Origin of the sequence: Aquitalea sp. USM4 (assembly GCF_004328945.1) — a bacterium.
Taxonomy (GTDB): Bacteria; Pseudomonadota; Gammaproteobacteria; order Burkholderiales; family Chromobacteriaceae; genus Aquitalea; species Aquitalea pelogenes.
Genome location: NZ_CP029539.1, coordinates 171500 through 286842 on the forward strand (window position 1 = coordinate 171500; position 115343 = coordinate 286842).

97 protein-coding genes, 3 tRNA genes, 3 rRNA genes and 1 pseudogene (2 of these 104 running past the window's edge) are annotated in these 115343 nt (G+C 59.9%); 50 read left to right on the forward strand and 54 right to left on the reverse strand.

Going from position 1 to position 115343, the window contains the following annotated elements:
• From DKK66_RS00780 to cheZ, 4 genes are all read left to right on the forward strand, one after another.
• A protein-coding gene (locus DKK66_RS00780) for a chemotaxis protein (protein WP_131354622.1) crosses the window boundary here: on the forward strand, nt 1-22 show its end. 929 nt of this gene lie to the left of the window's left edge; the window shows 22 of its 951 coding nt (coding positions 930-951); its start codon lies beyond the left edge, outside the window; the stop codon is at nt 20-22.
• A gap of 34 nt (nt 23-56) precedes the next feature.
• Nucleotides 57-998, forward strand: a complete 942-nt coding sequence (locus DKK66_RS00785) for a chemotaxis protein (protein WP_131354625.1) — start codon at nt 57-59, stop codon at nt 996-998.
• 74 nt (nt 999-1072) lie between these two features.
• Nucleotides 1073-1459, forward strand: a complete 387-nt coding sequence (gene cheY / locus DKK66_RS00790; protein ID WP_199103516.1) for a chemotaxis response regulator CheY — start codon at nt 1073-1075, stop codon at nt 1457-1459.
• A 53-nt stretch (nt 1460-1512) separates the two neighbouring features.
• Complete coding sequence (gene cheZ / locus DKK66_RS00795) at nt 1513-2247, forward strand: protein phosphatase CheZ (protein WP_131354628.1); 735 nt, start codon at nt 1513-1515, stop codon at nt 2245-2247.
• A gap of 163 nt (nt 2248-2410) precedes the next feature.
• On the opposite strand, the gene DKK66_RS00800 is transcribed toward cheZ, so the two are convergent.
• From DKK66_RS00800 to DKK66_RS00820, 5 genes are all read right to left on the reverse strand, one after another.
• Nucleotides 2411-3559 carry a branched-chain amino acid ABC transporter substrate-binding protein gene (locus tag DKK66_RS00800; protein ID WP_131354631.1) on the reverse strand — a complete coding sequence of 383 codons (1149 nt, stop codon included), beginning with the start codon at nt 3557-3559 and terminating at the stop codon, nt 2411-2413.
• Nucleotides 3560-3660: 101 nt separating this feature from the next.
• Entirely contained in the window at nt 3661-4923 is a 1263-nt protein-coding gene (locus tag DKK66_RS00805; protein ID WP_131354634.1) for an FAD-binding oxidoreductase, read from the reverse strand.
• Nucleotides 4924-4926: 3 nt separating this feature from the next.
• Complete coding sequence (locus tag DKK66_RS00810) at nt 4927-6498, reverse strand: aldehyde dehydrogenase (NADP(+)) (protein ID WP_131354636.1); 1572 nt, start codon at nt 6496-6498, stop codon at nt 4927-4929.
• Between the two features lie 67 nt (nt 6499-6565).
• Nucleotides 6566-7513 (reverse strand): dihydrodipicolinate synthase family protein, encoded by a 948-nt coding sequence (locus DKK66_RS00815; protein ID WP_131354639.1) that lies wholly within the window; start codon nt 7511-7513, stop codon nt 6566-6568.
• 58 nt (nt 7514-7571) lie between these two features.
• Nucleotides 7572-8498 carry a 4-hydroxyproline epimerase gene (locus DKK66_RS00820; RefSeq protein ID WP_131354642.1) on the reverse strand — a complete coding sequence of 309 codons (927 nt, stop codon included), beginning with the start codon at nt 8496-8498 and terminating at the stop codon, nt 7572-7574.
• Nucleotides 8499-8805: 307 nt separating this feature from the next.
• On the opposite strand from DKK66_RS00820, the gene DKK66_RS00825 reads away from it, so the two are divergent.
• Nucleotides 8806-9609, forward strand: a complete 804-nt coding sequence (locus tag DKK66_RS00825) for an AraC family transcriptional regulator (protein WP_131354645.1) — start codon at nt 8806-8808, stop codon at nt 9607-9609.
• A gap of 13 nt (nt 9610-9622) precedes the next feature.
• Here the strand turns inward: DKK66_RS00825 and DKK66_RS00830 are convergent, their stop codons facing one another.
• Both DKK66_RS00830 and DKK66_RS00835 read right to left on the reverse strand, forming a co-directional pair.
• On the reverse strand, nt 9623-11914 hold the full coding sequence (locus DKK66_RS00830; protein ID WP_242673543.1) for a heavy metal translocating P-type ATPase: 2292 nt from the start codon (nt 11912-11914) through the stop codon (nt 9623-9625).
• Nucleotides 11893-13515: a ferredoxin--NADP reductase gene (locus DKK66_RS00835; RefSeq protein WP_165494083.1), complete on the reverse strand. Its 1623-nt coding sequence runs from the start codon at nt 13513-13515 to the stop codon at nt 11893-11895. Before DKK66_RS00835 ends, DKK66_RS00830 begins: the two co-directional genes overlap by 22 nt.
• A gap of 178 nt (nt 13516-13693) precedes the next feature.
• Between DKK66_RS00835 and DKK66_RS00840 the strand changes: the two genes are divergently transcribed.
• From DKK66_RS00840 to DKK66_RS00860, 4 genes are all read left to right on the forward strand, one after another.
• Nucleotides 13694-14092, forward strand: a complete 399-nt coding sequence (locus DKK66_RS00840; RefSeq protein WP_131354650.1) for a DUF1924 domain-containing protein — start codon at nt 13694-13696, stop codon at nt 14090-14092.
• 10 nt (nt 14093-14102) lie between these two features.
• The gene (locus DKK66_RS00845) at nt 14103-14609 is read left to right on the forward strand and encodes a diheme cytochrome c (protein WP_131354653.1); all 507 of its coding nucleotides are present in this window, start codon (nt 14103-14105) and stop codon (nt 14607-14609) included.
• A 351-nt stretch (nt 14610-14960) separates the two neighbouring features.
• On the forward strand, nt 14961-16085 hold the full coding sequence (locus DKK66_RS00855) for an alpha/beta hydrolase (RefSeq protein WP_131354656.1): 1125 nt from the start codon (nt 14961-14963) through the stop codon (nt 16083-16085).
• 228 nt (nt 16086-16313) lie between these two features.
• Nucleotides 16314-17708 (forward strand): B12-binding domain-containing radical SAM protein, encoded by a 1395-nt coding sequence (locus DKK66_RS00860; protein WP_131354660.1) that lies wholly within the window; start codon nt 16314-16316, stop codon nt 17706-17708.
• A gap of 128 nt (nt 17709-17836) precedes the next feature.
• Here DKK66_RS00860 and DKK66_RS00865 read toward each other — a convergent pair whose 3' ends face one another.
• The 4 genes from DKK66_RS00865 to DKK66_RS00880 form a co-directional block, all read right to left on the reverse strand.
• Nucleotides 17837-18313 carry a peptidylprolyl isomerase gene (locus DKK66_RS00865; protein WP_045848513.1) on the reverse strand — a complete coding sequence of 159 codons (477 nt, stop codon included), beginning with the start codon at nt 18311-18313 and terminating at the stop codon, nt 17837-17839.
• A gap of 107 nt (nt 18314-18420) precedes the next feature.
• Nucleotides 18421-18792 carry a biopolymer transporter ExbD gene (locus DKK66_RS00870; RefSeq protein WP_242673544.1) on the reverse strand — a complete coding sequence of 124 codons (372 nt, stop codon included), beginning with the start codon at nt 18790-18792 and terminating at the stop codon, nt 18421-18423.
• 48 nt (nt 18793-18840) lie between these two features.
• Nucleotides 18841-19581: a MotA/TolQ/ExbB proton channel family protein gene (locus DKK66_RS00875; protein WP_131354666.1), complete on the reverse strand. Its 741-nt coding sequence runs from the start codon at nt 19579-19581 to the stop codon at nt 18841-18843.
• A gap of 32 nt (nt 19582-19613) precedes the next feature.
• The gene (locus DKK66_RS00880) at nt 19614-20321 is read right to left on the reverse strand and encodes an energy transducer TonB (protein WP_242673608.1); all 708 of its coding nucleotides are present in this window, start codon (nt 20319-20321) and stop codon (nt 19614-19616) included.
• 223 nt (nt 20322-20544) lie between these two features.
• On the opposite strand from DKK66_RS00880, the gene DKK66_RS00885 reads away from it, so the two are divergent.
• The 10 genes from DKK66_RS00885 (at nt 20545) to DKK66_RS00930 (ending at nt 33297) form a co-directional block, all read left to right on the forward strand.
• Nucleotides 20545-22818: a TonB-dependent receptor gene (locus DKK66_RS00885; RefSeq protein WP_131354672.1), complete on the forward strand. Its 2274-nt coding sequence runs from the start codon at nt 20545-20547 to the stop codon at nt 22816-22818.
• Nucleotides 22819-22887: 69 nt separating this feature from the next.
• Nucleotides 22888-24405 carry a PepSY-associated TM helix domain-containing protein gene (locus tag DKK66_RS00890; protein WP_131354675.1) on the forward strand — a complete coding sequence of 506 codons (1518 nt, stop codon included), beginning with the start codon at nt 22888-22890 and terminating at the stop codon, nt 24403-24405.
• Nucleotides 24406-24534: 129 nt separating this feature from the next.
• Nucleotides 24535-25266, forward strand: coding sequence for a phosphonate metabolism transcriptional regulator PhnF (gene phnF, locus DKK66_RS00895; protein ID WP_165494085.1), 732 nt, complete (start codon nt 24535-24537; stop codon nt 25264-25266).
• 134 nt (nt 25267-25400) lie between these two features.
• The gene (locus DKK66_RS00900) at nt 25401-26414 is read left to right on the forward strand and encodes a putative 2-aminoethylphosphonate ABC transporter substrate-binding protein (RefSeq protein ID WP_045848509.1); all 1014 of its coding nucleotides are present in this window, start codon (nt 25401-25403) and stop codon (nt 26412-26414) included.
• An 88-nt stretch (nt 26415-26502) separates the two neighbouring features.
• Nucleotides 26503-27066, forward strand: a complete 564-nt coding sequence (locus tag DKK66_RS00905; protein ID WP_131360785.1) for a phosphonate degradation HD-domain oxygenase — start codon at nt 26503-26505, stop codon at nt 27064-27066.
• A complete protein-coding gene (locus DKK66_RS00910; RefSeq protein ID WP_131354681.1) occupies nt 27063-28202 on the forward strand; it encodes a putative 2-aminoethylphosphonate ABC transporter ATP-binding protein in 1140 nt (379 codons plus the stop codon). Before DKK66_RS00905 ends, DKK66_RS00910 begins: the two co-directional genes overlap by 4 nt.
• Nucleotides 28190-29887, forward strand: a complete 1698-nt coding sequence (locus DKK66_RS00915; RefSeq protein WP_131354684.1) for a putative 2-aminoethylphosphonate ABC transporter permease subunit — start codon at nt 28190-28192, stop codon at nt 29885-29887. The genes DKK66_RS00910 and DKK66_RS00915 overlap by 13 nt, the downstream gene beginning before the upstream one ends.
• A 67-nt stretch (nt 29888-29954) precedes the next feature.
• A complete protein-coding gene (locus DKK66_RS00920) occupies nt 29955-31064 on the forward strand; it encodes a 2-aminoethylphosphonate--pyruvate transaminase (RefSeq protein ID WP_131354687.1) in 1110 nt (369 codons plus the stop codon).
• A 2-nt stretch (nt 31065-31066) separates the two neighbouring features.
• On the forward strand, nt 31067-31882 hold the full coding sequence (phnX, locus tag DKK66_RS00925) for a phosphonoacetaldehyde hydrolase (RefSeq protein WP_131354689.1): 816 nt from the start codon (nt 31067-31069) through the stop codon (nt 31880-31882).
• A complete protein-coding gene (locus DKK66_RS00930; protein WP_131354692.1) occupies nt 31879-33297 on the forward strand; it encodes an FAD-dependent oxidoreductase in 1419 nt (472 codons plus the stop codon). The genes phnX and DKK66_RS00930 overlap by 4 nt, the downstream gene beginning before the upstream one ends.
• Nucleotides 33298-33378: 81 nt before the next feature.
• Here the strand turns inward: DKK66_RS00930 and DKK66_RS00935 are convergent, their stop codons facing one another.
• The gene (locus DKK66_RS00935; protein WP_131354697.1) at nt 33379-34284 is read right to left on the reverse strand and encodes a LysR family transcriptional regulator; all 906 of its coding nucleotides are present in this window, start codon (nt 34282-34284) and stop codon (nt 33379-33381) included.
• Between the two features lie 100 nt (nt 34285-34384).
• Between DKK66_RS00935 and DKK66_RS00940 the strand changes: the two genes are divergently transcribed.
• Entirely contained in the window at nt 34385-35470 is a 1086-nt protein-coding gene (locus DKK66_RS00940) for a tartrate dehydrogenase (protein WP_131354700.1), read from the forward strand.
• A 129-nt stretch (nt 35471-35599) separates the two neighbouring features.
• On the opposite strand, the gene DKK66_RS00945 is transcribed toward DKK66_RS00940, so the two are convergent.
• The 13 genes and pseudogenes from DKK66_RS00945 to DKK66_RS01000 all read right to left on the reverse strand — a co-directional run bounded on the left by DKK66_RS00945 (nt 35600) and on the right by DKK66_RS01000 (nt 45422).
• The gene (locus tag DKK66_RS00945) at nt 35600-35965 is read right to left on the reverse strand and encodes a sulfite exporter TauE/SafE family protein (RefSeq protein ID WP_131354703.1); all 366 of its coding nucleotides are present in this window, start codon (nt 35963-35965) and stop codon (nt 35600-35602) included.
• 51 nt (nt 35966-36016) lie between these two features.
• Complete coding sequence (locus tag DKK66_RS20710; RefSeq protein ID WP_242673609.1) at nt 36017-36451, reverse strand: CZB domain-containing protein; 435 nt, start codon at nt 36449-36451, stop codon at nt 36017-36019.
• A gap of 12 nt (nt 36452-36463) precedes the next feature.
• Nucleotides 36464-36733: pseudogene (locus tag DKK66_RS20715) on the reverse strand (methyl-accepting chemotaxis protein); the annotation flags it as partial.
• Between the two features lie 427 nt (nt 36734-37160).
• Nucleotides 37161-37811: a bifunctional 2-polyprenyl-6-hydroxyphenol methylase/3-demethylubiquinol 3-O-methyltransferase UbiG gene (locus DKK66_RS00955; RefSeq protein ID WP_131354709.1), complete on the reverse strand. Its 651-nt coding sequence runs from the start codon at nt 37809-37811 to the stop codon at nt 37161-37163.
• Entirely contained in the window at nt 37808-38122 is a 315-nt protein-coding gene (locus DKK66_RS00960; protein WP_131354712.1) for a helix-turn-helix transcriptional regulator, read from the reverse strand. Before DKK66_RS00960 ends, DKK66_RS00955 begins: the two co-directional genes overlap by 4 nt.
• A gap of 211 nt (nt 38123-38333) precedes the next feature.
• On the reverse strand, nt 38334-38717 hold the full coding sequence (locus DKK66_RS00965) for a rhodanese-like domain-containing protein (RefSeq protein ID WP_131354715.1): 384 nt from the start codon (nt 38715-38717) through the stop codon (nt 38334-38336).
• A gap of 28 nt (nt 38718-38745) precedes the next feature.
• Nucleotides 38746-38940: a DUF3149 domain-containing protein gene (locus tag DKK66_RS00970; RefSeq protein ID WP_242673545.1), complete on the reverse strand. Its 195-nt coding sequence runs from the start codon at nt 38938-38940 to the stop codon at nt 38746-38748.
• A gap of 35 nt (nt 38941-38975) precedes the next feature.
• Nucleotides 38976-39290 (reverse strand): hypothetical protein, encoded by a 315-nt coding sequence (locus DKK66_RS00975; protein WP_131354718.1) that lies wholly within the window; start codon nt 39288-39290, stop codon nt 38976-38978.
• Nucleotides 39291-39295: 5 nt separating this feature from the next.
• Nucleotides 39296-39607 carry a rhodanese-like domain-containing protein gene (locus DKK66_RS00980; RefSeq protein ID WP_165494086.1) on the reverse strand — a complete coding sequence of 104 codons (312 nt, stop codon included), beginning with the start codon at nt 39605-39607 and terminating at the stop codon, nt 39296-39298.
• A gap of 7 nt (nt 39608-39614) precedes the next feature.
• Nucleotides 39615-40961, reverse strand: coding sequence for a TolC family protein (locus DKK66_RS00985; RefSeq protein WP_131354724.1), 1347 nt, complete (start codon nt 40959-40961; stop codon nt 39615-39617).
• Complete coding sequence (locus DKK66_RS00990; protein ID WP_131354727.1) at nt 40958-41194, reverse strand: DUF2892 domain-containing protein; 237 nt, start codon at nt 41192-41194, stop codon at nt 40958-40960. Before DKK66_RS00990 ends, DKK66_RS00985 begins: the two co-directional genes overlap by 4 nt.
• A gap of 23 nt (nt 41195-41217) precedes the next feature.
• Complete coding sequence (locus DKK66_RS00995) at nt 41218-44403, reverse strand: efflux RND transporter permease subunit (protein WP_131354730.1); 3186 nt, start codon at nt 44401-44403, stop codon at nt 41218-41220.
• Nucleotides 44400-45422, reverse strand: coding sequence for an efflux RND transporter periplasmic adaptor subunit (locus DKK66_RS01000; RefSeq protein WP_131354733.1), 1023 nt, complete (start codon nt 45420-45422; stop codon nt 44400-44402). The genes DKK66_RS00995 and DKK66_RS01000 overlap by 4 nt, the downstream gene beginning before the upstream one ends.
• Nucleotides 45423-45586: 164 nt before the next feature.
• Here DKK66_RS01000 and DKK66_RS01005 point away from each other — a divergent pair, with 164 nt between their 5' ends.
• Complete coding sequence (locus DKK66_RS01005; RefSeq protein ID WP_131354735.1) at nt 45587-46873, forward strand: NAD(P)/FAD-dependent oxidoreductase; 1287 nt, start codon at nt 45587-45589, stop codon at nt 46871-46873.
• A gap of 570 nt (nt 46874-47443) precedes the next feature.
• Here the strand turns inward: DKK66_RS01005 and DKK66_RS01010 are convergent.
• Nucleotides 47444-47534, reverse strand: a tRNA-Ser gene (locus tag DKK66_RS01010).
• Nucleotides 47535-47703: 169 nt separating this feature from the next.
• Here DKK66_RS01010 and DKK66_RS01015 point away from each other — a divergent pair.
• The 4 genes from DKK66_RS01015 to DKK66_RS01030 all read left to right on the forward strand — a co-directional run bounded on the left by DKK66_RS01015 (nt 47704) and on the right by DKK66_RS01030 (nt 54290).
• Complete coding sequence (locus DKK66_RS01015) at nt 47704-48237, forward strand: GNAT family N-acetyltransferase (protein ID WP_207389833.1); 534 nt, start codon at nt 47704-47706, stop codon at nt 48235-48237.
• A 248-nt stretch (nt 48238-48485) separates the two neighbouring features.
• Nucleotides 48486-51677, forward strand: coding sequence for an efflux RND transporter permease subunit (locus tag DKK66_RS01020; RefSeq protein WP_131354737.1), 3192 nt, complete (start codon nt 48486-48488; stop codon nt 51675-51677).
• 9 nt (nt 51678-51686) lie between these two features.
• On the forward strand, nt 51687-52856 hold the full coding sequence (locus tag DKK66_RS01025) for an efflux RND transporter periplasmic adaptor subunit (protein WP_131354740.1): 1170 nt from the start codon (nt 51687-51689) through the stop codon (nt 52854-52856).
• Nucleotides 52857-52859: 3 nt separating this feature from the next.
• On the forward strand, nt 52860-54290 hold the full coding sequence (locus tag DKK66_RS01030; RefSeq protein WP_131354743.1) for an efflux transporter outer membrane subunit: 1431 nt from the start codon (nt 52860-52862) through the stop codon (nt 54288-54290).
• A gap of 78 nt (nt 54291-54368) precedes the next feature.
• Here DKK66_RS01030 and DKK66_RS01035 read toward each other — a convergent pair whose 3' ends face one another.
• Together DKK66_RS01035 and DKK66_RS01040 are read right to left on the reverse strand one after the other, a co-directional pair.
• Nucleotides 54369-55025, reverse strand: a complete 657-nt coding sequence (locus DKK66_RS01035) for a hypothetical protein (RefSeq protein WP_131354746.1) — start codon at nt 55023-55025, stop codon at nt 54369-54371.
• Between the two features lie 169 nt (nt 55026-55194).
• The gene (locus DKK66_RS01040) at nt 55195-60006 is read right to left on the reverse strand and encodes an NAD-glutamate dehydrogenase (RefSeq protein ID WP_131354749.1); all 4812 of its coding nucleotides are present in this window, start codon (nt 60004-60006) and stop codon (nt 55195-55197) included.
• A gap of 518 nt (nt 60007-60524) precedes the next feature.
• On the opposite strand from DKK66_RS01040, the gene DKK66_RS01045 reads away from it, so the two are divergent.
• The 6 genes from DKK66_RS01045 (at nt 60525) to DKK66_RS01070 (ending at nt 65604) form a co-directional block, all read left to right on the forward strand.
• Entirely contained in the window at nt 60525-61289 is a 765-nt protein-coding gene (locus tag DKK66_RS01045; RefSeq protein WP_045848083.1) for an ABC transporter substrate-binding protein, read from the forward strand.
• Nucleotides 61290-61385: 96 nt separating this feature from the next.
• A complete protein-coding gene (locus tag DKK66_RS01050) occupies nt 61386-62150 on the forward strand; it encodes an ABC transporter substrate-binding protein (protein WP_131354752.1) in 765 nt (254 codons plus the stop codon).
• 67 nt (nt 62151-62217) lie between these two features.
• Nucleotides 62218-62907, forward strand: a complete 690-nt coding sequence (locus DKK66_RS01055; RefSeq protein WP_045848081.1) for an ABC transporter permease — start codon at nt 62218-62220, stop codon at nt 62905-62907.
• On the forward strand, nt 62904-63635 hold the full coding sequence (locus DKK66_RS01060) for an ABC transporter permease (RefSeq protein ID WP_045848080.1): 732 nt from the start codon (nt 62904-62906) through the stop codon (nt 63633-63635). The genes DKK66_RS01055 and DKK66_RS01060 overlap by 4 nt, the downstream gene beginning before the upstream one ends.
• 93 nt (nt 63636-63728) lie before the next feature.
• The gene (locus tag DKK66_RS01065) at nt 63729-64526 is read left to right on the forward strand and encodes an ABC transporter ATP-binding protein (protein WP_131354755.1); all 798 of its coding nucleotides are present in this window, start codon (nt 63729-63731) and stop codon (nt 64524-64526) included.
• A 100-nt stretch (nt 64527-64626) separates the two neighbouring features.
• Nucleotides 64627-65604: a GlxA family transcriptional regulator gene (locus DKK66_RS01070; RefSeq protein ID WP_045848091.1), complete on the forward strand. Its 978-nt coding sequence runs from the start codon at nt 64627-64629 to the stop codon at nt 65602-65604.
• A gap of 254 nt (nt 65605-65858) precedes the next feature.
• Here the strand turns inward: DKK66_RS01070 and DKK66_RS01075 are convergent, their stop codons facing one another.
• The 6 genes from DKK66_RS01075 to DKK66_RS01100 form a co-directional block, all read right to left on the reverse strand.
• A complete protein-coding gene (locus DKK66_RS01075; protein WP_242673546.1) occupies nt 65859-68066 on the reverse strand; it encodes an ATP-binding protein in 2208 nt (735 codons plus the stop codon).
• 223 nt (nt 68067-68289) lie between these two features.
• Nucleotides 68290-68404 (reverse strand): 5S ribosomal RNA (gene rrf / locus DKK66_RS01080).
• Between the two features lie 229 nt (nt 68405-68633).
• Nucleotides 68634-71520: ribosomal RNA gene (locus DKK66_RS01085) — 23S ribosomal RNA — on the reverse strand.
• 281 nt (nt 71521-71801) lie between these two features.
• Nucleotides 71802-71877 (reverse strand) — tRNA-Ala (locus DKK66_RS01090).
• A gap of 4 nt (nt 71878-71881) precedes the next feature.
• Nucleotides 71882-71958: transfer RNA gene (locus DKK66_RS01095), tRNA-Ile, on the reverse strand.
• 64 nt (nt 71959-72022) lie between these two features.
• Nucleotides 72023-73558, reverse strand: a 16S ribosomal RNA gene (locus DKK66_RS01100).
• Together the 16S, 23S and 5S rRNA genes with 2 tRNA genes alongside form the textbook arrangement of a ribosomal RNA operon.
• Before the next feature lie 513 nt (nt 73559-74071).
• Between DKK66_RS01100 and nadB the strand changes: the two genes are divergently transcribed.
• The gene (nadB, locus tag DKK66_RS01105; RefSeq protein WP_131354758.1) at nt 74072-75652 is read left to right on the forward strand and encodes an L-aspartate oxidase; all 1581 of its coding nucleotides are present in this window, start codon (nt 74072-74074) and stop codon (nt 75650-75652) included.
• A 75-nt stretch (nt 75653-75727) separates the two neighbouring features.
• Here nadB and DKK66_RS01110 read toward each other — a convergent pair whose 3' ends face one another.
• Nucleotides 75728-78022 (reverse strand): PAS domain-containing sensor histidine kinase, encoded by a 2295-nt coding sequence (locus DKK66_RS01110; RefSeq protein WP_242673547.1) that lies wholly within the window; start codon nt 78020-78022, stop codon nt 75728-75730.
• Nucleotides 78023-78174: 152 nt separating this feature from the next.
• Here DKK66_RS01110 and DKK66_RS01115 point away from each other — a divergent pair, with 152 nt between their 5' ends.
• The 6 genes from DKK66_RS01115 (at nt 78175) to DKK66_RS01140 (ending at nt 84956) form a co-directional block, all read left to right on the forward strand.
• A complete protein-coding gene (locus DKK66_RS01115; RefSeq protein ID WP_131354761.1) occupies nt 78175-79179 on the forward strand; it encodes a TRAP transporter substrate-binding protein in 1005 nt (334 codons plus the stop codon).
• 65 nt (nt 79180-79244) lie between these two features.
• Nucleotides 79245-79838 (forward strand): TRAP transporter small permease, encoded by a 594-nt coding sequence (locus DKK66_RS01120; RefSeq protein ID WP_045847198.1) that lies wholly within the window; start codon nt 79245-79247, stop codon nt 79836-79838.
• Nucleotides 79838-81166: a TRAP transporter large permease gene (locus tag DKK66_RS01125; protein ID WP_131354764.1), complete on the forward strand. Its 1329-nt coding sequence runs from the start codon at nt 79838-79840 to the stop codon at nt 81164-81166. Before DKK66_RS01120 ends, DKK66_RS01125 begins: the two co-directional genes overlap by 1 nt.
• A gap of 151 nt (nt 81167-81317) precedes the next feature.
• On the forward strand, nt 81318-83603 hold the full coding sequence (locus tag DKK66_RS01130; protein WP_045847196.1) for an NADP-dependent malic enzyme: 2286 nt from the start codon (nt 81318-81320) through the stop codon (nt 83601-83603).
• 75 nt (nt 83604-83678) lie between these two features.
• On the forward strand, nt 83679-83930 hold the full coding sequence (locus tag DKK66_RS01135) for a PhaM family polyhydroxyalkanoate granule multifunctional regulatory protein (RefSeq protein WP_045847195.1): 252 nt from the start codon (nt 83679-83681) through the stop codon (nt 83928-83930).
• Nucleotides 83931-84035: 105 nt separating this feature from the next.
• Nucleotides 84036-84956 (forward strand): VirK/YbjX family protein, encoded by a 921-nt coding sequence (locus DKK66_RS01140; RefSeq protein ID WP_165494087.1) that lies wholly within the window; start codon nt 84036-84038, stop codon nt 84954-84956.
• Nucleotides 84957-85014: 58 nt separating this feature from the next.
• Here the strand turns inward: DKK66_RS01140 and DKK66_RS01145 are convergent, their stop codons facing one another.
• Complete coding sequence (locus DKK66_RS01145) at nt 85015-85617, reverse strand: flavin reductase family protein (RefSeq protein WP_062789735.1); 603 nt, start codon at nt 85615-85617, stop codon at nt 85015-85017.
• A gap of 193 nt (nt 85618-85810) precedes the next feature.
• Here DKK66_RS01145 and dnaE point away from each other — a divergent pair, with 193 nt between their 5' ends.
• The 7 genes from dnaE (at nt 85811) to DKK66_RS01180 (ending at nt 96635) form a co-directional block, all read left to right on the forward strand.
• Entirely contained in the window at nt 85811-89245 is a 3435-nt protein-coding gene (gene dnaE, locus DKK66_RS01150) for a DNA polymerase III subunit alpha (RefSeq protein ID WP_131354770.1), read from the forward strand.
• A 200-nt stretch (nt 89246-89445) separates the two neighbouring features.
• Nucleotides 89446-91230 carry an ABC transporter ATP-binding protein/permease gene (locus tag DKK66_RS01155; protein WP_131354773.1) on the forward strand — a complete coding sequence of 595 codons (1785 nt, stop codon included), beginning with the start codon at nt 89446-89448 and terminating at the stop codon, nt 91228-91230.
• A 240-nt stretch (nt 91231-91470) separates the two neighbouring features.
• Nucleotides 91471-93090, forward strand: a complete 1620-nt coding sequence (locus DKK66_RS01160) for a methyl-accepting chemotaxis protein (protein ID WP_131354776.1) — start codon at nt 91471-91473, stop codon at nt 93088-93090.
• A 259-nt stretch (nt 93091-93349) separates the two neighbouring features.
• Nucleotides 93350-94456, forward strand: coding sequence for a PfkB family carbohydrate kinase (locus DKK66_RS01165; protein ID WP_131354779.1), 1107 nt, complete (start codon nt 93350-93352; stop codon nt 94454-94456).
• Nucleotides 94453-95379: a pseudouridine-5'-phosphate glycosidase gene (locus DKK66_RS01170; RefSeq protein ID WP_131354782.1), complete on the forward strand. Its 927-nt coding sequence runs from the start codon at nt 94453-94455 to the stop codon at nt 95377-95379. The genes DKK66_RS01165 and DKK66_RS01170 overlap by 4 nt, the downstream gene beginning before the upstream one ends.
• Before the next feature lie 88 nt (nt 95380-95467).
• Nucleotides 95468-96133, forward strand: coding sequence for an HD domain-containing protein (locus DKK66_RS01175; RefSeq protein ID WP_131354784.1), 666 nt, complete (start codon nt 95468-95470; stop codon nt 96131-96133).
• 82 nt (nt 96134-96215) lie between these two features.
• Nucleotides 96216-96635 (forward strand): hypothetical protein, encoded by a 420-nt coding sequence (locus DKK66_RS01180; protein WP_045847188.1) that lies wholly within the window; start codon nt 96216-96218, stop codon nt 96633-96635.
• 140 nt (nt 96636-96775) lie between these two features.
• On the opposite strand, the gene DKK66_RS01185 is transcribed toward DKK66_RS01180, so the two are convergent.
• The 5 genes from DKK66_RS01185 to DKK66_RS01205 form a co-directional block, all read right to left on the reverse strand.
• Nucleotides 96776-97585 carry a MetQ/NlpA family ABC transporter substrate-binding protein gene (locus DKK66_RS01185; protein ID WP_045847187.1) on the reverse strand — a complete coding sequence of 270 codons (810 nt, stop codon included), beginning with the start codon at nt 97583-97585 and terminating at the stop codon, nt 96776-96778.
• 107 nt (nt 97586-97692) lie between these two features.
• Nucleotides 97693-98379, reverse strand: coding sequence for a methionine ABC transporter permease (locus DKK66_RS01190; protein ID WP_045847186.1), 687 nt, complete (start codon nt 98377-98379; stop codon nt 97693-97695).
• Nucleotides 98379-99116, reverse strand: a complete 738-nt coding sequence (locus DKK66_RS01195; protein WP_131354787.1) for a methionine ABC transporter ATP-binding protein — start codon at nt 99114-99116, stop codon at nt 98379-98381. The genes DKK66_RS01190 and DKK66_RS01195 overlap by 1 nt, the downstream gene beginning before the upstream one ends.
• Nucleotides 99117-99455: 339 nt before the next feature.
• Entirely contained in the window at nt 99456-100205 is a 750-nt protein-coding gene (locus tag DKK66_RS01200) for an endonuclease/exonuclease/phosphatase family protein (RefSeq protein WP_370302738.1), read from the reverse strand.
• A gap of 136 nt (nt 100206-100341) precedes the next feature.
• Nucleotides 100342-100629 (reverse strand): metal/formaldehyde-sensitive transcriptional repressor, encoded by a 288-nt coding sequence (locus DKK66_RS01205; protein ID WP_131354795.1) that lies wholly within the window; start codon nt 100627-100629, stop codon nt 100342-100344.
• A gap of 74 nt (nt 100630-100703) precedes the next feature.
• On the opposite strand from DKK66_RS01205, the gene DKK66_RS20640 reads away from it, so the two are divergent.
• Nucleotides 100704-101882 (forward strand): sulfite exporter TauE/SafE family protein, encoded by a 1179-nt coding sequence (locus DKK66_RS20640; protein WP_131354798.1) that lies wholly within the window; start codon nt 100704-100706, stop codon nt 101880-101882.
• A 1-nt stretch (nt 101883) separates the two neighbouring features.
• On the opposite strand, the gene DKK66_RS01215 is transcribed toward DKK66_RS20640, so the two are convergent.
• Complete coding sequence (locus DKK66_RS01215; RefSeq protein ID WP_131354801.1) at nt 101884-102486, reverse strand: phosphatase PAP2 family protein; 603 nt, start codon at nt 102484-102486, stop codon at nt 101884-101886.
• A gap of 141 nt (nt 102487-102627) precedes the next feature.
• On the opposite strand from DKK66_RS01215, the gene chrA reads away from it, so the two are divergent.
• Nucleotides 102628-103962 (forward strand): chromate efflux transporter, encoded by a 1335-nt coding sequence (chrA, locus tag DKK66_RS01220; RefSeq protein ID WP_062789709.1) that lies wholly within the window; start codon nt 102628-102630, stop codon nt 103960-103962.
• Here the strand turns inward: chrA and nudB are convergent.
• From nudB to DKK66_RS01255, 7 genes are all read right to left on the reverse strand, one after another.
• Nucleotides 103959-104411: a dihydroneopterin triphosphate diphosphatase gene (nudB, locus tag DKK66_RS01225; RefSeq protein WP_062789707.1), complete on the reverse strand. Its 453-nt coding sequence runs from the start codon at nt 104409-104411 to the stop codon at nt 103959-103961. The two genes, chrA and nudB, sit on opposite strands and share 4 nt — an antisense overlap.
• Nucleotides 104401-105036, reverse strand: a complete 636-nt coding sequence (locus DKK66_RS01230) for a response regulator transcription factor (RefSeq protein ID WP_045847178.1) — start codon at nt 105034-105036, stop codon at nt 104401-104403. Before DKK66_RS01230 ends, nudB begins: the two co-directional genes overlap by 11 nt.
• On the reverse strand, nt 105033-106340 hold the full coding sequence (locus DKK66_RS01235; RefSeq protein WP_131354804.1) for a mechanosensitive ion channel family protein: 1308 nt from the start codon (nt 106338-106340) through the stop codon (nt 105033-105035). Before DKK66_RS01235 ends, DKK66_RS01230 begins: the two co-directional genes overlap by 4 nt.
• Before the next feature lie 28 nt (nt 106341-106368).
• Complete coding sequence (lolD, locus tag DKK66_RS01240; RefSeq protein ID WP_131354808.1) at nt 106369-107058, reverse strand: lipoprotein-releasing ABC transporter ATP-binding protein LolD; 690 nt, start codon at nt 107056-107058, stop codon at nt 106369-106371.
• The gene (locus DKK66_RS01245; RefSeq protein WP_062789698.1) at nt 107051-108298 is read right to left on the reverse strand and encodes a lipoprotein-releasing ABC transporter permease subunit; all 1248 of its coding nucleotides are present in this window, start codon (nt 108296-108298) and stop codon (nt 107051-107053) included. Before DKK66_RS01245 ends, lolD begins: the two co-directional genes overlap by 8 nt.
• Nucleotides 108299-108311: 13 nt before the next feature.
• On the reverse strand, nt 108312-108524 hold the full coding sequence (locus tag DKK66_RS01250) for a hypothetical protein (protein ID WP_045847223.1): 213 nt from the start codon (nt 108522-108524) through the stop codon (nt 108312-108314).
• A 75-nt stretch (nt 108525-108599) separates the two neighbouring features.
• A complete protein-coding gene (locus DKK66_RS01255; protein ID WP_131354811.1) occupies nt 108600-109385 on the reverse strand; it encodes a C40 family peptidase in 786 nt (261 codons plus the stop codon).
• A gap of 60 nt (nt 109386-109445) precedes the next feature.
• Here DKK66_RS01255 and DKK66_RS01260 point away from each other — a divergent pair, with 60 nt between their 5' ends.
• The 3 genes from DKK66_RS01260 to DKK66_RS01270 all read left to right on the forward strand — a co-directional run bounded on the left by DKK66_RS01260 (nt 109446) and on the right by DKK66_RS01270 (nt 112387).
• The gene (locus tag DKK66_RS01260) at nt 109446-111128 is read left to right on the forward strand and encodes an AarF/ABC1/UbiB kinase family protein (protein WP_045847174.1); all 1683 of its coding nucleotides are present in this window, start codon (nt 109446-109448) and stop codon (nt 111126-111128) included.
• Nucleotides 111129-111908, forward strand: coding sequence for a hypothetical protein (locus tag DKK66_RS01265; protein WP_131354814.1), 780 nt, complete (start codon nt 111129-111131; stop codon nt 111906-111908).
• A gap of 125 nt (nt 111909-112033) precedes the next feature.
• On the forward strand, nt 112034-112387 hold the full coding sequence (locus tag DKK66_RS01270; protein WP_131354817.1) for a DUF2325 domain-containing protein: 354 nt from the start codon (nt 112034-112036) through the stop codon (nt 112385-112387).
• Between the two features lie 86 nt (nt 112388-112473).
• On the opposite strand, the gene DKK66_RS01275 is transcribed toward DKK66_RS01270, so the two are convergent.
• The 5 genes in view from DKK66_RS01275 to DKK66_RS01295 are tightly spaced (at most 56 nt apart) and all read right to left on the reverse strand, a layout consistent with a single transcriptional unit that may run on beyond the window.
• Nucleotides 112474-112653 (reverse strand): zf-HC2 domain-containing protein, encoded by a 180-nt coding sequence (locus tag DKK66_RS01275; protein ID WP_045847171.1) that lies wholly within the window; start codon nt 112651-112653, stop codon nt 112474-112476.
• On the reverse strand, nt 112650-113210 hold the full coding sequence (locus DKK66_RS01280; protein ID WP_131354820.1) for a sigma-70 family RNA polymerase sigma factor: 561 nt from the start codon (nt 113208-113210) through the stop codon (nt 112650-112652). The genes DKK66_RS01275 and DKK66_RS01280 overlap by 4 nt, the downstream gene beginning before the upstream one ends.
• A 2-nt stretch (nt 113211-113212) precedes the next feature.
• A complete protein-coding gene (gene radA / locus DKK66_RS01285) occupies nt 113213-114577 on the reverse strand; it encodes a DNA repair protein RadA (RefSeq protein WP_131354823.1) in 1365 nt (454 codons plus the stop codon).
• Nucleotides 114578-114599: 22 nt separating this feature from the next.
• Complete coding sequence (locus tag DKK66_RS01290; RefSeq protein WP_131354826.1) at nt 114600-115199, reverse strand: hypothetical protein; 600 nt, start codon at nt 115197-115199, stop codon at nt 114600-114602.
• Between the two features lie 56 nt (nt 115200-115255).
• Nucleotides 115256-115343: the 3' end of an SDR family oxidoreductase gene (locus DKK66_RS01295; protein WP_131354829.1), read on the reverse strand. It continues 671 nt past the right edge of the window; only the last 88 of its 759 coding nucleotides appear in the window; its start codon lies off the right edge, out of view; it ends in the stop codon at nt 115256-115258.

Here is a 115343-nt window from a genome sequence, read left to right on the forward strand (position 1 = left end):
GCTCAAGCTGACCAACAACTAAACCAGAACAGACTTCATCCGGGAGAGGTATTCATATGTCAGCCACTGACGCATCCCTGCTTGCCAGCGTGGACGCCCGCACCAAGCTTGCCGGCTCCAACAAGATGGAAATCCTGCTGTTTTCGCTGGGTACCCGCGAAACCTTCGGCATCAATGTATTCAAGGTGCGCGAGGTGTCGCAGACCCCCGCCATCACCAAAACCCCCAACATGCCCTTTGGCGTGCAGGGCGTGCTGTCGCTGCGCGGCAATATCATTCCGGTGATTTCGCTGGCCCGTTTTGTCGGTTCCGAGCAAAGCGGCCGCAAGTTCGACACCATGATCGTTACCGAATTCAACAAGAGTACCCAGGCTTTCCTGGTGGATTCGGTGGACCGCATCATCCGGGTGGACTGGGACCGCGTGCGCGCCCCGGAAAACATGATGAACAGCAGCGCCACCAACTCCAACCTGATCACCGCCATCACCGAACTGGAAGACGGCAAGCTGGTTTCCATTCTGGACGTGGAGCAGATCCTGGCCACGGTGGTGGGCGAACCGCGCCTGCCGGACATTCCGCAAGCCCAGCTGGAGAGCGACCAGTACCTGTTCTTCGTGGATGATTCGGTGGTGGCCCGCAAGGAAATCACCAGCGTGCTGGAGAAGATGGGCATCAAGTTCCAGCAGGCCACCAATGGGCGCGAAGCCTGGGAGCGCCTGCAGGTGCTGGCCAGCCGCACCTGGGGTGAGGACGAGTGCCTGCACGATTACCTGAAGATCATTCTGGTGGATGCGGAAATGCCTGAAATGGACGGCTATGTGCTGACCAAGCTGATCAAATCCGATGTCCGCTTCAAAGGCATCCCGGTTATCATGCACTCCTCGCTGTCGTCCAATGCCAACAAGGCCATGGGTTCCAGCGTGGGGGTGGATGCCTATGTTGCCAAATTCGACCCGGCAATCCTGGCTGAAACCCTGCTGCCTTACCTTCAAAGATAACGCTGTCCCCGCGCAGGCCTGTGCCGGGCGGGTGGACGCCACTAACGAATCAACTCTTTGGAGCCTCATTTATGGTGGACAAGAACATGAAGTTTCTGGTCGTCGACGACTTCTCGACCATGAGACGCATTGTGCGCAACCTGCTCAAAGAGCTGGGCTTTACCAATGTCGACGAAGCGGAAGACGGCCAGGTTGCCCTGCACAAGCTGAAAAACCAGCATTTCGACTTCATCGTGTCTGACTGGAACATGCCCAACATGACGGGCATCGAGCTGCTCAAGGCGGTGCGTGCCGACCAGCAGATCAAGCATCTTCCCTTCATGATGATCACCGCCGAAGCCAAGCGGGAAAACATCATCGAGGCAGCCATGGCCGGTGCCAGCGGCTATATCGTGAAGCCGTTTACCGCGGCCACGCTGGAAGAAAAGATGAACAAGATCTTCCAGACCCTGAACAAGTAAACGCATATACATGGCAAGACGACTTGCCAGGTCAGCAAAGAGGAGAAGCTATCGTGCCGGATCACATTCTAGATAGCGGAGATTCCCCGGATCTCGAAGCACTGTTCGACAGCATTGCCAGCCAGCAGAAAGAGGCGGCCACTGAGGATGCACCTGCTGCTCAAACAACGGGTAATGCACACAACAACGAAGAGATGTACGAGCAGATTGGCCAGATCACGCGCAAGATGCACAACACCCTGCGTGACATGGGTTACGACAAGTCACTGGAACGCGTGGCGGATGCCATTCCCGATGCGCGCGACCGGCTCAGTTACATCGCCTCGCTGACCAAGAGTGCGGCCGACCGGGTGCTCAATGCCATCGACGTGGCCCAGCCTCTGCAAGACAAACTGGGCAGCAACTCGAAGAGCCTGTCCGAACGCTGGAACCTGCTGTATGCCAACCAGCTGTCGGTGGAAGAGTTCAAGCAGCTGGCCAATGACACCCGCCAGTACCTGAACCAGGTACCGGAACAGACGCACGAAACGAATACCCAGTTGCTGGAAATCGTGATGGCACAGGATTTCCAGGACCTCACCGGCCAGGTCATCAAGAAAATGATGGATATGTTCAAAACCATCGAAGCTGAAATGCTGAACCTGCTGGTGGAATTCTCGCCGGAACACAAGAAGGGCGCGCTGGACAGCAGCCTGCTCAACGGCCCGGCCATCAATCAGGAAGGCAACCCGGATGTGATGTCCAGCCAGCAGCAAGTGGACGATTTGCTGGACAGCCTGGGTTTCTGAAGCAAACCCCTGCACTTCCCTTTTCTGCCCCGGCCCTGCACATGCAGGGCCGTTTTCATGTGGATGGTGCGCCGGCATGAAAAAAGGGCTGACCCCGCAAGCAAGGCCAACCCAGGCATGAGACTGATGAGAACGCAGGGAAATACCGTCAGGACTACACCAGCTAGTTCACCACCGCCTGCACCTGCCAGGCGTTGTTCTTGACCTCGGACAGCGTCACCGGGGCCTTCAGCAGGTTGCCATTGGGCGCAAAGGCAAAGTCGGCGGTGACACCGCTGTAACGGATGGCGGCCAGCTTGGGCAGATACTTGGCCGGCTCGACAGAACCCGCCTGCTTCATGGCTTCGGCCACCAGCATCACCCCGTCGTAGAATTGCGGCCCCAGCAGTACCACATCCTGATGGAAGCGCGCCTTGTAACGGGTTTCAAACGCCTTGCCCGCCGGACGGGCAGTCAGCACGCCACCGGCCACCGCCGAGTAATGACCAGCCGCATCCGCCCCGGCCAGCTGGATGAAAGTGGGGGTGTTCATCATGTCGCCGCCCATCAGCCGGGCTTTCAGGCCCAGCCGCTTGAGCTGCTTGGCCATGGGCGCAGCCTGGGCATCCGCCCCGCCGTAGAAAATCACTTCCGGATTGATTGCTTTCACCGCCGTCAGGATGGAGGTGAAATCGGTTGCCTTGTCGGTGGTGAATTCACGCCGTGCCACCTTGCCGCCATTGGCAGTCACCGCCTTGACGAATTCGTCGGCAATACCCTGGCCGTAGGCGGTGCGGTCATCAATCGCCACAATACGCGTGGCCTTGAGGGTTTTTACCGCAAACTGGCCCAGCGAGCCGCCAATCTGGCTGTCGCTGCCCACCAGGCGGAAGGTGGTCTTGTAGCCTTGCTGGGTGTAAGCCGGGTTGGTGGATACCGACAGTTGCGGAATACCGGCTTCCGAGTAAATGCGTGAAGCAGGAATGGACACTCCGGAGTTGAAGTGGCCAATCACCGCCTTCACCCCGGCATCCACCAGCCGCTGCGCAGCCTGGGTGCCAATGCGCGGGTCGGCCTGATCGTCCTCGGATACCAGCTCGAACTTGATCTTCTGCCCGCCCACCACCAGACCCTTGGCATTGATGTCGTCAATGGCCATCCTGGTGGCGTTTTCATTGTCCTTGCCGTAATGCGCCTGTGGGCCGGACAAGGGTGAGGAAAAGCCGATTTTCACTACCGTATCGGCATGTGCGGCAGCAATGGCGAACGGGGCCATCATGCCGCCCAGTGCCACTACCCGGCCAAGTTCTGCCAACAGTTTCTTTTGTGCCATGTCATTTCTCCTTTGACGCTGCATTCATTCAAGAGAAACCAGCTGATTTCTCCTGTTACTGCTCTCCAGCCATGACCGGTCTGCGCCGGTGTCTGGCAGGATCAAAACCGTTGCAAGCGGTAGGGCTGCATGTCTGTTTCCGCTGCGCGGCCCTGCAACCAATCACTCAGCAATACCGCCGTGGTGGCGGCCAGGGTGAGGCCCAGATGGCCGTGCCCGGTGGCAAACCACAGGCCGGGCTGCCCTGGGGCCGGGCCGATGATGGGCAAGGTATCCGGCAGCGAGGGGCGGTTGCCCATCCATACCGTCATGTCTGCGGTGGAAAAATCGCCGACGATGCGCCGCGCCTTGTCCAGCAGGATGTGGGCGCGCCGCCAGTCGGGTGGCGCATCGCGGTGTGCCAGCTCTACCGTGCCAGCCAGGCGCAGGCCACCATCCGCCATGGGCAAAATGACAAAGCTTTCGCTGGCGCACTGGATAAAGTGGTGCAGCTTCACTCCGGCCCTGGGCAGGTTGACGTGATAGCCGCGCTCGCTCTCCAGCGGTACGCGGTAGCGGTGCTGACGGGTAAAGCGGTCGCTCCACACGCCACAGGCAATCACCGTGGCATCAGCCGACAGGCGGCCATGGCGGGCTGTTTCCACCCCGCTCACACGCCCCTCCCCTGCGACCGTAGCCAGCACCTCATCCTGCATAAAGCGTCCACCGGCACGGACAAAGGCATCGAACAGGCCACGGCTGAAGGTGTAGGGGTCGTCCACATGCGACCAGTCCGGCACCCGCACCGCGTATTGCCATTCCTCGGCCAACAGCGGTTCTTGTGCCAGTAACTGGCTGCGTGGCAAGGCCTGCCACTGCACGCCATGGCGGCGTTTTTCCTGCCAGGCGGGCAAGGCGGCATCGAACTCCTGCTGATTGCGGTACAGGGTGAGGTTGCCGTGGCGTCGCCACATGGCCGTGAGCCCGGCCTTGTCTATCAGCGCGGCGTAGTCCTGATTCACCCGTCCCAGCAAGGCCGACAGATCGCGGGTGAGTGTGGCCACCTTGCTCGGGCGGCTGGCAGCAAGAAAGCGCAGCAGCCACGGCATCAGGCTGGGCAGGTAGCGCCAGCGCAGGGCCAGCGGCCCCAGCGGGTCCAACATCCAGCCCGGCACCTTGCGCAGCACGCCCGGTTCGGCCAGCGGTATCACATCGCTGATGGCAAAGGCACCGGCATTGCCATAGCTGGTTTCCATGGCTGGTTCGCCACGGTCCAGCAGGGTGACGGCAAAGCCTTCCAGCCGCAGTTGCAGCGCAATGGCGATGCCGACCACCCCGGCCCCCACCACGATGACTTCATCTCCCGCAACAAGGGTGTCGGCCATGGTTCAGGCCTCCCGCACGCCATCCAGCAGGCGCGGCAAGCCCTGCGGATTCTCATGTTTCAGGGCGGTCGGCAGCAGTGCATCCGGCAGGTCCTGATAGCACACCGGGCGCAGGAAGCGCTGGATGGCCGCCGTGCCCACCGAGGTGGAGCGCACATCCGATGTGGCCGGGAACGGCCCGCCATGCACCATGGCGTCACATACTTCCACCCCGGTAGGCCAGCCGTTGACCAGAATGCGGCCAGCCTTGCGCTCCAGCACCGGCAACAGGCTGCGGGCCAGCGCGATATCGTCGTCATCCAGTTGCAGCGTGGCCGTCAGCTGGCCTTCCAGCGCCTCGGCCAGTTGCAGGCGTTCTGCCTCATCACGGCATTGCACGATCAGCGCGGCAGCGCCGAACACCTCGGCCTGCAAGGCCGGATTGGCCAGGTATTCTGCTGCACTTGCCCGCAGCAGCTGTGGCTGGCACTGGTTGGGACCGGTGGGCAACACACCCTTGGCCACGGTACTGGCGTGGCGGGACAGACTGTCCACTCCGTCCTGATACGCCGCCCGGATGCCGGGTGTGAGCATGGTTTGCGCCGCACTGTGTTGCAGCAAATCAGCCGCGCTGGCGACAAACGCCTCCAGCGCCGGCCCTTGTACCGCCACCAAGAGGCCGGGGTTGGTACAGAACTGCCCTGCGCCCAGCGTCAGCGAGCCGACAAAGCCCTGTGCCAGCGCATCCCCACGGGCCTGCAAGGCAGCAGGCAGCAGGAACACCGGGTTGGTGGAGCTCATCTCTGCATATACCGGAATCGGCTCTACACGCTGCTGTGCGGTCTGACACAGGGCCAGCCCACCGGCACGCGAGCCGGTAAAGCCCACCGCCTTGATGCGCGCATCGTTCACCAATGCCTGCCCTACTTCGCGGCCACTGCCAAACAGCAGGGCGAATACCCCGGCGGGCAAGCCGCACTCTTCCAGCGCCCGCACAATGGCCTGGCCCACCAGTTCGCTGGTGCCGGGATGGGCGCTGTGCGCCTTGACGATGACCGGGCATCCGGCCGCCAGTGCCGAGGCGGTGTCCCCCCCGGCCACCGAGAAGGCCAGCGGAAAGTTGCTGGCCCCGAATACGGCCACCGGCCCCAGCGGGATCTGGCGCTGGCGCAAGTCGGCACGCGGCAGCGGCTGGCGCGCAGGCTGGGCCTGATCGACCCGCACATCCAGCCATTCACCAGCCCGTACGGTACGGGCAAACATGCGCAGCTGGCCGCAGGTGCGGGCCCGCTCGCCCTGCAAACGGGCCTGCGGCAAACCGGTTTCCAGCATGGCGCGTTCAATCAGCGCATCGCCCAGCGCTTCGATTTCCCCGGCAATGGTTTGCAGCAACTGCGCCCGCTGTGCCGGCGTGGTTTCGCGGTAGGCATCAAACGCGGCCCATGCCAGCGCGCACGCCTGCTCCACCTGTGCCTGATCGCCCCCGGCATAGCCCGGTTGCAGTGTCTGTCCGCTGGACGGGTTGATGGCATGCAGCGCTTCACGCCTACCGCTGACGGATTGCCCGCCAATCAGCATCTTGCCTGTCAGATTCATGAGATTTCCTGCTTGAAGTAAAAGCCCGGCCACGCGACAGGCGTGGCACGGCTGCTCAGGGTCTGGCTCAGGCCACATTCAGCCCGGCCGACCAGTCGCGATACCAGTTGCGGAACAGCGTGTACTGGGTTTCGGCATAACGGCGCTGGGCTTCGGTCAGAACATCGGTTTCGTTGAAGTGCAGGCTGTATTCGGTATCCCCGTTCAGCACCATCAGGTACTTGTAATACAGCACCAGATCGCAGCCTTCATCGAAGGAGGACAGCACCGCCAGCGCGGATTCCAGCTCGCGCGCCTGACGACGGGCCACTGCGTCGCCCTTGGCAGCGGCCTTGCTCAGCGCAACCAGATGCAGCACCTCGCGCGGCAGCGCATTGCCGATGCCGGTAATGGCACCGGTAGCATTGCAATTGACAAAGCCATGCACCACCTGGGTGTCCACCCCCACCATCAGCGTGACCTGATCATCCTGCGAGGTGATGTGCTCGGCGGCGTAGCGCATGTCGGCAGCACCACCGAATTCCTTGAAGCCGATCAGGTTGGGATAGCTGCGGCGCAGTTCGAAGAACAGATCGGCACGGGTGGCAAAGCCGTAGTAAGGGCTGTTGTAGATGACTGCAGGCAAATTGGGCGCAGCGGCGAGGATGGCGGAAAAGTGGGCCTTTTGCGCGGTCGGGGACGCGCCACGCGACAGCACGCGCGGAATCACCATCAGGCCATGTGCGCCAACACGGGCGGCATGGGCGGCATGGGATACCGCCTCGCGGGTGTTCACCGCACCGGTGCCGACAATGGTAGGCACGCCGGCGGCCACCAGCCGGGCCACGCCTTCCTGACGCTCGGCTTCGGTCAGGAGCGGCCAGTCGCCCATCGAGCCGCAATACACCACCGCGCTCATGCCGGCGGCAATCAGCTCGCGGCCCTTTGCCACCAGCGCGTCAAAGTCCGGCTTGCGCTCGGCGGTACACGGGGTCATCAGGGCCGGGATGCAGCCGGTGAAAATGTTGTCGCTCATTGTTTTGCTCCTTGCAGCTTGTATGTGTGTATGGGGTGTTGTCTGTGCAGCGCGGGGCTCAGATGCCCCAGGCGAAAGGGTCTTGCGGGTCGATCAGCAGGGTGCTGCTGGCAGTGACGAAGGCGCGGCCGGTAATGAAGGGGCGGATGAAATCGCCCTCACGCTGGTAATGGCCGATGAACTGGCTGCCGGTGATGCCGGCCTGTACCCAGCTTTCGCCTTCGGCCAGCTTGCCGTCGGCAGCCAGGCAGGCCAGCTTGGCGCTGGTGCCGGTGCCGCAGGGCGAGCGGTCGTACGCCTTGCCCGGGCACATCACGAAATTGCGGCTGTCGGCGCTGGCATCGTCGGCAAACAGCTCCACGTGGTCGATCAGCGCGCCATCGGCCCCGGTGATGCCCTGTGCTTCCAGCGCTTGCAACATGGCCCAGGTGAAGGCGGTGAGTGCCTCGACATTGGCCATGTCCAGCACCATGCCGTGTTCGGACACCAGGAAGAACCAGTTGCCACCCCAGGCAATGTCACCGTGAAACACGCCGTAGCCGGGCACGTTCACCGCCACCTGCTGGCGATAACGGTAAGCCGGTACATTGCCCAGCGTCACCGCACCATCCTCATGCAGGGTGGCGCTGACCTGTCCCACCGGGGTGTCGATCTTGTGCACGCCCGGTGCAATCAGGCCCTGGTAATGCAGCGAGGCAATCAGGCCGATGGTGCCGTGGCCGCACATGCCCAGATACCCGGTGTTGTTGAAGAAGATCACCCCGCAAGTGGCGTCCGGCGACACTGGCGGGCAATACAGCGCACCCACCAGTACCTCGCTGCCACGCGGCTCCAGCAAACAGGCGCGGCGCCATTGGTCGTGCTGCTGGCGCAATGCGTCGCGCTGATCGGCCATGCTGCCACCGCCGATATCGGGAAAACCGCGCATCACCAGCCGGGTGGGTTCGCCGCCGGTGTGGGAATCGATGATGTGTATCTCTTGCATAAGCTTGTCCATTCGGTAAGACCTTGAATGACGGTCGGCAGGAATGCACCCTTGGCATGTCCTGTGAAAACCCGATGCAGCAATACCATGCAGGGTATTGATTCCATTGCATCTTCACGCCGAACTCGTCTTCGTCAGCACCTGCATAGAATGGCGTTATTGCTGCCGGGAATCTTGATGCTTATCATCAGCGACAATGACGAAATCAGCACAATTGCTGTTTTTGCAGCACAATGGGCAAGACAGGACTGTGCCGCCATGCCCGGTGACAGACCGGACAAGCGCACAAGACAAGGAGGGGAAAACCATGACAGGGGAACTGCTGGACAGCATTGCCAACTGGCAGCAACAAACGCGTCCGGACAGCCTGGACAGTCTGCTGGGCGCACTGGGACCGCTGCTGCCGGTACTGAACCTGATCCCCAATGCCGCCATCTTCATCAAGGACGCACAGGCCCGCTATCTGCTGGCCAACCAGACACTGGTGGAACGCTGCGGGCTGAAAAGCCTGCAACCCTTGCTGGGCAAGACCAGCGCCGAGGTGTTTCCCTCGCAGCTGGGGCCGGGCTATACCGCGCAGGACATCAAGGTGTTGAAGGACGGGCTGGTACTGGAAAGCCAGCTGGAACTGCATTTGTTCAACAGCCGGGAGCCGGGCTGGTGCCTGACTTACAAATGGCCGCTATACAGTGCGGCGGGCGACATCATCGGGCTGATCGGCATCTCGCTGGATTTGCAGGCCGCCAGCAAGACCCACCCCGCCTACACCCGGCTGGTGGCGGTGGACGAGTTCATCCGCAGCCACTTCAGCCGTTCCATCAGCATGGACGAGCTGACCGCCATCGCCGGCGTCTCCCCCGCCCAGCTGGAACGCTACTGCAAGAAAGTGTTTCACCTGACCCCGCGCCAGATGATTCACAAGGCCAGGCTGGAACATGCCCACCGCCTGCTGCACGGTGACATGGCCATCACCGATGTAGCACTGCACTGCGGCTACACCGACCACAGCGCTTTCAGCCGCCAGTTCAAGGCGCTGACCGGCTTTACCCCGCGCCAGTACCGCCAGCAACTGCATGGCCAGGACAGCAGTCGCTCCCCCGCCCCCCTGTGAGGGATGCGAGCGTTCAGCTCATGCTCTGGTACAGCTCGTCTTCCTGGGCAAAATGCAGCTGCAAAATGGTGTCCAGGCTGTACAGGGTGCGTTGCAACTCCTGTAATTCCAGCTGCGAAGCAGGCACCGGCAAGGCCGCTATCTGCATGGTCAGGCGGCGCGACTGGCGGAATATTTCCTGATGACTGCGACTGAGTGCGGCCAGCGGGTCCTCGCCGCCCAACAGCCGCGCCATGGCCGGGTAAAGCTGCCCTTCTTCCTTTTGCTCATGCGGTAGCAGGCGCTCGTGCAGCAGGGTTTGCAGCTGGTCCAGTTCAGCCCGCAACTGGCTGTGCTCCAGTTGCGGAACGGCGCGTGCCAGTGCTGCCAGTTGCTGCAACAGCGGGTTGAGCAGCGCATGCTCCTCGTTCAGTTGCGCCACGGTTTCCACCGTCAGTTTCTGCTGCTGGCCCAGACCGGCAGGTGGCGACAGGGCACGCAGCGCATTCACGATCACCGCCACATCGATCAGCTCTTGCAACACCGCACCGTATACCGGTGGCAGCCAGCCCAGCGCGGCGGCCAGCATGGCCAGCAGCGAAAGACCCATGCCGGCCACCGCCGACTGGCGGGCAATCGCCATGCTGCGCTGGGCCACCATCACCGTTTCGGCCAGCCGGTCCAGCCGGTCGTTGAGTAACACCACCCCAGCACTTTCCGCCGCAGCTGCAGCCCCTTGCGCGCCCATCGCCACGCCGACATCGGCCGCACGCAAGGCGGGGGCATCGTTGACGCCATCCCCCACCATCAGCGTGACACCGCGCGCTCTGGCCTGATGGATGTGAGCCAGCTTGTCTTGCGGTTGCAAACCGGCAAACACTTCGTCCACGCCAATGCCGTGGCCAATCGCCTCGGCCACATCCTGCCGGTCACCGGACAGCATGGCGATATGGCTGACACCGCAGCGCTTGAGCATGCGCAGCGCACGCGGGGTTTCCAGCCGCAAGCGGTCGGCCAGTTCCAGCGCACCCAGCAATACGCCATCGCGGGCAACATACACCACGCTGGCCCCTTCCATATCCAGCCTTGCCTGCAAGGACTGCGCCCAGGGCGACAAGGACGGCAGCTGGCTGCTGACATAAGCCAGGCTGCCCAGCACCACGCGCCGGCCTTCCAGCTCGCCGCTCAGCCCGGCACCGGCCACCTCGTTCACCGCCGTCGGCAACGGCAGCTTGCCCAGGCCGCGTTCATGCGCCGCCTGCACCACTGCGGTGGCCATTACATGGTTGGACATCTGGTCCAGCGCGGCGGCCAGCCGCAATACATCGTCGGTTGCTGCGCCATCCGGCACATGAATGGCCACCAGCCTGGCCTTGCCACCGGTCAGCGTGCCGGTCTTGTCGAAAAACAGCAGCGTGGCGCGCGCCAGCGCCTCCAGCACTTCACTGCTTTTCACCAGCACACCACGGCCAGCACACTGCGAAATGCCGGAAATCATCGCCACCGGCACCGCCAGCAGCAAGGGACAAGGTGTCGCCACCACCAGCACGGCCAGGGCACGCAATACATCGTCACTGGCCAGCCAGGCCCCACCCGCCAGCAACAGGGCAAGCGGAATGAACCAGAAGGCATAGCGGTCTGCCAGCCGCATCACCGGAGCCTTGGCGCGGCCCACCTGCTCCACCATGCGGACAATGCCGCTGAAGGTACTGGATGCAGCGGTGGCGGTAGCAGTCATGCGAAAGGCATCACCCGCATTGAGGCTGCCACTACGCAGCAAGGCAGCAGCATGCACGGTAACCGGGACCGCCTCGCCGGTGAGCGTGGATTCATCCAGTACTGCCAGCGCATCGTCCAGCCGGCCATCCACCGGGATGACTTCACCCGCCTTCACCAACAGGCAGTCCCCCGGCTGTACTGCATCCAGCGGCACGCGCTGCTGCTGCCCGCCTTCCAGACGGTTGGCATGGCGCGGTGCCTTGGCCAGCAGGCTGCTCATTTCCCGTTCGGCATGGCCAGCGGCATAGTCATCCAGCCAGCGCCCGGTAGCTGCCATCGCAGCGATGATGGCCGCAGTCAGCGCCTGGTCCAGCCACATGGCACCGCCAATGGCCAGCAAGGCCAGCAGATCCACCCCCAGCGTCTTGCGCCGCAAGGCACTGACCGCCTCGTACAACAACATCAACAAGGCCGGTATGGCAGACAGCAGCAACAGCCCGGTCACCGGCAAGGCAATGTCCCGGACTTGCTGCACACTCCACAGCAGCAAGGTAAATACCGGCGGCAGCAGCAAGACGGCATGAATCAGACTTTGTTTTTTCCCCACGCAACACTCCTGATGACAGCGGTTGGCGCACGCGCAGCAGGCACTGGCTCGTCGAACGATACATGCAGCGTACTGTCCAGGGGCTCGGCCTGACAGGCCAAGGCCCAGCCGGATGCTACCTCTTCGGCGGTCAGTACCTGATTGTTCTGCATGCTTACCCGGCCATGGCTGACCTTGCAGCGGCAAGTGCCGCATACACCGGCGCGACAGTGGCTGGGCGGCTGCACCCCCTGCCCTTCCAGCGCATTCAGCAGCGTGCTGCCCCGTGTCAGCAGTATGGCATGCTGTTTTCCGTGCAGGGTAATCTGCGCCGAAACAGCATTGCCACCGTCAGCAAGCGGCGCAGCGGCCGGGCCAAAACGCTCTTGCTGGATGGCGGATGCAGGCACACCCAGTTGCATCAGGCAACTTTGCGCCAGTTGCAGCAGGCCTTCCGGCCCGCACAGTAAAACCTCGCCATGGCAGCCGTCGGCCAGCAACGCGGTCAGCCCGGCGGCCTGCAGGCGTCCCTGGCTTGCGGAAAGGTGCAGGGTCAGCGACAGCCGGTCGGGATAGCGTGCTTGCAAGGCGGCCAGGGCCGGGCCAAAGATGACGCTGTCCGACTGCTGGCTGACGTAGACCAGCCGCACCCGGCCACTGCCCTGCTGCAAGGCATGGCGCAGGATGGCATAAAGCGGAGTGATGCCACTGCCACCGGCCAGCAGCAGTAAATCCGCATCCGGGCTGCGCGGACGGAAGCTACCCGCAGGCGGCAGCACCAACAGCGTCATGCCCACCTGCATGGCATCGTGCAGATAGCCGGAAACCTTGCCACCCGGTACCCGCTTGACGGTAATGGACAGCGTCGATTCTCCCGGCTGGCTGGTAATGGAATAACAGCGCCACAAGCACGCACCATCCACCTCCACGCCAATGCTCACAAACTGCCCCGGCTGAAAACAAAACAATGGTTGCAAGGCAGCAGGCAAAGCCAGTTCGATGCTGAGCGTATCCGCTGTTTCCGGTCGCAAGCGGCTTACCGTCAGGCGGTATGGAACGGGCTGCGGTAATGCGTGACCTGCAGCCTGGTCCGGTGCTGCCTTGCCCTGGCTGGCCAGCCCCAGCATCCAGCGCACCATGGGTAGCCGGAAACACAACAACCAGCCGATATGCAGGGCAATCAGCACCAGGCTCAGGCTGGCAATCTGCTCATGCCACTGAGCGGCATCCCATTGCGGCCAACCGGCCAGCAACTGGCTGATGGAAGTAGCCATCGCCACAGGCAGAACCAGTTGCAAACCGGCGTCCACCACGGCGGCGTTGTCTACCATCAACACCCCCGTCACCAGTAAAAGCACAAAGGCCAGCAGCATGCTCCAGATCAGCCCCTTGCCCCAGATGGCTGCGGACCAGCCCCCGGTAGCGGCACCTGCAGCAGGGCGCAAGCGTGGAAAACCTCGGCTGCCGGTCAGCACGGTGGCCAGCCGGAATAACAGCAGTAGCAGCAAGCCATAACCCAGCCAGGCATGACCCAGGCCTGCGTCGTCTCCGCTCAGATAAGCCAGGACAAATAAACCGGCCAGCAACCAGTGATAAACGTGAAAGCGCTGTAAATTCCGCATGATGTTCTCCTTGCAATCCGCCATACGGTATTTACTGTGCCGCCGGAAACTTAACCCTGAATTAATTCAGCAGGCAACAAATAATAATCAGTTTCATTATCAATGGTTTAGCCATGAATTAATCCTGCATTAAGCTTTGGCTTTTAAGGTAAAAGCTCCCGGACATCAGGAGAGCATCATGCGCAACGTCATTATCCTGGCCATGGCCCTGGCCAGTACATATAGCCATGCAGCACCGGCCATCTTGAGTGAATATGCCGCACAAGCAAAACAAGCCAATCCCGCTTTCAACGGATTTTCCGCCGAGCGCGGCAAGGCGCTTTATTATCGGGAGACCGTGCAAAATGGCAAAAATATCAGTTGCGCCAGCTGTCATTCTGCCGACCCACGCCAACCCGGTAAAACACCGGCATTTCGCAGCATTGAGCCAATGGCTACTTCTGTGACACCCAGCCGCTTTAGCGATAACAAGAAAGTGGAAAAATGGTTCCGCCGCAATTGCGATGATGTATTCAAACGTGAATGCACAGCGCTGGAAAAAGGCGATTTCCTGACCTATTTGAGCAGCGTGAAATAAGGAGCCGGTCATGAACAAGCTTTTATTAGCCGCTGTAGTGGCGTGCATTGCCCTGGGAGCCGGCCTGAGCATGGCCGATGGGGGTGAACACCACGAAGGCAAACGACCGAAACAACTGGGCCGCAACCTGGCACAAGCACCTGCCGTATGGAAAACCGAGTGCGGCAGCTGCCATATGGCCTACCCCCCTGGTTTGCTGCCGGCATCGGCCTGGAAAAAGCAGATGGATAATTTGCAGAACCACTATGGCGTCAATGCCACGCTCACTGCCGAGGACGAAAAAATCATCCGCAGCTACCTGAGCACGGCAGCCGCCAGCAATGGCCCGGACTACAGCAACAGCAAGGGTGAGCCACCACGCATCACCAGCACCGGCTGGTTTGTGCGCAAGCATGATGAAATCAGCCCCGCAATCTGGAAGCGCAAAGCCGTTGGCAGTGCCGCCAATTGCCAGGCCTGCCACAGCGGTGCCGCCAATGGCGATTTCAACGAAGACGCAGTCAGGATTCCGCGCTGATTCGCCATCACTCCGTTTATTTTTCAATCATCTGCAGCCCTGAACATTCAGGGCTTTTTCATGGGTATTTGCTGCAGCCAAGGCACAGCCGGCTTGCAGCCCATGCAGACTGCACACCGGCATCCGGCATCCGGCATCCGGCACCCGGCACCCGGCACCCGGCACCCGGCACCCGGCACCCAACACCCGGCACCCAACACCCGGCACCCAACACCCGCCACCAGAGGATTGGGCAAGAAATGCCGAGGATTCATGTACCGGCCTGCGCCACACCTCCTGAACAATACGCAGCAACACGTGGCAGGAAAACCTGCCCTCTTGCACGCCATGCCTTCACTCAGGAGTCACACCATGCAACTCACGCGCAAAGCCTTCTTGCAATCCGCCCTGCTCGCCTGCACGGCCTTGTTCATCAGCGCCCTGCCTGCACAGGCAGCAAGCAGCACATCCTCTGGAGAAAACATGCTTCATCTGACCCAGGAATGGGACAAAACCTTCCCGCAAAGCAGCAAGGTCGATCACCGCAAGGTGAGCTTCCGCAATCGCTACGGCATTACCCTGGCCGCCGACCTCTACCTGCCGAAAAACCGGGGCCAGCAGAAACTGGCCGCCCTTGCCGTCAGCGGCCCGTTTGGTGCCGTGAAAGAACAATCATCCGGCCTGTATGCACAAACCATGGCAGAACGCGGTTTTGTGACCCTGGCGTTCGACCCGTCCTACACCGGCGAGAGCGCTGGTGAACCGCGCAATGTGTCGTCCCCGGAAATCAATACCGAAGACTTCAGCGCGGCGGTGGATTATCTGGGACTGCTGCCCGAGGTGGACCGGGAAAAGATCGGCCTGATCGGCATCTGCGGCTTTGGCGGCATGAGCCTGAATGCCGCCGCCGTGGACAAGCGCATCAAGGCCGTGGTCACCACCTCCATGTATGACATGTCGCGGGTAATGGCCAGGGGGCTGGGCGACACCCTGTCGGCGGCGGACCGCAGCAAGATTCTCGACATGCTCAGCCAGCAACGCTGGCAGGATGCACAAAATGGCTACCCGACAGCAGGCAGCCACGGCATCTACATCGCCGCAGACGGCAAGGTGGTGATGCCCGCGCGTTTGCTGCCGGAAACCCTGCCGGACAACCCGCACCCGGTCGTGAAGGAGTTTTTCGACTACTACCGCACTGCCCGCGGCTTTCACAAGAATTCGGTGAACTCCAGCGGCGCCTTTACCGCCACCAGTGCGCTTTCCTTCATGAACATGCCGCTGCTCAGCTATATCAGGGAAATCTCCCCGCGCCCGATCTTGCTGATTGCCGGTGACAATGCCCACTCCCGCTATTTCAGCGAGGATATTTATCAGGCTGCTGCCGAACCAAAGGAGCTGCTGATCCTGAAAAATACCAACCATGTGGATTTGTATGACCGCATGGACAAAATCCCCTTCGACCGGATCACCCGCTTCTTCCAGCAGAACCTGCACTGATCAGGCAGCCAGACTGAAAAACCAGACCCGACGCAGTGTGGAGGGTCTGGTTTTTGACATGCCAGTGAAATACAAAATGGCTATTATCAATAAATATTGATAGCTTATGACAAATACCATTTTATTAATATGGCTTAGCCATGGCAAAACAGGTAGGATTGAAAATTGGAGTAAAAATAGTTGAACAACAAAAGAAATTAACATCCCGATCCGGATGGGGAGAATATCATGAAGGTTTTATTAATCTGTCCCTACCTTGATGACCCGACCATCAAGCGTAACGATTTTCTTCCCTCTGCCGCATTACTCAGCCTGGCTGCGGTATTGCGCAATGAAGGTCATCAGCCCATCCTGCTGGACCTGAACAGTAAAAGAACCCACCAACAGGCAGAACCCACCCGTTACTGCCATGACCGTATCATCCAGACCATCAAACAGGAAAACCCCGACCTGGTAGGCATCTCGTTTCTGTTTTCCGGTTTCATGCAAACCGCCATGGATTATGCGCGTACGGTAAAGCAGACCAACCCGGACCTGAAAATCATTACCGGGGGAATTCATGCCACCACCTACCCGCATGAAATCCTGAAAAACTGCCCGGATTTCGACTACATCGCACTGGGTGAGGGTGAGCCGCAAATGGTCGCCATTGCCAACAGAATGGCCGCGGGTGAGCTGGGTAATCTGAAAGAAATTAAGTCTTTCGCCTTCCGCGACCAGGATGGCAAGGTGCATGTCAATCAAGAACGCGAGTGGATCAACTATGAAGACCTCCCCATGCAGGCATGGGACATGGTTGATTTCACCGAATTCGAGATGGATTTGAGCGGCTATTCCAACTTCAAAGGGCACGATATCAAGAATGTCGTTCCTGTCATCTCCGAGCGTGGCTGCCCGTTCAAATGCACATTCTGCGACATGTATATCGTGCAAGGCAGAAAACTCCGTCGTCGTACTCCGCAGCGCTTTGTTGATGAGCTGGAGTATCTGGTCAATGAAAAGAACCAGCGCTTCTTCACCTTCATGGATGACAACCTGACGGTCGACAACAAGCATATTCTGGGCATCTGCAATGAAATCCTGCGCCGTGGCCTGGATATCCAGTTCACCACTGCCGGTGGCCTGGGCATGAACAGCCTGAAAACCGAGGTGATTGATGCCATGGTGGCGGCAGGCATGACCTCCGCCCTGCTGGCACCCGAGCACGGATCAGAATACATCCGCAATACCGTCATCAAAAAAGGCTTGAAGCGCGACACGATTTATAAAGTCGTTGAAGACTTGAAAAAGCATCGCGTCAGTCTGGCCGGTAACTGGATCATGGGTTTTCCTGAAGACACCAATGAAACGCTGCAGGAAACCATGGACATGATTGATGAACTGCAACTGGATCGCAACTGGGTTGGCACGCTGATTCCCTTCCCCGGCACACCGGTGTTTGACCAGTGTGTGCGTGACAAGCTGTTCATTGAAGACATCGATATGGGCAATTTGTGGCGCGTCCCGGTACGGGCCCATCAGGAAGGCTGCGTCATCAAGCCTTACAATATGTCACTCACCGACCTGTTTGACTGGCGGCGCAAATTCATTGATATCCGCTTCAAATACATGCGCGCGCTGTGAGGCCCGCTCTCTGTGCAGCGACAGGCTGGATACCGGCAAACGGACAAGAAAAAGCCCTGAACATTCAGGGCTTTTTTCATGTGACAGCTTGATATCAAGCCGTCAGGCGGGCGGGAAAACTCCGTCAATCAATGCTGATGGCCGTGTTCGCCATGTACATGCTGGTGGGCGATTTCTTCGGCAGTCGCCTCGCGCACGCTCAGCACGGTAATGGCAAAGCGCAGCGCCTTGCCGCACAGCGGATGGTTGCCATCCAGCAGCACGGTAGGGCCTTTGATCTTGGTGACAAAGTAATAGCGCGGCTGGCCGTCCGGGCCCATGCGCTGGATCTGGCCACCCACCTTGATACCGGGCGGGAATTCAGCCTTGGGCATGGTGGTGACCAGCGCTTCGTCACGCTCGCCAAAGGCGTCTTCGCATGCCAGTTCCAGTGCAGTCTGGAAACCGGCTTCCTGACCTTCCAGTGCTTCTTCCAGCTTGGCAAACAGATTGTCGTAATCGCCATGCAGATAGGAAACCGGATGCTTGCCATCGTCGTAAACCTGACCCTGGGCGTCGGTCACTTTCATGCGCAGCGTAACGGCGGAATTTTTGGTGATTTTCATGGCAGCAAAATAAGCGTGGAAACAAAGGCGGCAGGTTGGCAGGTAGGCAAGCGGGTGTCAACTGTCGCGCCCCCTGCGCTGGGTGCGCGGGCATTGGCCCAGGTGCTTCAATGCGCCTGCGGCTGGGTGACAAAGGCAATGCGGTTGACCCCGGCCTGCTGGGCCAGTGCCATCACCGCCGCGACCGCTTGATACGGCGTGGCCTGATCCGCCTGCAGTTGCAGTTCCGGATTCCCCACACTGGCAGCTTGCAGCTGCGTGCTGAGGGCCGTCTGGCTGATGGCCTGCCCGTCCAGCGTCACGCTGCCGTCGCGCGCCAAGCTCAGGTGCAGCACTTTCTCTTGTGGCTTGTCCTGCGTGGCCACCGTTCTGGGCAGGTCAATGCCCACTGCCTGATGAAACAAGGGCGCGGTAATCATGAACACCACCAGCAACACCAGCATCACATCCACCAGCGGAGTGGTGTTGATTTCGGCCATGGGCTGGCCATGCTGGCCTGAAGACGAAAAGCCGTGGAATGCCATTGCTCAAGCCCCCTTGCCGGCGGACTGCGGCTGCAATGCGCCGCCGGGCATGGTTTGGGACTGGGGCTGGCGTACCCCGGCCACCAGATAGGCATGCAGGCCATGGGCAAAGCCTTCCAGTGCAGCCAGCATCAGGCGGTTGCTGCGGGTGCAGGCGTTGTAGGCCAGTACCGCCGGAATGGCGACAAACAGGCCGATGGCGGTCATGATCAGCGCCTCGCCCACCGGGCCGGCCACCTGATCGATATTCATCTGGCCATGGCCGGACAGATTGATCAGGGCGTGATAAATCCCCCATACCGTACCAAACAGGCCGATGAAAGGCGCGGTGGCACCGATGGAAGCCAGCACGGTGAGGCCCTGCTCCAGCCGGGCCTGCGCTTGCAGCAAGGCCTGTTGCAGGGTGCGGCCCAGATACTCACCCGCATCCAGCTCGCCACCCAGGCCCAGGCCGGACTTGCCCGCGTAGGCCTGTGCAGCCTCGTCGGCCTGCTGTGCAATACCGCTGAGCAACTGGCTGCCGTCCCGTGCTGCCAGTGCCTGCCGGGCAGCCTGCTTGCTGCTTGCCTGCCAGAAGGCTGGCAGCGCATGACGCAGGGCCTGGCGCAAGCGCCACTGCTCCAGCAGCTTGATCAACAGCAGGCTCCAGCTGGCAATCGACATCAATACCAGCAAGATGGCCAGCACGTGGGATACCGCATCCCCCTGCTGCCAGAAATGCGCCAGACCCAGTTGTGTATCCATGATGTTTCCTTGCAATGAGTCAGCCCCGGCGCTTAGTGGCCAAGGCGAAAAGTAATGGGAACAATGACGGTGGAGGCAATGGCCTGCGCACCACGCCGGGCCGGGGTAAAACGCCAGTTGGCCACCGCCTCCCTGGCCGCATCATCCAGCCGGGAAAAACCGCTGCCATGCTGGACGTCCACTGCTTCTGCCTGCCCGGCGGCCGAAACACGCACCCGCAGCAACACCCTGCCCTCCTCACCGTTACGCCGCGAGGACGGCGGGTAGACCGGTGCCGGGTTGTGCAGGTAGTCGGCGGAGAAACCCGCTTCGGTCATGGCTGGCACATGCGACTCTGGCGTTGCCTGGGAAGTGGTCGCGGCCGGGCTGACCGAACTGGTAGTAGTGGTAGCCGTAGCCGTGCCGGACAACACAGCAGGCGCGGCCGGATGGGCAGAGGCCATGGGCGTGGCGGAAACCGGCTGCGCAGCCCTAGGTTTGGCCTGTGTGGCATGCAGGGGGGAATGGACCGGCGGCTGCGCTCTGGTGGGCAATGGTCTGGCCACGGCTTGTGATATGGCAGGCTGGGCAGTGCGCATCTGCAACACCATCCTTGTCGGCAGCGCCTGTGCCGGCCGGGTTTGCTGCAAGCCCAGCATCCAGTTGGCCAAGGCGGCATGCAGCAGCAACACCGCCAGCACGCAAGCCGCCCGGCTGTGCTGCCTTTCCTGTCTGCTACCAAGCCCCCTTACCTGCCACATCGCCTGCACTTGCGCTCTCCCTTGTTGCCAGGCAAGCCGATGCGCCTGCCAGTGCGGGAGCAACCTTAGCAGGATTTCACCCCGCCCCCGTGCGACCAATTGCCGCAGCCGGCAAAGTTCCCCGCTGCGACAAAATGCCACATTCCCGCCCCATGCCTGGCAGGGCATCATCCACGCCGCTTAACAAAATCTAACGTCATCAAAACAAGAGCGAGCTTTCCTGATGAGACACTGCGCAGCGTTTTCCCGTAACCGGCTGGTACTGGCCGTCACCCTGGCCCTGGGGCAGATCAGCCTGGCCCATGCCGACAATACCGACAAGCAATTGGCCGAAGTGACCGTGCAATCGCAGGCTGACAGCAGCCTGCCGGACAACCTGCCCGCCACCACCAGCAGCATGCGTGCCGACAAGATTGCCCAGACCACCAATGTCACCAGCACCGAAGACACGGTGAAATACCTGCCGGATGTCCAGGTACGCCGTCGTTACATTGGCGACCAGAACAGCATCATCGCCACCCGCACCTCCGGCCAGACCAGCAGCGCCCGTGCCCTGCTGTATGCCGACGATATATTGCTGTCCAACCTGCTGGGCAACAGCTACGCCTACCCGCCGCGCTGGAACCTGGTCAGCCCCGACGAAATCAGCCAGGTCAATGCCATCTACGGCCCGTTCTCGGCCGAATATCCGGGCAACGCCATTGGCAGCGTCATCGTGCTGAGCACCCGCATGCCGGACAAATTCGAAGCCCATGCCAGCAGCACCCTGTTTGACGAAAGCTTCAGCCAGTACAAGACCAGCCAGCATTTCACCGGCAGCAAGAATGCCGCCATGCTGGGCAGCCGCGCGGACCGGCTGGCCTGGATGATTGAAGCCGGGCATCTGGATAGCCTGGGTCACCCGGCCACCTTTGCCGCCAACCCCAACAAGTACACTGGAGCCAGCGCAGCCACCACGGTAAGCGGTGCAGTGAGCGACGTAGACACCACCGGTGCCAAACGGCTGATTGTCGGGGCCACCGGTGCCGAGCATTCGATACAAGACAATGCCAACTTCAAGCTGTCCTACGACCTTACCCCGACGCTGAAACTCAACTACACACTGGGCTACTGGCAAAACAATTCCACCGTGTCGGTCAACAGCTATCTGCGCGATGCCGCCGGTAATCCGGTTTACACCGGCATCGTCAGCATCGACGGTCAGAAATACAATCTGGCCAATGCCTTCCAGCCCAGCAAAAAGCAGCAGGAACACCTGCTCAACGCCCTGTCCTTCAAGACCAACACCGACGGCAGCTGGGACTGGCAGGGCAATATCAGCATTTATGATTTCAGCAAGGACAGGCAGCGCAGCGCTACTGCCGGGCTGACCGGCGCCGGCACCATTACCGACCTGTCCGGCACCGGCTGGCAGACGGTGGACCTGAAAGGTGACTGGCGTCCCGGCGGCAGCCTGGCCAGCGCACACCAGCTGCGCTTTGGCTACCACTACGACCATTACGCGCTGAACAGCCACAGCTATGCCACCAGCGACTGGCAGTCCGGCACGCAGGGCAGCCAGACCGCCGCCTTTGTCGGCAATACCCAGATTCACGCCCTGTTTGCCCAGGATACCTGGCGGCTGCAACCCGGCGTGCAGCTGATTGCCGGCGGCCGTTACGAGTGGTGGTCCGCCTTTGGCGGTGCCACCACCAGCGGCCAGAACACCTACCACGACCCGGCACGCAGCCAGCAGTTCTTCTCACCCAAGGCAGCCGTGGTATTCGACCTGAACGACAAATGGTCGCTGCGCACCGCCTATGGCCGTGGCTACCGCACCCCGACCGTGGCCGAGCTGTTCCAGGGTTCGGTGCCCAGCAGCAATACCATCGTCAACAACAACCCCAATCTGAAAGCCGAGCGGGCCGATACCGGCGAAGTCACCGCCACGCGCCAGCTGCAAGGCGGCACCCTGCGCCTGACCGCCTTCCGCGAGCAAGTAAGCGATGCCCTGCTGTCGCAGACCAACACCACCGTCACCCCCAATGTCACCAATATCCAGAACATTGACCGGGTAGTGACCAACGGGCTGGAAGTAGCCTTCGAGCAAACCGACATCGGCCTGCGCGGGCTGGATTTCAGCGGCAACATCACTTATGCCAAGTCGCAAATCCGCGCCAACAGCAATAACCCGGCCTCGGTAAACAACCCCTTCCCCGGCATTCCGCTATGGCGCGCCACGGCGGTGCTGAGCTACCGCCAGAACGACAAGCTGTCGTACTCGCTGGCCGCGCGCTACAGCAGCTTCCAGAGTTCGGATGTGGGCAACACGGTGATCAATGGCGGCGTATACGGTGCCAACAGTGCCTATCTCATCATGGACACGCGCATCAGCTACAAGCTGGACCGCCAGTTCACCGTGGCGCTGGGTGTGGACAATCTCAACAATTACAAGAGCTTTGCCTACCACCCCATGCCGCAGCGCACCACCTATGCACAGCTGAAATTCGACTACTGACCCCGGCCTGTCTTGAGCCATCCGGCGTGTGCTGTTCGCAGCGCACGCTGTTTTCATGAAAGAGCGTGCATGAAGCGCCTGCTGTTTCTCGCCCATCGCTGGCTGGGCATCGTCCTGTGCCTGTTGCTGCTGCTATGGTCTTTTTCCGGCTTGATGATGATCTATGCCGGGCCTTCCGGCATCAGCCCCGATGTGCGCCTGGCACACAGCCAGCCACTGCCGGCGGCCGAAGCCGGACACTGGCTCAGCCTGAGCGAAGCCTGGCAGCGCAGCGGCCTCGCCACCACGCGCCAGCCAGCCACCGCCCGGCTGAACATGCAGGCTGGCGAGGCCGTCTGGCTGGTGACCGATACCACCGGCCAGCGCCAGCGCATCTCCGCACAGGATGGACAGCTACGCCCGCTCACCCCGGCACAGGCCGTGCAGATTGCCCGCGACTGGTGGCCCGCCAGCCAGCAGGCCCGCTTGCAAGCCGCATTCGAGCGCGATGCCAGCACCGCCATGATGAACTACGACCCCTACCGGCCGTTTTATCGCGTGGCGCTGGATGATGCCGAGCAGCACGAAATCACCATCTCGCAACACAGTGGCGAGGTGGTCAAATCCACCACCCGCATGCAGCGCATCCTGTTCTGGAGTGGCAGTTACCTGCATTTTCTGCGCCCGCTGGATGCCATTGGCCTGGCAGAAGCCAGAAAGCCCATCCTCACCTGGGGCGCACTGGCTGCCTTGCTGTCGGTGTGCAGCGGGTTGTGGCTGGGTGTGGGGCGCTGGCGTCCGGCCTGGCTTGGCAAACGTCCCTACCCCAATGGCAGCAGCAACCCTTACCGCGCCTTGTGGCAGCGCTGGCATCTGTGGCTGGGCTTGTCTGCCGGCCTGCTGGCTTTTACCTGGTGCCTGAGCGGCTTTCTGTCCGGCAACCCATGGCAGCTGTTTGGCCCGCAAGACAGTCATGGCAAAGCGCATCAGCATGGCCAGCCGCCCTTGCCTGCTTCCGTCACCGCGCTGCCGATGGCGCAGATTGCCGGGCAATTGCAGGCAAAATCACCTGAGCCTGCGGTGGAACTGAACTGGGTTCAGCTGGGCGGGCAACAGCAATTGCAAGCCGAGGACAGACAAGGCCGGGTCTGGTTGCTGGCTGCATCCGGGTCGGATCGTCCGGTACTGCAAGCAGGCTTCAGCAAGGACGACGTGCTATCAGCCGTGCAAAACAGCCAGCACCATGCCTCCATCCGCGCCGCTGAACTGCTGCAACAGGACGACGACTATTACTACAGCAGCCCGCGCATCAGCCGTGCCGAGCGCCCGTTGCCGGTATGGCGCATCAAACTGGACGACCCTGCCGCCAGTTGGCTGTATGTGAATCCGCAAACCGGAACCACCGTGCTGCAAGTCAAGCAAGTTCAGCGCAGCTTGCGCTGGCTGTTCAGCGCGCTGCACAACTGGGACCTGCCCATCCTGCGGCACCGGCCGCTGTGGGATGGCTGGATGCTGCCGGGCAGTCTCGCTTGCGTGGCACTGTCGTTCACGGCCCTGGTGCTGGGCTGGCGCCGCCTGACACACCGCAAGGCAGGGCCGCGCCGTTGAAAACAGGCCAGCCGCAGCATGCGAGCGCCTCCGGGCAGGCCGCAGCATGGCCGTGACAAGCCGGGAAGCCATGCAGGACAACTGTGCGATGCCATGCTATTGTCTGCAAAAAATCCCGATGCCCTTGCCATGAATACGCGCCTTAACCGCCCTGCCGGAACCCCGCTCTGGTTACAAATCGATGCCACGCTGAGTCAGGAAATCCTGTCGCGCACCCTGACTGGCCGACTCCCCAACGAGCAGGCACTGGCAGAGCGCTTCGGGGTCAACCGCCATACCGTGCGACAGGCCATCCAGAACCTGCAAGACAAGGGGCTGGTGCGCATCGAGCGCGGGCGCGGCACTTTTGTGCAGGAAGAAATCATCGCCTACCGGCTGGGCAAGAGCAGCCGTTTCTCCCACAGCCTGTCCGCCCAGCATCTGGTCAGCGATGTCGATATCCAGTCCTGCCATTTCGAACCGGCCACGGCCACGGTGGCCGAACTGCTGAAGGTGGATAGCGGCAGCCAGGTGCTGCGGGTGGAGTCGCTGGACCTGGCCGATGGCAAGGTGGTGAGCGTGTGTACCCAGTATTTCCCCCTGCCGCGTTTTGACGGCTTCATTGATATCTACCGCAACAGCAAAAGCACCAGCGAAGCCTTTGCCAGCAAGGGCATCACCACCTTCCAGCGCGTCCTCAGCCGTATCAGTGCCCGGCTGCCGCGACCGGAAGTCGCCGCCGCCCTGCAGCAGGGCAAGCAGCAACCCATCCTGTACGTGGAAAGTGTTTACGCCGACCCGGACGGCCAGCCCATCGAATACGGCATCACCCGCTTTGGTGGTGACACCGTTCAGGTCGAAGTAACACCAGACAGCCTGTAAGCCTTGCCATCCCTTTATGCCGGGCATGTGGTTTTTTTGCTCTCAAAGACATCTAGACGTCTAGATGTAAACAGGCTGTAATGTTGCCTGCGTAAAGTACGCTGCGTCCACCAACCCGATGCAAGGCTATCAACATGCAGGCTTATCGCTCCCTTATTGCCGCCGCCCTCGCGCTGGCCAGCTGTACCGTGTTTGCCGAGACCACGCTGACCGTTTACACCGCGCTGGAGGCCGACCAGTTGCAGGCCTATCAGCAAAAGTTCGAGCAGGAAAACCCGGACGTGAAACTGCGCTGGGTGCGTGACTCCACCGGCATCATCACTGCCAAGCTGCTGGCAGAAAAAGCCCGCCCGCAGGCGGATGTGGTGATGGGCGTGGCCGCGTCCTCGCTGCTGTTGCTGCAAAAAGAAGGCATGTTGCAGCCTTATGCACCGAAAAACGTACAAAAACTGTCGCGCCAGTATGTTGATTCTGCCGCTACCCCTTCCTGGGTAGGCATGGACGTGTGGGGCGCAGCCATTTGCTTCAACACCGTGGAAGCCGCCAAGCAAGGCCTGGCCAAACCGGAAAGCTGGAAAGACCTGCTCAAGCCGCAGTACAAGGGCAAGATTGTCATGCCCAACCCGGCCTCCAGCGGCACCGGCTATTTCGATGTCACCGCCTGGCTCACCCTGTTTGGCGAAAAACAGGGCTGGTCCTATATGGACAAGCTGCACCAGAACATTGCCCAGTACACCCACTCCGGCTCCAAGCCGTGCAAGCAGGCTGCCGCCGGCGAATTCCCCATCGGCATTTCCTTTGAATACCGTGCGGCCAAGCTGAAAGAAGGCGGCGCACCGATTGACGTGATTTTCCCCAAGGAAGGCCTGGGTTGGGACCTGGAAGCCACTGCCATCATGAAGGGCAGCAAGAACCTGGCCGCGGCGCGCAAGCTGGCGGACTGGTCGGCCTCGCAATCCGCCAACGAGCTGTATGAAAAGAACTTCGCCATCGTGGCCATGCCCGGCATTGCCAAACCCAGCCCGCTGATTCCTGCCGATTATGAAAAACGGCTGGTGAAGCAGGACCTGCACTGGTCCGCCCAGAACCGCGAACGCATTCTGGCAGAGTGGACCAAGCGCTACGACGCCAAATCCGAAGCGAAATAAGCCCATCGGCCCCGCGCACAGCCGTGCCGGGGCCCGCCAGCCCTGCCCTTGTGCGGCGGGGCTGGCCTGTTAATGGAGTCTGTCTGTGATGTATCCCGCTTTCCAGACACTGGATGAAGTGTTCAAGCTGCTCTCCCGCCGCGGCACCGCCCTGTACGGCGGCGAGGCCGTCAGCCAGCTGGAGCATGCCTTGCAAAGCGCACTGGCAGCCGAACAGTCCGGTGCCGATGCCAGCCTGATCACCGCGGCCTTGTTGCATGACATCGGCCATATCGTGTGCGAACAGGGCGATGACGATGTGGCCAATGGCGTGGACGACCACCATGAGGCAGTCGCCGTACAGCTGCTGTCCACCCTGTTTGGTGAGGATGTCTGCCTGCCCATTGCCCTGCATGTTGCCGCCAAGCGTTACCTGTGCCACAGCGAAGCGGGCTATTTGGACAGCCTGTCCAGCGCCTCGCGCCTGTCGCTGGCCTTGCAGGGCGGGCCGATGTCCGCGGCCGAAGCCGAGCGCTTTATCCGCCGCCCGCACGCTGCGGCTGCCCTGGCCCTGCGGCGGCACGACGACGTAGCCAAGATTCCGGCACTGGCCACCCCGCCCTTGCAGCATTACCGGCTGATTGCAGCCCAAGCCCTGAAAGCACAGCCATGAAGCCTGACCCTGCCTTCCTGCTACAGCAAAGCAGCACCGCAGACGCTACCACCCGGCCCTATCTGCAACTGCGCGGCATCAGCAAGCGCTTTGGCAGTCACACCGTACTGAACCAGCTGGACCTGAACGTCAACAAGGGTGAGTTCGTTTGCCTGCTGGGCCCGTCCGGCTGCGGCAAAACCACTTTGCTGCGCCAGATAGCCGGGCTGGACCTGCCCGACACCGGTCAGGTCATCATGGGTGAACGCGATATCACCTTGCTGCCACCGGCCAGGCGCGACTACGGCATCGTGTTCCAGTCCTATGCGCTGTTTCCCAATCTGGATGTCGCCGCCAATATCGCCTACGGTCTGACCGGCCGACGCGAGGACAAACAGCGGCGGGTGAGCGAGTTGCTGGCCCTGATCGGCCTGGACGGCATTGCCAGCAAGTATCCGTTCCAACTGTCCGGCGGCCAGCAGCAACGGGTGGCGCTGGCACGCGCGCTGGCCACTTCGCCCTCGCTGCTGTTGCTGGATGAACCGCTGTCGGCACTGGATGCCCGGGTACGCGAGCATCTGCGCCGGGAAATCCGCAGTCTGCAACAAAAGCTGGGCATCACCACCATCATGGTGACGCACGACCAGGAAGAAGCGCTCACCATGGCCGATCGCGTGGTGGTGATGAATGCCGGCTGTATCGAACAATGCGGCAGCCCGCTGGAGGTGTACCGCAACCCGGCTACCCGCTTTGTCGCCAGCTTTGTCGGCCAGGGCAACTTCCTGCCCGCCCGTGCGCTGGGCACAGACCAGATCCGCCTGGGCGAACAGCTGCTGCAACTGCCGCATCCCCACTTGCGCGGGGACGGACAGGCGCTGGATGCGTTCATCCGCCCGGAAGACATCGTGCTGCATGCACAATGGCCGGCCACCGCCGATGCCGTGCTGGCGGATGTCGGCAAAACCGAATTGCTTGGTGCAATCTACCGCCTGCATCTGCAGGTGCCCGCCTGGGGCGGGGCCAGTATCCAGGCCGACCTCAGCCACAGCCAGCTGGAACAGCTGGATACCGGCCCGCAACGCAGGCTGGGCGTATCGCTCAAGCTGGCGCGCTGCCAGTTGTTTGATGCCAGCGGGGAGCACGAATGCCTATCCTGAGACGTTCCCGCCGCCTGGCCGCCAGCGCGGATGAAACATTGGCCGGACTGCTGCAGTGGCTGCTGCTGGCGGTGCTGGTGGTGGCGGTACTGCTGCCGCTGGCGGCGATACTGGGCAAGGCCCTGACCGATGCCGACGGGCAATTTGCCGGCTTCATGCAAATCAGCAAGACGCTGTCACAGCCCGGACTGCTGCGTGCCATGAGTGGCAGCCTGCAGGTAGCGGTGCTGAGCACCCTGCTGGTGGTACCGCTAGCCTATGGCTATGCCGCTGCGCTGTGCCGGGTGCAGCTGCCCATGCGCGGACTGTTCCGCCTGCTGGCGCTGCTGCCCTTGCTGGCACCATCCTTGCTGCCCGGCATTTCTCTGGTTTACCTGTTCGGCAATCAGGGCTTGCTGAAAGAATGGCTGCCCGGCGGCAGCATCTACGGGCTGACCGGCATCGTGCTGGGCGAAGCTTTTTACACCTTCCCGCATGCGCTGATGATCCTGCTCACCGCACTGTCGGTGGGCGATGCCCGGCTGTATGAAGCCGCTGGCACACTGGGCGCAGGCCGGTTGCGACAGTTCCTGACCATTACCCTGCCCGGCAGCCGTTACGGCGTGATATCGGCTGCGCTGCTGGTGTTCACCCTCACCGTCACCGACTTCGGTGTGCCCAAAATCATTGGTGGCGCCTTCCCGGTGCTGGCGGTGGAGGCGTACAAGCAGGTGATCGGCCAGCAGAACTTTGCCCAGGGTGCGGTCATCGGCTTGCTGCTGCTGTTGCCGGCTGTTCTCTCTTTTGTGCTGGACCAAGGCCTGCAACGGCGACAACAAGCGCAACTGTCGGCCAAATCCCAACCCTTGCAAGCCTTGCGCGGCTGGCCTGCGCGCCTGCTGGCACTGGGCTTTTGCAGCCTGATCGGGGCGGGCCTGCTGCTGATGATGGGCACCGCCATTGCCGCAGCCTTCATCCGGCAATGGCCCTACCAGATGACATTCACCCTGGCGCACTTCAACTTCGACCAGGTGGATGGCGGCGGCTGGCTGGCATTCGGCAACAGCCTGCGCATGGCGCTGGCCACTGCGGTACTGGGCAGCAGCCTGGTGTTTCTGGGTGCATGGAGCAGCTGCAAGTTGCGCAGCGCCAGACTGGGCGGCAGCTTGCTGCATGCAATTGCCATGCTGCCGATGGCGGTGCCGGGCCTGGTGCTGGGGCTGGGTTACATCTTCTTCTTCAATAGCGATGCCAACCCCTTGCATGGCTTGTACGGCAGCATGGCCATTCTGGTGCTGTGCACGGTGGCGCATTACACCACCACGGCACACATGACGGCACGCACCGCGCTGACGCAGCTGGACCCGGATTTCGAACCGGTGGCCGCCTCGCTCAAGGTGCCGCTGTGGCTGACGCTGTGGCGTGTCACCGTGCCCGCCTGCCTGCCCGCCATTCTGGAAATTGCCCGCTATTTCTTTGTTTCGGCCATGACCACGGTATCGGCCGTCATCTTCCTGTACACCCCGGATACCGTACTGGCCGCCGTGGCGGTGCTGAACATGGATGATGCCGGCGACACCGCCGCCGCCGCCGCCATGGCCACCCTGATCGTGGCCAGTGCCGCCGTGGTCTGCCTGCTGTTTGCCCTGCTGTCCCATGCCTTGCTGCGGCAGCACCAGCGCTGGCGCCAAGCGGCAACACGCTGATTCTCTTGCACCGGGCCTTGCCCGGTTTATCTGACCTCCGAAAGACATCTAGATCACTGGAAAAACCATGCGTGAACCCATCTTGCTGACCCCCGGCCCGCTCACCACCAGCCTGGCCACCAAAACCGCCATGCTCAAGGACTGGGGCTCCTGGGACCATGACTTCAACACCCTCACCGCCAGCGTATGCAGCGACCTGCTGGCCATCGCCCACGGCACCGCCGAACATGTTTGCGTCCCGCTGCAAGGCTCCGGCACTTATGCGGTGGAAGCGGCCATTGCCAATCTGCTGCCGCGCGACGGCAAACTGCTGGTCCTCATCAACGGAGCCTACGGCAAGCGCATGGCGCTGATTGCCCACACCCTGGGCCGCGCATTCAGCGTGTATGAAACCGAGGATGACCAAGTACCGGAACCGGCAACGGTGGCCCGGCTGCTGCAAGAAGACCCGGCCATCAGCCATGTCGGCCTGATTCACTGCGAAACCAGTACCGGCATCCTCAACCCGCTGAGTGAAATTGCCGCCATCGTGCACGCGGCAGGACGCAAGTTGATTGTGGATGCCATGTCCAGCTTTGGCGCACTGGATATCGATGTCGGCCAGTTGCATGCCGAGGCGGTGATTGCCAGCAGCAACAAATGCCTGGAAGGCGTGCCCGGCATGGGCTTTGTCATCATGCGGCGTGACAGCCTGCTGGCCAGCCGCGGCAACAGCCACTCGCTGGCGCTGGACCTGCTGGCGCAATACGAATACATGCAATCCACCGGCCAGTGGCGCTTCACCCCGCCCACCCATGTGGTGGCCGCCTTGCGCATGGCACTGGACCAATACCTGGCCGAAGGCGGCCAGCCGGCACGCCTGGCCCGTTACCAGCGCAATGCAGCCGTTCTGCAACACCAGCTGCAACAGGCCGGCCTGCAACTGTTTCTGCCCACTGCACGGCAAGCGCCCATCATCCTGACCTTCCGCGCGCCCGCTCATCCGGACTATCGCTTCGGCCAGCTGTACGAAGCCGTGCGCAGCAAGGGCTTTGTGCTCTACCCCGGCAAGCTCACCAGCCAGGAAACCTTCCGCGTCGGTTGCATCGGCGCCATCGATCAGGCCGAACTGGAACAAGCCTGCCACGCCATCACCACCACCATCCGCGAACTCGGCTGGACCACACAAGGAAACTGAACATGCAAGGCTATCAACATCTGGAAGCTGTGATTTTCGACTGGGCCGGTACCGTGGTGGACTTCGGTTCCTTCGCCCCCACCCAGGTACTGATCGACGTATTCGCTGCCCAGGGTGTCGCGGTAAGCATGGCCGAAGCACGCATCCCCATGGGCCTGGCCAAGTGGGACCACATCAAGGCGCTCGGTCAGCTACCGGACGTGGCCGCCCGCTGGCAGGCGCGTTTTGGCAGCCCCATGCAGGATGCGGATGTCGACCGGCTGTATCAGCAGTTCATGCCCTTGCAGGTGGAGCGGGTGGGCGAATATTCGGCACCGATTCCGGGTGCCATCGACACCATCAACCAGTTGCGGGCCCGTGATTTGAAGATTGGCAGCTGCTCCGGCTATCCGCGCGTGGTGATGGACCGCCTGCTGCCGCTGGCCGCTGCTGCAGGCTATGCGCCGGACCACACCGTGGCCACCGATGACCTGCCGGCAGGCGGCCGCCCGGGGCCGTGGATGGCGCTGGCCAATGTACTGGCGCTGGCGCTGAAGGATGTGCGTCATTGCGTCAAGGTGGATGACACCGTCCCCGGCATTGCCGAAGGCCTGAGTGCCGGCATGTGGACCGTGGGGCTGTCCGCCAGCGGCAATGCGGTTGGCCTGACAGCGGAAGAATGGCTGGCACTCACCCCGGCACAGCAGGAGAGCCATCGTCAGCCGGCCGCCAGCCAGCTCACGGCGGCAGGCGCGCATTATGTGGTGGATACCATTGCCCAGCTACCGGCGGTGCTGGCGCTGATTGACGCCAGAATGGCCAAGGGTGAGCGCCCATGAGCCAGCTTCCCTACTGGCTGGCCGAAGCGCTGGCCGCCGAGCGCAGCCCGCCACGGCCCGCGCTACAGGGCAGGCAGCGTGCCGATGTCTGTATTGTCGGCGGCGGATTCACCGGCCTGTGGACCGCCATCATGTGCAAGCAGGCCAGGCCGGACTGGCAGGTGGTGGTACTGGAAAAGGCCCGCTGCGGCAGCGGTGCCTCCGGCCGCAATGGTGGCTGCATGCTGACCTGGTCCACCAAGTACCCCTCGCTGCGCCGCTGGTTTGGTGACAGCGAAGCCAGCCGACTGGTACAGGCATCCGAACAGGCCGTGGCCGACATCGCCAGTTTTTGCCAGCAACACGCCATTGACGCCGACATCCGGCTGGGCGGTGCCGTATATGCCGCCAGCAATCCGGCGCAAATCGGCCGTCTGGCCCCGGTTCTGTCCATGCTGCAAGAACACGGCCTGAACAGCTGGACTGCCCTGTCCCCGGCCCAAACCCGTGCGCTCAGTGGCTCCGCCCTGCTGCAGGACGGCTACCACAGTGCGCCGGCCGGCAGCCTGCAACCGGGCAAGCTGGTGCGGGGACTGCTGCGCGTGGCCAGCGAAATGGGCGTGCAGGTGCATGAACACAGCGCCATGACCCATCTGCAGGAGGACGGGCAGGTCATCCTTCATACCGCGCAGGGCCAGGTGGAAGCCAGCCAGGCCGTGCTGGCGCTCAACGCCGACATGCCCGGACAGTTTCCTGCCTTTGCCAACAGCATCCTGCTGGTTTCATCCGACATGATCATCACCGACGCCCGCCCCGGGGAAATCAGCACACTGGGGCTGGAGCGCGGTCAGGCTGTGTGCGACCTGCGCACCTTCGTCCACTACTGGCGCAGCACACCGGACGGGCGGCTGATGCTGGGCAAGGGCGGCAACCACATTGCCTTTGGCAACCGCATGCAAGCCTGTTTCGACCAGCCCAGCCGTCATGCGGCAGCCTTGCAGCTCACCATGGGACGGCTTTTCCCCAGCCTGGCCACGGCACCGGTAGTGCAAAGCTGGACTGGCGCGTCAGATCGCTCCGCCACCGGCTTTCCCTTTTTTGGCCGGCTTCCCGGCCATCAACGGGTGCTGTACGGGCTGGGTTACTCCGGCAACGGCGTGGTGCAGTCCCATCTGGGTGGGCGCATCCTGTCCTCGCTGCTGCTGGGCGAGCGCAATGCCTGGACCGACAGCGGGCTGGTGCGCGGCCCGCTCGCCCACTTCCCGCCCGAACCGCTGCGCTGGTGCGGCGCCATGCTGGTGCGCAATGCCATTCGGCGCGTGGAACAGGCCGAAGACCGGCAGCACAAGCCGCGCTGGCTGGACACCAGGCTGGCCGCCTGTGCCGGCATGGCGGGCAAAACCGACCATGCCAGGCCGGATGCTACGCATGGATAAGGGAAGTACACAGCAACCGGGCCTACGGTATGACAGTCGGTCTGGCTGTCGGTCTGGTGGACAGTCCGGCACCCGGTCAGGCTAGCCCGCCAGACGGGTGGCAAACCATTGCTGCAAAAAGGCAACGCACACCCGCACCTTGGCCGAAGCAGAAGAGCGTTCCGGATACACCGCCCACACATCGGCTGGCTGGTATTGCGTCGGCAAGATGTGCAGCAGGCGTCCTTGCTGCACGTCATCTGCCACATCCCAGGCCGAGCGCAGGATGATGCCGTGGCTGTCCAGCGCCCATTGCCGGGCGATTTCGCCGTTGTTGCTGGCCAGCCTGCCCCCCACCCGCACCACTTGCTCGCCTTGCGGGCCGTGCAAGGTCCAGCGGCCATAGTCCTGGTCCCGCTCGCGGATCAGGATGCACTGGTGCCGCGCCAGTTCCGCCACCGACGCCGGCATACCGTGGGCAGCCACATAGGACGGTGCAGCACACAATATCCGTCGGTTGGCGGCAATGCGGCGGGTAATGACATTGCCTTCACGCACGCTGCCCACGCGGATATCCAGCTGGAAGCCCTCCTCTACCAGATCCACCGCCCGGTCCAGCAATTCCAGCTGTATTTCCAGTTGCGGCTGTTGCAAGGCCAGCGCCGACAGTGCGGCCGCCAGCTTGCTGCGGCCAAAACCGCTGCTGCTGCAAATGCGGATCAGCCCGTCGGCCTGTGACTTCTCCTGCGATACCGCTTCGCCCATCAGCCGCACATCTTCCAGGATGCGCAGCGCCCACTGATGCACCACTTCGCCCTGTGCGGTAAGGCCGACCTGCCGCGTGGTGCGGTGAAACAGACGCTCCTTGATGGCCTGCTCCAACAGGCCGATACGCTTGCTGACCAGCGCCTTGGACACCCCCATGGCGCGAGCGGTGGCGGCAAAGCTGCGGTGACGCACTACCTGGCAAAACAATTGCAGATCATCCAGCTGCGGCGTTTCGTTCACGATTCATGTCCAATCAATCAACAGTAAACAGGATTGTAAATGCGGCGTAGCTTGTTAAGCTCGGTTTTTGCCTGCGGACTGCTCAAGGAAAGTCGATACCATGAAACACAAAATTGCCGTGATTGCCGGGGACGGGATCGGTCAGGAAGTCATGCCGGAAGGGCTGCGCGTACTGCAAGCGGCCAGCCGCCGGTTTGGTCTGGAACTGGAGTTTCAGGTTTTCGACTGGGCCAATTGCGACTACTACCTGCAACACGGACAGATGATGCCGGACGACTGGCATGCTCAGCTGTCCGGCTGTGACGCCATCTATTTTGGCGCGGTGGGCTGGCCGGACAAAGTGCCGGACCATGTGTCGCTATGGGGCTCCTTGCTCAAGTTCCGCCGAGCATTCGACCAGTACGCCAATGTGCGCCCGGTGCGGCTGATGCCCGGCATTCCCTGCCCACTGGCTGGCAAGCAGGTGGGCGATATCGACTTCATGGTGGTGCGGGAGAATACCGAGGGCGAGTACTCCTCCATCGGCGGCCGCATTTTTGAAGGCACCGAACGGGAAACCGTGGTGCAGGAATCCATCTTCACCCGTCACGGCACCGATCGCATCCTGAAATTTGCCTTCGAAATGGCACAAAAGCGGCCGAAAAAACACCTCACCTCCGCCACCAAATCCAACGGCATCGCCATCAGCATGCCCTACTGGGACGAGCGGCTGGAGGCCATGGCCGGGCATTACCCGGATGTGGCCTGGGACAAATACCACATCGACATCCTTACCGCACGCTTCGTCCTCAGCCCGGAGCGCTTTGATGTGGTGGTGGCGTCCAACCTGTTTGGCGACATCCTGTCCGACCTGGGCCCGGCCTGTACCGGCACCATCGGCATTGCCCCATCGGCCAACCTGAACCCGGAACGCAACTTCCCTTCGCTATTCGAGCCGGTACACGGTTCCGCCCCGGACATTTACGGCCAGGGCATTGCCAACCCGATTGCCATGATCTGGTGCGGCGCGATGATGCTGGAATTCCTGGGCCAGGGAGATGCCCGCTATCAGGCCGCGCACGATGGCATCATGGCGGCCATCCACCAGGTACTGGAACACGGCCCGCGCACCCCGGACATGGGTGGCGATGCCAGCACGCAAATGCTGGGACAGGCCATTGCACAAGCCTTGACAGAGGCAGGCTGAGTCAGCGCAAACGAAAACAGCAAAGCCCTGAATTTTCAGGGCTTTTCCGAGCATCTGGCACAGAGGAAGGCATCGATAACACAAAGCTGCCCAACCAGCCGTAACAAGCATGTTCAAGCCATCACGTGTTCAACGCCGGCCATCCCAGAAGACATAGCAGCCCAGCACAATCAGAAACAGGCCGAACAGGCTTTTCATGAGCTTTGAATCAAGCTGACTAACCCCACGGGCGCCAATCCAGGCACCCAGCATCAATGACAGGGCAATCAGCACCGCAGCCTTGAAATTGACCTCCCCTTGCCGGTAGTACTCCAGTACGGCCAGTACCCCGACGGGTGGCAGCAATACGGCCAAACTGGTGCCCGTTGCCATTTTCTGAGAGAAACCGACTCCGTACAGCAAGGCAGGCACAATCAGCACCCCGCCTCCAATGCCAAACAAGCCGGACAAGATGCCGGCACACAGACCTATCAGAACAAACAGCACACTATCCATACGAATTGCTCCAGATGCACAAAGCCAATCCGATGGCTCCAGGCACAGGCCTTAATGTCCACACCCTGTAAAACTGCCCATTTCTGCATTCACCGCCATGCGCTCCAATTCCGCAATCACTGCAATGCTGGCATCTTCCATTGCGGCAATTTCTTTGGTGGTCTTCTCTGCATCTCCCGCAGCAAAGGCTGCCAGGGCCTGTAATGCATGCTGATGCACCAGTTCGTGAAAGCGCTCCAATTCCTTATAACCAGGAAGTTTGGAAAAGCACTGCTTGCCTTCACCCTGGTAATACCATTTACCCAAGCGGCAGTTGGTGTGCGTTGCAAAAGCATCTGCCTGCTCCTTCGTCACGCCCAAAACGACAAGGTAAACCCGGAACTTGTAGATGATGTGGTCGAACTTGGCGACTTCACAAAAGCCGCGCAGTGCATTGGAAGTCAGCGCCGTCTCTATCGCGCCAGTACTTTCCAGCAGCTCATGCATGACTTTCGAGGAATGTTGCCCATCCTGTGCCAGTTCTTGCGCTTCACTGGCCAGAGTCGCTATTTGCTCACGACTCTGGCTACTACTCTGGCGGATCTCTTCCACCAGAACGGCAATCTCGCTGGTTGCCCCGGTAGTACGCTCTGCCAGCTTGCGTACCTCATCCGCAACGACAGCAAATCCCCGGCCTTGCTCACCGGCCCTGGCTGCTTCAATCGCAGCATTCAGGGCCAGCAAATTGGTTTGGTCCGCAACTTCCTTGATCAGGTTCACTATCCCGCCAACTTTCTGTGCTTGCTGATCAAGCGCACCGATATGACTGGCGGTACTGCTGGAACTACCAGCCAATGTCGCCAACTTGGACGACATATTGCTGACGGCATTACGTGACTCTGTCGACAAGGCTCTTTCATGCGCGACCTGTTCAATTTCAGAACGCATCGCATCGGCCAGCGTTGACAATGAAGATTGTCCATCGCGCATCGATGTCGAAAATGTCACCAGATTGGCTAATAGTTGCTGATGACTGGCAAGCTTTTTCTCCAGGCTCGCTTTTTCATGCTGCATTTGCTGTTGCTGCAACTGTGACTGTTCCAGCTGATGGCGCAATGACATGAGCTCGGCCTGAGCCTGCGCATACTGGGTTTGCAGGACTTCGACTTCAGCATTTTTCTTGAAAAAAAACATGGCTCAGCCTTATTGAATTGAACTACCCGGCATCAGATATTTTTTGCGCCACCATGCCGATCACGGATGACATCCCGCAGTGCCGCATTCCCTCTTGCAAGACTTTTTCATACTCTTGCAGCTCGATAAGCTTGCACGCGGAAAATGCTTCACGCAGCAGTTCCGGGGTATAGAGATGATCCAGCGCAGAAGGCCCGCCCGTGCCATGGGCTAGCTGCCGGGGGTTATAGCCCAATAGCAGGATATGACCTCCCGGTTTGCACAGATTCAGCATGTCGGCAAACTGCTTTTGCCTTTGTTCTGGATCTGCAAACTGAATGAATACAGCGATAACCCAGTCATAGCGGTTATGCTCCGAGCAGTCCGGCCATTGCGAATCAAGCATGTCACCATGCTGGAAGTCGACACATACCTGGCGGGCAGCAGCCAGGCTTCTGGCTTTGTGCAAGGCGGTGACAGAGAACTCCACTGCAGTCACCTTCAAACCCTGGCCTGCAAGCCAGACAGAGTTCCGTCCTTCTCCATCGGCCAGACAGATAGCGGTTTGTCCTGTCTGAAACAATTCCTTCTTGCTGGCCAGGTATTCGTTTGGCTCAACGCCAAACAAAAAATCGTCTCCGGCTGACTGATAACGCTGCTCCCAGTCAGCACCACCACTGGATATGGAACTCATGCCTTCCCCCTGAGCATTTCATCGATATAGGTATTTTTTATTGTCTTGAGCATCGCGGCAATATTCTTGTCCTGAATGGAATAGAAGATTGAGCGTCCTTCTTTACGCGTAGCAACCACCCCATTCAGCCGCAAGACAGTCAGTTGCTGAGACAAGGATGGCTGACGCAAGCAACTGAGCGACCCTAATTGGGCAACCGTTTTCTCGCCATGCAACAAGTTATACAAGAGGCATAGACGATCCGGATTTCCCAGGATCTTGAACTTGTCCGCCACTTGCCTTGCCGTCTCTTTGAGTGGATCAGATTCCATGGCCCGAGGCTCCATCAGATTTTCTTCACAAGCGCTGACAGGGTTGATAGGTATCGCACGCATTTATCTGCAATGCACATACTCCTAATCCCATGTCCTGTCTGATTTGGTTGAATTGGATCTTGAAGAGAATCAGTTGCCAGCGCATGAAGCCGGATGGCTACTGAACAAGAGAGAAGCCCAGGTGCACCTTATGTGCACCTGAGAATATTTAGTCGAAACTGATTGCGGGCTGCTCCGTCTGCCGGGCGGAGGCATGCCATGCATCATAACCACCGGCGAGAGAGCTCACCTGTATAAACCCCATCGAAGCCAGGGTCTGTGCAGCCAATGCTGCCCGGCCACCCGTCTTGCAATAGACCAGAATCTGGCGACCGGTATCCTGCAGGGCAGGATTAGAGGACAGGACAAATTCCAGCATTCCCCGCGGGATGTTCAATGCGCCAGGCAAGTGGCCTTCCTGATACTCACCAGGCTCACGCACATCCAATAGCAAGACATTTGCATCACCTACCAGGCTGTCGGCCTGCTCCAGGGATAGTTCTGTGATTGATGCTTTGGCTTTGACAACCAATTCATGGGCAGGGATAAACATTTCCACTCCTGAGTTTAGAACGCAACGCTCAGTCGTTGGGGCCGGCTTTTTTCACCTTGTTAACAACAATCCAGACCGCACCCACAACCACCACGGTTGCAATGACAATGGTGATGATGCTGAGCACACCCACATCATCCGAAAGCAGCTCTTTCCACAGTTCCATGATTGATCCTCTCAAAGAGATGAAGCCCATTAACCATGCTATTGATATGGTTTTCATGCTCTTTGATCAGGATCAACATCAATGAAACATTATCACTTTTTCTTAAATATAACGCGCCAAACAAAGACAGCTACACAGAGCGCGACTGCGGCCCCAGAGCCCGCTGCAATCGAGAGCAACTGGGCATGAAGCTCGGATACACCATAGTGGTAGTAACCAAGCCCCATCGCGATGGAGAGGCTCAACGCAATACCTAAGCGGAATATCAGGTAAAAAGACTTGTCTTTATTCAAATGCGCTGCCAGTCGCTGCCATCCGCTCAACGACACCAAGCCCCTATCCAGACCAGCAAGCAGAAATCCCAGCAGCACAAAAACAGCGGTATTTGATAACTGAGACTGGAGCATGTGCCTTATCTCCCAAGCATCCGGTTGACCGTGGCTGTATTCTTGCCGTTGATCACCTCACTCACTCCACCGTTCAGCAGCACTTTTCTCGCCATGGCGGACCGCGCACCGGAACGGCAATAAACCACAACAGGTTGACCAAGTTTCCTCAGTCGCTCCGTCTGCGCAGGCAAAGCAGACAATGGAATGTTGACCGCATCCTGTACATGTCCGCTGGCGAACTCGCCAGCTTCGCGTACGTCAACAATCAGAGCATTGGGAGGCAGCACTACCGGCTGACTGGGCGAACCGAATAATCTGAATATGAATTCGAACATGGTGTCCTCAGTGCAACAGCCGGTTAAGCTGCATGATACGGTTGATATCCAGCTGGCCACTTGCAGCCTGTAATTGCAGCCATGCCAATGCTGTCTGGTAGCGGGTTTGAGCCAGTTCACTCTCCAGGCCTGCTTTGGCCTGCTGTACATTCAGTACGTCCAGCAGGGTGCGAGCCCCTTCGTCATGCCCCAGCTGCGTGGCATCCAGCTGACGCTGGATGGCTGCGCCTGCCAGTTGCAGGGCCTTGATACGGCTCATCCCTTGACGCAGGCCAAGCCAGCTGGCACGCGCCATGTCTTCCACCGCATTACCGGTTTGGGCCAGCTGATACTCGCTGGCGTCACTGCGTGCCAGCGATTCCTCCAGCTTGGCACTGCGATATCCACCGGTGAAGATGGGAATATTCACTTCCAGCCCGACATAATTCTGACGGCCATTTTGCAAGGCAGGACCAGCATGCCAGCGATCCTCACCAGCTTGTGCCACCAACTCCAGTCTGGGTGACTTCCACGACCGGTACTTTTCCACTTCAGCACGCGTAGCTTCACGAGAAGCCTGCGACATGGCGATTTGCGGATTGGCTTGTCTTGCCTGCGCCACGATGCTGGCCAGATCCCCGGCATCCAGCCCGGATTTTTCATCCAGTACCGGCAGATCAGACAAACGCGTGGCTGACTCGCCGGTCAACAGGACATACCGTTGCTCAGCCAGCTCCACTTGCTGGCGAGAAGCCAGCAACTGTGCCTGCAGCAAGGCTTGTCTCGCTGATGCTTCTTCTTGCTCGGTAATGGGAATATCACCACTGCGATAGCGCGCAGTCGCCACATCCAGCGCTCGGCTGGTGGCTTGCAACTGGCTTTCCAGTGCACGCAGGCTGGCACGGGCTGCCAGCACGCCGAAATAGCTGTCTGCGAGTCGCAGCATCGCCATTTGCCGTTTGAGCGCCAGCTGCGCCCCGCCGGCCTTGGCCTGTTGCTGTAGCTGTGCCGCATTGGCAAAGGCGGCAGCATCCAGCACCGGCTGACGCAGCTCCACCCCCCAATACTGGCGGCTGGCATGATTGAGATCAGTGCTGAACTGCACCTGGTCCGATGCCATATTGGGTGTGGCAAAATGCGCACCTTCGGTGTTTTGCACCATTTGCCCTTGCCCTGCTCCGGCACGCACCCCGACCTTGGGCAAGTAGAAGGAACGGGCCTGGGCGTCGTATTGCGCATCTGCCCTGCCGCTGGATTGATCGGCCAGCCATTGCGGGTCATGCCCGGCTGCCGCCTGCCAGGCTTGTAACAAATCGGTCGCCTGTGCCACTGAGCCAAGCAGACTCAGGGCAAGGAACAATATCCGGGGTTTCATGCACAGCCTCCCTTGCCACAACTGCCGCTGCTTTCAGGCACACCCAGCTTTTTCAGCAGGATGGCCAGCGGGCAGAAATTGGTCAGGCTGAACTGGAACAGGTTGGCCCCGACAAATGCAGTCAACCACAGGAAATTGGCTGATACGAATACCGGGCTGGCCTGTACCCCCAGTGCCAGACTCAGCAGAATCATCAGCCCGGCAAAGAAACGGATGCAGCGTTCAACATTCATGATGTTCTCCTCGTGGGCTAGTGTCAGTTTTTCGGCTTGAAAGCCATGTAGTACAGCAGTGGAATCACCACCAGCGTGAGAACGGTGGAGACCAGAATGCCGAAGATCAGCGAGATGGCCAGACCATTGAAGATAGGGTCATCCAGAATGAAGAAGGCGCCGATCATCGCCGCCAGCCCGGTCAGCATGATGGGCTGGGCACGCGTGGCGGCCGAAGCAATCACCGCCTCTTCCATCCGCATTCCCGCAGCCACCTGCATGCGGATGAAGTCCACCAACAAGATGGAGTTGCGCACGATGATGCCGGCCAGCGCGATCATGCCAATCATGGATGTGGCAGTGAATTGCGAGCCCAACAAGGCATGGCCGGGCATCACGCCGATAATGGTGAGTGGGATGGGGGCCATGATGATGAGCGGCACCAGGTAGGAGCCGAAATGCGCCACCACCAGCAGGTAAATCAGAATCAGCCCGACACCGTAAGCCGCTCCCATGTCGCGGAAGGTTTCATAGGTAATCTGCCATTCACCGTCCCACTTGATGGCGTATTGCCTGAAACCATCGGCAGGCTGCTTGATAAAGTATTCAGCCGGGTGCTCCCCACTTGCGGCAGTCAATGCCAGCACGGCCTTGCGCATGCCGAACATGCCATACAAGGGGCTGTCGGTACTGCCTGCCATGTCCCCCACAACGTAGTCCACCGGCAAGCCATCCTTGCGATAGCGCACCCGGTCCTCCGGCAGACGCTGCTGGCTGACCAAGGCCGACAGCGGCAGCACGCTACCGTCGCCACCACGCACCGGCGTAGCCAGCACGGTATCCAGATTGCCCTTGTAACGGTCGGCCAGCCGTAGCTGGATGGCCGTGGGGTATTTGCTGCCGTCATGCAGATAGCTGGCGGCGCGGCCATTCATGGCAATGGTCAGGGCCTGGGTGATGGCTGCCTGCGGCACACCATGCTGCATGGCCTTTTCGCGGTCTACCTGCAGTACGATTTTCTCGGGCAAGGGCTGTACGCTGCTGTCGACATCAACAATGCCATCGGCTTGATGGAAAACACCTTCAACAGCGGAGGCAAGCGCGGCGCGCCCGGCAAGGTCCGGGCCGTAAACTTCGGCCACGATGGGTGCCATGACCGGCGGTCCGGGCGGTACTTCCACCACTTTGAGCCGGGCATGGTAACGCGCGGCAATCTGCTGCAATGGCGCACGGAAGGCCAGTGCAATGGCATGGCTGCTACGATGACGCTCGCCCTTGGGCAGCAAGTCCACCTGCACATCGCCGCTTTCATTACCGGCACGCAGGTAGTACTGCCGCACCAGGCCATTGAAGTTGATGGGGGCGGCCACTCCGGCATATGCCTGATAGTTTTGCACTTCCGGCTGCTGTGCCAGCCAGGTGGTCATTTCATGCAGGGCGGCAGCGGTATCTTCCAGCGCGCTGCCAGCAGGCATGTCCACCACCAGTTGCAGCTCGGATTTGTTATCGAATGGCAGCATTTTCAGTACCACCAGTCGCGCTACCGGCAAGGTAATGGAGAGCAACAGCAAACCCAGCACCCCCAGCATCAGCAAGCGGCGCGCCCGCTTGCCGCCTGCGTCGGCCAGAAACGGCGAGAACACCTTGTGTGCCAGCGGCTGCAACCGTGCAGCCAGACCGTCCTGATGCACCGCAGCACCAGACAACCAGCGCCGGGCCAGCCACGGGGTGATGGTGAAGGCAATCGCCAGTGAAATCAGCATGCCCATGGAAGCATTGATGGGAATCGGGCTCATGTAGGGGCCCATCAGGCCGCTGACAAAAGCCATGGGCAGCAAGGCCGCAATCACGGTCAGGGTGGCCAGAATGGTGGGGCCGCCTACCTCATCCACCGCAGCCGGAATCAGGCTGGCCAGCGTGGCATCGGGCTTGAGCAGCTTGTGGCGGTGAATGTTTTCCACCACCACGATGGCGTCATCCACCAGGATGCCAATGGAGAAAATCAGTGCGAACAGCGATACCCGGTTGAGCGTAAAGCCCCAGGCCCAGGAGGCAAACAAGGTGGCGGACAGGGTCAGCACCACGGCCAGGCCGACAATGGCTGCTTCGCGCCGTCCCAACGAGAAGAACACCAGCACCACCACCGAAGCGGTAGCGAAAATCAGCTTCTCGATCAGCTTGACGGCTTTTTCATTGGCGGTTTCGCCATAGTTGCGGGTCATATCCACACTGACCTGCTGCGGAATCACCGTATTGCGCAGGCTAGCCATTTTTGCCGCCAGCTTGTCGGCAATCACCACGGCGTTTTCGCCGGGCTTCTTGGTAATGCTGATGGTAACTGCCGGGTACTCACCGCCCTTGTTACCACCCTTGCCATACCAGACATAGCTTTGTGGTGCCGGAGCCCCCTGAGTGACTTGTGCCACATCGCGCAGGAACACCGGACGGTGATTGCTCACCCCCACCACCAACTGGGCCACATCTTCCACCGAGGTGAGAAACGGCCCGGTTTCCACCCGCGTGGCGGTCTGATTGAGAATCTGCCCGGCGGGCAAGGAGACATTGGCTGCGGCGATGGCACGCTGCACGTCGTCCAGGGTAAGCCCGGCACGGCTCAGTGCCTGCGGGTTGAACTCCACACCGACGGTCTGGGAAGTCCCGCCGGTGGTAGTCACTTCGCGTGTACCGGCCACGCGCTTCAGTTCGCCTTCGGCAACGTGGGCAACGCGCTCCAGCTCGCTGCGCCCCAGCGTGCCGTCCTGGTTGTACAGGGTGTATGTCACGATGGGCACATCATCGATGCCCTTGGGCTTGATCAGCGGCGGCAAGGTGCCAAGGCCGGGCGGCAGCCAGTCGGCATGGCTGTTGACGGTGTCGTACAGACGCACCAGCGCGTCAATGCGTGGCACGCCCACCTTGAACTGCACGGTGAGAATGGCCATGCCCGGACGGGAAACCGCATAAACGTGATCCACCCCATCAATCTGCCCCAGTACCTGCTCGGCCGGCTGCGCAACTTGCGCTTCTACCGTAGCCACCGTGGCACCCGGAAAGGCCACCATGACATTGGCCATGGTGACATTGATTTGCGGCTCTTCCTCACGCGGCGTTACCAGCGTGGCAAACAGGCCCAGCAAAATGGCAAGCAAGCCCATGAGCGGCGTGATGTGGGCAGTCTGGAAAAATCCTGCCAGTCGCCCGGAAATGCCCAGCTGATTGGCGGGTTTCACTTGCTGTCTCCTTGCATCTGATTACGCGCTACTGCCGGATTGAGCACCAGCTTGTCACCCGTTTTCAGCCCGCTCAGGATTTCAGTCTGCTCACCCAGGGACTTGCCGCTTCGCACGTAGCGCAGCACCGGTTTGCCATTGGCAGACAGCACGTATACGGCATTGAATTCGCCAAATTGCACAATGCTGCCGGAGGGAACAGTCAACTGCCCTTTGCCAGCAGTAGCAAAACGCACCTGGGTGGTATTGCCAGGGGTCAGAACCGTGCCAGTCGGCAGCACGATGCGCACAGTACGCGACTGGCTTTGCTGGTCGGTGGTAGGAAACCACTGCACCTGCGCTACCGCCAGCTTCCTGTTGCCCACACTGATGACCGGTGCGACATCCCGGCGCAACTGCTCGAATGTTGCCGCCGGCAATTGCACCTCCACCCGCATGGCAGATGGGTCGTACAACTCGACAATCGGCTGGCTGGGCATGGTCACCGCACCCAGATCGCCCTGCACCCGCGACACCACGCCATTGAATGGTGCGGTCAGGCGGAATAATGCGGCCTGCGCAGAGGCCGCACCGGCCTGAGCCATCTGCGCCCTGGCTTGTGCCTCGGCAATCCGGTATTGCGCCTGAGCCTTTTCCAGTGCGGATGTACTCAGATATTGCTTGTCGGCAAGGGCCTTGGCACGCATCAGCTCATTTCTGGCCTGGGTCAGGCTGGCCTGTGCCGCTGCAATCTGCGCACGACTGGCATTGGCGGCCTGGTCAGCCGATGCGGCATCAATCTGTGCCAACAACTGTCCAGCCTTCACCGTGGCATTCACCTGTACGGGAAGTTGGCTGATGCGCCCGGCTACCGGCACCGATAGTTGAGCGGAGCGCACAGCCTGCACCAAACCAGTCGCCTCGTACCACCCCTGCTGCCCCGCTGCAGTTACCGTGACGGTTTGCAGGCTGGCAGCAAAGCCACTGGGCGAAACCAGCAAGCCCAACTGCAGCACCATTGCAATCTGTTTCAGTGTCATCACGCATCATCCTTTTGGTTTCCCGCATTCGTGGGAATGTCGCTGCAAACCACTACCTTGACATGACAAATGGTAGATGGTGCATACAATGTTTGATTTACTATTTTATATAATATAAAACAATAGAACGTAACTGCAAGTTACTTCACAACAAGGAGTGAGACATGGCCAACATCGTGATTCTGGGAGCAGGCACCGGCGGCATGCCGGCTGCTTATGAACTGCGTCATCAACTGGGGCGTGAGCACAGCATCACGCTGATCAATGCGGTAGATTATTTCCAGTTTGTACCGTCCAATCCCTGGATCGCAGTCGGCTGGCGACAGCGGGAAGACATCACCTTCGCCATCGCACCAGTGCTGGAAAAGAAGGGAATCGGTTTCATTGCCAGCCCGGTCACCAAGATTGATGCAGAGGGCAACCGTCTTTCCCTACAAAATGGCGATAGCGTGAACTATGACTATCTGGTCATTACCACCGGGCCAAAACTGGCATTTGACGAAGTCCCCGGTGCAGGCCCGGGAGGCTTTAGCCAGTCCATCTGCAGCGTGGACCACGCCGAGCATGCCTGGGAAGAATACCAACGCTTTCTGTCCGACCCCGGCCCCGCCATCATCGGTGCCATGCCGGGGGCATCCTGTTTTGGACCGGCCTACGAATTTGCCTTTGTGTTCAGTACCGATCTTAAAAAGCGCAAGCTGCGCCACAAGGTACCCATCACCTACGTGACCAGCGAGCCCTATGTCGGCCATCTTGGCCTGGGCGGGGTTGGCGACTCCAAATCCATGCTGGAAAGTGAGTTCCGCAATAACGATATCAAATGGATTACCAACGCCCGTACTACACGGGTAGATGATGGTCGCATGCTGGTGACCGAGGTCGACAATAACGGCGCAACCATCAAGGAACACGAACTGCCCTTCAAATACAGCATGATGCTGCCCGCCTTTCGTGGCGTTGATGTGGTGGCAGCAGTAGAAGGACTGTGCAACCCAAGAGGCTTCGTCATCGTCGATGAGAACCAGCGCAGTCCAAAATATCGCAATATTTTTTCGGCAGGGGTATGTATTGCCATCCCTCCTGTCGAGGTTACGCCGGTTCCAACCGGAGCTCCTAAAACCGGTTATATGATCGAAACCATGGTCACTGCCATCACCAAGAATATTCATGCAGATATCGAAGGCAGACCTGCCAAATTCAAGGGCAGCTGGAATGCCATTTGCTTGGCCGACATGGGGGACACTGGCGCTGCATTTGTGGCACTACCCCAGATACCCCCGCGCAATGTCAACTGGTTCCGTAAAGGGAAATGGGTGCATATGGCCAAGATCGCCTTCGAAAAGTACTTCCTCTACAAAATGAAGCACGGCACATCGGAGCCGATTTACGAAAAGCATGTACTCAAAAGCCTGGGAATTGAACGTCTGAATGAGGATGAGTGGAAAAGCTGATAACGCATATGGCACATCGGACTCATGCCATGCCGGACGATCATGCGCATGAGTCAACCGTTCAGACATGTGACGGGTCCGCCACCGGAGGCAGGATAAAGATGAACCCTGCCTCCTGCAAAAACCGTCTGTGAATCAATACCCTGCAGTCAAACCGAAATCCAGCATGACATTGGCCCCGGCCACCCCTGCACAGGCGAAAGACAGCAGCCAAAGCACATGGTCGGCGACTTCGGAAGGAATCAGGAAACGGGCTTCGGCCGCACAATGGCGCTCGATAGCCGTGCGCCAGTCTTTGGTGCGTAGCGAAAACGTGATTTCTTTTTTGCCGGGATAGCAAGGAGATACAACGACAAAGCGAGTAGCTGCGGGATTTGGGGTGGCGTTGCTGGTCTGCGGGTAACATTGGCATCGTTCATTGAGTTCCGATCCAAAGCATGGACAGTCAGGAACAAAACAGGACTCTATCGCCGATGTGGTGACCCAATGTGTAGGAGTGTTGTGTAGAACTGAGGAAAAAACATTGAAAAGGGCTTGAAACCGCTTTAAAAACAACACTTTAGGGGTGTTTGGCGGAGAGGGGGGGATTCGAACCCCCGTTAGGGTATTACCCTAAACACGCTTTCCAGGCGTGCGACTTAAACCACTCATCCACCTCTCCAGATGGCTGCTGCTGCACTGCAATGCCGTGCAACAGAGAAGCGCATAATACAGCCTTAACCCGATACTGACAATACCCTGTCCTGCATTTTTCGCGCCCGGCCCGGCAGTTTGTGAATGCCGCCAGCCGTGGGCTACACTGCCCGATCCCCTTGCCAGACAGCCACGCCATGCTGCTCATCATTACACCACGCCTGCAGTTGCGTGAACTTACCCCCGCCGATGCCCCGCTGGTGCTGGCCTTGCTGAACGACCCGGACTTCATCCGCAATGTGGCGGATCGTGGCATTCGTACTCTTGAAGCAGCCAGCGATTACCTGCTGCGCGGGCCTTTGCTCAGTTACGCCGAGCACGGCATCGGTTTGTGGTGTGTGGAACGGCGCGAAGACGGCCAGCCGGTAGGCATGTGCGGCCTGATACGCCGTGCGGGCCTTGCCGATGTGGACGTTGGCTACGTCATGTTGCCGGCCTGGCGGGGGCTGTCTTATGCCAGCGAGGCGGCAACGGCCTGCGTGCAGTACGGCTTGCACAGCCTGCACCTGCCGCGGGTGGTGGCTTACATCAACCCCGACAATACGGCATCCGCCCGGGTTTTGTGCAAGGCCGGACTGCATGCCTGCGGCCATACCATGCTGCCCGACGCCAAGACACCGGTACTGCTGTTCAGCAGCGATGCACCGGCCACACCAGCAGCACAGTCATAATTGATAACAAATTGTCATTGCATTGCCCCACGCAGCCGCCATGCATTGGGCTACTATCACAAAGGACATGGCGGTTGACCTGCTTTGGCAGCAGCGCGATGGCACAACAATAAAACTCGACTGAGCCTGCGCCCTTTTCCCTCGCTGCCACCGGCACCCCTGCTGCAGGCGGGCGCTGCCGGCACAGTCGCCAGCAACAACAAGCCGGGCACGCGGACCGGTCACAGGCAGGAAGGCAGTTTTCCCCGATGTGGATTGTTGAAACGGCGCTGCGCCGACCTTACACCTTTATCGTGATGGCCATTGTCATTGTGCTGGCCAGCGTGCTGGCGCTGCTGCGCACCCCGGTGGATGTGCTGCCGGAAATCGACATCCCGGTCATCAGCGTAATCTGGGGTTACAACGGCCTGGCACCGCAGCAAATGGCCGACCGCATCACCCAGTCCAACGAGCGCATCCTCACCACCACGGTGAATGACATCGAGCATATCGAGTCGCAGTCGCTCAACGGCATTGCGGTGATCAAGATTTTCTTCCAGCCCAACGTCAATATCCAGACCGCCATTGCCCAGGTGGTATCGGTATCGCAGGCGGTGGTACGGCAGATGCCCACCGGCACTACCGCACCGCTGGTGATCAAGTACACCGCTTCCAGCGTGCCGGTGGTGCAACTGGGCATGTCCAGCAAGACCTTGTCCGAACAGGATGTGTTCGATGCCGCGGTCAATACCCTGCGCCCGCAACTGGTGACCATTCCCGGCGTGGCCATTCCCTACCCTTACGGCGGCAAGGTGCGCCTGCTGTCGGTGGATCTGGACCTGGCCGCCATTACCGCCAAGGGCATGACGCCGGCCAATGTGGTGAATGCCATCAGCAGCCAGAACCTGATCCTGCCAGCAGGTACTGCCAAGCTGGGTGATACCGAATTCAATATCGGCCTGAACGGTTCGCCCACCACCATTGCCGGGCTGAACAATATTCCGGTGCGCAGCAGCAATGGGGCCACCACCTATCTGGGCGAGGTGGCGCATGTGCGGGACGGCTATTCGCCGCAAACCAATATCGTGCGGCAGAACGGCCAGCGCGGCTTGTTGCTGTCGGTGTACAAGAACGGCGGCGCATCCACGCTCAGCGTGGTGGACAATCTGAAAAGCCTGCTGCCTTCGGTCACGCCCTTGCTGCCCAAGGGTATTGAAGTGTCGCTGCTGGCGGATCAGTCGGTATTCGTGAAAACCGCCGTAGAAGGCGTGGTGCACGAGGCGCTGATTGCCGCCGCGCTGACCGCCTTCATGCTGCTGCTGTTTCTGGGCAACTGGCGCACCACGTCCATCATTGCCATCTCCATTCCCTTGTCGATTTTTTCCTCGGTGATTCTGCTTCACGCAGTGGGTGAAACCATCAATGTGATGACACTGGGCGGCCTCGCGCTGGCAGTGGGCATTCTGGTGGACGATGCCACGGTGACCATCGAAAACATCGAACGCCATCTGCACATGGGTTCGGACCTGCACACCGCCATTCTGGAAGGTGCCGGGGAAATTGCCATTCCGGCCTTTGTGGCCACGCTGTGCATCTGCATCGTGTTTGTGCCGATGTTCTTTCTGGAGGGCGTGGCGCGCTATCTGTTCGTGCCGCTGGCCGAGGCAGTGGTGTTTGCCATGCTGGCCTCCTACCTGCTGTCGCGTACGCTGGTGCCCACGCTGGCGCTGTTATTGATGGGCCATCAGGGCCGCAGCGGCCGGGTGACGGCCTGGATTCACCATGTACATGAGCGTTTCAACCATCAGTTTGAAAAACTGCGCAGCGTGTATGTGCTGTTGCTCAGCCACCTGCTGACCCACCGTCGACGCTTTCTGGCCGGGTTTCTTGGTTTCTGCCTGCTGTCCTGCGGCCTGTACCTGCTACTGGGGCGCGACCTGTTCCCCACCGTGGATACCGGCCAGATCAAGCTGCACATGCGCGCGCCCACCGGCACCCGCATCGAAAACACCGCCAGGCTGGCCGATGGCGTGGACAATGCCTTGCGGGAAATCATTCCGGCGAATGAGCTGGACACCATCATCGACAATATCGGTCTGCCCTATTCCGGTATAAACCTGTCCTACAGCAACTCCGGCACCATCGGCACGCTGGATGCGGACATCCTGATTTCGCTGAAACCAGGCCATCAGCCAAGTGCCGATTACATCGAAAAAATTCCATCGCTGCTGGCCAAACGCTTTCCGGGGGTGGAGTTCTTCTTCCAGCCGGCCGATATCGTTACCCAGATTCTCAACTTCGGCACCCCATCAGCCATTGACGTGCAGATTTACGGCAAGAACATGGCGCAGAACCACGCCTTTGCCGTGCAGCTGGCCGACCGTATCAAGCAGATCAACGGCGCAGTGGATGTCCATGTCCATCAACGCATGGATGCACCGTCGCTCAAGCTGGACATGGACCGCACCCGCCTGCAGGGCATGGGGCTGAATGCGGTCGATGTGGCACAAAACCTGTTGTTGCCGCTGTCCGGCAGCCAGCAGACCCAGCCCACCTTCTGGCTGAACCCGGCCAATAGCGTGGTGTACAACATGCAGGCGCAAACCCCGCAATACCGCATCAACGGGCTGGATGAGCTGCTGCAACTGCCGGTCAACCCGGCTGGCGTCAACGGCAGCACGCCACAGCAGCTGGGTAATCTGGTGCGTGTCAGCCCCGGCCGCGAGGCCGCCATTGTCAGCCGCTACAATATCCAGCCGGCGGTGGACATCTACGCCAATGTGCGCGGGCGCGACCTGGGCGCGGTGGCCAGCAAAATCCAGCAGCTGATCCGCCAGAGCGAGGCCGGGCTGCCCAAGGGCAGCAAGATCAGCCTGCGCGGCCAGGTGGAAACCATGCAGTCCTCCTATACCGGGCTGGGCCTGGGCATTCTGGGTGCCATCGTGCTGGTTTACCTGCTTATCGTGGTGAACTTCCAGTCCTGGCTGGACCCCTTCATCATCATTACCGCCCTGCCCGCAGCACTGGCAGGCATTGCCTGGATGCTGATACTGACCGGCACCAACCTGAGCGTACCGGCATTGACCGGGGCCATCATGACCATGGGCGTGGCCACCGCCAACAGCATTCTGGTGGTGTCTTTTGCCCGTCAGCGCCTGCATGAAGGCCTGCCGCCGCTGTCCGCCGCGCTGGAAGCCGGGGCCACCCGCCTGCGCCCGGTGCTGATGACGGCACTGGCGATGATCATCGGCATGATTCCGATGGCGATCGGCATTGGCGACGGCTCGGAACAAAACGCACCGCTGGGCCGGGCCGTCATTGGCGGCCTGCTGTTTGCCACCGTCTCCACCCTGCTCTTCGTCCCGGTGGTGTTTGCCAGCTTCCACAGCTATCTGGCCAGACGCCGCGCAGCCGTCAACACCCCGGATGACGCAAACCCTACTACGCCTGAAGCAGCCTAGGACAACACCATGACCGATCAGCGCCATGCCAATCAGGGCGTGCCAGCCTTCCACCACGACCCCCTCCCCGGCCTTGACGGCCGCGACAAGGTGGCGCGCCGCGCCCGCACCGTCACCATCATCATCGTACTGCTGTTGCTGGCCGGGCTGGGCCGCACCTTGCTGGCCCGCCAGGCCAATGCCGACACGCTGGCAAAACAGGCCAGCCAGAGTGCCATCCAGCAGGTACGGGTGGTGCAGGCGCAGAACAATCGCCACGACAACCGGCTGACCTTGCCGGCCACGCTGCAAGGCATGCGCGAGGCACTGGTGTATGCGCGCGGCAGCGGTTACGTCAGACAATGGTTCAAGGACATCGGCCAGCCGGTGAAAAAGGGCGAGCTGCTGGCGGTGCTGGACACCCCGGACATCGACAAGCAAGTAGAGGAAGCCGCCGCCAGCCATGCACTGGCGCGTAACGCCTATCAGCGCTGGAGCCGCTTGCGCGCGCAGGATGCGGTTTCCCAGCAGGAGCTGGATGAAAAAACCGCCGCCTTCCAGCAAAGCCAGGCCACGCTGAAACGGCTGCGCGACCAGCAGGACTTCGGCCGCATCGTGGCACCGTTTGACGGCATCGTCACCAAACGCAATATCGACAACGGCAGTCTGGTCAATGCCGGCAATGGCGGCAGCGGCCAGTCGCTGTTCAGCGTGGCGCAGGTGGACCAGCTGCACCTGTACGTCTACCTGCCACAAGACCGTGCCAACCAGGTCAAGGTGGGCGACCCGGTGGACATCACACTGACCGAGGGCGGCAAGCCGCTTGCAGGCAAGGTCGCCCGCACTGCCGGTGCCATCGATCCGGCCAGCCGCACCCTGCAGGTCGAGGTAGTCCTGCCCAATGCCCAGCACCAGTTGCTGCCCGGCCAGTATGTGGAAGCCAGCTTCAAGCTCAAGAGCCCCGCCGGGCTGACCCTGCCCACCAATACCCTGGTATTCGGCCCCGAGGGCAGCCAGGTGGCCGTGGTGGACGAACACAACAAGGTAAGACTGCAAAAAGTGGCACTGGGGACAGACTATGGCAAGGACATTGCCATCAAGGCCGGGCTGAGCGGCAAGGAGCGCATCATCCTGAATCCGTCCGATGCCATCCACAACGGCCAGAGCGTGGCCATTGTCGCCAGCGACAAGGGTGAGTGAGCCATGCGCGCCTTCCTTACCCCGCTGGCTGGCACCAGCTTGCTGCTGACGCTGGCCGGCTGCGCGGCCATCGGACCGGACTACCGCACCCCGGCCATCAGTGACATGCCCACCAGCTGGCAAGGCAGCGGGCAGTGGCAAGCAGCCCAGCCAGCCGACCAGCAGGCCAAACAGCCCTGGTGGCAACAGTTTGGCGATGCCACGCTCAACCGGCTGGAAGCCGACTGCATGGCCGGCAATGCCAGCCTGAAACTGGCACTGGCCCGCCTGCAACAGGCCCAGGCCCAGGCTGGCATCCATGCCGCAGCCACCCTGCCCGCTGTCAGCACTGGTGCCAGCGTCAGCCGCACACGCATTTCGGCCGACCGTCCCCTCACCAATTACCAGTCCACCAATAGCAGCACCATCCAGAACGATTACAAGCCCACGCTGAATGTGAGCTACGAATTCGACTGGCTGGGCCGGGTTCGCCGTGACGTGGAAAGCGCCCGCGCCAGCGCCGCGCAAAGCCAGGCCGACAGCGAAAACGTGCGCCTGCTGCTGAGTGCGCAACTGGCCACGGCCTATTTCCAGCTGCGCCAGCTGGATGAGGAAAGTGCCCTGCTGCGGCAATCCATCAGCCTGCAGCAAAAAGTGCTGCAACTGACTGAAATCCGCCATCGAGAAGGGCTGGACGCCGCCGGTGCACTGGCCACCCAGCAAGCCAGCCTGCAAGCGGCGCAGGCCCAGCTAAGCCTGCTGGGCAACCAGCGCCAGCAGCAGCAGGACTTGCTGGCCACCCTGAGCGGCCATCCGGCCAGCAGTTTCCAGCTGGGTGCAGCGAGCCTGCCGGCCCGCCTGCCCGTCATTCCAGCGGGCGTTCCGGCCGATCTGCTGCAACGCCGCCCGGACATTGCTGCCGCCGAACGCGCGATGGCCGCCGCCAATGCGCAAATCGGCGTGGCCAAGGCCGCCTGGTTCCCGCAGCTCACGCTGTCGCCCACCTATATCGGTTATGAATCCGCCCAGCTGGCGCGGCTGGTTTCCGCACCGGCCCTGGTATGGTCGCTGGGCCTGCAAGCAGGCCAGACCCTGTTTGACAATGGCAAGACCCGCGCCGGGGTGGACTACGCCGAGGCTGGTTATCAGGCCGCTGCCAGCAGTTATCGCCAGACAGTCTTGCAGGCCATCCAGGAAACACAGGACGCACTATCCACCCTGCAAGGGCTAGACCAGGCCAGCACGCAGCAAGGCGACGCAGTCAGCAGCCAGCAGCACGCCTACGACATTTCCCTGTTGCGCTATCGCGAAGGGCTGGATAACGCGCTGACGCTGGCCATCAACCAGCAAAGCCTGCTTGGCGCACAACGCCTGCAAACCCAGCTGCATGGCAGCCAGTTTGTCTGGAGTGTCAATCTGATCAAGGCGCTGGGCGGAAGCTGGCAGGCGCAGTGAAGCCGGACGGTCCTGGCCGCGCCCATGAAAAAACCCCGCACATCGAGGCGGGGTTTTTTCATGGGCGCGGCCGCAGCTTCAGGCAGTCACGCGCAAGTCCTGCAGGCCGTCCTCGGCCGGGACATCCACATAGCGGACCAGGCCCGGCAAGTCGTCCGGCAAGGCTGTTGTCGCCGCGGCACCTTCCAGCAGCGCCAGCACCGGCTGCAACACCACACGGCGCAGCAGGCCTTCGTCGGTGCTCAGCGCATCCAGTCGCAGGCTGTAGGTCCATTCATCGCCAAACGGCGATTCGTCATCTTCCCAGCGCAGCAGGCGGCCAGCCTGATTCAGCCAGGGCTGCCAGCCGGTGGCGGGGAAGCCGACGTAGGCGTCGTAATCGAAGCTGAACTCACAGGTCCAGTGCGCAATGTGCAGCACCGGGCCCAGCGGCTCCGCCCCTGCACCCGGACCAACACGTGGCACGCCGTCGCCCGCCAGGCTGATCTGGAAATTCAGGAAGGCGACGATAGTGTCCTTGCGCTTTTTCTTTTGCAGCAGCGGCAGGCTGCAGCACAGCGCCTGGCGGGATTCGCCGCGCTTTTGCTGTTCGGTCAGCGGCTTGCCCACGGTGCACAGTCCGCTGGCCGGCAAGGCCTGCTGCAGTAGTTCGATCAGCGCCTGTTCCAGTTGCTTGGCATGGCGCCAGGCTTGCTCTGCTTCCCGAGCGGAGGCGTCGGCCTGTGTGTTCTGCATCTTGTCATTCCAGTCTGTTCGGCATGATGGATGCCGGAGTCAAGTGCGGATGATAGCCGGATTTGCCTGCTGCCGTCCGCCGCTTCTCATCAAACCCGGCGCATTTTGTGCTGATCACCATAAAAAAACCGGCCCTTGAGGGCCGGTTTGATATTGCAATACTGACAGATCAGGCCAGCAGGTGATTGTTGAGCTCGCGCATACCGGCAGACAGCATGGCCAGGTCCAGCACGCTGAAGGACTGCAGCTCGGCAAACATCTGGTAGCACAGTTCCAGCTCGCCACGACGCTTGCTCAGCCAGGCATCGGCAAAAGCCTTGTCGCCGATGGCTTCGCTGAGGGCCAGCTTGGCCAGCTTGCGATGCAGGCGGTACAGGTCGTCACGCAGCGCGGAACGGGCCAGCGACTGCCAGCGGTTGTCGCGCGGCAGGCCGGTAATGGCGTCACGCAGCCAGTCCAGTTGCAGGGTGCGACCCAGCTGGAAGTAGTTCTGTGCCACTTCGTCCTGCGACAGTTCGCCGCCTTCGCTGATTTCGATGATGTCCATCAGCGGTACGGCAAACTCCAGACGCGCCAGCACGCGGGCCAGTTCCTGCGGCATGTTCGGCAGGCTCAGGCGGGCTTCCAGCTCGGCCACGGCCGGGTACTGTCTGGCATCCACCAGTGCCGGCAGACGTGCCAGCAGTTCCTGTACCTTGCCGGCGTACTGTTCGATCACGGCATTCACCGAGGTGAACGGACGCTTGTTGCGCAGCACCCAGCGGGTGACGCGTTCGATCAGGGTACGCACCAGCACCATCATCTGCATTTGCTGGTCGGCCGGAATCAGGTTGTCCAGCGCTTCGATCTGGCCCCACAGGTTTTCCGCATCAAACACGCGGCTGGCAATCCACCAGGCGCGGGCGATGTCGGCCGCGGAGAACGGCGACTCTTCCTGCAGGCGGAACACGAAGGTGGTGCCCATGCGGTTGATGATCTGGTTGGCCAGCTGGTTGGCGATGATTTCGCGACGCAGCTGATGCTGTTCCATCTGCTTGCCAAAGCGCTGTTGCAGCGGTTTGGGGAAGTAGTTCACCAGCACCGGCAGGAAGTCGGCATCGTCCGGCACATCGGTAGCCAGAATGGCCTGATCCAGCGAAATCTTGCTGTACGCCAGCAATACGGCGATTTCCGGCACGGTGAGACCCTGACGCGCCAGACGGCGTTCGTTGATCTGGGTATCGGACGGCAGGTATTCGATTTCGCGGTTCAGTTCGCCCGTCTTTTCCATGTGCGCAATCATGCGGGCATGGGTGGACAGCATGGAGGCAGCCTCCAGACGCTTGATGGCCAGCACCTGGGTTTGCAGCACGTTGTTGCGCAACACCAGATGACCCACCTCTTCGGTCATTTCGGCCAGCAGTTCATTACGCTGTTTCAGCGTCATGTCACCGGCCTGCATCACCGCGCCCAGCAGGATCTTGATGTTGACTTCGTGGTCGGAGCAATCCACACCAGCGGAGTTGTCGATGGCGTCGGTGGCGATACGGCCGCCGCACAGCGCGAATTCGACACGGCCCAGCTGGGTGCAGGTCAGGTTACCGCCTTCGGCCACCACGCGGGCTTGCAGTTCGTTGCCATTGACACGTACCGGATCGCAAGCGCGGTCGCGGGCGTCGGCATGGCTCTGAGTGGAAGCCTTGATGTAAGTACCGATACCGCCGTTGTACAGCAGGTCGATCTTGGCCTTGAGGATTTCATGGATCAGCTCGTTCGGCGCCATGTGGTCCTTGTCGGTTTCCAGCCAGGCCTTGACTTCAGGCGACAGCGGAATGGACTTGGCCGAGCGCTCGAAAATGCCACCACCCTTGGAAATCAGCTCGCGGTTGTAATCTGCCCAGCTGGAACGCGGCAGATTGAACAGGCGGGCACGTTCGGCAAAGCTGGTCTTGGCGTCCGGAGTCGGGTCCAGGAAGATGTGCAGGTGGTTGAACGCAGCCTTCAGGCAGATGTGTTCGGACAGCAGCATGCCGTTGCCGAATACGTCGCCAGCCATGTCGCCAATGCCGATCACGGTGAAATCCTGCTCCTGGGTGTTGATGCCCAGATGGCGGAAGTGGCGCTTGACCGATTCCCAGGCACCGCGGGCGGTAATGCCCATGCCCTTGTGGTCGTAACCGGCGGAACCACCGGAAGCAAAGGCGTCACCCAGCCAGAAGCCGTAGGATTCGGAAATGCCGTTGGCGATGTCAGAGAAGGTTGCAGTGCCCTTGTCGGCAGCCACCACCAGGTACGGATCATCCGGGTCCAGACGGCGCACGTCCTTGGGCGGAATGATCTGGCCGGTCACCAGGTTGTCGGTGACATCCAGCAGCGCGGAGATGAAGATCTTGTAGCAGGCGATGCCTTCAGCCAGGAAGGCTTCGCGGTCGCTCGGTGCCGGCAGTTGCTTGCCAACAAAGCCACCCTTGGAACCCATCGGCACGATGACGGAGTTCTTCACCATCTGTGCTTTCACCAGGCCCAGCACTTCGGTACGGAAGTCTTCCATGCGGTCGGACCAGCGCAGGCCGCCACGCGCTACCTTGGAGCCGCGCAGGTGCACGCCTTCCACACGCGGGCTGTACACCCAGATTTCAAACATCGGGCGCGGCTGCGGCAGGAAGGGAATCAGGTTGGATTCCAGCTTGAAGGACATATAGGACTTGAACTGGCCGTCGGCATCCTTCTGCCAGAAGTTGGTGCGGCGGGTAGCCAGAATCACGGCCAGGAAGCCGTTGAGGATGCGGTCTTCATCCAGGTTGGCCACATTGTCCAGCAGCTCTTTCACTTCGGCCAGCAGGGCATCAGCGCGGGCGTCGTCGGCATTCACCGGGTCCAGGCGGGCCACGAACAGCGCCACCAGACGACGGGTGATTTCCGGGTAGTTGGCCACGCACTGTTCCAGATAGTTCTGGCTGAAGGTGAGGCCCCCCTGACGCAGGTACTTGGCCAGTGCACGCACCAGCGAGATTTCACGCCAGTCCAGGCCGGCAATCAGCGCCAGACGGTTGAAGCCGTCGTTTTCGCAACGCTTGGCAAATACCTGGGACAGCAGTTCCTGGAAATCTTTCTGTACCGCTTCGCTGGACATCTGTTCGAAGAAGGCCCCCACGTCCAGGCCAAAGTCGCTGATCCACACCGCAGAGCCGTCTTCACGCTCGACACGGTACGGATGCTCGTCGCGTACCTTGACGCCCATGTTTTCCAGAATCGGCAGGCTGGCGGACAGGCTCATCGGCTCGCCTTCGCGGAACAGCTTCAGGTTGAATGCCTGGTTGCCGCGATGGAAAGGACGGTACAGCTTCATGGCCAGCGGGTTGCTGGCAGACACGGATTCCAGCAATTGCACGTCCAGCACTGCATTACGTACGGCAAACTCTTCGCGGTACGCCACCGGGAAGGCGGTGCGGTAGCGATTGAACAGCAGGTTGCCGGCTTCTTCGCCATGCACTTCCACCAGTTGCTGGTGCATTTCTTCCACCCAGCCACGTACCAGACGGGCGATTTCCGCCTCGATGTCGGATTCGCGGAAGGCCGGCAGCTTGGAGGCGTTGGTGCGGATGATGTAATGCACGCGTGCCAGCGAGCTGTCGCTGATCTGCACGCTGAATTCTGCCGAGCTGCCATTGAAGGCAGTCATCAGCACCTTCTCGATTTTCAGGCGCACTTCGGTATTGAAGCTGTCACGCGGCACGTATACCAGGCTGCTGACATAGCGGTGGTAGCGGTCCTTGCGCACGAACAGGCGCACGCGCGGGCGCTCTTGCAGGCTGACAATGCCTTCGGCGATCGGGCCCAGCACATCGGCCGGAATTTCAAACAGCTCGTCACGCGGATAGCTTTCCAGCACGAAACCCAGAGTCTTGGCCTTGTAGCTGTCGTCCACGTAGTCGCAGTTGGCCACCACGCTGGCCACTTTCTGACGCACCAGCGGAATGTCTTTCGGCGAAGCCTGATAGGCACCGGCGGTATACAGGCCGAGGAAGCGGCGCTCGCCGATCACTTCGCCCTTGTCGTTGAAGCGCTTGATGCCGACAAAGTCGACATAGGCCGGGCGGTGGATGATGGAGCGGGTTTGCGATTTGTTCAGGATGATCAGCTGCGGCAGGTGCGCCAGTTCGCGCAGTTCTTGCGGCAGGGTTTCAAAGCTGGCGGAGTATTCCTTGTCACCCTGGTCGCGCAGGATACCGAGGCCGGAATCCTTGACGATCTTCAGGCTGTCCTTGCCATCACGCTTGACCAGGTCGTAGTCGCAATAGCCCATGAACAGGAAGTGGTTGGCTGCCATCCAGCCCAGGAAATCCACGGCTTCCTTGGCTTCCGCCGCGCGTTCGCCCTTCACCTTGCCCAGGTCCTTGCCGATGTCGCCCACCACGGCGCGCATTTTCGGCTCGTCGCTCACCACCAGACGGATGTCGGCAATGATGCGGTTCAGCTCGGCTTCCAGCTTTTGCAGGGTGGCGGCATCGCTGACGCGGTCGATCTGCACGTGGATGAAGGATTCCAGCGGCAGGCTGCGGTCTTGCGTGCGTTTTACTTCCAGCAGGTTGCCGTTCTTGTCGCGACCAACCGACAACACCGGGTGCACCAGGAGGTGCAGATTGATGTTGTAGCGCGACAGCAGCATGGAAATGGAGTCGATCAGGAAAGGCATGTCGTCGTTGACGACTTCAATCACCGAATGGGTGCTTTGCCAGCCATCACGCTCGAAATCGGGAGTATAGATACGCACCTTGTGCTGGCCGGGGTTACGCTTGCGCGCGAACTCGAAATGGGCCAGTGCAGCACCGAACAGATCCAGCGAGGAAAACTGGCGCAGGTCGGCATGCTCGGTTTCTTCAAAGTAGATCGGGAAGAATCCGGCGAGTTGTGGTGTCTCCTTGGGTGAAAGCTTGCTCTCGGCAACGGCCTGAATATCGGCAATCAGGCTCGCCAGTTCGGTCTTGTTGGTAAGCGACATGGGGCTTCTCTTGTTGTATGCACGGTTTGTGTCGGGGCATTGTAGTAAGCCCGCTACCAGCGGGATTTCCTTAATGCGACATCGACTTACAGAAAGATGGGATGCAGTGCAGCATGAAAAACCGGCAGCCACTGCACTACTGGTTTTTCTCCCACTATTTGCCTTATAGCAATGCGACGGCCAATTACAAAAAGGCCGTGACAGCCTACATTGTATACAATCCGACAATCAAGTTATAAGTGACTGATTTTGATGACGTTTCACAAGAGTTACAAACTGGCGTAGAATGCGCCCCTTCGCAATTTGTTGCTATCCGCGCCAAATGCGACTGATTGTTGGGCAGGGAGTTTCCGTGCCACCATTGCCTGGCGTCTTCACAGGAGGCGCATGCAGGCATAACAACAACAGGTTCCGGCCGCGCTGCCCAGGCAGCCATCCCATCCGCGCCGGGTTTACAAAGTAAGACCACGGGAACAAGCAGCACGCTTGCTCCCTGCATGCGAGAAGCAGAGACACATATGAAGAAGGTTATTTTTGCGGCTGCAGTTGCAGTCAGCCTGTCCGGTTTTGCCAGTCACGCAGAAACCATCCGCTTTGGTGTAGACCTCAACTACCCGCCGTTCTCCAAGCAAGGTGCTGATGGCAAGCCGGAAGGTTTCGACATCGACATGGCCCAGGCCCTGTGTACCGCCATGAAGGTGAGCTGCCAGATCGTGCCGCAAGACTGGGACGGCCTGATTCCCGCACTGAATGCCAACAAGTTCGACGCCATCCTGTCTTCGATGCAAATCACCGAAGAGCGCAAGAAGGCCGTCGACTTCAGCAACAAGTACTACAACATCGCCAGCCGCATCGTGGCCAAGAGCAACACCCAGGTGTCGCAAACTTCCTTCAAGGGCAAGAAGATCGGCGTGCTGCGTGCGTCCACCCAGGAAAAGTTTGCCCGTGACTTCTGGGGCAAGAACGGTGCCACCATCGTGGCTTACACCAAATCCCCTGAATCCTTCCTCGACCTGAAAGCCGGCCGTGTTGATGCCGTCTTTGTCGATGGCGCAGTGGGCGAGCAGGAATTCCTCAAGACCGACGGTGGCAAGGGCTACGCCTTTGTCGGCCCCAACTACGCCGACGTGAAGTACTTCGGCCTGGGCGCCGGCATTGCCGTGAAAAAGGGCAACCAGGCTCTGGCCACGCGCATCAACAAGGCCATCGAGCAGATCCGCAAGGATGGCAGCTACAAGAAAGTACAGGACAAGTACTTCCACTTTGACGTCTACGGCGGCTAAGCCCGGCACGTCTGCTGCATAGTCCAGCTTGCGCCGGCAGCCAGCCTGTCGGCGCACAGGACCACACATCCAACAAAAAGACCTACCGGAGAAACCATGTTCAAGTCCCTCATGGTGCTGGGCGCGTGCGCGCTCGGCATGGCTGCTGCTGCCCAAGGCGAAACCCTGCGCTTTGCCACCGATGCCAGTTACCCGCCGTTTTCCCAACAAGGCCCGGACGGCAAGATGAAGGGCTTCGACCCGGATATCGCCCAGGCCCTGTGTTCTGCCATGAAAGTGACCTGCGAAGTGGTGCCGCAGGACTTCGACGGCATCATCCCTGCCCTGCAGGCACGCAAGTTCGACGCCATCATCGCCTCGATGAACATCACCGAAGAGCGCAAGAAGGTCGTCAGCTTCTCCAACAAGTACTACAACATGCCCAGCCGTCTGGTAGCCAAACAAGGCAGCCAGATCAACGATGCCTGGTTCAAGGGCAAGAAGATTGGCGTATTGCGTTCTTCCATCCAGGAAAAATACGCCCGTGACAACTGGGTGAAGCTGGGCGCGAAACTGGTGTCCTATGCCAAGGCACCGGAATCCTTCCTCGACCTGAAAGCCGGGCGTGTGGATGCCAGCTTTGTCGATGCCGCCGTGGGTGAGTCCGACTTCATCAAGACACCGGCGGGCAAGGGTTACGCCTTTGCCGGGCCGGAGTACAACGAGGTGAAGTACTTCGGTGAAGGCGCAGCCGTAGCGGTGCGCAAATCGGACGCTGCCTTGCTGGCCCGCATCAACAAGGCCTTGCAGCAGATTCGTGCCGACGGTAGCTACGACAAGATCCAGAAGAAGTATTTCAGCTTCGACATCTACGGCAAATAAACCGTCATGGTGGCGCGGGCGGGCAGTCGTCCGCGCCGTCCCTTCCCGGGAAACACAGGGGTAGTACATGTTTTTACACGGATATCTTCCCAGCATCCTCGATGGAGCGGTGCTGACACTGAAACTGGCGGCGGCATCGCTGGCGGTTTCCGTCGTACTGGGCCTGGTCGGTGCCATGTTCAAGATGGCCCCGTCCAAACCCTTGCGCACACTGGCCGAGCTTTACTCCACCGTGGTGCGTGGTGTGCCGGACCTGGTATGGATGTTCTTGCTGTTCTTCGGCGTGCAGATGCTGCTCAACGATGTGGCCGCCGCCATGGGCTGGGCCGCCCCGGACATCGACCCCTTCATTGCCGGGGTGCTGACACTGGGCTTCATCTTCGGTGCCTACATGACCGAAACCTTCCGCGGCGCCATCATGGCCGTGCCCAAGGGACAGATGGAAGCCGGTGCCGCCTACGGCATGGGGCCGCTGCGCATTTTCTGGCGCATCACCTTTCCGCAAATGGTGCGCTTTGCCCTGCCCAGCTTTACCAATAACTGGCTGGTACTGGTGAAGTCCACCGCGCTGGTCTCGGTGATCGGCCTGAATGACGTGATGTACCGCGCCGACGCGGCCAAGTCCAATACCCAGGAGCCGTTTACCGTCTACATGCTGGTAGCGGTGATCTTCCTGGTGATCACCAGCGTGTCCAACATCCTGCTGGGCATGCTGGAGCGTCGCTATTCCACCGGTCTGAAGGAGAACGGCCTGTGATCGACTTTCACCTTATCCTCGACAAATTGCCGGCCTTTCTGGGCGGGGCCGACGGTCAGCCACTGCTCAGCACCAGCGACGGCATCGTGATGACCCTGGAGCTGCTGGGCGCCTCCCTGCTGTTGGGCATGCTGCTGGCCATTCCGCTGGCGCTGGGCCGGGTGTCGAAAAACCGCCTGCTGTCGGGCAGCGTCTGGCTCTACACCTATGTATTCCGCGGCACGCCGCTGCTGGTGCAGCTGTTCATCATCTATTACGGCCTGTCGCAGTTTGATGCCGTACGCGAGAGCTGGCTGTGGCAATACCTGCAGGATGCCTGGTTCTGCGCCATTCTGGCCTTTACCCTGAACACTGCGGCCTACACCACCGAAATCATCGCCGGGCAGATCCGCACCACCCACTGGGGCGAAATAGAAGCCGCCCGCGCCATGGGCATGAGCAAATGGCTGATGATGCGCCGCATCGTCATTCCTTCCGCCCTGCGCCGCGCCCTGCCGGCCTACAGCAACGAAGTGATCATGATGATGCAAAGCACGGCGGTGGCCGGTCTGGTTACCCTGGCCGACATCACCGGGGTGGCACGCCGCATTTACAGCGATACCTATATGGCCTTCGAGCCCTTCCTGATTGCCGGGGCCATCTATCTGGTACTTACCTTTGTCTTTGTCTGGCTGTTCAAGCAGGCAGAGCAACGCTGGCTGGCCTATCTGGCCCCGCGCAAGCATTGACAGCGTGGGCAGCCACGCGGCTGCCTTCTTTCAGCAATGGCCGGCTGTCGGCATGACAGCGGCGCGATGAAACCTTATACAAGGGTTGCAAGCATGAAACACAACGACGCGGCACAAGCCACCGACATCAAACTGCGCGTGAGCGACCTGCATAAAAGCTATGGCAGCCACGAAGTGCTCAAGGGGGTATCCCTCACCGCCCATGCCGGTGACGTGATCAGCATCATCGGCTCCTCCGGCTCTGGCAAAAGTACCTTCCTGCGCTGCATCAACATGCTGGAACACCCCAATAGCGGGCAGATCCAGCTGGGCGGCGAAGAGCTGCAACTGGTACCGGACAAAAAAACCGGCGCACTGCGTGCCGCCAACCACAAGCAGCTGGAGCGCATCCGTACCCGGCTGGCCATGGTGTTCCAGCATTTCAACTTGTGGGCACACATGACGGTGCTGGAAAACATCATCGAAGCGCCCATCCATGTACTGGGCCTGTCGCGGGACGAGGCCATTACCCGCGCACGCAAGTATCTGGACAAGGTTGGCCTGAAAGACGTGGAAGGCAAATACCCGTCCCACATGTCCGGCGGCCAGCAGCAGCGTGTAGCCATCGCCCGCGCACTGGCCATGGAACCGGAAGTGATGCTGTTTGACGAACCGACTTCAGCACTGGACCCGGAACTGGTCGGCGAAGTATTGCGGGTGATGCAGGACCTGGCGCGCGAAGGCCGTACCATGGTGGTGGTGACCCACGAAATGGGCTTTGCCCGCGAAGTGTCCAACCACGTGATTTTCCTGCACAAAGGCAAGATCGAAGAACAAGGCAATCCGCGCGAAGTGCTGGCCAATCCGCAAAGCGAGCGGCTTGCACAATTCCTCTCCGGCAGTCTTAAATAAATCGTACAATGCCACACTGAAATAGCAGTGCCACGCCATCCACGGCATGGCCTGCTTTTTTGGTATAGTGCTCAACTTTTTTGCAAACATGGGTCAATCAATGCACGCTGCCAAACCGTTGCGCTACGGTTTTCTCCTGCTTCCGCACGCTTCCATGGCCGACTTTGCCATCGCCAGCGAAGTGCTGACCCGGGCCAATCAACTGGCCGAAAAAAAGCTGTACGAATTCTTGCCGCTGTCGCTCAATGGCCTGCCGGTTGCCATGTCCAATGGCTTGAAGCTGCCGGTGGACCTGCCACTGGCTTACGCGCCCAAGCTGGACGGCCTGTTCATCCTGGCGGACGACATCACCATTGATGTCAATCTGGACGAACTGCTCAAAAGCATCAGCGGCCTGCACACCGACAAGCTGCCCATTGCCGGCATTGGCTGCGGCAGTTACTGGATGGCCCGTGCCGGCTTGCTCAACGGCTTTCGCGCCACCATTCACTGGCAGGAAATCAGCCGTTTTACCGAGGAATTCCACGAGGTCATCGTTTCGTCCAACCTGTACGAAACCGATCGCTGCCGCATGAGCTGTGCCGGTGGTGCGGCCACACTGGATTTCATGCTGTCGCTGGTTGGCAATCAGCATGGCCATGAGTTCACTGCCCGCCTGTCAGAAATGTTCAGCATCGAACGCCTGCGTCCCGGCAACGAGCGTCAGCGCATTCCACTGGCCACCCGCATTGGCGGCAGCCAGCCCAAGCTGACCGAAGCCGTCAGCCTGATGGAAGCCAATATCGAAGAGCCGCTGACCACCGACGACATTGCCTATTATGTCGGGGTGTCACGTCGCCAGCTGGAACGCCTGTTCAAGCAGTACCTGAGCACCGTGCCGTCCAAATACTATCTGGAGCTGCGCCTGAGCCGCGCCCGCCAGTTGCTGCAGCAAACCAGCAAGTCCATCGTGCAAATCGGCCTGGCTTGCGGCTTCTCCAGCGGCCCGCACTTCTCCAGCACCTATCGCAATCACTTCGGCATCACCCCGCGCGAGGAACGTGCACAACGCACCCAGGTGGTGGTTGAGCCACGCTGACCCACCAGCGCCATACCTACCAAGCAAAAGAGCCGCAATGCGGCTCTTTTGCTTATTGTCCCTCTCGCTTTCTGAAAAGATAGTGAGGCCCCATTACAAGGCAAGGGCGGGGGGATAGGGAATAGATGGGAAGGCTGCGGAAACAAGCAGTAAGTCGAAAGGACCGGCTTGGCCGGGTCCGGCCAAATCGCACCGAATCACTTGTCAGCAGCCTGAAGAGCCGCAATGCGGCTCTTTTTGGTATTGAATCCGTCTCAGCCGGCGGCTGGCTCCTGCTCTGTCGCAGCCACCGTTTGCGACAAGGGTAGCTCGATACGGAAGCAGGCACCGCTGGCTGGAATGTTTTCTGCACAAATCAGGCCGCCATACTGCTCGACAATGGTCTGGCAGATCGACAAACCCAGGCCCATGCCATTCTGCTTGGTAGAAAAGAAAGGATGGAACAGCACTTCCAGCGACTCCGGAGAAATACCACGACCGGTATCACGCACTTCCAGGATGGCCTTCTTGCCCTCACGCCGGGTGTGAATGATGATATGGCGCTTCATCACCGGTTCATCGCGCAGCGCATCCATGGCATTGGACAACAGGTTCAGCACCACCTGCTCCATCTGGATGCTGTCCGCCATCACCGTCATCGGATACACCGACAACAGCTGCACCATCTCGATACCACGCTCCTTGAGGTCGTACTCCGCCAGGAACATGCAGTTGCCCACCACCTGGTTCAGGTCGATCAGGCGGATTTCCATGGCCCGCTTGCTCACCAGGGCACGCAAGCGCTTGATGATTTCACCGGCACGGTCCGCTTGTGCCACTGCCAGTCGCAAGGCCGATTCGATCTGCGGCCGGCTGTCTTCACCAAACTCCAGCAACTGCAAGGAAGCCTGGCAGTAATTGGAAATGGCAGTCAGCGGCTGATTCACTTCATGAGCAATACCGGAGGCCATTTCACCCATGGTATGCAAACGCGCTACGTGAGACAGCTTTTCCAGATGCTCCTTCACCCGCAACTCGCTGGCCTCCAGCGCCTCGGCAGCGCGCTGCCGTACCGGCCCCATATCGCGCAAGGCACACACCACACCGGTCAGGCTGCCCGCACGGGAAAACAGCGGCGCAATCGCCCCCTCCACCAGACGCACATGCCCGCGCGCCGTTGCCAGCTGCATCCGCTCGGGCAATTCAACCGTATGCGCCTGGCGATAGCATTCGCTGATCGGATTCTCGGCAAACTCGGCCGATAGCTCGCCAATCAAGCGGAACACATTCTGGTAGGGCTGGCCGACTACCTCTTCCCGACTCACGCCCAGCAAGGTCAAAGCCATCGGATTGGCCATTTCGATCTGCTGCTGCGTATCCAGGATGATCACGCCATCATGCACGGCATTCAAGGCGACCGCAGCACGCTCGCTTTGCAGGAACAAGGCTTCATCCGCCTGACTCTGTGCCCGGCGCAAGGCAAGACGCTGACTGTACAGCAGCCACAGCGAAAGCATCAGAGACAGGACCAGCCCTTCACGCAGCAGCAAGCCACCGAACTTGAAATCGCCCGGAAACACCTCCTTGCCCACCCGCAAGGTAAATGGCTGGGACTGACTCACCAGCGGCAAGCTGATGTCCAGCTTGGCTACCGCAGGCCACCACCCGCCTCCGTTGCTGTGCTTGCCCGGAATGGTATAGATGGTTGAGCCAGGATTCGCGGTGGCCATGATCGATAGTTCCAGATCCGCCGGCACTCCTTCACCCGGAGAGATGGTGAGCAATTTCTCGCAGTACACCACCAGCGCCACCACGCCGATCAACTCCTTGCGTGCCCCGCTTGCCTGCCGTACCGGAGAATCCAGAAACACCGGCTGCATCAATAGATAGACACGTCCACCTTCATACAAATCGAAAGGCACCGAGGCGACTTTGCGCCCGCTGCGAATGGCTTGCTTGATCTCGGTGGCAAAACGCGGCTCATGCAGCACGTCATAGCCATATACCGAACTGGCTGCTGCAATGTCCGGCTCGATCATGGTTACCACCAGATGCTGCTCACGCACGGGCGCAGGTACCCAGCTGCGGCGACCGGCAATATCGAAATCCCGGATAAAAAAGGTCTTACCGAAACGCTGCTGCATTTCGTCCAGGAATGTATTGCGGTTATCCCGGCTGACATTCTGGAAAAACTCTACGGTATACAGCTGAGAATAATGAGACAGCAGCTGATGAGAAAATGACTTGAGAATCGGCATCTCGAACTTCTGCCGCGACATCAGCATGGCATCCAGTGCAGCCAGCACCGATTCATTCTGGTCCAGCTTTCTGGCAATCACGCCATGCGCCAGCCTGGCGGTACGGTCAAAGTCTTCCTGAATGCGTTGATACTCTGACATTGCCCATTGAATACCCACCATCAGGGACACGGCCAGCCACAGCAGCACAAACAGGTGCAGGCGTTTATGCAGATAATCAAGCAAGGGAGTCTCTCAGAGAAAGCGTGGAAACAAGTCGGCAGAATGCCAGGATCAAATCATGCCGGACATTGTAAACCGGCCACTCCAGCAGTAACAGCGTAGTACTGCTTACCTTGAAAGCGGGGAATACAGGCTAATGCCCGCCTGCACATCAGATGTTTGGTCAGCAATTTTGACCGCCAAATGCACAAAGCCCAGCTCGTTTGAGCTGGGCTTCGAAGGGGGAGTCTGGCAGTGTCCTACTTTCACATGGCGAATGCCACACTATCATCGGCGCTAAGGCGTTTCACGGTCCTGTTCGGGATGGGAAGGCGTGGGACCACCTCGCTATGGCCACCAGACATAAACTGTCAACAAACTCGAAGAAGCCTTGTGGGGAGTAGGGAGTTGGGAATAGAGAGTTGTCTCTGCCCGCTCTTGTCCTGCTCTCCGTTCCGGGTGCGTGTCGTAAGGCAGGATTTCATTCCCCACTCCCTACTCTCCACTCCCGTATTAATTAGTATCTTGGATCTTTGATCGCGTCGCACATTCACTATCCGTCAGCTCGGTTTCCCAAGCCACTCAAATGATAGGATCAAGCCTCACGAGCAATTAGTATCGGTTAGCTTAACGCCTCACAGCGCTTCCACACCCGACCTATCAACGTCCTGGTCTCGAACGACTCTTCAGGAGGGTCTAGCCCTCAGGGAAGTCTCATCTTCAGGCGAGTTTCGCGCTTAGATGCTTTCAGCGCTTATCTCTTCCGAACTTAGCTACCCGGCAATGCCACTGGCGTGACAACCGGTACACCAGAGGTTCGTCCACTCCGGTCCTCTCGTACTAGGAGCAGCCCCCGTCAAACTTCCAACGCCCACTGCAGATAGGGACCAAACTGTCTCACGACGTTTTGAACCCAGCTCACGTACCACTTTAAATGGCGAACAGCCATACCCTTGGGACCGGCTACAGCCCCAGGATGTGATGAGCCGACATCGAGGTGCCAAACACCGCCGTCGATGTGAACTCTTGGGCGGTATCAGCCTGTTATCCCCGGAGTACCTTTTATCCGTTGAGCGATGGCCCTTCCATTCAGAACCACCGGATCACTATGTCCTGCTTTCGCACCTGCTCGACTTGTCGGTCTCGCAGTTAAGCTACCTTTTGCCATTGCACTATCAGCACGATTTCCGACCGTACCTAGGTAACCTTCGAACTCCTCCGTTACACTTTGGGAGGAGACCGCCCCAGTCAAACTGCCTACCATGCACTGTCCCCAATCCGGATAACGGACCAAGGTTAGAACCTCAAAGGGGTCAGGGTGGTATTTCAAGGTCGGCTCCACAGGAACTAGCGTCCCTGCTTCAAAGCCTCCCACCTATCCTACACAAACCACTTCAAAGTCCAATGCAAAGCTACAGTAAAGGTTCACGGGGTCTTTCCGTCTAGCAGCGGGGAGATTGCATCTTCACAAACACTTCAACTTCGCTGAGTCTCAGGAGGAGACAGTGTGGCCATCGTTACGCCATTCGTGCGGGTCGGAACTTACCCGACAAGGAATTTCGCTACCTTAGGACCGTTATAGTTACGGCCGCCGTTTACTGGGGCTTCGATCAAGAGCTTGCACCCCATCACTTAACCTTCCAGCACCGGGCAGGCGTCACACCGTATACGTCCACTTTCGTGTTGGCACAGTGCTGTGTTTTTGATAAACAGTCGCAGCCACCGATTCTCTGCGACCTGTCGTAGCTCCCACCGCAGGGTGTTCACCACAACAGGCATACCTTCTCCCGAAGTTACGGTATCAATTTGCCGAGTTCCTTCTCCTGAGTTCTCTCAAGCGCCTTAGAATTCTCATCCTGCCCACCTGTGTCGGTTTGCGGTACGGTTCTTGTGTAGCTGAAGCTTAGTGGCTTTTCCTGGAAGCGTGGTATCAGTCACTTCAGGTCCGTAGACCCTCGTTATCACTTCTCGGCGTTAAAGAAGGGCGGATTTGCCTACCCTTCACGCCTACCGGCTTGAACGACCTATTCCAACAGGCCGCTGACCTAACCTTCTCCGTCCCCACATCGCACTACACAAAAGTACGGGAATTTTAACCCGTTTCCCATCGACTACGCTTTTCAGCCTCGCCTTAGGGGCCGACTCACCCTACGCCGATGAACGTTGCGTAGGAAACCTTGGGCTTTCGGCGAGCGGGCTTTTCACCCGCTTTATCGCTACTCATGTCAGCATTCGCACTTCTGATATCTCCAGCATCCCTTACGAGACACCTTCACAGACCTACAGAACGCTCCCCTACCATCTGCACTTACGTGCAAATCCGCAGCTTCGGTTATCAGTTTGAGCCCCGTTACATCTTCCGCGCAGGACGACTCGACCAGTGAGCTATTACGCTTTCTTTAAATGATGGCTGCTTCTAAGCCAACATCCTGGCTGTCTGGGCCTTCCCACTTCGTTTACCACTTAACTGATCATTTGGGACCTTAGCTGGCGGTCTGGGTTGTTTCCCTCTTGACGATGGACGTTAGCACCCACCGTCTGTCTCCCATGCTCGCACTTTCCGGTATTCAGAGTTTGCCATGGTTTGGTAAATCGCAATGACCCCCTAGCCATAACAGTGCTTTACCCCCGGAAGTGATACATGAGGCACTACCTAAATAGTTTTCGGGGAGAACCAGCTATCTCCGAGTTTGTTTAGCCTTTCACCCCTATCCACAGCTCATCCCCTAGTTTTGCAACACTAGTGGGTTCGGACCTCCAGTGCGTGTTACCGCACCTTCATCCTGGCCATGGATAGATCACTCGGTTTCGGGTCTACGCCCAGCAACTAAGACGCCCTATTCGGACTCGGTTTCCCTACGCCTCCCCTATGCGGTTAAGCTTGCTACTGAACGTAAGTCGCTGACCCATTATACAAAAGGTACGCAGTCACCCCTTGCGAGGCTCCCACTGTTTGTATGCATCCGGTTTCAGGTTCTATTTCACTCCCCTCCCGGGGTTCTTTTCGCCTTTCCCTCACGGTACTGGTTCACTATCGGTCGATCACGAGTATTTAGCCTTGGAGGATGGTCCCCCCATCTTCAGACAGGATTTCGCGTGTCCCGCCCTACTTTTCGTATGCTCAGTACCAAGAATGAAATTTCGTGTACGGGGCTATCACCCACTATGGCGGACATTTCCAGGTCCTTCCACTATCTCAATCTTTATCACATACAGGCTATTCCGCGTTCGCTCGCCACTACTGACGGAATCTCGGTTGATTTCTTTTCCTCGAGTTACTTAGATGTTTCAGTTCACTCGGTTCGCTTCCACGTACCTATGTATTCAGTACGGGATACCCTTGCGGGTGGGTTTCCCCATTCGGATATCGCGGGATCAAAGCTCTATTGCCAGCTCCCCCGCGCTTTTCGCAGGCTTACACGTCCTTCATCGCCTGTGATCGCCAAGGCATCCACCAGATGCACTTAGTCGCTTGACCCTATCATTTCAGTAACCTAGATTACCAATCCGACAGGATTGTGTTTGTGCGACATGTCACACCGCCCCTTTTGATATGGCGACATGACATTAGATACAATCAAATTCCCAAGATGACGATTTGTCCCACATACAGAATTAACTGCAGGTGTTTCATCTCGCCGTCTAATTAATTCGGCTTCTTCAGTTTGTTAAAGATCGGGCATTGTCTACACAACGCAAACAAAAATCCACGCAGCAATCAATCATGCTGTGTGCGCTTTTGTTTGCACTGTAAGGTGGTGGTGGAGGATGACGGGATCGAACCGACGACCCCCTGCTTGCAAAGCAGGTGCTCTCCCAACTGAGCTAATCCCCCAAACTGGTGGGTCTGGAAGGACTCGAACCTTCGACCCCTGCGTTATCAACACAGTGCTCTAACCAGCTGAGCTACAAACCCAGTCAAACCCTTAAAATCTCGAATAACCGATAGGCTGTGAGTACTCGACGATCGCCTTCTCTAGAAAGGAGGTGATCCAGCCGCAGGTTCCCCTACGGCTACCTTGTTACGACTTCACCCCAGTCATGAATCCCACCGTGGTAAGCGGCCTCCTTACGGTTAGCCTACCCACTTCTGGTGAAACTCACTCCCATGGTGTGACGGGCGGTGTGTACAAGACCCGGGAACGTATTCACCGCAGCATGCTGATCTGCGATTACTAGCGATTCCGACTTCACGCACTCGAGTTGCAGAGTGCGATCCGGACTACGATCGGTTTTATGAGATTGGCTCCACCTCGCGGCTTGGCTACCCTCTGTACCGACCATTGTATGACGTGTGAAGCCCTGGTCATAAGGGCCATGAGGACTTGACGTCATCCCCACCTTCCTCCGGTTTGTCACCGGCAGTCCCATTAGAGTGCTCAACTGAATGGTAGCAACTAATGGCAAGGGTTGCGCTCGTTGCGGGACTTAACCCAACATCTCACGACACGAGCTGACGACAGCCATGCAGCACCTGTGTTACAGCTCCCTTTCGGGCACCAATCCATCTCTGGAAAGTTCTGTACATGTCAAGACCAGGTAAGGTTTTTCGCGTTGCATCGAATTAATCCACATCATCCACCGCTTGTGCGGGTCCCCGTCAATTCCTTTGAGTTTTAACCTTGCGGCCGTACTCCCCAGGCGGTCAACTTCTCGCGTTAGCTACGCTACCAAGGATTCAAACCCCCAACAGCTAGTTGACATCGTTTAGGGCGTGGACTACCAGGGTATCTAATCCTGTTTGCTCCCCACGCTTTCGTGCATGAGCGTCAGTGTCATCCCAGGGGGCTGCCTTCGCCATCGGTATTCCTCCGCATCTCTACGCATTTCACTGCTACACGCGGAATTCTACCCCCCTCTGACGCACTCTAGCTGTGCAGTCTCCAATGCAGTTCCCAGGTTAAGCCCGGGGCTTTCACATCAGACTTACACAACCGCCTGCGCACGCTTTACGCCCAGTAATTCCGATTAACGCTTGCACCCTACGTATTACCGCGGCTGCTGGCACGTAGTTAGCCGGTGCTTATTCTTCAGGTACTGTCATCCCCCAGCGATATTAGCGCTAGGGATTTCCTCCCTGACAAAAGTCCTTTACAACCCGAAGGCCTTCTTCAGACACGCGGCATGGCTGGATCAGGCTTGCGCCCATTGTCCAAAATTCCCCACTGCTGCCTCCCGTAGGAGTCTGGGCCGTGTCTCAGTCCCAGTGTGGCGGATCATCCTCTCAGACCCGCTACTGATCGATGCCTTGGTGAGCCTTTACCTCACCAACTAGCTAATCAGACGTCGGCCGCTCGAATAGCGCAAGGTCTTGCGATCCCCTGCTTTCCTTCTCAAAGCGTATGCGGTATTAGCTATCCTTTCGGATAGTTATCCCCCACTACTCGGCACGTTCCGACGCATTACTCACCCGTTCGCCACTCGTCAGCGGAGCAAGCTCCCTGTTACCGTTCGACTTGCATGTGTAAAGCATGCCGCCAGCGTTCAATCTGAGCCAGGATCAAACTCTTCAGTTCAATCTCATAGCAAATTTCTGGCACGCAAGATCAAAGAATAAACAAGTACTTCTTGGTCTGTTTACTTTCTCTCTCGCAGTGCAAGTGTGGCTTTCGCCAAGCACTCACACCTATCGGTTATTCTGTTTTTTAAAGAGCGGTGCAGGTCGCTGCGTTTCGTTTCCGTCGCTGCGTTGTCTGCTGAGGAGGCGAACTATACCGCCCTGCCCCACCCTCGTCAACACTTTGTGCGAAGAAATCTGCAGGATTTGCCAAAATTCCGTCGTGCAGACCGCCAAGTCACTGAACGGTAATGCTTTATGAAATGCGGGTTTTATATCAAACATCGAGCTACACATTCGCCGCCCATGTCGTAACAACCGCGACCGCGATCAACGAAGGTGATTTGGTCGCATCCACGCTGCAATATCTATATATAAGACGACAAGATAATGCTGATGCCGCACTGCAGCGCTTCTGCTACTCTTTAGCCTTCTGCAAACTGCCCTAGTCCGCCTGACGGCGGCATCTGCCATGCTCAAGTTTGATGTATTGATTATCGGTAGCGGTCTGGCCGGCATGACCCTGGCCTTGCATCTGGCTGCCACACGCAAAGTTGGCCTGATTACCAAACGTGACCTGCTGGAAGGCAGCTCTACCTATGCCCAGGGCGGCATCGCCGCGGTGCTGGATACGGAAGACTCTGTTGAAGAGCATATCCGCGATACCCTGATTGCCGGTGCCGGTTTGTGTAATGAAGAAGCCACCCGCTTTATTGTGGAGCACTCTAAAGAAGCAATTGACTGGTTGATTGCGCTGGGTGTGCCTTTTACCCGCGATGATACCCACAAGACGGGTTATCACCTGACCCGCGAGGGTGGCCACAGCCATCGCCGCATCATTCATGCTGCGGATGCAACCGGTGCAGCGGTGACGTCCACCCTGGGTCAGAAGATCAAGGCGCATCCGAACATTACCGTGCTGGAAGATTTCCTGGCCATCGACCTGATTACTTCACGCAAGCTCGGCCTGGAAGGCAAGCGCTGTTATGGCGTGTATGCACTGGACAAGACGCTGGATCAGGTGGTGACCATTGCCGCCCAGCACACCATTCTGGCCTCCGGTGGTGCGGGCAAGGTTTACCTGTACACCACCAACCCGGATACGGCGACTGGCGATGGCATCGCCATGGGCTGGCGTGCTGGCTGCCGGGTGGGGAATATGGAGTTCATCCAGTTCCACCCGACTTGCCTGTATCACCCGCACACCAAGTCATTCCTGATTTCCGAAGCGGTGCGTGGCGAAGGCGGTATTCTGAAGCTGCCGGATGGCACCCGCTTCATGCCGGATCACGACCCGCGTGGCGAACTGGCACCGCGCGACGTGGTGGCGCGCGCGATTGACTTCGAAATGAAGAAGCATGGTCTGGATTGTGTTTATCTGGATATTTCCTACAAGCCGGCCAACTTTATCAAAGAGCACTTCCCCAATATCTACGCGCACTGTCTGGAACTGGGCATCGACATCACCCAGGAGCCAATCCCGGTAGTACCGGCCGTGCACTTTACCTGCGGTGGTCTGGTGACCGACCTCACCGGCCATACCGATGTGGACGCGCTGTATGCCGTGGGCGAAGTCGCTTGCACCGGCCTTCACGGCGCCAACCGTCTGGCCAGCAACTCCTTGCTGGAGTGTCTGGTGATTGGCAAGGCTGCAGCCGAGGACATTCTGGCAGAGCCGGTCATCACCTTGCCACCGATCCCGGCCTGGGATGACAGCCAGGTGACGGATACCGACGAGGAAGTGGTGATATCGCACAACTGGGACGAGTTGCGTCGTGCCATGTGGGACTATGTGGGCATTGTGCGCACCAACAAGCGCCTGATGCGGGCGCTGAGCCGGATTCGCCTGCTGTCCGAAGAAATCAACGAGTATTACAGCAACTTCCACGTCACCAACGATCTGATCGAGCTGCGCAATCTGGTGCAGACTGCCGAGCTGATCGTGCGTTCGGCCCTGCTGCGCAAGGAAAGCCGTGGCCTGCACTACAGCCGCGACTACCCGGATACGCTGCCCGAAACGCAGGAAACCGTGCTGGAGCCGCCGCTGCGCTGAGCGCACAGCGCGCAAGCTACACACTCACTGCGCTATCTGGAAACGGCACCCTGAGGGTGCCGTTTTTCATGATGCTTACGCGTCGCGGCGCAAAGGCAGGGTGAACCAGAACACACAGCCACCGCTCACCCCGGTGCTGACGCTGAATTCGCCGCGATGGAACTCGACAATGGAGCGGCAGATATTCAAACCAATCCCCATGCCATCCGGCTTGGTGGAATAAAACGGGGTAAACAGCTCGTTCTTGATGTTATCGGCCAGCCCCGGTCCGTTATCAGCCACCTCCACCCGCCAGAAAGCAGCACCGACAGCAGTGCGCACGATGATGTGCGGGCGTCGTGTCTGGGCTTCCACCATGGCTTCGATGGCGTTTTTCATCAGATTGAGCAATACCTGCTCGATCAGCACCGGGTCCATGTCCAGCCGGCAGACTGTGTCATCCTGCTCGATCAGCAACTGAACCCCGGCCTTGAAGGCCATCATCTCGGCCAGACCGGCAGCACGCGCCACCACGCGGGCCGGATCTACCGTTTCCAGCTGAGGTTCGTGCTTTTTCACAAAGGCGCGGATGCTCTTGATGATCTGCCCCGCCCGCTGCGCCTGCTGGCTGATGGCCGACACCGCATCGCGCACCCCGTTGGGTAACTCCAGCGTGTCCGGCAAGCGTCTGGCCAGCCCGGCCGAATAAGTGGAAATGGCAGTCAGCGGCTGGTTCAGCTCGTGCGCCAGACTGGAGGCCATCTCGCCCATGGCAATCAGCCGCGAGGTAGTCTGGAAGCGTTCCTGCTGCGCCTGCGCGCGCCCTTCGCGTTCACGCTCTTCGGTGACATCGGTCAGGATCACCAGCCAGGCGGACTCCCCGTTGACCCACTCCAGCCTGCGCCGTTGCATCTGGAACCACTGTTTGCCATTCTGCAGGGTGAACTCACTGGCCAGATCGTCATGTTCCGGATCGGCACGCAGCCCCGGCAGCAGCAGACAACATGGTGCGTCCGGCTCTTCCGCCAGCCACAGATACGCAAAAGTAGGGTTGCCATATAGCAGCTGGCCGCTGTCCTGACTGACCACACACACCCCGGCCTGCATGCCGTTCAGCACGGTCAGAAAACGCTGGTGCGAGGCATTGAGTGCCAGACGCTGGCGCTTGCGTTCGGTGATGTCAAACAGAGCGGCAATCCAGCCACGGTGGCTGCCGTCACGCTCGATCAGTGGCGTGGCATACAGGCGTACTTCAATAAAATCGCCATTCTGGCAGGCAAAGCGCAACTCGAAGCCCTGCTCCGGCTGCATGCCTTGCCGCACCGCATCCATGGCAGCGCGCATCTGCTGATGATCGCTGGCTGGCCAGAACACATGCGGCGGCCTCTGCCCCACCAGCTGTTCCGGGGCATAGCCCAGCATTTCACAGAATGCCCGGTTCACCCGCAGGATTTCGCCTTGCAGGCTGATGGCCACCAGGCCGCTTTTCATGCAGTCTTCAATCGCCTGACGCAAGGCCACTTCGGTGGAAAGTGCCTGCTCGGCGCGCGAGCGTTCGCGCATGTGGCGACGGATGCGCCAGATGGAATACAGCAAGGCTGCTGCCAGCAGGGTGATCAGGCCGGTGAGCACCGGCAGGGTCAGCCCCAGGCCGGAACGGTAGCTGACCGCGCGCAGGTAAACGCCGAAACCGGGCGGATCGAAACTGGTCTGGTGCGAGATATTGCCGGGATGTTCTGACGGGTCGAACTTGCTGGCCAGTGTGCGCCCCCCCACATCGACAAAACTGATGTAGTTCTTGGAGGCAATCCACCACGGCACCTGACGGTGCAGCAGCTGATCGAACTGATACACCAGCCGTATGCTGCCCAGTACTTTTTCATTGGCAATGATGGGCACGGCCAGATCAAAGCGGTATTTGCCATCCGGCCTGCGGTAAGGCTGACCATAGGATGCGCGGCGCAAGCGCATGGCACGCCACACCGCGTCATATTCGTCACCATGCAACACCCGGCCCGGTGCAACCTGTCCGTGCTGGTCGCGCAGCAGCATGGCTTGCGCGTCGATTTGCTGCACCAGTAACACTTCCGGGCTTTCGCGCATGAAAAACGCGGCATTGGAAATGAAGCGTTCCGGGCTCAGCTTGCCATTGGCAATATCTGCCGCCACCCCTTCAGCCCACTCCTGCTGGCCTTCCATATGCAGGCGCATCGACTGTTCCAGCCAGAGCACTTCCTGAATGAGATTGTCCCGCTGCTCATCCACCCAGTCGCGATACACCAGATAAAACAGGCCACCCAGGGCCAGTACCAGGGCAATCAGGGTGAGGGAGGTTCCCAGCCACAGCAAGCGGGGGGAACGACGACGGGCGAGCATATCAATGACGTGCATAAATGAGTTAGGGAAAACCCCAATGATGAAGTCCCCAATGGCATGTTGTTGGCGCGCCTTCTACTTTACACGGTATTAACAGCCCACAGACAAGGGCTGTAATAACAAAGCAAAAACATTCAACGCTAACAGAAATGCAAACGGAGAGACGTATGAAACTGAAGATTGCTGCACTGCTGATCGGTGCTTCTTTTGGTGTAGCCGGCATGGCCCAGGCTGCTGGTGAAATCGTCATCAAGTTCAGCCACGTGGTATCGCCGGACACCCCCAAGGGCAAGGCTGCCGAATACTTCAAGAAGCTGGCGGAAGAACGTACCCATGGCAAGGTCAAGGTACAGGTTTATCCCAACAGCCAGCTTTACAAGGACAAGGAAGAACTGGAAGCCCTGCAACTGGGCGCGGTTCAGATGCTCGCCCCGTCGCTGGCCAAGTTTGGCCCGCTGGGCGTGAAGGAATTCGAAGTTTTCGACCTGCCGTATGTGTTCGACAACTACGACGAAGTGAACAAGGTGATGCACGGTGCCATCGGCAAGCAATTGCTGGGCAAGCTGGAAAGCAAGGGCATCAAGGGCCTGGCTTACTGGGATAACGGCTTCAAGAACTTCTCTTCCAACAAGCCGATCCGCACCCCGGCCGACCTGAAGGGCATGAAGATCCGTATCCAGTCCTCCAAGGTACTGGAAGAAGAAATGCGCTCGGTAGGCGCCCTGCCGCAGGTGATGGCCTTCTCCGAAGTCTATCAGGCACTGCAAACCGGCGTGGTGGATGGAACCGAACTGGAAGCGTCCAACCTCTACACCAGCAAGGCTTACGAAGTTCAAAAGAACCTGACCCTGACCCAGCACGGCTTCCTCGGCTATGCCGTCATCGTGAACAAGAAGTTCTGGGACGGCCTGCCGGCTGATGTGCGTACCCAGCTGGATGGCGCCATCGTTGATGCCTCCAAGTACGCCAACGACATCGCCAAGAAGGAAAACGACCGCGCGCTGGCAGCCATCAAGGCCTCCGGCAAGACCCAGGTCTACACCCCGACCGCAGCCGAGCGTGCAGCCTTCAAGAAAGCCATGCTGCCGGTACACACCAAGATGGCCGACCGTATCGGTCCGGACCTGCTGAAGGCCATTTACAAAGAAACCGGTTTCAACCCCAACAACTGATCAGCCCTGAATCGAGCGTGCGTGCCTTGTTGCACCCACGCTCTTTTTGCGAAAAGAGAACAATCATGCTGAAATTCCTCGACCATCTGGAGGAGTGGATGATTGCCCTGTTGATGGGAAGTGCAACCCTCATCACTTTCGTGGCGGTACTGCACCGCTACGGTTCGGGCATCGAAACCCTGCAACCCTATCTGGCCCATATCAATATGGCGTGGGCCCAGGAACTCACCATCTACCTGTTTGTATGGATGGCCAAGTTCGGCGCTGCCTATGGCGTGCGGACCGGCATCCACGTGGGTGTGGACGTGTTGATCAACCGCCTGTCCGACAAGACCCGAGCCAAGTTCATCATTTTCGGCCTGCTCTCCGGTGCGCTGTTCACCGGCGTGATTGCCGTGCTGGGCGGCAATTTTGTCTGGGAAATCGCCCATACCGACCAGACATCTCCCGACCTGGAAGCCCCGATGTGGCTGGTTTATCTCGCCATCCCCTGCGGCTCTACCCTGATGTGTTTCCGCTTCCTGCAAGTAGCCTGGAACTTCATCAAGACCGGCAGCCTGCCCAAGCATGACCACGGCCATGTTGATGGAATCGAAGAAGGTGCCGAGGATCTGGACAACCTGCACCCGCACGACCTGAACCACGGAGGCAAGCACTAATGACCACCCTCATCATTTTCGGTCTGCTGCTTACCCTGATGCTGACCGGCATGCCGATCTCCATCTCGCTGGGTCTGACGGTACTGACCTTCCTGTTCACCATGACGGAAGTCCCTATCGAATCGGTGGCGCTCAAGCTGTTCACCGGGATCGAGAAGTTCGAAATCATGGCGATTCCCTTCTTCATTCTGGCGGGCAACTTCCTGATGCACGGCGGCGTGGCCAAACGGATGATCCGCTTTGCCACCACCCTGGTGGGCCACTGGTATGGTGGTTTGGGTCTGGCTGGCGTGGTGTCCTGCGCACTGTTTGCCGCCATTACCGGTTCTTCCGTTGCCACCGTGGTGGCAGTGGGTTCCATCATCCTGCCGGCCATGGTGAAACAGGGCTACCCGCAGCGCTTTGGTGCCGGGGTGATCACCACTTCCGGCGCGCTGGGCATTCTGTTCCCGCCGTCCATCAACCTGGTGATGTATTCCATCGCCACTGCAGGCATGGACGTGACCGGCCCGGATGGCATGAGCGTGTCCACCGCATCGGTCGGCCAGCTGTTCATGGCCGGCGTGCTGCCCGGCCTGTGCCTGTCGGTATTGCTGGGCCTGACCACCTGGTACCGTGCCAAGAAGTTTGACTACCCGCGCCTGCCGCGTGCCAGCTGGGGCGAGCGTCTGCAAGCCTTCCGCGAATGCGTGTGGGGCCTGTTGCTGATCGTCCTGGTGATTGGCGGTATTTACAGCGGTATTTTCACCCCGACCGAAGCCGCCGCCATGGCCGCCGTGTACGCCTTCATCATTGCCGTGTTCGTCTACAAGGACATGGGTCTGAAGGATGTACCGCGCGTGCTGATCAATGCCGCGTCGATGAGCTCGATGTTGCTGTACATCATCACCAACGCCGTGCTGTTCTCCTTCCTGATGGCCTCCGAGCAGATTCCGCAAGCCATGGCTGCGTGGATGACGGCACAGGGCCTGGGTGTGGTGGCCTTCCTGTTGCTCACCAACATCCTGCTGCTGGCGGCCGGTAACTTCATGGACCCGTCGGCCATTGTGCTGATCATGGCGCCCATCCTGTACCCGGTGGCAGTCAAACTGGGGGTGAATCCGGTACACTTCGGCATTCTGATTGCCGTGAACATGGAAGTCGGCATGTGTCATCCGCCGGTGGGGCTTAACCTGTACGTGGCCTCCGGCATCACCAAGATGGGCATTACCGAGCTGACCGTGGCCGTGTGGCCGTGGCTGCTCACCATGCTGGGCTTCCTGGTGGCCGTGACCTATCTGCCCGGTATATCACTGTGGCTGCCCCGAATGTTAGGTATGATGCAGTAATAGCAGGACAGGACAAACAACGCGGCAGAGGTGAAAACCTCTTGCCGCGTACTTTGTCTGACAGGACCATAGCCCCGATAGAGGGTTAGCCCTTATAATATTCAGCTAAATTATTCAAAACGACCATAAGAAACCACCCAGGAGTTCACGAATGGACGAGCAACTGCGCCAAGCCGCACTCGATTTCCACCAGTTTCCTCAGCCCGGCAAGATCCAGGTGTCCCCGACCAAACCGCTGGCTACCCAGCGTGACCTCGCCCTTGCCTACTCCCCCGGTGTGGCCGCCCCGTGTGACGCCATCGTGGAAGACCCGCTCAATGCTTACAAGTACACCGCACGCGGTAATCTGGTAGCTGTCATCACCAACGGTACCGCCGTACTGGGCCTGGGCAACATCGGCCCGCTGGCCGGCAAGCCGGTGATGGAAGGCAAGGGTGTGCTGTTCAAGAAGTTTGCCGGCATCGACGTTTTCGACATTGAACTGAACGAAAACGACCCGGACAAGCTGGTGGACATGATCTGTGCGATGGAGCCGACTTTCGGCGGCATCAACCTGGAAGACATCAAGGCCCCCGAGTGCTTCTACATCGAGAAGAAGTGCCGCGAACGCATGGGCATTCCGGTCTTCCATGACGACCAGCATGGCACCGCCATCGTGGCCGCTGCCGCAGTACTGAACTCGCTGCGCCTGGTCAACAAGGACATCGCCAATGTCCGCGTGGTGGCCTCCGGTGCCGGCGCTGCCGCCATCGCCTGCCTGGACCTCCTGGTAGCGCTGGGCGTGAAGCGTGAAAACATCACCGTCTGCGATTCCAAGGGCGTGATCTATCACGGCCGCGACGAAAAGCTGGACGAATCCAAGCTGCGTTACGCCATTGCCGACAACGGCTGGCGCAAACTGGCCGACGCCATGGTTGGCGCCGACATCTTCATGGGTCTGTCCGGCCCGCGCCTGGTATCCCAGGAAATGGTCAAGAGCATGGCCGCTCACCCGGTGATTCTGGCCATGGCCAACCCGGAACCGGAAATCCTGCCGCCGCTGGTGAAGGAAGTCCGTCCGGATGCCATCATCGGTACCGGTCGTTCCGACTACCCGAACCAGGTAAACAACGTACTGTGCTTCCCCTTCATCTTCCGTGGCGCGCTCGACGTGGGTGCCACCACCATCAATGAAGAAATGAAGCTGGCCACCGTCCGCGCCATTGCCGACCTGGCCATGGCCGAACAGTCCGACGTCGTTGCCTCCGCTTACGGCGACCAGGAACTGTCCTTTGGCCCGGAATACGTGATTCCGAAGCCCTTCGACCCGCGCCTGATCGTCAAGATTGCCCCGGCCGTAGCCAAGGCCGCCATGGATTCCGGCGTGGCCACCCGCCCGATCCAGGATTTCGACGCCTACGCCGACCAGCTCACCCAGTTCGTGTACAAGACCAACCTGTTCATGAAGCCGGTGTTTGCCCAGGCCAAGAAGGAAAGCAAGCGCGTTGTCCTAACCGAAGGTGAAGACGAGCGCGTACTGCACGCCACCCAGGAAATCGTGCTGGCAGGCCTCGCCCGCCCCATCCTGATCGGCCGTCCGAGCGTGATCGAAAAGCGTATCGAAAAACTGGGCCTGAAGCTGGAACCGGGCAAGGATTTCGAACTGGTCAACAACGAATCCGACCCGCGCTTTGCCGAATACTGGAAGGACTACTACAACCTGATGAAGCGCAAGGGCGTTTCCCAGGAGCAGGCCCGTCGCCGCGTGATCGGCAACACCACGCTGATTGGCGCACTGATGGTTCGCCGCGGTGATGCAGATGCGATGATTTGCGGTACCTATGGTACTTACCGTCAGCATTTCGACATCGTGGAAACCGTGCTGGGCTACGACAATGCCGACAAGGTAGCCGGTGCCATGAACGCACTGATCCTGCCGACCGGCAACATCTTCATCACCGACACCTACGTGAATGCCAAGCCGGATGCAGTACAACTGGCTGGTATCACCAAGATGGCGTCCGAAGCGATGAAGCGTTTCGGTATTGCACCGAAGGCCGCCCTGCTGTCCAACTCCAGCTTCGGCACCATCAACGGTGAATCCGCCGACAAGATGCGCTCCGCACTGGAACTGATCCGCGAGGCCCAGCCTGACCTGGAAATCGATGGCGAAATGCAGGGTGACGCCGCCCTGGTGGAAGCCATCCGCACCCAGGCCATGCCGGAAACCACGCTGAAGGGCTCGGCCAACCTGCTGATCATGCCGAACGTTGAAGCTGCCAACATCAGCTACAACCTGCTGCGTGTTTCGGCATCCGACGGTGTGACCATCGGCCCCATCCTGATGGGCATGAGCAAGCCGGTACACATCCTGACCCCGATCTCCTCGGTACGCCGCATTGTCAACATGGTGGCCCTGGCTGCCGTGGATGCGCAGGTAGCAGCCAACAACAGCTAAGCTGTCGTCTTTGGTCTTATACTGAACGGGCAAGCCAGTCTTGCCCGTTTTCTATTTCTGACCAGGAGAAACGTCATGAGCGCCGATTTCAACCCGAACGACCCATTCGCCATGTTCCGCCAGTTCTGGCAAACTGCCACTCCTGTCAGCGCCCAACCCTTTCTCCCGCCGATGAGCGAGGAGGAAATCGACCGCAAACTGGCAGAGCTGCGGGTAGTGGAAGGCTGGCTGACCATGAATCTGGGCATGCTGTCCATGCAGATGAAAACGCTGGAAATGCAACGCGCAGCCCTGTCTGCCCTCAAACCCCGCGAAGAAAAAAAGTAAACCGTCACAAACGGTAACGACGACGGGACAAGCCGGCCAAAGACGCCGACACCCGGATAAACCATAATGCATTTCCGTGCACGAACGCTTTTAGAAGAACCCTGCGTGAAAACAATCGAATCAGCGTCCCGACCTCACCCTGTCCGACTGCTAGGCCAGCTGGCGAGTGGCGGATTTTCCCAGCGCGACTATCTGGATGAACGCAAGAACCGCGTCAAGCTGGTACTGCGCAGCTTGCTGTCACTGTCCAGCAGCTACCGCTGGCTGGGCTACCTCAGCAGCCAGCCCATGCTGCTGGACTACCTGAAGCTGGCTCCGCGACTTTCGCAAAAGCTGCATCGCCCCTATTTGCACCGCGGGCTGGGCAATGCCGCCAAGGTAGAGATGCTGCAACAGCACTATGGCCGGGTACTGCAACTGCCGCCAGCCGTGCGCAGCCAGTTGCTGTCGCTGGACAATATCTGCATTGCCAGCGTTACGGGCAAGGATGAAAGCAGCTTCAGCTGGGTGATGGGGCATAACCATTACTTTGACAAGGAAGGCGAGCTGTCGCTGCAGTTTGTTGACAGCCAGCAAGTGGCACTGGCCACCCTCACCTTTACCCTGTGCCAGTATCAGGGGCAGCCGGTGGCGCTGATTGGCGGCTTGCAAGGCCCGCGCAAGGAGTTTGGCCACGAGTGCATCCGCACCGCCACCAAGGCTTGTCACGGCCTGTTTCCCAAGCGGCTGGTACTGGAAGCATTGACCGTCATTGCCCGTGAAATGGGCTGCCAGCAAGTGCTAGCCGTGTGCAAGGACAGCCATATTTACAGCTCCTGGCGCTACCGGCGTGAGTTCCAGGCAGATTACGACAGCTTCTGGCTGGATATCGGTGCCGAGAAAATCAACACCGAATACTTCCGCATCCCCTTCCCCATCCCGCGCAAGCCGATGGAAGAAATTGCCAGTAAAAAACGCAGCGAATACAACCGTCGCTATGCCTTGCTGGACGAGATGGCAGAAAAAATCAGCCAGGCCTTACGCTAAGCCTTGCCAGGAAAAAGCACCGGACTGGTGCTTTTTTTCATTTATGTGGTCAGAAAAATCAGGGCCGTGCCAGCGAGAAATCCGCATGCACCAGGGTGTAGGCATCCCCCGCCAGTTTGCCAATGGGGTGCAGTGCCTGTACATCAATCCGGCCATCCTGATACACCGCATCCGCCACATGCACATGACGGATTTCACCCAGCACCAGCGTGCTGCCCCCCGCCCCGTGCCCAAGGTCGAGGCAGCTATGCAGCACACACTCATAGCGTACCGGCGAGCGCGCCACGCCGGGTGCCTTCACCTGTTTGCTACGGACTTTGGCGAGGCCGGCCAGATCAAACTCGTCCACTTCCGCCGGATAGGCGGCACAGGACTGGTTCATTTCCTCGACCAGCTCCTGGCTGACAATATTCACCACGAATTCGCCGGTCGCGCGGATATTGGCCAGGCTGTCCTTGTCGCTGCCATCCGGCTTCCTGAGTATGGTCACGGCCAGCATCGGCGGATTGAGTCCGGCAACGGTAAAAAAGGAAAACGGTGCCAGGTTGGCCACACCCAGCAAATCCTGCGTGCTGAGCCAGGCAATGGGACGCGGCAGCACACTGCCAGTCAGTAATTTGTACAGGCTGGTACCATCCAGCTCTCTGACATCACAATCCATCTTGCTCACCGTTTGGCTGATTCCTGATGCCACCATTCTAATGCTGCGACGCAGCACAAGAAAAGGAGGAATGACAGGCTGGTGACAGTCGCAACAAACAGCCAGCCCAAGGCAGCGAGCATGCAGCCGCTGGCATGCGATTTATCTTGCCGCACACATGGTGCAGATGCCGCGCTGCCGGTAAAATGCCGCCATGAACGCACCCCGCTTTATCCATCTTCGCCTCCACTCGGAGTTTTCCATCACCGACGGCATTGTCCGCCTCGACGACGCGGTAAAGCGTGCGCAGAAGGACAATATGCCTGCCATGGGCATGTCGGACCTGATGAACCTGTTCGGCATGGTCAAGTTTTACAAGTCCTGCCGTAACAAGGGTATCAAGCCCATCGTCTCGGCCGATATCTGGCTGGAAAACGAAGAAGACCGCGACAAGCCCACCCGCCTGATGCTGACGGTGAAAAACCGTGAGGGTTATCGCAGGCTATGCGAGCTGCTGACCCAGGCCTTCACCCACAACCAGTACCGTGGCCGCGCCGAAATCAAGCGCGCCTGGCTGGAACAGGGCGATAACAGCAACCTGCTGTGCCTGTCCGGTGCACATATGGGTGATGTTGGCGTGGCACTGGCCATGGGCCAGCGCGAAGAAGCGATGCGCCGCGCGCAGTACTGGGAGAGCCTGTTTCCCGACAGTTTTTATCTGGAAGTCCAGCGCGTGGACAATGCGCAGGTGGAAAGCGTGGTACAGGCCACACTGTGGCTGGCAGGCGAAACCGGCCTGCCGGTCGTGGCCACCCATCCCATCCAGTTCATGGACCCGGACGACTTCAAGGCCCACGAGGCACGGGTGTGCATTGCCGAGGGCTACACGCTGGGCGACAAGCGCCGTCCGCGCAATTTCTCCGAATGCCAGTATTTCCTCTCCACCGAACAGATGCTGGAGCGCTTTGCCGATATTCCGGAAGCGCTGGAAAACACGGTGGAAATTGCCAAGCGCTGCAATATTTCGGTGGTGCTGGGCAAGAACTACCTGCCGCTGTTCCCCACCCCGGAAGGCATGACGCTGGATGATTTTCTGGTGTACGAAGCCAAGCGCGGGCTGGAAGTGCGGCTGGAGCAGCTGTTCCCCGACCCGGCCGAGCGTGAGGCGCGCCGCCCGGAATACGATGCCCGGCTGAAGTTCGAGTGCGACACCATCATCCAGATGGGTTTCCCCGGTTACTTCCTCATCGTGGCGGACTTTATCCAGTGGGGTAAGGGCAATGGCTGCCCGGTAGGTCCGGGCCGGGGTTCCGGTGCCGGTTCGCTGGTGGCATACAGCCTGAGCATTACCGACCTCGACCCGCTGCGTTACGCCCTGCTGTTCGAGCGGTTCCTGAACCCGGAACGGGTATCCATGCCCGACTTCGACGTGGACTTCTGTCAGGAAAACCGCTGGCGCGTGATCGAATACACCCGGCAGAAATACGGCGAAGAAGCCGTCAGCCAGATTGCCACCTTCGGCACCATGTCGTCCAAATCGGTAATTCGCGACGTGGGCCGGGTGCTGGACCTGCCCTTCGGCCTGTGCGACCGCCTGTCCAAGCTGATTCCGCTGGAGGCCAACAAGCCGCTGGGTCTGGAAAAGGCGATGGAAGTGGAGCCGCAGATCGGTGAAGTCATTGAATCGGAAGGTGCCAATGAGCTGATCGAACTGGCGATGAAGCTGGAAGACCTCACCCGCGGCATCGGCATGCACGCCGGTGGCGTGCTGATTGCCCCGGGCAAACTTACCGACTTCTGCCCGCTGTACATTGCCAGTGCCGACGGTGCCTCACCGGTGTCGCAGTTCGACAAGGACGACGTGGAGCAGATCGGCCTGGTGAAGTTCGACTTCCTGGGCTTGCGCAACCTCACCATCATCGAACTGGCCCAGCGCTATATCAAGCAGGTCAGCAACGAGGACGTGGACGTTGCCCATCTGCCGCTGGACGATGCCGACGCCTACAAGATTTTTGCCAGCGCCAACACCACCGGCGTGTTCCAGTTTGAATCCTCCGGCATGAAAAAAATGCTGGTGGAAGCCAAACCCAGCAAGTTCGAAGAAATTATCGCCTTCGTGGCCTTGTACCGTCCGGGCCCGATGGACCTGATTCCCGACTTCATCCAGCGTATGCACGGCGCCAAGTTCGAATACCTGCACCCGCTGCTGGAGCCGGTACTGGCACCGACTTACGGCATCATGGTGTATCAGGAACAGGTGATGCAGTCCGCCCAGGTGATTGGCGGCTACTCGCTGGGCGGTGCCGACTTGCTGCGCCGCGCGATGGGTAAAAAGAAGGTGGAGGAGATGGTGGCGCAGCGCGCCATGTTCGTGCAGGGTGCCGCCAAGCAGGATATTCCTGAATCCAAGGCCAACGAAATCTTCGACTACATGGAGAAATTCGCCGGCTACGGTTTCAACAAATCGCACGCCGCCGCCTATGCGCTGGTGGCCTACCATACGGCCTGGCTCAAAGCACATCATTGCGCCGCCTACATGGCTGCCACCATGTCCACCGAACTGGACAATACCGACCAGCTGAAGGTGTTTTATGACGACGCCACCGACCCCAAGAACGGCCTGCGCTTCTTGCCACCGGACGTCAATCACAGCTTCTACCGCTTTGTGCCGGTCAGCCGTCAGGAAATCCGCTATGCACTGGGCGCGATCAAGGGCAGTGGCGAATCTGCTGTCGACCATATCGTGGCGGTGCGTGAAGCCAGCGGCCCCTACACCAGCCTGTTTGATTTCTGCCAGCGCACCGACAAGAAGCTGGTCAACAAGAGGGTGATCGAAGCGCTGATCCGCGCCGGGGCTTTTGACAGCATCGAACCCAACCGCGCCCTGCTGTTTGCCAATGTCGGCCTGGCGATGGAAGCAGCCGATCAGGCCCACGCCAATGCCAATCAGGGCGGCCTGTTCGACATGTTTGGCGACGACGTGGCCCCGGCGGTGGAAATGGTGGCCACCCGGCCATGGAATGACGCCGTCAAGCTGGCGGAAGAAAAACTGGCCATCGGCTTCTACCTGTCCGGCCACCCGTTCTCCGCCTATGCGCAGGAAGTGCGTGCCTTCATCAAGACCACACTCTCGCGCCTGACTCCGCGCAAGGAGCCGCAACTGCTGGCCGGTTTTGTCACCGGCATCCGCGTCAAGATGGGCAATCGCGGCAAGATGGCCTTTGTCGAACTGGACGATGGCAGCAGCAAGCGGGAAATCGGCCTGTTTGGCGACAGCTACGAAGTCAACCGCAACAAGCTGAAAGAAGACATCGTGCTGGTGGTGCAAGGCAAGGTGAGCGAGGACAGTTTCTCTGGCGGCCTGCGCATCATGGCCGACCGCATTTACGATCTGGGCGAAGCACGCAGCTGCTTTGCCCGCGGCCTGTCCTTGCAGATGAACGGCAATGCCGATGTCAACCGGCTGAAAACCTTGCTCACCCCCTATCGTGACGAGGAAAACGGCGGCCTGGTTCGCATCAGCTATAGCAATGCCCAAGCGCGTGGCGATGTGGCCCTGTCGCAAGGCTGGGCTGTCCGGCTGGACGACAGCCTGCTGCTGGCCTTGCAGGACTGGCTGGGCGAAACCGCGGTGAAGATATTGTGGTAAAGCCCGGCTGAACGCCGGCACCGGCCTTGCTGCTGGCGGGCAACAATTGTTCATCATTGACAGCCAGTCACCGTTTGGCAGCAGGCAGCTGGCATCGTAAGCTGTGCTGCTGCCATCAGGGCAGCGTCTCACCATCCACCCATGCCGTGTACTGGCCCGCTGCCGGCACACGGCATGTCTGATTGCATCAAAGGGGAAACATGAACTGGAATCAGGAACTGGGCACCAGCCTGGTGTGGGTAGCCAAGGCCTATGGCATCACTTGCCTGCTGTTTGTCATTGCGGTGTGGAGCCTGACCCGGCTCACCAGTTGGGGCCGCCAATTCTGGCAACTAAGCGGTGCTTACTTCAGCCTGCGGCGCAGTGCCAAACCACTGCTGGCCATTGCGCTGATCCTGCTGCTGACCCTGGCTGGCGTGCGGCTGGACGTGGTGCTGTCCAACTGGAGCAACGGGCTGTATACCTCCTTGCAGCAACTGAATGAAAGCCTGTTCTGGAGCTTTGTCCGCATTTTCTGCATTCTGGCCAGCCTGCATGTGCTGCGCAGCCTGTTCAGCTTTTACGTCAACCAGAGCTTTTCCATCCACTGGCGTGCCTGGCTGAACGAACAACTGCTGCAAAGGTTGTTGAGTCAGCAAGCCTTCTACCGCCTGCAATACCTGCCGCAACACAGCGATAACCCTGACCAGCGTATCCAGCAGGATGTCAGCAGCTTCGTCAGCAGTTCGCTCGGTCTGTCGATGGGCGTGGTCAGCGCCCTGGTGTCCACCCTGGCCTACACGCTGATCCTGTGGAACCTGTCCGGCCCCTTGCAGCTGCTGGGGGTGGAAATACCGCGCGCCATGGTGTTTGCGGTATTTGTCTACGTGCTGATTGCCACCGTGCTGGCAGTGAAGATCGGCCGCCCACTGGTACGCTTGAACTTCCTGAACGAGCAATACAACGCCAACTATCGTTACCTGCTGGTGCGCTTGCTGGAGTATGCAGAAAGCATTGCTTTTTATGCCGGGGAAAAAGTGGAAGGCATGCTGCTGCGCAGCCGTTTTGGCCAGATCATCCACAATAACTGGCGCATCGTGTTCCGGTCGCTGAAATTCCAGGGCTTCAACCTGATTGTCAGCCAGACCGCCGTGGTGTTTCCGCTCATCGTGCAGGCCCATCGCTTTTTCTCCAAGCAGATTACCCTGGGCGACCTGATGCAAACTTCCCAGGCCTTTGGCACCTTGCACGACAATCTGTCCTTCTTCCGCAATGCCTACGACGACTTTGCCGGTTATCGCGCGGTGCTCAACCGTCTGTCCGGCTATTGCGACTCCATGCAGGAAGCCGCCACCCTGCCACGCCCGGCCATCAGCCATCAGGGCAAGCGGCTGGCGCTGGAAGCCTTCAGCCTGCACAGCCCGGCTGGCGACTGCCTGCTGGACAATGTCTCCATGGAAATTCCGGCAGGCAGCGCGCTGCTGATTCGCGGCCGCTCCGGTTCGGGCAAAACCACGCTGCTGCGCAGCCTGGCCGGTCTGTGGCCCTATAGCAAGGGCCAAATCACCCTGCCAGCAAGCGGTGTGATGTTCCTGTCGCAAAAGCCTTACCTGCCGGGCGGCAGCCTGCGCGATGCGCTGTACTACCCGGCCACGCCGCCGCAAGGCAATAGCGCACAGCTGGAGCAGGTACTGCAAAGCATACAGCTGGGCCACCTGCTGCCCCGACTGGATGAAGAGCGCGACTGGAGCCACAGCCTGTCGCTGGGCGAACAGCAGCGTCTGGCCTTTGGCCGCCTGCTGTTGAACCAGCCGGATATCGCATTTCTGGACGAAGCCAGCTCGGCGCTGGACGAAGGACTGGAAGATGCCATGTACCGCCTGCTGCGAGAGCAACTGCCGGACACCACACTGGTCAGCGTTGGCCATCGCAGCAGCCTGCTGCAATACCATCAGCAGCAATTGCAGATTCTGGGTCAGGGCCGCTGGGAAATACTGCCAGCCTGAACCTGCCCTTTCCGCTAAACGACCGCACGGCCTGCGCCGCTGCGGTCTTTTTTATGTCTGATCACACCCGCCATATCAGAAGCATTTTTTTATGCTGTTTGAAGCAAAACTGCATAATCATCAAAAAAATCAAAACTTTCCTGCAAACGTCGCGATGGGCTGCTATAGGTACATTTACGTAGCACACACTATGTCATTGACGAATAACGATAAGACGAAACACTTGCAAGGAAGACTATCATGGCCATCATCCGACGCCTCATCCTGACCCTGGCCATTGCCCTGCTCGCCCTGCTGCTGGTGGGTGGTTTTGGCGCTTACCAGCAAAAACAGGCCAGCAATCGTTTTGAATACACCGTTACCAACCTGGCCCCCAGCGTGCGTGACCTGAACGGCATGGTGTATGCCTTCATGGATATCCGCAATGCCATCACCCGGCATTCGGTATCGCATACCACCGGTGAAAAATCGGCCGCTGAAGCCATGTCGGGTGAAGCAGATAAAAAACTGGATGATCTGATTATTGATTATGAGAAGAACCTGATTTCGGATGATCATGACCTTCAAATGTTGCAGGACGACAAGGTGAAACTGGCGGCCTATCGCGCCGAGCGCAGCAAGTTCTTTGAGGTTTCACGTGACGGCAAGGATGATCTGGCCGATGCCATGCTGCGTGATGGCCCGCTGAATACCACCGGTACAGAGCTGCGCAAGGCCTTGATCGCCCATACCGAATACAACCTCAAACTGTCACTCGACGCAGTTGCCACCAACAAGGCCGCCTATAACAGTGCCTTGCTGCAAACCGGTGGCGTGATCGGTGCAGTCTTGCTGCTGGTGCTGTTCATGGGCTTCACCCTGTTCCGCACCATCAGCCGTGGCCTGACTTCCATCCAGCACACCATGCAACAGGTCAGCCAGTCGCTGGATTTCACCCAGCGCGCTCCGGTCATCAATCAGGATGAAATCGGCCACACCGCCACTGCCTTCAATAATCTGCTGGGTGGTTTGCAGACCAATCTGAAATCCATCCTGGAAGGGGCGCGCTCGGTTGCAGCAGCCTCGGAAGACCTGTCGCAGACTGCCACCCAGGTGGCTGCTGCGGCCGATGCGCAATCGTCATCGTCTGCCAATATGGCCGCCACCATCGAACAGATGACCGTCAGCGTGAACCACGTGGCCACCCGTGCCGAAGAATCCCGCGACCTCGCGCACAGCGCTGGCAGCCTGGCGCACCAGGGTTCCACCACCATCAGCCAGACCATTCACGACATTCGCGACATTTCCAGCGCAGTGGACAGCGCAGCGGGCAGCATTCGCGAACTGGACACCTATAGCGCACAGGTGGACACCGTGGTGGGGGTAATCAAGGATATTGCCGACCAGACCAATCTGCTGGCGTTGAATGCCGCCATCGAAGCAGCACGGGCTGGCGAAATGGGACGTGGCTTTGCCGTGGTGGCCGACGAAGTGCGCAAGCTGGCCGAACGCACCAGCAGCTCCACCCAGGAAATTTCCTCCACCATCAATGCCATGCGTGACCGCTCGCGCCAGGCCACCGAACAGATGCATGCCGCCGAGGAACTGGTACGCAATGGCGTGAGCCGTGCCGACCATGCCGACCATGCCATCAAGCAGATTGGCGAGGCCACCGGCAATACCGTACACATGGTCACCGAGATTTCCGATGCCATCAAGGAACAGGGCAAGGCCACCAACAATATTGCGGTACAGGTAGAACAGATTGCCCAGATGACGGAAGAAGCGTCCTCGGCAGCACAGGAAGCGGCCAGCAGTGCGCGTCATCTGGACGAACTGGCACGCCACCAGATCAGCACCTTGCAGCAGTACCGCCTGTAAAACACCTTCCTTGCAGTCGTGGCCGCCAGTGTTACGCTGGCGGCATTTTTTTTGCCATTGACCAACGGAACAAAAAAGAAACCCGCCCGGATGCCGGACGGGTGATTCACCGCAAGGGTGAAAGTCTGCCCAGGCCAGTCGCAGCCTGGGCAGTACTTTTGTTATAGCCGCAAATCACAGTGGCGTGCCCTTTGAACTTGACCAGACGCTGACCGGGCCATTAGCATAAACAAATGTTTTACAAACAAACATAAGTTTAATGACCGAACGCGAACAGGAAATCCTGCAATGGCTGCGGCAGAACCCGCTGATTCCGCAGCAGGAACTTGCCGACCAGCTGGGCATCAGCCGCTCGGCCGTGGCCGGCCACATCATGAAGCTGATGCAAAAGGGTCAGATTCTGGGCAAGGGCTATATTCTGGCCGACAGCCCTTATGTGGTGGCGCTGGGCGGTGCCAATATGGATATTCGTGGCAGCACGGTGGCCGCTCTGCGTCAGGGCGACTCCAATCCCGGCAGGATAAGCTGCTCGGCCGGTGGTGTGGCACGCAATATCGCGGAAAACCTGGCCCGGCTGGGGGCGGATTGCCGGCTGATCAGCGCCGTGGGGGATGACCTCTATGGTCGGGCGCTGCTGGAAAGCACCCAGCGCGCCGGGGTTGATGTCCGCCACGTCCTGCTGCTGCCGGATGCGGCCACCTCCACCTATCTGTCCATTCACGGACCGGATGGCGACATGGCCATTGCCATCAATGACATGGATATCCTGACCCGGCTGGATGCCACGCGTCTGGCACCACAGCGCGAACTGCTGCGCCACGCCGGGCTGATTGTGGCCGATGCCAATCTCTCGCCCGATGCCCTGGCCTGGCTGTTTGCCGAAGCGGGCGACACCCCAGTGTTCATGGACACGGTATCTGCCTTCAAGGCCGACCGCCTGCGCCCCTGGCTGGGCCGCATCCACACCCTGAAACCCAACCGGCTGGAAGCAGCCAGCCTGTCCGGCCTGCCGCTGGATACCCCCGCGCAGGCCCCGGCCCTGGCCAGCTGGTTTCACCAGCAGGGCATCCGGCAGCTGATTGTCAGCCTGGCCGCCGACGGGGTGTTTTACAGCCATGCCGACGGTACACATGGCTGGTGCCCGGCCCCGGCCTGCGACATTGTCAACGCCACCGGCGCCGGTGATGCGCTGATGGCCGGCCTTGCCTGGGGCGCGCTGCAAGGCATGCCCTTACCCCACGCCGTGGAACTGGCACAAGCCTGTGCCGCTCTCACCCTGAGCTGTGCCGCTACCAATAACCCCACCTTGTCACTGACAGCCGTACAACAGCTGTGCCCCAATTTGCCTTATCCGGAGCAATCATGAGCCAACACCCTTACCTGGACATCCATCCCGAAGTCGCCGCTGCGCTGGCTGCCGGTCAGCCAGTCGTTGCACTGGAATCCACCATCATCTCCCACGGCATGCCCTATCCGCAAAACGTGGCCACCGCCTTGCAAGTGGAAGCCGAAGTGCGTGCCCATGGCGCGGTGCCCGCCACCATTGCCATCATTGATGGCCGCCTGAAGGCGGGCCTTGGCGCGGATGAAATCGAACTGTTGGGCAAACGTGGCCGGGAAGTGGTCAAGGTGAGCCGCCGCGACCTGCCTTTCATCGTGGCGGGCCGCCAGACCGGAGCCACCACCGTGGCTTCCACCATGATCATCGCCGCCATGGCAGGCATCCGCGTGTTTGCCACCGGCGGTATTGGCGGCGTGCACCGTGGTGCCCAGCACAGCTTTGATATTTCCGCCGACCTGCAAGAACTGGCCCAGACCCCGGTCACCGTGGTGTGTGCTGGTGCCAAGTCGATTCTGGACCTGGGACTGACGCTGGAATACCTGGAAACCCACGGTGTGCCGGTAATCGGCTACCAGACTGCCACCCTGCCCGCCTTCTTCACCCGTGAAAGTGCTTTCAAGGTGGATTACCGCCTGGATAGCGCCGCCGACATTGCCGCCGTAATGCAAGCCAAATGGGCGATGGCGCTGAAGGGCGGCATGGTGGTGGCCAACCCCATTCCGCAGCAATTCGCCATGCCGTCGGACAAGATTGACGCCGCCATCGAACAAGCCCTGCAGGAAGCCAGTGATCAAGGCATCGGCGGCAAGGAATCCACCCCCTTCCTGCTGGCACGGGTGTGCGAGCTGACCGGCGGCAACAGCCTGGCTTCCAACATCCAGCTGGTACTGAACAATGCCCGCCTGGCCGCCGCCATTGCACAGGACTACTGCCGCCTGACCGCCTGAGCACACCCGCCAACGCCCTGCTGCCGACATGGTTGACGCCTGCCGGCAGCAGCGGTGTAATCCTCGCCCCACCCTCTGGAATGCCACCATGTCACCGCTTGAACTCACCCCGCAACTGCAACACTGGCAGCAGCAGCTGATCGGGCTATTGCAACAACAGGAACCGGATGCCGACGGTGCCCATGATCTGTCGCACTTTCACCGGGTATGGGCGGCGGCGCGGCACATCCTGCCGCATCACCCGCAGGCGGATGCCCTGGTGGTGCTGGCAGCCTGTTATTTGCACGATCTGGTCAATCTGCCAAAGAATCACCCGGACCGGGCACAGGCATCGCGGCTAGCTGCCGCCAAGGCCAGTCAGTTACTGGCGGATGCTGGCTTTCCGGCTGACAAGCTGGCTGCCGTGGCGCACGCCATCGAGGCGCACAGTTTTTCTGCCAATATCCCGCCGCAGACCGACGAAGCACGCATCGTGCAGGACGCCGACCGCATGGACGCGCTGGGTGCCATTGGCCTTGCGCGCATGTTCTACACCTCGGGCCGCATGGGTCGGCAACTGGCGCATCCGGACAACCCGCTGGGCGCAGGCCGGGCGTTGGATGACCGTGAATACGCGCTCGATCACATCGAAGTGAAACTGGAAAAGCTGCCCGACATGATGCAAACCGCAGCAGGCCGTGCCATGGCGGTGGAGCGGCTGGCACGCTTGCATGCCTTCCGCCAGCAGTTTGTCAAGGAATGGCTGGCACGCTGAGGCCGTACTTCACGGGATGGGCAAGCCTTGTGGCTGCGGCGTATGATGGGACAAAAGCTGTCAATAACAGAGGAGATGTCCCATGCACTATCACAACGCACGTCTGCTGGAACAGGTCCACGTGGTGGTGGCAGATCTGGCTGCCAGCAAACGCTTTTACCAGGCCATCCTGCATGAGCTGGGCCGCACGCTGAGTGCAGAAGGCGCCGACTTCTTTCGCGCCGACGAACTGCTGGTGACAGGCGGCAAGCCGGAACAGCGCAGCCATGTTCATCTGGTATTCCGTGCGGCAAGCGCGCAGCTGCTGACCGGCTTTGTGGCCGCGGGCCTGGCTGCCGGTGGTCGCCCCGCCCCCAGCCTGGTTCTCGGGGATGACAGCAAGCGCTGTACCCTGCTGGACCCGGATGGCAACCCGGTCCATGCCGTGGTTGATGCCACACCGGCAAGCGAAGACAAGCCCGGCCTGCTGGAACACAAGGCTCCCTTCACCGTGTGCGAATAAACCGGTCATGCCAGCATCCGGGCTGGCCATAAAAAAACGGAGGGCATTGCCCTCCGTACAAGTCTTGTAGCCAGGAGTGTTACAAGAAAACCTGCCAGCCCCGTCATCATCCCGACAGGGCCACATGCATGGGTTACGGTTTATTTCCAGCTTTGCGGGAATTTGTAACCGGCATATTTCTGTTTGGCCCAGTCACTGAAGGCCTTGCTGTTGTAAGCGGCAATCACGTCACGTGCCCACGGCTTGCCCGCATCGGCAGCGCGCACCACACCCCAGTTGACATAGGCGTAGCTCTTTTCCTGGAACACGGCCTCGGTCAGCTTGATGCCGGAACTGGTGGCGTAGTTGCCGTTGATGACGGCAAAGTCCACATCGTTACGCGAGCGCGGCAGCTGGGCGGCTTCCAGCTGGACAATCTTCAGCTTCTTCACGTTCTGGGCGATATCACGCTCGGAAGCGGTCAGCGGGTTGATACCCGGCTTGAGCTTGACCCAGCCCAGATCGCTCAGCATCACCAGTGCACGGGCAAAGTTGGACGGATCGTTCGGCGCGGAAATGGTGCTGCCTTCCTTCACGTCCTTGAGTGACTTCAGCTTGCCCGGATAGATGCCCAGCGGTGCAGTCGGCACCTGGAATACTTCCTTCAGGCTCAGCTTGTGTTCCTTGACGAAGTTGTCCAGGTAAGGCTTGTGCTGGAATACGTTCACATCCAGCGCACCTTCCTGCAGGGCCATGTTGGGACGTACATAATCGGTGAATTCCACCAGTTTGACCGCATAGCCCTGCTTTTCCAGGATGGGCTTGATCGACTGCTTCACCATGTCGCCAAAGTCACCCACGGTGGTGCCAATCACGATTTCTTTCTTGGCCGGGTCAGCCGCCAGTGCCGGACCGGCAATGGCCAGACCCAGACAAGATACGGCCAGCGCCTTGATGACGAATCTACGCATGTGAACTCCTTGCAATGATTGATAAGGGAAAGCAGCTGGCCTGGCTGCCAGGCAGCACACCAGCCGGGTTGCCGGGCTGACGGTGTCGCCCGGTCTGTAGGATTGATTCAGCGCTTGTCCAGCCTGGCGGCCAGCCGGTTGCCCAGCAGCTGGATGATCTGCACGATCACCACCAGCAGCAGTACCATGGCCACCATCACGTCGGTCTGGAAACGGTAATAGCCATAACGGATGGCCAGATCGCCAATACCGCCGCCACCCACCACCCCCGCCACGGCGGAATAGCTCAGAAAGCTGATGGTGAGAATGGTCAGGCTGGAAATCAGCCCGGAGCGGGCTTCGTTCAGCAAGACCTTGATGATGATCTGCAAGGGGCTGGCCCCCATGGCCTCGGCCGCTTCCACCACACCCCGTGGAATCTCGCGCAGGGTTTGCTCCACCAGCCGGGCAAAATACGGAATGGCGGCAAAGGACAGCGGCACGGCAGCCGCCACCGGGCCGATGGTGCTGCCCACCAGCAGGCGGGTAAGCGGCACCAGCGACACCATCAGGATGATGAAGGGGAAGGAGCGCACCAGGTTCACCGTCCAGCCCAGCACACCATTGACCAGACGGTTGGCAAACAGCTGGCCCGGCTGCGACAGGTACAGCCAGATGCCCAAGGGCCCGCCCAGCAGGATGGCGGCAGCCAGTCCCACGCCCAGCATCAGGCCGGTTTCCTGACAGGCCTGCCAGATTTCCGGGGCCATGCCGGCCAGGTCAGCCAATGCCGCAGCAAAAGTCATTTCTTCCATCACGCAGCCTCCAGCAAAGAACGGGCGAGGTCTGAACGGGCATCCACCTTGCCATCGCTCACCTCCACCACTTCCACCACCTGGCCGGCGTCCAGCACGGCCGCGCGGTGGCAGATGGAACGCACCACATGCATTTCGTGGGTGACAATCACCACGGTCACGCCAAAGCGCTGATTGATGTCGCGCAGGCAGTCCAGAATGGACTGGGTGGTTTTCGGGTCGAGTGCCGAAGTGGGTTCATCAGCCAGAATCACCTTGGGACGCGGAGCCAGTGCGCGGGCAATGCCCACCCGCTGCTTTTGCCCGCCGGACAGCTGGGCCGGATAGTGCTGCGCACGGTCGGCCAGCCCGACCACTTCCAGACATTCCGCCACGCGCTGGGCGATATCGGCCTTGGACCAGCCGGCAATCTCCAGCGGGAAGGCGATGTTGTCGGCCACGGTGCGGTTGGCCATCAGATTGAATTGCTGGAACACCATGCCCAGATGCTGACGGGCGCGCCGCAAGGCAGGCGCATCCATGGCGGTGAGGTCCTGTCCGTCCACGATGACGGCGCCGCTGTCCGGACGCTCCAGCAGGTTGATCAGCCGCAGCAAGGTGGATTTGCCGGCACCGGAAAAACCGATCAGGCCGAACACTTCACCAGCGGTGATGGCGAGCGAGGTATCCTGCACAGCGTCGAACCAACCGCCACCGGGGCGGCGAAAACGCTTGCGGATGTTTTGCAGATGAATCATTCAAATACTCCGGAATGCATAAAGCCCGCCGATGACGCTGGCGGGCTTTATGCATGGAATCTTTGAATACTGAAAAGATTATATAAGCAGAAACTGAATTGATACGGGGTCTGCTTACCCACGCTTTAGCTGTTTTACGCCCGCAAGCTGTGTCAAATCGGCGATTAATTTTGGGTATTGAACATCAATTTTCGCTTTACGTCAAGCCTGGTGCAGTATTCCTGCCCTAAAAGCGCAAGCTTTGCAGTAAAACGGAAATTTTGCTGCTGACAAAGCAGGATTACGGCATGGTTTTATCAATCGTCAAATACTGATATTTCATATCGAACATCAGCATTTTCAGGCTGGAAGCAGCGATGCCGTCAGCGGCAAGTGGTCGGACAAACGCGACCAGGGCAGGCCGCGCAGCACATCGGCACTCAGCACCCGCAGGCCGCGCACATAAATGCGGTCCAGCGGCAGCACCGGCAGCCGTGCCGGAAAGCTTTGCGCGTAATGGCCGCGGTGGGTGAGAAACACTTCCTGCAAGCCAGCCTGCTGCAGGCGTTCGCTGGCCTCCCCCTGCCAGTCGTTGAAGTCGCCAGCCAGGATGATGGGCGTATCCGGCGCAATGGCTGCCTCGATGTAATGCAGCAGATTGGCGTATTGCTTGCGCCGGTCGCGGGCCAGCAAATTGAGGTGCGCACACAGCGCGGCTACCGGGCGGTTCCAGCCACGCGGCAACAGCATGCAATGCAGCAAGCCACGGCTTTCAAAGCGGTTGACCGACAGGTCGCGGTTACACCATTCGATGATGGGATGACGGGTCAGCACCGCATTGCCATGGTGGCCGTGCTCATAGGCGGCATTCAGGCCATACACCACCTTGTGATCCAGCCGCCGGGCCAGATAGTGATGCTGGGCTTGTACCGGCCAGCCCTCGTGACGCAGCGAACGCAGCAGGTTCTTGCCTTGAACTTCCTGCAAGAACAGCAAATCCGGTGACTGCATTTCCAGCGCATGGGCAATTTCATCGACCCGCACATGGCGGTTCAGCGGGGACATGCCCTTGTGGATGTTGTAAGTCGTTATCTTGAGTGGCTTCATCATCTATCCATAGCGCAAGCAGCCTCGCTTGTGCCAGTCCCTGGCGCAAATAATGCGCGATTTCCATCCTGGGGGGAGGCAACTTCAGGTATCAGCATGCCAGTCAGCCTGAAGCTGATGCGGCTTGCAGCAGCCAGCTTTATTTCAGGTAGGAGCGGACCAGGCGCATCACCTGGTCGGCTTCCTGCTGCCGTTCCGGGTCGACGTCGGCAGCAATGGCGGCGGGGGCCAGCAAATGCTCGCGCAAATGGCCTTCCAGCACTTCGGCCATCAGGCCATTGACCGCACCGCGTATCGCAGCAATCTGCTGCAGTACCGCCATGCACTCCTGCCCTTCCTCCAGCGCCCGCTCGATGGCGGCGGCCTGTCCCTGGATACGCCGTACTCTGGCCAGTAGCGGTTTTTTTCCCTTTACGGTGTGTCCCATTGCGATTTTCTTTCTCAAAACATACTGGGGGGTAGTATATTGCGGACATTCTCATCCTGATACGCATCCGCATCATGCCACCACTGAGCGAACTGATACAGCAAGGTTCCACCAACCTCTGGCTGTTCATTCCATCCGCCATCCTGCTGGGCGCCCTGCACGGGCTGGAGCCTGGTCACTCCAAAACACTGATGGCGTCCTTCATCATTGCCATCCGCGGCAGCATTGCCCAGGCCGTGCTGCTGGGCCTGTGCGCGGCCTTGTCCCACTCGCTCGTCGTCTGGCTGCTGGCGGCAAGCGCCCTGCACTATGGCAACCAGTTGCTGGTTGAACAGGCGGAGCCATGGCTGCTATTGCTCTCCGGCATCATCGTGCTGGGCATTGCCAGCTGGATGGCATGGCGCACGCGACTGGACAATCTGGCGGCCCGGGCCTGGCAGCACGCCCCGCACGGCGGCAAGATGATCAATACCGGCCATGGACTGGTGGAGTTAGTGCTGGAGGGTAATGACAGGAACAGCGAGGCCTGTTTTCGCCTGTATTGCTACAGCGCACAGCTACGCCCGCAAAAGCCGGCCAGTGAGGTGCAGTACCGGCTACAGGTACGGCGGGATGACGGCCAGCAAGAGGACTACCTCCTGATATCACGAGGGAGCTACCTGCAGGCGGAGCAGCCCATTGCCTTGCCGCACCAGTTTTCCGTCACGCTGCACATGCTGCATGGCAATCATGGCCATCAGTTTGCCCTGCGCTTTGGCCCACCGGCAGCGCGGCGCTACCAGCAGCGCAGTCAGAATCCCGCTGTTGTCGGCAAAGGCAGCATGCTGGCACGGCCGCAACGCGCGTCGGCCCAGGCCGACACCGCCGAGCCGTATCAGGATGCCCATGAAAAAGCCCATGCCGAGGAAATTGCCCGGCGCTTTGCCGGCAAAACGGTAAGCAATGGCCAGATTGCCCTGTTCGGGCTGACTGGCGGCCTGATGCCCTGCCCGGCCTCAGTCACCATCCTGCTGATTTGCCTGCAGCTCAAGCGGGTAGCGCTGGGGCTGACCATGGTGGCGTCGTTCAGCATCGGCCTGGCCATTTCACTGGTGAGCGTTGGCGTGGTGGCCGCCTGGGGAGCACGACGGCTGGGTGAGAAGTTTCATCAGCTGGATGGCACCATTCGACGCCTGCCTTATCTATCCAGCCTGATGATGGTGGTGATTGCAACCGTGATGATGCTGCAAGGTGGCCTGCAGCTGGCCGGCTGAATCAGGCCTTGACCCAACCCAGCGCAATCGGCTTGGCCAGCAGGCAACGATAGCTGCGATTGAGGCCATCGAGCACACGCTGGCCAAAGCGCGGCCAGGCGGCATGCAAGGCCAGCGCATAGGGCAGCGACAGCAGCAACCCACCCAGAATATCCAGCGGCCAGTGCACACCCAGATAAATGCGTGACAGGCCCACCAGTACGGTCAGCAGCAACAGCAGCTGGCCCAGCCTGGCCTTGCCGGCCAGCCAGAAGGCAAAGGCGGTGGTGGCGAAGATGGTGGTGTGGTCACTGGGGAAGGACGGGTCGGCTGCATGGTCGATAAAGCGATACCCCAGGCCAATGGCAAAGGGGCGCGGGTGATCCCACAACATGCCGATCAGCTGATTGCACAGCAAGGCCAGCCCGACACTGAACAGCACCTTCAGCGCACGCTCGCGCTGGGCACGCTCACCCCACAGCCACATCAGCAGCAGCAATACCGGAATCAGCAAAATCAGGTATTTGGCAAAGAAGATGGCCAGCTTGATCATCAGCACGGACGAAGCGGGCGTGGCGTTGATGAGCAGGAAACAAGCCTGATTGAAGCTTTCCAGTGCAAGCATGACAGTATGATGACAATTAACGGAAAAACGGATTGTAACGATCCTGCCGCATGCTGTCCTTGCCTGTTTTGTGACGAAGTTTGTACTGCCCGTGCAAAATGGGCACACTTTGCTTACACAAATACCGATTCCGGACAGTCCATGCCTGTCAACAACACACCGCCAGCACCACGGTCCGTCTCTTTGCGCGAGGCAAGCGCTTTCTGGCTGAAGCTGGGTTTCATCAGCTTTGGCGGCCCGGCCGGGCAGATTGCCATCCTGCATCAGGAACTGGTGGAACGCCGCCGCTGGATTTCCGAGCGCCGCTTTTTGCACGCGCTCAATTACTGCATGTTGCTGCCCGGCCCGGAAGCCCAGCAGCTGGCGACATATATTGGCTGGCTGCTGCACCGCACGCCTGGCGGTATCGTGGCTGGCGGACTTTTTGTGCTGCCTTCGCTGCTGATCCTGATTGCGCTGTCGTGGGCCTATCTGGTATTTGGCCAGCTGGGTGTGGTGGCGGGCATGTTTTACGGCATCAAGCCGGCCATTGTCGCCATCGTGCTGCATGCGGCACTGCGCATTGGTCAGCGTGCCTTGAAGAACCGCCTGCTGTGGGGACTGGCACTGGCTTCCTTTATCGCGCTGGCCGGTTTCGGACTGCCCTTCCCACTGATCATCCTGACTGCGGCCTTGATCGGCGCGCTGGCGGGCAAACACTACCCGGCGCTGTTTGCCGCCGCAGGCAGCGGACATGGCGCAGCGCATCAGTCAGCCGGACCGGCACTGATAGACGATGACACTCCACCGCCTCCTCATGCCCGTTTCAGCCGTGGCGGGCTGGTGCGCGTAGTGCTGGCCGGCAGCCTGTTGTGGTGCGGCCCGATGCTGGTGCTGCTTGGCCTGTTTGGCTGGGACCACCCCTTCAGCCAGATGGGCTGGTTTTTCACCAAGGCTGCCTTGCTGACTTTTGGCGGGGCATATGCGGTGCTGCCCTATGTCTATCAGGGTGCAGTGGTGCAGCATGGCTGGCTGAATGCCGGACAGATGATGGACGGACTGGCACTGGGCGAAACCACACCCGGCCCGCTCATCATGGTAGTGGCCTTTGTCGGCTTTGTCGGTGGCTTCCAGCATGCAGGGGGTATGGTTCCGGGGCTGGCTGGCACACTGGCCGCCTGCCTGGTGACCTGGTTTACCTTCCTGCCATCTTTCCTGTTCATTCTGGCTGGTGGGCCGCTGATTGAAAGCAGCCATGGCAAGCTGTCGCTCACTGCGCCACTGACTGCCATCACCGCGGCAGTGGTGGGCGTGATCGCCAACCTGGCGCTGTTCTTTGGCTGGCATGCGCTCTGGCCGCAAGGCTGGCAAGCCGGGCCGGACTGGCAGGCCATCCTGCTGGCCGTGGCTGCGGCACTGGCACTGCAGCGCTACAAGGTGGGGGTGATCAAGGTGATTGCCGCAGCAGCCGTGGCCGGCTGCCTGCTGCACGGCTAGTCGGCAGGCAAGCCCAGCCGTGTTGCCAGCTGGCGGATGGCTGCGGCATTGGAGGGGGAAAACACCAGCTCGGCGGCCTGTTGCCAGGGCAGCCATTGCTGGGACACATGCTCGCCTTCCGCCAGCCGCACCGCTTGTGGCGCGTCCAGTTGCAGGCCAAACACATATTCATCGTTATGCGTCACGCCGTCCGGGTAGCGATGACGCCAGTGCGGGTAGATTTCGTAGCGGTTGTGCAATTGCCAGTCACTCAGCACATGCTGGTCGGCATCCAGCCCGGTTTCTTCCAGCACCTCGCGCCGTGCTGTCTCCAGCAGGGTCTCGCTGCCTTCACGGCTGCCGGTGACCGACTGCCAGTAGCCCGCCCGGTCGGCGCGTTCAATCAGCAAGACTTCACCGGCTTTGGTGTGAATCACCACCAGCACGGAAACCGGCTGCTTAGTGCCCATCGCCACGCCCTCCGGATGCATCGGCCTTGCTGGCAGCCAGCAAGCCGGCCAGTTCCACCGCCGACTTGACGCCCATTTTCTCGAACACACGGGCACGGTGTACTTCCACCGTTTTCATGCTGATGGAGAGCTCTTCGGCAATCTGCTTGTTCAGCTTGCCCAGCAAAATCAGCTGCATCACTTCCTTTTCGCGCTCGGTCAATTGCGCCAGCATGCTGCCCACCCGCTGACGGCGGCCATGGCTGGCGCGGTTGCTTTCATCCTGTAGCAGCATTTTTTCCACCCGTGACAGCAATACCTCGTCGTCGAATGGTTTTTCCATGAAATCCAGCGCGCCCAGCTTGATGGCAGCCACCGCATGCGGCACATCGCCATGGGCGGTCAGCATGATGGCTGGCGGGCAGTAGTCCAGACCGGCAAGGCGCTCCAGCAGCATGATGCCGGACATGCCGGACATGCGCAGGTCGACAATCAGACCGTTGAAGCCGGTATCCGGGCCGGTGGCCAGGAACTCTTCGGCACTGTCAAAGCCGCTGACCTGGTAGCCCTGACCGTCCAGCAGCCAGATCAGCGCCTGCCGTACCGCGGCATCGTCATCCACAATCGCCAGTCGTTTGCCTGTCATCCCTGCTCTCCCCGGCCGGGCAAGGCCACGGCCACATCACTGACAATACGCACATCCCGCTGCGGATAGGGAATTTCGATACCCAGTTCCTTGAAACGCCGCCAGATGGCCAGATAGATTTCCGAACGCAAGCCCATGAAGCCGTTTTCCGGGTCTTTCACCCAGATGCCCAGCTCCAGATTGATGCCGCTATCGGCAAAAGCCGTGACAAAGGCAGCCGGAGCCGGGTCGGTCTTTACCCGCGGGTTGACTGCCGATTCACGCAGCACCGCCAGTGCCTGGTCCAGGTCTGTGCCGTAATCCACCTGGATGGGCAGACTGATCCACATGGACTTGTCGGAATAGGACTGGTTGATCACGGTATTGGAAATCAGCGCGTCATTCGGCACCAGTGCTTCGGAGCCATCCGCGCTTTTCAGTACCACATAGCGGGAGGTGATGCGGGTGACATAGCCTACCCGGTTATCCACCATCAGGCGGTCACCAATGCGAATGGAACGGTCCAGCAAGATGATGAAGCCGGACACATAGTTGCTGGCAATCTTCTGCAAGCCAAAACCCAGCCCCACACCGACTGCACCACCGAATACCGACAGTACGGTGAGGTCTATGCCCACCACCGGCAGCGCGATGAGCACCGCCACCACAATCAGCAGGGTGCGGGCCATCTTGGCAAACACGATGCGCAAGGACAGGTCCATGTGCTTGAGCGCCATCACCCGCGCCTCGATCACCCGGCTGACCCACAAGGCCACTACCACGATGATCGACACCCACAACATGGCATTAAGGATGGTGAGCAGGTCCAGCCGCGACTTGCCGACGGAGAAGGAAACCGACTGCAGCCAGTCCAGCATCACTTCATCAAAGCCGATGGCCCAGCTGACAAAACCCAGCCACAGCACGGTGGCGATGAAGTGTTCGGAATTACGCTCGAACTTGCCCTGCGGCAGCGCCTGACGCATGACCGCGGTAAACAGCCGGATCACCCCCAGCCAGAACAGCATGGCGGTAAACAGGGGAAGCAGGTGCGGACGCGTATGCATCACCATCATCCAGCCCATGATGCACAACAGCATGGATACCAGCGCAACCAGCGGCAACACCAGCCGGAAGGCGGTATAGGGGATGAAACGGTCGTAACGCTCCGGGTGATGCATGAACCAGCGGCGGAAGGTATTGCGTGCGGCAAACACCCCCAGCAACAGGCATAGCACGCCCAGCAACAGCTGGGTCAGCCCGGGGCCGCTCTGCAGCGCCTGCAATACCACGTCAAAATCCATTTCTTCACGCACAAACAGCATTGTTTTCTCCGTATCGCGCACCGAGGATTCAGGCGCTCAGCACTGCGTCCTGCAAACGGCCTTCCACCAGCCGCAATGTTCGCTGCGCCCGGCCAGCCAGCTCCAGGTCGTGCGTGACGATCACCAGACTGGTGCCCAGCCCGGCATTCAGCTCCAGCATCAGGTCGAACACCTGGCGTGCGGTCTGGTAATCCAGATTACCGGTAGGTTCATCGGCCAGCAGGCAGGCAGGTTCGGTCACCAGCGCACGGGCAATGGCCGCCCGCTGGCGCTCGCCTCCGGACAACTCGCCCGGCTTGTGCTGCAGACGCTGGGCCAGGCCGACCCGTGTCAGCATGCTGGCCGCACGCTCTTCGGCTTCTTTGCGCGGCAGGCGACGAATCAGCAAGGGCATCATCACGTTTTCCAGCGCAGAGAATTCCGGCAGCAGGTGATGAAACTGGTAGACAAAGCCCAGCGACTGGTTGCGCAGCACACCACGCTCGGCCTCGGACAGGCCGGCCAGATCGCGCCCCAGCACTTCCACCACGCCCTGGCTGGGCGTATCCAGCCCGCCCAGCAAGTGCAGCAGCGTGCTCTTGCCCGAACCCGAGGCGCCGACAATGGCCAGCCGTTCACCCTTGTCCACACTCAGCGATACATCGGACAGCACGGTCAGGTTGAGCCGCCCTTCGCTATAGGTTTTGCCCAGATTGCGGCAGTTCAGCACATTACTCATAGCGCAGCGCCTCCGCCGGCTGGGTGCGCGCGGCACGCCAGCTCGGGTAAATGGTGGCCAGCAAGGCCAGCAACAGGGCAATCACGGTAATGGTGCTGACATCGCCCAGCTGCACATCGGAAGGCAGGTAGTCGATCATGTACACCTCGCTGGACAACAGCTTGGTGCCCAGCACGCGTTCGATCAACGGCACGATCACATCCAGATTCAGCGCCACCAGCACGCCACCGGCCACCCCGGCCAGGGTACCGCTGACACCGGCCACCGAGCCCTGGATCATGAAAATCTTCATGATGCTGGACGGTGCCGCACCCAGGGTGCGCAGAATGGCAATATCCGCCTGTTTGTCGGTCACCACCATCACCAGCGTGGATACCAGATTGAAAGCCGCCACCGCCACGATCAGGGTGAGGATGATGGTCATCATGCGTTTTTCGATTTGCACCGCACGGAAGTAATTGGCATTGGTATCCGTCCAGTCGGTCACCTGATCCTGCTGGCCCAGCGCCTGCTGCAGGTTGGCCTTCACCAGCGGAGCCAGCATCGGGTCATCCAGCTTCAGGCGTACGCCGCTGACGGTATTGCCCAGCCGCGACAATACCTGGGCATCCTGCAGATGGATCATGGCCAGCGAGGCGTCGTACTCGAACATGTCCACCTTGAAGATGCCGATCACGGTGAACTGCTTGTAACGCGGAATCATCCCGGCGGGCGTGACCGTGCCTTCCGGGGTGAACAGCGTCACCTTGTCGCCCATGCCCACATTCAGCTGTCTTGCCAGTTCCACCCCCAGCACGATGCCAAAACTGCCCGGCTGCAGCGCCTCCAGCTTGCCGCGCACCATGTGGCGGCCTACATCCACCACCTTGTCCTCAAGCACCGGTTCGATGCCGCGTACCAGGCCGCCGCGTACATTGCCGTAGGCGGAAAACAGCCCCTGACCATTGACGAAGGGCGCTGCCGCCAGCACATGAGTGTCCCGCTCTGCCACTTTGGCCACGCTCTGCCACTGCGGCAGACGGCCATCAAAGGCGGAGATTTCCACATGGGAAGCCACACTGAGGATGCGGCCACGGATTTCCTTCTGGAAACCGTTCATCACCGACAGCACGATGATCAGCGCGGCCACGCCCAGCGCGATGCCGACAATGGAAATCAGGGAGATAAAAGAAATGAAACCGTTGCGCCGTTTGGCGCGCAAATAACGCAGCCCAATCAGGACTTCGAATGGCCAATGCATGCCAGAATGCCTTTCAGGGCTGGTAGGGGTTGTGCAGGCTCTGCATCAGACGGACCAGGAAGTCTTTCACCTGCGCCTCGTCACAGCCCATCAGAATGGCATCTTCCAGCGCGTCCTGCGCCATCTGCTGCAATTCTTCCAGGTTCTCGTTCATGACCTTGATTTTTTCCACGCAGGCCACAATGCCGCCCTGCGGATCTTTCCATACCGGTATGTCGATATTCATTGCCATGGCTGGCTATTCCTGAAAACGCAATGCCCGCACAGGCGGGCATGGAGGTGATGACAAACCGCCAGCTTGTCAGTTGGCGGGTTTCTTCTTTTTGCCGTGGCCGGATTTGGCAGCCTTGGCCGGTTTGCCGGCCTTGTCGGACTTGGCTGCACGGGAAGACTTCTCCGCCTTGCCGGCCTTCTTCTTGCTGCTGGCCGCTTCGGCCACCGGCTTGCACTTCTTGCCCTTGCGGCACTTCATCGTGGGCGCGACTGCACTACCGCCACTGCCCTTGGCTGACACCGTGTCCGTGCCATTCACGTCATCTACCGCAGCCACGGTATTGGCATTGCTGCGATTGATGCGGCGGGCACCGTTCCAGCGGCTTTGCCAGTAGCTTTGACTGAGGCTGACCACTTCGATATTGCGACCGGTGCGCGGCGCATGGATGAACTTGCCATTACCCATATACATGCCGACATGGGAATAGGCAAAACCACGGGTATTGAAGAAGACCAGGTCTCCCGCCACCAGTTCACTTTTATCGACAGGCTTGCCAATGCGGGCCATTTCGGCGGAAGTACGCGGCAAATTGACCTTGAGGGATTTCTGGAATACATAACGGACAAAGCCGCTGCAATCCAGGCCGCTGACCGGCGAATTGCCACCAAAACGGTAGGCAACACCCAACAGGCTCATGGCCTGCAGCAGCAAATCTCCTACAGCATCCTCGCCAGGCGAGGCATACTTGGCAATGGGGTCTTCCGAGGCCTCGACCTTGGGCCGTGCGTCCTGCGCAGTTTTTTCAGGTGCGGCCTGGGCAAAAACCATGACGCCAGCAAGCATCACGGCGAGTAATCGGAGTTGCAATTTCATAGGCCGCACTCTATCGGACAGGGACGGGAGTGTAAAGCCAACTTGGACACCAGATAGCCCATGCTCAGAGAAACTCTTGTTGCAATGCGTGACCTTCCACGCCTGAAGGAAATCAGCGGCATTCTCATCCGCCACGGTCTGGGCGAGTTTGCCCAGCGCCTGCGTCTGCCGCGCGCCATGGAAAAAGCCGGCGAATGGCTGAACCTGCATCTGCCGGATGCCGATGCCGGCCTGCCTACCCCGGTGCGGGTGCGGCTGGCCTTCGAGGAGCTGGGCCCCACTTTCATCAAGCTGGGGCAGATTCTCTCCACGCGGGTGGATGTATTCCCGGCCGAGTGGATTGCCGAATTCGAGAAACTGCAATCCACCGTACCGCCGGTGGATCCGGCCTCGGTACGACTGCTGGTGCAAAAAGCGCTGGGCAAGCCGCCGGAAGAGCTGTTTGCCAGCTTTGATGAGAAGCCCATCGGCTCTGCTTCCATCGCCCAGGTGCATTTTGCCACCCTGCACGATGGCAGCCATGTAGCAGTCAAGCTGCGCCGCCCCGGCATTGTCGACAAGGTGGATGCCGACCTGCGCATCCTGGCGCATCTGGCTACGCTGATCGAGCTGGAATTTCCAGACTCGCGCCGTTTTCAGCCGGTGGAAATCGTCAGCCAGTTTTCCCGCTCACTCAAGCGCGAGATGGACCTGGCGGTGGAAGCACGCAATATGGAACGCTTCGCCCGTGACTTTGCCGACGATCCGCAGGTGGTGGTGCCCAAGGTGTACTGGGATTACACCAATCCGGCAGTCAACGTGCAGGAGCATATCGACGGCCTGTCCGCCAGCCGGCTGGAACAACTGGCCGACAGCGGGCTGGACCCGGTGCTGCTGGCCAGCCGCGGTGCCGACGCGGTGCTGAAGATGATTCTGCTCAACGGCTTTTTCCACGCCGACCCGCACCCGGGCAATGTGTTCTTCCTGGCGGAACACCGCATCGCCTTCATCGACTTCGGCATGGTGGGGCGCATCAGCCATGGCCGACGCGATGAAATCGTCGATCTGCTGGCGGCCCTCGGCGAGCGTAACGAACACGCGATGATGGACGTGCTGATCGAGTGGACCGGCAGCACACCGGTGGACGAGCAGAAGTTTGCCTATGACATCAGCGAATTCATGTTCCAGTACGAACACGTCCCGCTGAAGAACCTCAACATCAGCCAGCTGATCAACGACATCATGGCCCTGATTCGCGACCACGGCATCCTGCTGCCGCCGGACATGGCCATGCTGTTCAAGGCGCTGATCACGCTGGAAGGGCTGGGCCGCCAGCTGGACCCGGACTTCCAGCTGGTGGAACACATCACGCCCTTCGTGCGCGAACTGATCGTGGCGCGCTACCACCCCAAAACCCTGCTCAAGCGCGGCAAGCTCACCCTGCAGGAAACGCTGGGCATGCTCACCGGGCTGCCACGCGACATCCTGCGCCTGTCCAAGGACATCCGCCAGGGCAAGTTCCGCATCAATCTGGACTTGCAGCGGCTGGACAGCTTTGGCAAACAGCTGGACCGCAGCACCAACCGCCTGACCATGGCCATTGTCACCGGCTGCCTGATCATCGGTTCCTCCATCGTGATGACGGTGAACGCCGGGCCCAAGCTGTTCGGCCTGCCCTTCTTCGGCTTCATCGGCTTCATGATTGCGCTGTTCAACAGCGTGTGGCTGATCTGGTCGATCTGGCGTTCCGGCAAGGAGCTGTAAATGCGCTTCGTGTTACTTGTTTCCTTATTGCTGGCCAACAGCGCCGCCCAGGCCCTGCAACTGGTCGAACTCAACTGGCGCGCGCCCAGCGAACTGCAAGCGGCGCTGCAACCGCAACTGCGGCCGGATGAACGACTGAGCGCGATGGACAACCAGCTGATCATCGACGCCAGCCCGGCGCGGGAGGCCCAACTGGCTGCACTGGCCCGCCAGCTGGACGTGCGCCCGGCCAGCCTGCGCCTGGATGTGAGCCAGTCCGGCAGCAATGCGCAGAACCAATCCGGGGTGCAAGTACAAGGCAACATCAGCATCGGCCGCATCATGCCTGGCCAGACAGGTAGCAATCTGGCCCTGTCCGCCCAGCAAGACAGCCGCGCACAATCCAGTCAAGTCCTGCAAAGCCTCACCCTGCTGGACGGGCGCAGCGGCTTTATCCAGCTGGTGCAAAGCCGCCCCCTGCCCTGGCTGATGCTGACGCCGCAAGGCAACCTGGTGCGTGGCAGCAGCATGCAGGATGCCATTACCGGTTTTTATGCCCGTCCGCGGCTGAACGGACAGCGCGTGAGCATCGAACTGGCCGTCAGCCAGCAAGCCTTCAACGGTGTGCAACGCACGGGCAACCAACTGTCCACCACGGTAGAAGGCCGCTTGGGAGAATGGCTGGAAGTTGCCCGCACCACGCAGGACAGCCAGGGGCGGGAAAGCCTGCTGATCGGCGGCAGCCAACAGCAGGGACAGCAAAGCCACAGCGTACGGATTCGCGTGCAGGCCCTGCCCTGAGCGGCATCTTCGCTTGCCGGCAGGCACAATAAGCCACACAACAATGACAATGGACTGTCACGGCGCTTGCATTTGCAAATAGTAATGATTATCATTTGCAAAACTTATCCGGACAGGAGCCACTCATGAACGCAATGCTGGTAGGTGCAGATACCCTGGGCAACATCCCCTCCGTGCTGCAGGAACATGGCATCCAGATTCACCGCCACCTGAGCGGACGCAACAGCTCGCACCAGCGCAAGCTGGACCGTCTGCCGGCAGGAACCGACTTGCTGATCCTATTTACCGATTTCCTCGGCCACAACGTGATGCGTCACTTCCGCTCGCTGGCCGCAGAACAGGATATCCGCTTCATTGCCTGCCGCCGCTCGGTGTGTGCGCTCAAGCAATCGCTGACCGGTGCAGGGCTGTGCGAACAGGCTTGTGCCAGCTGTCCGCAGCATCAGGCACAGCGCAGGCAGGCACACCAGGCCGCATGAGCCAGGCCGCATGAGCAATGAAAAAGCCGACCCGCGAGTCGGCTTTGCTTTGGCCTGTGACAACCCAGGACTGGGTGCGAAACAAGCTATTCGCCGCGTCCGGCCTGGCGGGCCGACTGGCGCAATACTTGTAGCTGATGCGAGAACTGGCGGCAATTGCCGCACATCCACAAATGCACGCGCAGACGCACGTGATCCCACTGGCTCAATGGTTGATCCAGCCCTTGCGATATCAAACGGCTGGCCTGTCGGCAATTGATCTTCATGCCCTGGCCTCCCCGGTCCAGCGAATTTCGAAACATTCGCGCAAGCTCATCCGTGCGCGATAGAGCAGTACTGAACAGTTAGTCGCAGTAATGTCCAGATTGTTACAGATTTCGGTAATGTCCAGTCCCATCACCTCGCGCATGACAAAAGCCATGGCGGTGCGGCGCGGCATCACCTCGGAACAGCGCTCGAACACTTCCCAGAACTGACGGGACATCAAGGACTCCTCCGGCCCGCTCCAGGCCTTGATCTTGTCCTGCCAGTGGCCATCCTTGCTGAACAGGCCGTCAAAATCGCTATCGTCGGTTTCATCCTCCAGCGATTCGAACAGCACCTCCTTGCCCTTGCGGCGCAGGCGGTCCACCAGCTTGAAGCGCAGGATGGAAGTCAGCCAGGTGCGCAGGCTCGATTTGCCGTTGAAACTGTCACCGGATTCCAGCGCCGCCAGCACGGTTTCCTGCACCACCTCGTTGGCGGCATCCCGATCACGCAGCTGCGCCAAGGCATAGCGCTGCAAATAGCCCAGTTCGGCTTCCAGGTCTGCATGGGAAATCATGTTCAGTCTCCACGGCAGTAATCAACCGCATGTTCCAGCCGGTCGACGGTAATGACTTGCAAACCTTCAATCGGCTGACGCGGCTTGTTGGCCGTGGGCACCAGTGCGCGGGTGAAGCCCAGTTTGGCCGCCTCTTTCAGGCGCTCCTGGCCGCGCGATACCGGACGCACTTCGCCGGCCAGCCCCACTTCACCAAATACCACCAGTTTTTCCGGCAGGGGCTTGTTACGCAGCGACGACACCATGGCCAGGATGACGGCCAGATCGGCCGCCGGTTCGCTGATCTTGACCCCGCCCACGGCGTTCAGGAATACATCCTGATCGAAACAGGCCACGCCGCCATGGCGGTGCAGCACCGCCAGCAACATGGCCAGCCGGTTCTGCTCCAGCCCCACGGTGAGGCGCTTGGGTTGCATGCCGTGACAGTCATCCACCAGCGCCTGCACTTCCACCAGCAAGGGGCGCGTGCCTTCCTGCGTCACCAGCACGCAAGAACCGGGAACATCGTCGCGGTAGGACGACAGGAAAATGGCCGAGGGGTTTGACACGCCCTTGAGCCCGGTTTCGGTCATCACGAACACACCCAGCTCGTTGACCGCGCCAAAGCGGTTCTTGATGGCGCGGATCATGCGGTGACTGGAGTGGGTATCGCCTTCGAAATACAGCACGGTGTCCACCATGTGTTCCAGCACGCGCGGGCCGGCCAGCGAGCCTTCCTTGGTGACATGGCCTACCAGCAGGATGGTGGTGCCGGTCTGCTTGGCCATGCGGGTGAGCTGGGCCGCACATTCACGCACCTGCGATACCGAACCGGGCGCCGAAGTTACCTGCTCGGTGTACAAGGTCTGGATGGAGTCGATGACGGCGACTTCCGGCTGCTCTTGCTTGAGCGTTTCCAGAATGGCTTCCAGGCGGATTTCCGCCAGCAGGTTCACCTGGCTGGGGTCAACCGCCAGCCGTGAGGCCCGCAGGGCAATCTGTTGCGGCGATTCCTCACCCGACACATACAGCACCTTGCGCCGCTTGCCGATTACCGCCAGCGCCTGCAACAGCAGGGTGGATTTGCCAATGCCGGGGTCGCCGCCGATCAGGATGACGGCACCACGCACGATGCCGCCACCCAGCACGCGGTCCAGTTCGTCGATGCCGGACGGGTCACGCGGCACTTCTTCGGTCTTGACCTCGGACAGCACTTGCACACGGGCATTGGTGGTGGACCACGACTGGAAACGCGGATTGCTGCTGGCGGGCGTGGAGACGGCCTCTACCAGGGTGTTCCAGGCGGAACAATGCGGACACTGGCCCTGCCATTTCGGCACTTGGCCGCCGCACTCGGTGCAGCTGAAAACTGTTTTGGTTTTTGCCATCAGGAAAAGCGCAGGAAGGGGTTCAACCGGGATTGGCGTTGTTGGCGTTCTCTGCCGGAGCCTCGCCACCGGCTGCCGGTTTGTTGCCATTGAGTTGCTGGATGATGTTGAGCAGGCGTTTCTGGTCTGGTTCGCCGCTGCTGCTGGCCTTGGATTTGGACTTTTCACCACCGCCATTCTTGCGAATGGCCGCCAGAACGGCGGCCACTTGCGGATCGGTCTTGGCTTCTTTGTCCGCCTCTTCACTGGTCAGCGGCGGCGGCGAATTGGCCACCGCACCCTTGGGTGACGTGGCCGCACTGGATGACTTGCCTTCTGCCGGTGAACTGGCAGCAGCTTTCGCGGCAGAAGCTTCAGCATGACCGGCGGCACTGTCTGCCGGTGGTTCCATGGTATCCAGCTTGTTCTTGGCCATGTACTCGTTCATTTCACGCCAGCCGGCGTAAATGGCCGCGGTATCGGCATCCGGATTACGCCGGAAACACTCTTCCAGCGAGCGGCCGGTCTGACGACAGGCGGCACCGAGTGCCTTGTGTGCCTCTTTGGACAGGCCGGATACATTATTGACCCAGTTGCAGCCGGCCAGCACCGCCAGCAAGGGCAGAATCCACAGACTCTTCATGCATTACCCCCATTTGCCATCCGCCGCAGCCACACAGGCCACGGCGCAGATGCAGCTTATTCGCCTTTTTTGCTGCGCAGGTCCAGCTCGATGATTTCGCCGCTGCGACCCTTGCTTTCTGCCGACAGCCAGTACAGCAGATAG

Excerpts from the sequence above, each read along its gene's own strand:
- DKK66_RS01290 (WP_131354826.1), bottom strand. The coding sequence starts at position 115,199 with ATGAAGAGTCTGTGGATTCTGCCCTTGCTGGCGGTGCTGGCCGGCTGC.
- DKK66_RS01070 (WP_045848091.1), top strand. The coding sequence starts at position 64,627 with ATGCACGCTGCCAAACCGTTGCGCTACGGTTTTCTCCTGCTTCCGCAC.
- DKK66_RS20640 (WP_131354798.1), top strand. The coding sequence starts at position 100,704 with ATGCCACCACTGAGCGAACTGATACAGCAAGGTTCCACCAACCTCTGG.
- phnX (WP_131354689.1), top strand. The coding sequence starts at position 31,067 with ATGCAAGGCTATCAACATCTGGAAGCTGTGATTTTCGACTGGGCCGGT.
- DKK66_RS00870 (WP_242673544.1), bottom strand. The coding sequence starts at position 18,792 with ATGGCCGAAATCAACACCACTCCGCTGGTGGATGTGATGCTGGTGTTG.
- DKK66_RS01185 (WP_045847187.1), bottom strand. The coding sequence starts at position 97,585 with ATGCGTAGATTCGTCATCAAGGCGCTGGCCGTATCTTGTCTGGGTCTG.
- DKK66_RS00965 (WP_131354715.1), bottom strand. The coding sequence starts at position 38,717 with ATGTTTATCCCTGCCCATGAATTGGTTGTCAAAGCCAAAGCATCAATC.
- DKK66_RS01125 (WP_131354764.1), top strand. The coding sequence starts at position 79,838 with ATGACCACCCTCATCATTTTCGGTCTGCTGCTTACCCTGATGCTGACC.
- DKK66_RS01020 (WP_131354737.1), top strand. The coding sequence starts at position 48,486 with ATGTGGATTGTTGAAACGGCGCTGCGCCGACCTTACACCTTTATCGTG.
- DKK66_RS01040 (WP_131354749.1), bottom strand. The coding sequence starts at position 60,006 with ATGTCGCTTACCAACAAGACCGAACTGGCGAGCCTGATTGCCGATATT.
- DKK66_RS00905 (WP_131360785.1), top strand. The coding sequence starts at position 26,503 with ATGTATCCCGCTTTCCAGACACTGGATGAAGTGTTCAAGCTGCTCTCC.
- DKK66_RS01195 (WP_131354787.1), bottom strand. The coding sequence starts at position 99,116 with ATGATTCATCTGCAAAACATCCGCAAGCGTTTTCGCCGCCCCGGTGGC.
- radA (WP_131354823.1), bottom strand. The coding sequence starts at position 114,577 with ATGGCAAAAACCAAAACAGTTTTCAGCTGCACCGAGTGCGGCGGCCAA.
- DKK66_RS01130 (WP_045847196.1), top strand. The coding sequence starts at position 81,318 with ATGGACGAGCAACTGCGCCAAGCCGCACTCGATTTCCACCAGTTTCCT.
- DKK66_RS00845 (WP_131354653.1), top strand. The coding sequence starts at position 14,103 with ATGAACAAGCTTTTATTAGCCGCTGTAGTGGCGTGCATTGCCCTGGGA.
- lolD (WP_131354808.1), bottom strand. The coding sequence starts at position 107,058 with ATGAGTAATGTGCTGAACTGCCGCAATCTGGGCAAAACCTATAGCGAA.
- DKK66_RS00900 (WP_045848509.1), top strand. The coding sequence starts at position 25,401 with ATGCAGGCTTATCGCTCCCTTATTGCCGCCGCCCTCGCGCTGGCCAGC.
- DKK66_RS01250 (WP_045847223.1), bottom strand. The coding sequence starts at position 108,524 with ATGAATATCGACATACCGGTATGGAAAGATCCGCAGGGCGGCATTGTG.
- DKK66_RS01115 (WP_131354761.1), top strand. The coding sequence starts at position 78,175 with ATGAAACTGAAGATTGCTGCACTGCTGATCGGTGCTTCTTTTGGTGTA.
- DKK66_RS01015 (WP_207389833.1), top strand. The coding sequence starts at position 47,704 with ATGCTGCTCATCATTACACCACGCCTGCAGTTGCGTGAACTTACCCCC.
- DKK66_RS01205 (WP_131354795.1), bottom strand. The coding sequence starts at position 100,629 with ATGGGACACACCGTAAAGGGAAAAAAACCGCTACTGGCCAGAGTACGG.
- DKK66_RS01000 (WP_131354733.1), bottom strand. The coding sequence starts at position 45,422 with ATGACACTGAAACAGATTGCAATGGTGCTGCAGTTGGGCTTGCTGGTT.
- DKK66_RS01275 (WP_045847171.1), bottom strand. The coding sequence starts at position 112,653 with ATGAAGATCAATTGCCGACAGGCCAGCCGTTTGATATCGCAAGGGCTG.
- nadB (WP_131354758.1), top strand. The coding sequence starts at position 74,072 with ATGCTCAAGTTTGATGTATTGATTATCGGTAGCGGTCTGGCCGGCATG.
- nudB (WP_062789707.1), bottom strand. The coding sequence starts at position 104,411 with ATGGGCACTAAGCAGCCGGTTTCCGTGCTGGTGGTGATTCACACCAAA.
- DKK66_RS00980 (WP_165494086.1), bottom strand. The coding sequence starts at position 39,607 with ATGTTCGAATTCATATTCAGATTATTCGGTTCGCCCAGTCAGCCGGTA.
- DKK66_RS01260 (WP_045847174.1), top strand. The coding sequence starts at position 109,446 with ATGCTCAGAGAAACTCTTGTTGCAATGCGTGACCTTCCACGCCTGAAG.
- DKK66_RS00890 (WP_131354675.1), top strand. The coding sequence starts at position 22,888 with ATGAAGCGCCTGCTGTTTCTCGCCCATCGCTGGCTGGGCATCGTCCTG.
- DKK66_RS00885 (WP_131354672.1), top strand. The coding sequence starts at position 20,545 with ATGAGACACTGCGCAGCGTTTTCCCGTAACCGGCTGGTACTGGCCGTC.
- DKK66_RS01065 (WP_131354755.1), top strand. The coding sequence starts at position 63,729 with ATGAAACACAACGACGCGGCACAAGCCACCGACATCAAACTGCGCGTG.
- DKK66_RS00835 (WP_165494083.1), bottom strand. The coding sequence starts at position 13,515 with ATGCGGAATTTACAGCGCTTTCACGTTTATCACTGGTTGCTGGCCGGT.
- DKK66_RS01005 (WP_131354735.1), top strand. The coding sequence starts at position 45,587 with ATGGCCAACATCGTGATTCTGGGAGCAGGCACCGGCGGCATGCCGGCT.
- DKK66_RS01045 (WP_045848083.1), top strand. The coding sequence starts at position 60,525 with ATGAAGAAGGTTATTTTTGCGGCTGCAGTTGCAGTCAGCCTGTCCGGT.
- DKK66_RS00810 (WP_131354636.1), bottom strand. The coding sequence starts at position 6,498 with ATGAATCTGACAGGCAAGATGCTGATTGGCGGGCAATCCGTCAGCGGT.
- DKK66_RS00940 (WP_131354700.1), top strand. The coding sequence starts at position 34,385 with ATGAAACACAAAATTGCCGTGATTGCCGGGGACGGGATCGGTCAGGAA.
- DKK66_RS01190 (WP_045847186.1), bottom strand. The coding sequence starts at position 98,379 with ATGGAAGAAATGACTTTTGCTGCGGCATTGGCTGACCTGGCCGGCATG.
- DKK66_RS00805 (WP_131354634.1), bottom strand. The coding sequence starts at position 4,923 with ATGGCCGACACCCTTGTTGCGGGAGATGAAGTCATCGTGGTGGGGGCC.
- DKK66_RS01025 (WP_131354740.1), top strand. The coding sequence starts at position 51,687 with ATGACCGATCAGCGCCATGCCAATCAGGGCGTGCCAGCCTTCCACCAC.
- DKK66_RS01245 (WP_062789698.1), bottom strand. The coding sequence starts at position 108,298 with ATGCATTGGCCATTCGAAGTCCTGATTGGGCTGCGTTATTTGCGCGCC.
- DKK66_RS00990 (WP_131354727.1), bottom strand. The coding sequence starts at position 41,194 with ATGAATGTTGAACGCTGCATCCGTTTCTTTGCCGGGCTGATGATTCTG.
- dnaE (WP_131354770.1), top strand. The coding sequence starts at position 85,811 with ATGAACGCACCCCGCTTTATCCATCTTCGCCTCCACTCGGAGTTTTCC.
- DKK66_RS00875 (WP_131354666.1), bottom strand. The coding sequence starts at position 19,581 with ATGGATACACAACTGGGTCTGGCGCATTTCTGGCAGCAGGGGGATGCG.
- DKK66_RS00960 (WP_131354712.1), bottom strand. The coding sequence starts at position 38,122 with ATGGAATCTGATCCACTCAAAGAGACGGCAAGGCAAGTGGCGGACAAG.
- DKK66_RS01265 (WP_131354814.1), top strand. The coding sequence starts at position 111,129 with ATGCGCTTCGTGTTACTTGTTTCCTTATTGCTGGCCAACAGCGCCGCC.
- DKK66_RS00865 (WP_045848513.1), bottom strand. The coding sequence starts at position 18,313 with ATGAAAATCACCAAAAATTCCGCCGTTACGCTGCGCATGAAAGTGACC.
- DKK66_RS20710 (WP_242673609.1), bottom strand. The coding sequence starts at position 36,451 with ATGCATGAGCTGCTGGAAAGTACTGGCGCGATAGAGACGGCGCTGACT.
- DKK66_RS01135 (WP_045847195.1), top strand. The coding sequence starts at position 83,679 with ATGAGCGCCGATTTCAACCCGAACGACCCATTCGCCATGTTCCGCCAG.
- DKK66_RS01145 (WP_062789735.1), bottom strand. The coding sequence starts at position 85,617 with ATGGATTGTGATGTCAGAGAGCTGGATGGTACCAGCCTGTACAAATTA.
- DKK66_RS01155 (WP_131354773.1), top strand. The coding sequence starts at position 89,446 with ATGAACTGGAATCAGGAACTGGGCACCAGCCTGGTGTGGGTAGCCAAG.
- DKK66_RS00860 (WP_131354660.1), top strand. The coding sequence starts at position 16,314 with ATGAAGGTTTTATTAATCTGTCCCTACCTTGATGACCCGACCATCAAG.
- DKK66_RS00930 (WP_131354692.1), top strand. The coding sequence starts at position 31,879 with ATGAGCCAGCTTCCCTACTGGCTGGCCGAAGCGCTGGCCGCCGAGCGC.
- DKK66_RS01175 (WP_131354784.1), top strand. The coding sequence starts at position 95,468 with ATGTCACCGCTTGAACTCACCCCGCAACTGCAACACTGGCAGCAGCAG.
- DKK66_RS00880 (WP_242673608.1), bottom strand. The coding sequence starts at position 20,321 with ATGTGGCAGGTAAGGGGGCTTGGTAGCAGACAGGAAAGGCAGCACAGC.
- DKK66_RS01235 (WP_131354804.1), bottom strand. The coding sequence starts at position 106,340 with ATGCTGTTTGTGCGTGAAGAAATGGATTTTGACGTGGTATTGCAGGCG.
- DKK66_RS00920 (WP_131354687.1), top strand. The coding sequence starts at position 29,955 with ATGCGTGAACCCATCTTGCTGACCCCCGGCCCGCTCACCACCAGCCTG.
- DKK66_RS01255 (WP_131354811.1), bottom strand. The coding sequence starts at position 109,385 with ATGAAATTGCAACTCCGATTACTCGCCGTGATGCTTGCTGGCGTCATG.
- DKK66_RS01280 (WP_131354820.1), bottom strand. The coding sequence starts at position 113,210 with ATGATTTCCCATGCAGACCTGGAAGCCGAACTGGGCTATTTGCAGCGC.
- DKK66_RS00840 (WP_131354650.1), top strand. The coding sequence starts at position 13,694 with ATGCGCAACGTCATTATCCTGGCCATGGCCCTGGCCAGTACATATAGC.
- phnF (WP_165494085.1), top strand. The coding sequence starts at position 24,535 with ATGAATACGCGCCTTAACCGCCCTGCCGGAACCCCGCTCTGGTTACAA.
- DKK66_RS00785 (WP_131354625.1), top strand. The coding sequence starts at position 57 with ATGTCAGCCACTGACGCATCCCTGCTTGCCAGCGTGGACGCCCGCACC.
- DKK66_RS00945 (WP_131354703.1), bottom strand. The coding sequence starts at position 35,965 with ATGGATAGTGTGCTGTTTGTTCTGATAGGTCTGTGTGCCGGCATCTTG.
- DKK66_RS01035 (WP_131354746.1), bottom strand. The coding sequence starts at position 55,025 with ATGCAGAACACACAGGCCGACGCCTCCGCTCGGGAAGCAGAGCAAGCC.
- DKK66_RS01165 (WP_131354779.1), top strand. The coding sequence starts at position 93,350 with ATGACCGAACGCGAACAGGAAATCCTGCAATGGCTGCGGCAGAACCCG.
- chrA (WP_062789709.1), top strand. The coding sequence starts at position 102,628 with ATGCCTGTCAACAACACACCGCCAGCACCACGGTCCGTCTCTTTGCGC.
- DKK66_RS00975 (WP_131354718.1), bottom strand. The coding sequence starts at position 39,290 with ATGCTCCAGTCTCAGTTATCAAATACCGCTGTTTTTGTGCTGCTGGGA.
- DKK66_RS01120 (WP_045847198.1), top strand. The coding sequence starts at position 79,245 with ATGCTGAAATTCCTCGACCATCTGGAGGAGTGGATGATTGCCCTGTTG.
- DKK66_RS01110 (WP_242673547.1), bottom strand. The coding sequence starts at position 78,022 with ATGCACGTCATTGATATGCTCGCCCGTCGTCGTTCCCCCCGCTTGCTG.
- DKK66_RS01050 (WP_131354752.1), top strand. The coding sequence starts at position 61,386 with ATGTTCAAGTCCCTCATGGTGCTGGGCGCGTGCGCGCTCGGCATGGCT.
- DKK66_RS01170 (WP_131354782.1), top strand. The coding sequence starts at position 94,453 with ATGAGCCAACACCCTTACCTGGACATCCATCCCGAAGTCGCCGCTGCG.
- DKK66_RS00855 (WP_131354656.1), top strand. The coding sequence starts at position 14,961 with ATGCAACTCACGCGCAAAGCCTTCTTGCAATCCGCCCTGCTCGCCTGC.
- DKK66_RS00910 (WP_131354681.1), top strand. The coding sequence starts at position 27,063 with ATGAAGCCTGACCCTGCCTTCCTGCTACAGCAAAGCAGCACCGCAGAC.
- DKK66_RS01180 (WP_045847188.1), top strand. The coding sequence starts at position 96,216 with ATGCACTATCACAACGCACGTCTGCTGGAACAGGTCCACGTGGTGGTG.
- DKK66_RS01270 (WP_131354817.1), top strand. The coding sequence starts at position 112,034 with ATGAACGCAATGCTGGTAGGTGCAGATACCCTGGGCAACATCCCCTCC.
- DKK66_RS01055 (WP_045848081.1), top strand. The coding sequence starts at position 62,218 with ATGTTTTTACACGGATATCTTCCCAGCATCCTCGATGGAGCGGTGCTG.
- DKK66_RS00970 (WP_242673545.1), bottom strand. The coding sequence starts at position 38,940 with ATGAAAACCATATCAATAGCATGGTTAATGGGCTTCATCTCTTTGAGA.
- DKK66_RS00815 (WP_131354639.1), bottom strand. The coding sequence starts at position 7,513 with ATGAGCGACAACATTTTCACCGGCTGCATCCCGGCCCTGATGACCCCG.
- DKK66_RS01160 (WP_131354776.1), top strand. The coding sequence starts at position 91,471 with ATGGCCATCATCCGACGCCTCATCCTGACCCTGGCCATTGCCCTGCTC.
- DKK66_RS01230 (WP_045847178.1), bottom strand. The coding sequence starts at position 105,036 with ATGACAGGCAAACGACTGGCGATTGTGGATGACGATGCCGCGGTACGG.
- DKK66_RS00985 (WP_131354724.1), bottom strand. The coding sequence starts at position 40,961 with ATGAAACCCCGGATATTGTTCCTTGCCCTGAGTCTGCTTGGCTCAGTG.
- DKK66_RS00820 (WP_131354642.1), bottom strand. The coding sequence starts at position 8,498 with ATGCAAGAGATACACATCATCGATTCCCACACCGGCGGCGAACCCACC.
- DKK66_RS00825 (WP_131354645.1), top strand. The coding sequence starts at position 8,806 with ATGACAGGGGAACTGCTGGACAGCATTGCCAACTGGCAGCAACAAACG.
- DKK66_RS01030 (WP_131354743.1), top strand. The coding sequence starts at position 52,860 with ATGCGCGCCTTCCTTACCCCGCTGGCTGGCACCAGCTTGCTGCTGACG.
- DKK66_RS00955 (WP_131354709.1), bottom strand. The coding sequence starts at position 37,811 with ATGAGTTCCATATCCAGTGGTGGTGCTGACTGGGAGCAGCGTTATCAG.
- DKK66_RS01200 (WP_370302738.1), bottom strand. The coding sequence starts at position 100,205 with ATGATGAAGCCACTCAAGATAACGACTTACAACATCCACAAGGGCATG.
- DKK66_RS01215 (WP_131354801.1), bottom strand. The coding sequence starts at position 102,486 with ATGCTTGCACTGGAAAGCTTCAATCAGGCTTGTTTCCTGCTCATCAAC.
- DKK66_RS00800 (WP_131354631.1), bottom strand. The coding sequence starts at position 3,559 with ATGGCACAAAAGAAACTGTTGGCAGAACTTGGCCGGGTAGTGGCACTG.
- DKK66_RS00915 (WP_131354684.1), top strand. The coding sequence starts at position 28,190 with ATGCCTATCCTGAGACGTTCCCGCCGCCTGGCCGCCAGCGCGGATGAA.